We start from the raw sequence: 113,159 nt of genomic DNA, 5'->3' as shown, positions 1-113,159 counted from the left end.
AGTGCTCGTCGATGCGGCCGACATGGCCGAGCGCGAGCCGGTGACGGTCGATCTTTCCGACAATGAATTCGGCATGGGCCGCGAGCTCTTCGCGCCGTTCCGCCGCGCCGTCGGCGCTTCGGATCAAGGTGCGAGCGTACTCTTCCACTGAGCTGAAAGCTCGGCACAAACAAAAACCCGCGGGGCGCGCGCGAAGCACCCCGCGGGTTTTCCATGTCGTCAGCCCGGTGCTATCCGTCAGGCTCGAATATCGAGGACGTAGTCGCGATGCGCCGGATGGGTGCTGTAGACGAAGATCTTGTTGAGTTCCTTCTGCGTCAGAAGGCGCAGGAAGCGAACTTCGACGGTATTGTTGGCGTTGACCTTCATCAGCAGGCAACCGACCTTGGTGATGCGGGCATCCGGAATATCCAGATAAAACTGCTTCGGCAGGTTGAACTGAGTCAGAATGGCGAGCGTCGCGCTACTCATCGAGATCCGGACGATATCGCAGCGGCGCGAAGCCGCGTGCATGACGCCCTTTTCAGTATATTCGATGCGCGCGGCATTCATAGTGTCCTCCATCTTGAACCGCGCCTCGCGGTCGTACATGAAGGATTCTTCCTTGCTCAGGAAATGAGATTTTGGCTGTGACGGATTGGAAGCGGCCACTTGCTTATCCCCCTCATAAATTGACTGGGAAAAGGTAGCAGCCGATCTTTAACAGAAAGTGAGAATTCCGCCCGTCACGCACAATTTCTGGTGTTACTACCCCAAAAATGGCTGTCTCATTTCCGATAGGTGTGGCCGCTCGCATCAAACAGATGCAGCTTCTGCCTGTCGGCGGCAAATCGCATCCGCTGGCCCTTATGCACATCGTAGATGCCGGGCAGCTTGACGACGATCGGCTCGCCGGGAACCAGTCCCTCGATATAAAGCAGCGTCACTTCGCCGAGCGCTTCGACGATGGAGACCTCGCCTTCGAAAACATAATCGGCGCCGTCGGCAATCCTCAGATCCTCGGGACGAACTCCGAAGCTTGCCTGCTTGCCCTTCTCGGACGCGTCGGTCGCGACATCGAGCGTCACCGACATGCCGCCGGTCAGCGTCACCGTCGTCTGGCTTCCCGTGGCGGTGACTGTTGCCGGAATGATGTTCATGGCCGGGGAGCCAATGAATTTCGCGACGAAGAGGTTGGCGGGGCGTTCGTAGAGCTCCAGCGGCGCGCCGACCTGCTCGATATTGCCGGCGGAGAGAACGACGATGCGGTCGGCAAGCGTCATTGCCTCGACCTGGTCATGGGTCACGTAGATCATCGTCGTATCGGCCATCTGTTCGTTCAGACGGGCGATCTCGATACGGGTCGCGACACGCAGCGCGGCATCGAGATTGGACAGCGGCTCGTCGAAGAGGAAGACCTTCGGATCGCGGCAGATGGCGCGGCCGATCGCCACGCGCTGACGCTGGCCGCCGGAAAGCGCCTTCGGCAGGCGGTCGAGATATTTGGTCAGTTGCAGGCTCTCGGCCGCCGCCCGGACGCGGCGGTCGATCTCCTGCTTGCTTTCGCCGGCGATCTTCATGCCGAAGGCCATGTTGTCGAAGACTGTCATATGCGGGTAGAGCGCGTAGGACTGGAAGACCATGGCGATGCCGCGCTTGGAGGGCGGCACGTCATTGACGAGCATGCCGTCGATATACATTTCGCCGCCGGTGATCGCCTCGAGGCCGGCGATCATGCGCAGGAGCGTGGATTTTCCGCAGCCGGACGGACCGACGAAGACGATGAATTCGCCTTGTTTGATATCGAGGTCGATGCCGTGGAGAACGTCCACGGAACCGTAGGATTTGCGGATATCCTTCAGCGTCAGTCCAGTCATTTCTCACTCCCCTCCTGATCCTTAAGCGAGACGGGCGAAATACGCCCCCCAGGCCGGAATATCGATCTTGTCGCCATAGTTGTTGCTGGTAAAGCCATGGCCCGTCAATGCCTGCCATTCTCCGGCCGGCAGCGTGACGCCTGTTTCGACCGGGCTCATGTTGAAGATGCAGAGCAGCTTCTCATTGCCATATTCGCGGGTGAAGACCAGCGCTTCGCCCTGCGTCTCCTCGAATTCGATCTCGCCCTTGGCGAAAGCCGGGTACAGCTTGCGGAAAGCGATGAAGCGGCGATAGTGCTCCAGCACGGAATTTTCATCGCCCTGCTGGACGCTGACGGCGCGCAGGATATGCTCGACCGGCACCGGCAGCCATGGCTTGACGCTGGAGAAGCCGCCCTGGGCCACCTGGCTGTCCCAGACCATCGGCGTGCGGCAGCCGTCGCGGCCCTTGAATTCCGGCCAAAACTGGATTCCGTAGGGATCCTGCAGATCCTGATAGGCGAGATCGGCCTCGGTGAGGCCCAACTCCTCACCTTGATAAAGGCAGACAGAGCCGCGCAGCGTCATCAGCAGCGAAGCATAGAGCTTGGCGAAGGCGTCGTGATCGGCGACCAGCCCGCCCCAGCGGCTGACATGGCGTACGACGTCGTGATTGGAGAAGGCCCAGCAAGCCCAGCCATCGGGCGCGGCGGCTTCGAAATCCTGCATCACCTCTTCGACGCGCTCCGGCGACAGCGGATCGGGCGCCAGGAATTCGAAGGCGTAGCACATATGCATCTTGTCATTGCCGGAGGTGTATTCGCCGACGATTTCGAGACCGCGCTGGCTGTCGCCGACCTCGCCGACGGCTGCGATTGCCGGGAACTCCTCGAGAACGGCACGGAAGCGCTTCAGGAACGCAAGGTTCTCCGGGCGGTTCTTGTCGTAGATATGCTCCTGGAAATTATAGGGATTGACCGCCGGCGCCGTCGAAGCGTTGCGCCGTTCGGGCGCGAGCGCCGGATTGTCGCGCAGAAGCGGGTCGTGGAAATAGAAGTTGATGGTATCGAGGCGGAAACCGTCGACGCCGCGATTGAGCCAGAAGCGCACGACATCCAGCAGTCGATCCTGCACTTCCGGATTGTGCAGGTTCATATCCGGCTGCGAGGTCAGGAAGTTGTGCAGGTAATACTGCATGCGCGTCGGATCCCACGCCCATGCCGAACCGCCGAAGATCGACAGCCAGTTGTTCGGCGGCGTGCCGTCCGGCTTGGCGTCGGCCCAGACATACCAATCGGCCTTGGCGTTCGTCTTGCTGGAGCGGCTCTGGACGAACCAGGGATGCTGATCCGAGCTGTGGGAGATGACAAGGTCGATCATCACGCGGATGCCGAGACGATGGGCTTCAGCGATCAGCGTGTCGAAATCCACCAGCGTGCCGAAGATGGAATCGACGTTCTCATAGTCTGAAACGTCATAGCCGAAATCGCGCATCGGCGAGGTGAAGAAAGGCGAGATCCAGATCGCATCGGCGCCGAGGCTTGCCACATGCGGCAGACGGGCGGTGATGCCCTTCAGGTCGCCGATACCGTCACCGTTCGAGTCCTGATAGGAGCGCGGATAGATCTGGTAGATCACCGCGCCGCGCCACCAGTCCTTGTCGGCGGTCAAGATCGATTGGGGAGCCACGTTCATGGGATATCCTGTCTGAAGTCACGTTTGGAAATGGTCAGCCGCCCTTGACCGAGCCCGCCAGCAGACCGCGCACCAGATAACGCTGGAGCCCGAAGAAGACGAGCAGCGGCACGACGATGGTGACGAAGGCTGACGCCGTCAAAATCTCCCAATTGCCGCCGCGCGAGCCGAGCAGCGCGTTCAGGCTGCCGGTCAGCACGAGGTGATCCTTGTCGGTGCCGAGAAAGACCATGGCGACGAGCAGGTCGTTCCACACCCATAGGAACTGGAAGATGGCGAAGGAGGCGAGCGCCGGGAAGGACAGAGGCAAAACGATGCGGGTGAATATCTCGAAATCGCTTGCGCCGTCGACGCGGGCGGATTCGATGATCTCCCTTGGGAGGCCTGCGATATAGGCCCGCAGGAGAAAGATGGCGAGCGGCATGCCGAAAGCGGTGTGGGCCAGCCAGATGCCGGGATAGGTCTTCGACGGCTGGCCGAGCATGGTGCCGATCTCGTTATAGAGACGCAGCAGCGGGATCAGCGACATCTGCAGCGGCACGACGATCAGGCCGACGACAAGCGCAATCAGCAGCGCCCGGCCTGGAAACTCCATCCAGCTCAGGGCATAGGCAGCAAAAGCGGCAATCAGGATCGGGATGATCGTCGCGGGGATCGTCACGGTCAGCGAATTGATGAAGGACTGACCGATACCCTCGCCCGTCAGAACGGTGTGATAGTTCTGCACGGTGAATTCCGGCGGCGCGGAGACGGAAACATAGATGCGCCGCGGCCGCTCGTCGGGCGAAAAGGCCGTGCCCTTCATGTAGCGATAGCTACCGTCGCTGTTGATCTGCAGCGTTTCGCCGTCGCCGAGATCAGCGGTTTCGCCGGCCTTGAAGGCAGCCGGCTGCTGCACGCGATTGCCGAAGGCCTTCACCGCGCGGCCGCCCTGTCCTTCCAGCACATTGCCCGAAATGACGTAGATGGCGCCTTCCTGCTTTTGCTGGTCCGGCGTGCCCAAGCGGACGGCGACGGTCTGAGTCGAACCGACGAAGGACGTCCACCAGCCGGAAACGACGATCTGGTCCTTGTCGCGCAGCGCGCTGACGAAGATGCCGAGCGTCGGGATGAGCCAGACGATGACGATCAAGAGAACGGCGAGGTGAACGAAGAGACGGGCGGGGCCGATCTTGAAGTAGCTTCCAGCAGCGGTCATCTCAGTGGCCCTTCAGTTCGCGATTGGCGCGGCGCACGTTCCACACCATGATTGGCGTGACGGCGAGCATGATGATGATGGCGATGACGGCGCTTCGGCCGGAGTCGCCGCCGCCGCGGAACAGCCAGTTGAACATCAGGTTCGCCAGCACCATCGTCTGCCACTGGCCGTTGGTCATGGTCAGCACGATATCGAAGACCTTGAGCACGAGAATGGTGATCGTCGTCCAGACGACGGCGATGGTGCCCCAGACTTGCGGCACCATGATGCGCCAGAAGATCTGCCAACCGTTGGCGCCGTCGATGACGGCGGCTTCGATCGTCTCCTCGGGAATGCCGCGCAGCGCAGCCGACAGGATGACCATGGCAAAACCCGTCTGGATCCAGATCAGGATGACCATCAGGAAGAAATTGTTCCAGAAGGGAACGGATATCCACACCTCCGGCGTGCCGCCGAACAGCTGGACGATGGCGTTCAGCAGGCCGATCTGAACGTCGTTGCCGCCGCGATACTCGTAGATGAACTTCCAGATGACGGAAGCGCCGACAAAGGAGATCGCCATCGGCATGAAGACGATGCTCTTGGCGATATTGCCCCACCAGATCCGGTCGGTCATCACAGCAATGACGAGGCCGAAGAACGTGCAGGCAGCCGGCACGACGGCGAGCCAGAGGATGTTGTTGAAGATCGACTGGCGGAATTCGCGGTCGCCGATGGCCCACTTGTAATTGGCAAGGCCGACGAACTGCAGCCCGGCGCGGTCGTAGAAAGAGAGAACGAAGGTCGCGACGACGGGATAGACGAGATAGACGACCAGCAGGAAAAGCGCCGGACCGAGGAACAGCCACGGGCGGATCATCGCGCGCCGGTTCAGATTGCGCGAAGCCTGACGGATATCACCATCCCTCACCGGCAATGCGAGATCGAGAATCATATTCGAGAAAAAGAAATAGGCCGAGCACACGATAACGGCTCCAACCACGACGCCCAAAGCGGACACAATCTGCAACAGCATTTCGTCCCTCCCCTGCTTCCCCTGATCATTCCGGCCGGCTTTTGTTCTGACGGGTCAAGGCCGGTCACCGTCAATATGCTTGCCCACTTGACCGCACTGAAACGCGTCCTGCGCTTCAGGTCTTTGGTTTTGCGCATGTCGTGATCGCAAGACCGCAGCACAGTTTTGCGCGACATACTTCATCCTGCTATGGCCGAGCTTTCCTCGAGCCCGGCCAGTCATGCAAGCCATGCCGCCGGCAAGCCGGCGGCATAATTTTGAAGATTACTTGATGCCGTCCCAGGCGCTCTGGATTTCGGCTGCTGCGTCCTGAGCGGACTTGCCGCCGACGAAATCGACCATGCCGGTCCAGAAGGCCCCGGCGCCGATCTTGCCGGGCATCAGGTCCGAACCGTCGAAGCGGAAGGTGGTGGCCGACGTCAGGATCTCGCCTTCCTTCTTCATCTGCGGGTTGGCATAGGCCTCGGTGCTCACGCCCTTGTAAGGCGTCAGGAAGCTCGACTGCGCCATCCAGACCTCATGCGCGATCGGGGTCTTCAGGAAGTCGATGAAGGCACGGGCCGTCTTCAGATCCTTGGTGATCGAGACGAGCGTGCCCGCGCCGAGCACCGGCTTGCCGAGTTCGGGATGCGAAGCATAGGTCGGCATGTAGAAGAAGTCGGCATCCTGTCCGAGCTTCGTGCCCTCAGGGAAGAAGGACGGGATGAACGAGGCCTGATGGTGCAGGTAGCACTTCGGCGGAACGGTGAAGAGGCCCTTCGGGCTGTCGCGGAAATCGGTCGAGGCCACGGCTGCGACACCGCCATTTACATATTTCTCGTTCTTGGCGAACTTGCCGAATTCGTCGATCGCGGCAACGACGGCCGGATCGGTGAATTTCAGGTCGTTGGTCGTCCACTTGTCATAGGCTTCCGGCGGCTGGGTGCGCAGCATGATGTCCTCGACCCAGTCGGTCGCCGGCCAGCCAGTGGCGCCGCCAGAGCCGAGACCGATGCACCAGGGAACGCCGCCGTCCTTGACGATCTGGTCGGTCAGGGCATGCAGCTCCTCCATGGTCGTCGGGATCTTGTAGCCGGCTTCCTCGAAGTTTTCCGGTACATACCAGACGAGTGATTTTACGTCGGCCTTGTAGGGGAAAGCGTAGAAGGATTCCTTGCCATCCTTGCCCTTGTAGGTGCCGTAACCGACCCAGCTGTCGCCGGCGCCGTAATTATCCTTGATCCACTTGGAGTTTTCGTCGCCGAGCGGCGTGAGGAAGCCCTTGCCGGCGAGATCGGCCAGGAGACCCGGCTGCGGCAGAACGGCAATGTTCGGCGGCGAACCTGCCTGCGTATCGATGACGATCTGCTGTTCGTAGTTTTCGGAAGAGGAGTATTTCGCATCGACGCCGGTCGCTTCGGTGAAATAGGCGAGAACGCTCAGGAAGAACGCCTCGTCTTCGCCGCGCCACGGTCCGAAGATCGTCAGCGGCTCGCCCTTCAGGTCGGCATGGGCAGCCTTGAACTCGTCATAGCTTTTCCAGTTGAACTTGGAATCCTGTCCCGGCGCAAATTTCAGATCGGCCGCGGATGCAGCACCGGCAAAAAGCGCCGCCACGGCAACGCTCATCAAAAATGACTTTTTCATGTGATCATCCTCCCATCACAATCCCAACCCACGCCGAATTCCTCCAAAAGGAAATTTCAAAGCGCTTTGACACCTTCACTCATTCCACTTTCGGTGGAATGGAGTCAAGTCATTTCACGAAAACTCGCTATAAACATGCAGCTTGGAATGTCATGCGTCCTCGCGGACGCACAAGGAATGCTGTAACTCATTGATTCTGCGTATTGCGATTTCTGAAAGGCTATTCCGAATTTCAGGCCGATGCGCCGGCGCCGCTCGACAACGCCTATTGGGAAATATGGAGCGATTTTTCTTGAGTCAAGCGCGCCAAATGATACATAATTGAAAGCGCTTTGGGCAGCGGGAGGCAGCTGACCCTCAAGCTCGGGCGAGCCGGGAGGAAGCACAGCAGGTGAATCTCAAACAGCTATCGGAATTGCTGGGACTTTCGCAGACGACGGTGAGCCGGGCGCTCAACGGCTATCCCGAGGTCAATGAGGCGACCCGTGAGCGCGTGCTCCAGGCTGTCAAGGAAACCGGATACCGGCCGAACAAGGCGGCGCAGCGGCTCGCGACCGGCAAGGCCGGCTCGATCGGCCTCGTCATGCCAACGGCGCCCGGCCATCAGTCCGACGTGCATTTCGGCGAATTCCTGGCCGGGCTCGGCGAGGAGTCCGTGCGCCACGACTTCCACTTCGTCATCATGCCGGCCGATCCCGACGATGAGGTGGCCGCGCTCCGGCGCCTTGCGATCAGCGGCAATGTCGATGCTCTGTTCGTCGCCTATATGCGTGGACACGATCCGCGGCTTCCCATGCTGAAGTCGCTCTCGATGCCCTATGTCGTGCACGGCCGCTCTTTCGGGTCAGAGCCGGACTATCCCTTTCTGGATATCGACAACGAGGGAGCCTTCTACGATGCGACGCGGCTGCTGCTGCAGCTCGGCCATACGCGCTTTGCACTGATGAACGGCCCGCTGCATCTCGATTTCGCCATCCGCAGGAGAAACGGCGTCATGTCAGCCCTTGCCGAACGCGGACTGACTCTCGACGAGGACTGCGTAAGCCACGCGCTCATGACCGATGAGCAAGGCCTGCTGGCGATGGAACGCTTCCTGCAGCTGCCGGACCGGCCGACCGCGATCCTCTGTTCCAGCACCGTGCTGGCGCTCGGCGCGATCCGCGCCGTCAATCAGGCGGGATTGCGGCTCGGCGAGGATATTTCGCTGATCGCTCATGACGATGTGCTGCCGCTGCTGAAGCCGGAAAGCTTCTCGGTGCCGCTGACGACGACGCGCTCTTCATTGCGGGCGGCAGGCGTGCGCATCGCCCAGCGGCTGATCGGAACGGTGAAACAGGCCGGGCCCTTCCCCGACCAGGAGCTTTGGAGGACCGAGCTGATCGTCAGGGCCTCGACCGGCCCTGCCCCGCAGCGGCCATAATCAAAACTTCGGTGGGGTCTGCCCGGCAGTGCGATGGGCGGCGATGACGGTATTGGCCATCAGCATGGCGATGGTCATCGGGCCGACGCCGCCGGGAACCGGGGTGATGGTGCTGGCGACTTCGCAGACTTCGCGGAAGGCGACGTCGCCGACCAGCCGGGTCTTGCCCTCGCCCTTGTCGGGTGCGGCCACACGGTTGATGCCGACATCGATGACCGTCGCACCGGGCTTGACCCAGTCGGCCTTCACCATCTCCGGCCGGCCGACGGCGGCCACCAGAATATCGGCATTGCGGCAGACCTCGGCGAGGTTCTTCGTTCTCGAGTGAGCGATCGTCACCGTCGCATTGGCATTGAGCAGCAATTGCGCCATCGGTTTGCCGAACAGGTTGGAACGGCCGATGACGACGGCGTTGAGGCCGGAGAGATCCTCGCCATGGGTGCGGCGGACGAAGACCATGGCGCCGGCCGGCGTGCAGGAGACCAGCCCGGTCTTCAGATCGCCGGTGGCAAGCTTGCCGGCATTGACGACACTCAATCCGTCGACATCCTTTTCCGGCAGGATCGACTGGATGATCGGTTCGCTGTCGAGCGGCTTCGGCAGCGGCAGCTGCACCAGGACGCCGTGGATCGACGGATCGGCGTTGAGGCTGGCGACGAGGGCTGCGAGCTCCTCCTGCCTGGTGTCGGCCGGCAGCGTATGCTGGACGGACTTGAAGCCGCACTCCTTGGCCATGCGGCTCTTGGAGCCGACATAGGCATGGCTTGCCGGATCGTCGCCGACGATGATGACCGCAAGGCCGGTGGTCACGCCGCTGCTCTTTTCCAGCGCCGCCGTTGCAGCCTTCACCGTCGCGATTATGGATGCAGCAACAAGCTTGCCGTCGATTACTGTCGTCACGCGCGTCTCTCCGCCCTGTTTCCGGTCAATCTATGGATAGTCGGCGGGCCTCAATCGCCCGCTAACGCCCTATCCTGTCCGAAACCGGCAAGGCAATATCAAAATTGCAAGGAAATGTTCGCTCAGCGCAGCGGCTGGCGCGTTTCGAGCGCGTGAACGCGAAGCCTGTCGCGCAGGCCGGAGATCTCGGAGCGCAACGCTTCCATCTCGTCGGTCGGCGCGGGATCCTGCGCATGCGTCGACGGCAATGCGGCCTGCGGCAAGGGCAGCGGCATCTCCCTCTTTGCGGGAGCGGGGGCGGGCCTGCGCAGCCGCAGCAGGAAAGCCACGGCAAGGCCTATCGCAAGACCCGCCGCTGCACCGGCCAGCAAGCGGCCGGTCATCCCATCTGTTCCCGATACCGCAGTTGCCAGAGCCGGCTTAAGGAGGACGATACGACCGTCAGTCGTTGTTTCCGCCGCTGCGGGCGTTGCGTCCTCCAGGCGCGAGCGCGCGGCATTCGCCTTTTCGCGCAGCTCCGTCAGCCGCGACAAGTCGACGCCTGTATCCCGGCTCTGGGCGATCAGCGTGTTACGGCGATCATTCAGACCCTTGCGGGCATCGACGGCGGCCTTGGCGGCAGCGTTGGCTGCCTGGGCAAGACGGACAAGCTCCTTGCCCATATTTTCCTTTAGACCGTCGGCTTCGGCCTGCTGTTGTAAGAGGCGCGGATGGCGCGGGCCGAGGTCGGCGGAAAGCTGCGCGAGCGCCGTCTTGGCGACGGCATATTTATCACGCCAGTCCTGCAGCGCGGGCGACAGCATATCCGAGGGCAGCGAACCGTCGAGCACCTCGGCGAGTTTTGCGGCCTTCAGCCGGTCTGCCTGCGCCTTGGCGCTGAGGATATTCTGATCGGCCTCCTTGAGATCGGCATCGAGCCCGTCGAGCTGGCGGCGAAGATCAATAGCCACCTTGACGTTGCCCTCGCCGCTTTTGCCCGTGAAGGCGGCAAGCTCGGCCTTGGCGTCGTCATAGGCCTTGCGCAGGGCAGTGCTTGCTTCAGCATTCCCGCCGGAGCCATCCCCCGTGGAAACCGCTTCGGCCAACTTTGCGGCAATACGCATCGACTTGGCGCTGTCGCCGGACGTCACCCTCACGAGGATCGTGCCAGCGGCGGCGTCGGGCACTATCTCGACAGCATGTTTCAGCGTCGCCTCGGCCCGGGACGCGGAATCGGCGGCAGCGCCGGTCGCCGAGAGGAGGTCGAGCGCGACGCCAAGCGCACTGGCGCTGGTGCCGGCAAATTCGGTATCGTGATCAAGCTTCAGGGCGGCGACTGTCGAAGCGACCGTCCGCGCCGACAGCAGCCCCTTTGCCGCAGCCTGCGTAAAGGCTGCGCGGCTTGCGGCATCCGTCTTCACCGCGAGCATTGTCTCCGCGCGGTAGAGAGCCGGCGAAGCCGGCATCAATATCGGCAAGCCGGCACCGATGATCGTCGTCATGGCAACTACCGCAGCAAGACCGATCCGGCGCGTGCTGCGCTGCGGCGCTGCGGTCCGGCGCGGAGCAGTTTCTTTATGAATGGCGACCCCTGGTTCGACCGCCGGCTCGTCGGCCGGTGCGATCGGCTCTTCATACTGCAGGGGCTCGGGCTGAAGACAAGAGCCGACGTCGTTGGCAGCGTGCAGGCGATTGCCGAGGATGGTTTCGATACGGTCGACCAGCGGCGCCGTGCGTGCCGCCCTTTCGCGTTGCTCTTCCAGGGCGCGGCCGATGGCGCGCAGCAGTTCGGCCTCGGGCGGCGCGACATCACGCCGGTTCGATCGGGACAATCGAGGGGAATCTTCATGGGTGCGCGGCGCAGCGGCTGCGCGATCGTGGAAGCTGCTTCTGGCCCTGATATCGTACATTTGCGCCACATCTCATGCACATGATGGCCGAGTTCGCTCATCCGCACGAAATGCAGATGATTAAGCCACTCTAAATATTCATGGCAAAGAAATGGTTAACCGTGGCCGGCAAGAAACTGCAAAGCCGCGTATTTTCGCACAACATGCTTCTGGCTCAGCTTGCCTTCCTACGATCCACCCGCGGCGGCTGCACTGCGCCGACCTGCTCTTCGGGATGGCTCATAATCCTTTCGCGCCGGCGGAAGCGATAGCGCAGGACATGATAGAGAAAGACCGGGATGCCGATGATGTAACGGCGCCAGAGGCGCGCCGGCTCCTGAACAAGGCGATAGGCCCACTCCATGCGCATCATCCGCACCGTCTTCGGGGCGCGCGGGACGGCGCCGGAGACGAAGTCGAAAAGCGCGCCCACCGTCAGCACCAGGCGCGCATGATCGGCGCGGATGTTGTCGTGGACCCATTTCTCCTGCAGCGGCGTTCCCATACCGACGATCAGAATATCGAGCTTCTGGCGCTCGATCTCTTCGATGACCGGGTCGGAATTGACCTTGTCGAAATATCCATCGGAAACGACGACGAATTCGTGCCAGGGCGTATGCTTGCGGAAATTTTCCGCCGCCGCCTCGACGACCGAGCGCGTGCCGCCGATCAGGCCGATGCGGCGCGGAACCTCCATGAACGTCAGGAAGGCCGGCACAAAATCAGTGCCGTTCAGGTTGGCGGGAAACGGCCCACCATGAGAGATCTGCGAGGCGATGTTGAGGCCGATGCCATCCGGCAGCACCAGATTGTGCGACATGATGCGGTAATATTCATCGTCGCGCAGCGCCGTCAGCATGTTGTGGGCGTTGACGAAGCAAACCACGGTCTGGCCGACGGGGATGGAAGCCAGTTCGTTGATGAAAACGAGGGCGTCGTCCCAGCCGAGATCACAGACCGGCAGATCGAAGATCGTCCGCCGCGATGCGAGCACCGCGAAGTTTGCAATCAGATTCATTCCAACCTCCTGCCGTGGGTGCTTCATGCCCCGACATCCCGGAAAACAAGCCCATATTTCCGCACCGGAGGTCTCGAAAGGACCGGTCGCGTCGCACCGGACGGCGCTGCTCCCATCCGGAAGGCAGCCCATGCCAAGCTGTGAGCCGGTTATAGCAGGCGGGTTTCAAACAACCCTTAGGAAAATGGCTTGGATTTCGATGCTCGCATAAGTGGTTTATTAACCACGCGCCCCAACGACAAACGGCGCCCTCGGGCGCCGTTGTCATGGATGATCCTATACGAATTAATGAGCGGCCGGCGCCGGAGCCTCGCCGGCCGGCGCGGTCTCGACGATCTTCACCGGTGTGCCCAACTTCGTAGGCTTGCCGGAGGAGTTTTCCTTGACGTCTTCCTTGGAGAGATAGTCGAGCTGCTCCAGCATCACTTCTGCGACATATTCGCCGCCGAGACGCTCGTTCATGCCTTTCTTGACCTCCTCGCGGAAGGCCTTCGGGTCAAAGGATTTGATGTGGGCGATATCGACCATCTTGTTGCCGACGAGCAGGCTGAAGAGCTCGTCCGTCGTCATCTCGGTCAGCGGCAGCGTCACACCTTTCAGCATCTCCTTGTTCATCATGAACGAAACGCGGCCGAGGAAGTAACCGGTGATCGCGCCGTCGCCGATGATCGGCACCGTGATCGTTTCACCCTTCACCAGTTCCAGCGCGCTTTGCTTGGAATCCGTTGCCGCCGGCGCCGGCGCGGTCGCCAGGTACACCGAAAAATAGACCGATGCCAAGGTGATGGCGCAAACCCAGATACCGGTGAGGACGAGCTTGATCATCAGTTTCCACGCGAGGCGAATTGTTCCTGGGAATAAGTGCCGTCGGCATCGGCGTCCTGAACCGCATTCTTCAGGAGGTCGGCCACGGCGCGAACCGCTTCGAGATGGGCCTCAACACGACGGGCATTGAGAACCAGCTTTTTCTTCAAGCCGTGCAGCTGATCGAGATGAGCAGCGGCAAGCTCGGCCGGATCGGTATCGCGAAACAGCATCGACAGCTCGTAGAGGCAACGGCTCTTGTGCGCGTTGGAGACCTTGAGATCGAACTGCGGATCGCTGCCGATCCGGGTGTTCTCATTGTCGATGATCATCTCGAGGCGTCCGAGAACGGATTTGATCCTGTATTCGTTCGAAACTATTTCCATCTTACCCTCGGTTATGCGTCGCTTGCGGTCTTGGCTTCGGCGGTCGGCGTGCCAAAGGTTTTGCGCTGGAAGTCGTCGATCATGCTGAGCGCGGTGTTGCGGTCGTGATCATCGGTCGAAGCGTTGACGATCTTACCTTCCTGCCGGCGCAGCTGCTCGCTGTACATCTGCTTGGCGATGCCGATGCCGTCGCCCTTGGCCATGGTGTTGCCGAGCTGCTCGGCCATCATGCCCTTCCAGATATCGCCGGTCGCGCCCTTGCCGTAGACGTCTTCGCTTTCGCTCGGCAGCATGGACTTGACGAAATTCTGCAGCACCATGGCCTCGAACTTCCGGTAGCTTTCCGGAACGTCCTCGGTCTTGGTGCGGTTCTGGATGTTGGAAAGGCCGCTCTTCTGGCCGACATGGTCGAGAACATCGACCGTGTTGGAGAAGCCCTTGCCATTCTCGGCGAGGCTCGTTGCGGCAAAGGCCGCGCGATTTGCCTTCAATTTTTCCTGGGCCGCCTGAACCTCGGTGGGGTCGGCAGCTTTGACAACGTCCAGGACCAGATCACTGGGGGGCGAAATAGCCACGTTACAATCCTCTAATTTAAGATCGTAACGACTATGGTTTTTGAAGCTTGCTGGAGGCTGGCGTTGCGAATTGTTGATCGATTACATCGTAGACGGCATTGTCGTCGGCCTCGCGACGCTCGGCTTCCAGAGCTTCCTTCATGCCTTCTTCCAGGCGATCGGCCTTGGCGCGCTCGCGCATCAGCCGCATCTCATGAACCTGCTGCATGCCGGTCAGCTGCTGGTCCTTGATGGAGAGCCTGCCGAATCGGTCGGCGTAATTCTGCGAAAAGGCATGATGGACGGGATCCATCGACCCGAGCGCGACGATGACGTCGTCCATCGCCGCATTGACCTCGACGCGCTGGCGGCTGGTTTCGGCCAGGTCGTTCTCAGCCATCCTTTCGATATGACGCTGGACCGACATGAGACGCTTGAGTTTCTGGGAGCGGTTCTTGTCGATCATATCTGCCTCATCGCCCGATGTAGATCGAGCCGAAGGACTGGCCGAACTGGCTGACCATCGCCGCAATCGAGAAATAGATCAGGAAGAGCCCGCCCATCAGCAGATAGGGTGTGGAAATGAAGTAGACCGGGATCTGCGGCGCCAGCTTGTTGATGAAGCCGATCGAGACGTTGAAGATCAGGCCGTAGATCAGGAAGGGGCTCGAGAGCCGCAGCATGATGTAGGTGGTCTGTTCCAGCGTGTCAGTGAAGGAGATCAGCGTCGAGCGCATCTGCACAAGGCCACCAAAGGGCATGGTCGTGTAGGAATCGATCAGCGCGCGGAAGACGATGTGATGGAAATCCATGATGAAGAGAACCATGATGCCGGCGAAGGTGACGAAGGCCGAAAGACTGGTCTCCGGCGTGTCTTCGATGACGTCGGCGGTGCCCGGCTGGGTATAACCGACCATGGTGGCGAGGATCGAGGCGGCGAACTGCATGCCGAGCGTATAGATTCTCGCCAGCATCCCGTACATCACGCCGACCAGTGATTCGGTGAAGATCAGGCCGATATAGGTTCCGGCTCCCGTATGAACGGCCGGATAGACGGTGTCCCAAAGCAGCGGCATGACGGCGATCGAGAGCGCGCCGGCGATGAAGACGCGCAGCTGTTCGGGCACGCGCGCCGAGGAAAAACCCGGAAGAGCCAGCACACAGCCGCCGATCCGGCAGAAAACCAGAAACAGCGCGAGAACGGTCCCTTGCGGGTCTGTTATCATGAAATAGAGCCCAAAATCTTTATCTCGATGCCCTTGGCCAGTTCGACATGCGACAGGACCGGCAGCGTGGCGAACAGCCGTTCGATGATCATGCGCACATAGGAGCGTGTTTCCGGCGAGGTGACAAGTGCGAATGGCAGGCCGCGATCCATGAACTCACGGATAACTTTGGTTGCCTGTTCGCTGAACTCCTCCAGGCTTCGGGGGTCGATGTCGAATTCGATCACCTCGCCCTTGTTGTCACGCTTCAGCGCCTGATGGAAGGCAAGATCCCACTTGCTGCCGAGCCTCAGCACGCGCAGCACGCCGTTGTCGGCCAAGTCGCCGCAGAGCTGCTGCGCCATTCGGATGCGGACATGCTCCACGATCTGCTCGGTCTTCCTGACATGCGGAGCGAGCTCGGCAACCGCTTCGAGAATGAGGTGAAGGTTGCGGATCGAGACGCGCTCGGCAAGCAGCAGTTTCAGCACCGCCTGCAGACCCGAATAGGACATGTGCGACGAGCAGATCTCGTCGGCGAGCTTCTTGTATTCGGGGTCGAGCCGATCGATCAGCACCTTGACGTCCTTGTAGGAGAGAAGCTGCGGCAGGTTGTTGCGGATGACCTCGCTCATATGAGTGAGCACGACGGAGACGTTGTCGATCGGCTGGAAGCCTTCGCGCTTCAGATCGTCGGCGAAGTTTTCGAGGATCGAGACGGCCGGCATGCCGAAAGCGGGTTCGCGAATTTCGTCACCCGGAATGCTCGGCCGGCGGCCGGCGCCGGTCACGACGAGGACTTCGCCGACACGCAGCAGGTTGGAAGCGACCGTCGTGCCGTGGATGCGGATCTGGTAGGACTTCTCGGCGATGGCGATATCGTCCGTCACCTTGATCTCGGGCACGACGAAGCCGTATTGCGTGGCGAACTTCTTGCGCATCTTGCCGACGCGGAAGGCAAGCTCCTGGTGGGCGCCGAGCAGGCGCGTCGAGACCATCTTGCCGAGCGCCAGCTCGATCTCCGAGGTGCGAAGCACCGATTTGACGGAGTCCTTTTCCAGCTCCTTGCTCTGGACGACCTTCTTTTCCTCCTGCTCGCGGCGAAGCTTGTTTTCAGCCTCGACCTGACGCGGGATGAACCAGGCGCCGAAGGCGAGAAGGCTGCCGAGGATCACGAAGGGGACAAACGGCAGACCCGGCATCAAGGCCAGGACAAACATCAGCACGGCCGAGACGGAGAGCGCGCGGGGATAACCGCTCAACTGGTTGACGACCGCCTGGTCGGTGGAGCCGGTGGTGCCGCCGCGCGAGACGAGAAGGCCGGCGGCGAGCGAGACGATGAGGGCCGGCATCTGTGAGACGAGGCCGTCGCCGACGGAGAGCTTGACGAAGACGTCGGCCGCTTCGCCGATCGGCATGCCGTGGCGGAAATAGCCGATGATGATGCCGCCGAAGACATTGATGGCGGTGATGATGAGGCCGGCGACGGCATCGCCGCGCACGAACTTCGACGCACCGTCCATCGCACCGAAGAAGGAGCTTTCCTCTTCGAGCTCCCTGCGCCGGCGCTGGGCTTCCTTCTCGTCGATGATGCCGGCCGAGAGATCGGCGTCGATCGACATCTGCTTGCCCGGGATGGCGTCCAAGGTGAAACGCGCGCCCACTTCGGCGATACGCGTGGCGCCCTTGGTGATGACGATGAAGTTGATGGTGATGAGGATCAGAAAGACGATCAGACCGATGACGAAATCGCCGGACATGACAAGGCTTGCGAAACCGGCAATGACGCCGCCGGCTGCGTCGTGACCTTCATTGCCATGAGACAGGATGACGCGCGTCGTCGCGATGTTCAGCGCCAGGCGGGTCATCGTCGCGATCAGCAGAATGGTCGGGAAGGACGAGAAATCGAGCGGCTTCTGAATCCACAGCGCCACCATCAGGATCAACACCGAGAAGGCGATCGAGAAGGCCAGTCCCATATCGATCAGGAACGGCGGAATCGGCAGGAAGAGAATGCAGATGATGCCGATGATGCCGAGGGCAAAACCGATATCGCGCAGGCTCGGGGCGACTTTCGGAAGGGGTAGTGCAGGTGGTTGCGCCATAACGATTCCGTCTCTTCATGAGAGGAGGCGGACATGGGTCCGCCCAATTCGGATCGAGAGTTAAATGGCGAAGCTTGCGCGAAGGTGGCTCAGAAGCCGGACTGGATGCGCGAGAAGACCAGATTGGTGAAAATGGAAATCTGCGAACCGACAAAGGGGGCGGTGACGCCAACCGTAACAAGCACTGCGACGATCTTCGGCACGAAGGTTAGCGTCGCTTCCTGGACCTGGGTCAGCGCCTGGATCAAGGCGATGACGAGGCCCACCACCATCGCGGCGATGACGGCGGGACCGGCGGCGATCAGCACGGTCCAGATCGCGGCCTGGAACAGATCCAATGCATCAGCTTCGTTCATCGAAAGGCAACCTCATATCGCCTTGAAGCGGCCCCGCCTTGGCCAGGCCGCGATTGTTGGCATCAAAGCGGCGTGTCGGCGCCGCTTGCATCAGGAACTGCTGCTCGGAGCCTTGTCGGCAACGGTGATTCCCGCCTGCACGAGTATCTTACCGCCATTCTCGGTGGTCGCAATGATGCCGTCGGAATAAACCTTGACGGAATCGATGACGCCTTTGACGGTGCCGTCGGCACTTTCCATGTACTTGCCGACATAGCTGCTGGCCTGGGTGAGGCTCGAGCTCGCCAGAAGGGTGTCCAGCTTGGTATTGGTTTGGACAGTCTGCTCGACCTGCGAGAAGGTCGCAAGCTGCGCCACCTGCTCGCTCGCCTTCATCGGATCGGTCGGGTCCTGGTTCTTCATCTGCGCGATGAGCAGCTGAAGAAAGTTGTCGTAGTTCAGCGTCGCCTTCTTCTGGGCCGTGTCCGTCGACCCCGTCGTCGTCGAACTGTTCACCTTCGACGTTGCATCTACCGCCATGGTGCGATCTCCCTGCGAATCTGCTCGACCATCGTCGGTGGCAGCTCGTGGTTGTTGAGGATACTGTCTTCGATCGAGTAGAGACCGCGGATGGCCTTGAGCGCATCAAAAGCGCGGCCCGTCGAGACGAGCGCATCGATGCGCTTCAGTTCGGCGAGGATCTCTTCGTTCTTGAAGCAGGTGAGCAGCATGGTGATCGACTTGCGGAACATCGCCGTCGAGTGGTCCTTGCCCTCGGGGTTGATGAGGATCATCTGCGCGATGAAATAAAGCTGGCGCAGCGGCGTCGTGGCGCCTTCCGGCTGGAGGACGTGGTTTTCGAGAAGGAACGTCACATCATTCAGGAATTCCAGCGCGACCTTGCGGTCGACACGCAGGACGGCGCCGTTGATGAAGATTCTTTCTCCGGCTTTCAGAGAAATGCGAAGTGTGCTTTTCATTTAAGTCCATCCCTGATGATGGTGGTAACGTCGATGATGCCCTGGTAGTTATTAGACAGACGTTTTCTGATCCTGTCGCATTCCTTCAGTATCCAGATCGCGATCGAGATGAGGTTGGCCCTGAGCTCGATCTCCAGCTGATTGTCGGGATGTTTCAGATCCTCGATGAAGCTGATCCATACCCGGCGCGTATAATAGAGGGCTTCAATGGCTTCCCGGCCGTATTTTTCCTTGTCGCGCGCCAACGACAGCAGTTCTATGGACCGGTCAAGAACCTGCCATTCCCGCTCTTTCGCGTCGGCCACCGAGTCTTGCATGACTTCGGCATATGAGAACTGATACATTCATGCATCCTTCTTTATTGCGCGCCTTTGATCATCAAAGGTAATTTACGAGACTCAACTGCTGGATCTTCGAAACGATCGTGTAAGCGGTTTCAAGCTGCGTTTCCAAAGTCTTGACAAGGGTCGAAGCTTCGTAAGGATCGACGCCCTGGAGATCGACGAGCTTGTTCTTGATGATGTTGGACTGGGCATCGAGAGCGTCGTTCGACTTCTTGACGCGCTCCTGGGAAAGGCCAAGCTGGCTTGCCTGCGTCACGAGGCCACTGGTCGCCTTGGTCGTATAGCTAATCGCCTTGCTGGAGACCTTGCCCATCGCATCGGCGCTGAGATTCTGCCCCAGCAATGCCGAGGTCATGACCGAGGCGAGAGCGAAATAGCGCATGCCTTCGGAATTGGCATTGGTCGAGGATTCGATCACTTCCGAATTGCTGATGCGGCTCGTCATGTTCTGGTTCGAAGCCTGCGACCAGCCAGTCGCCGCGTTGGTCCAGTTGGCCTGGCTGAACATCGGCTCGACCTGCGTGGTGATGAAGGTGTCCATTTCAGCGCCGGTCAGCTGGTTGACCGGCTTGCCAAGACCCGTCGCATAAGTGTTCAGCGCCGTAACGATGGCCGCGCTCGTTGCCGCCGTCTTGTCGGTCAGCGGCTGCACGTCAGTGTTTATACCGGAGAAGAGATATTCGCCGTTCACCATGGTGTTGGCTGTATCCATCATGGTGGACAAGGCGCTCGTCGCCGACTGGATGGCGACGGTGATGCTGCCGGGATCGTGGCTGCCCTGAAGCGCCGTCAGCTTCGAAACGAGGCCGTCGCCGACGTCTTTCATCTTGGAAAGGCCGAGTTGCGAGGATTCCATGCGCGCGTTGACGAGCGAATTGCTCGACTTGATCGAGTCTATCCTGTCGACCTCGCGATTGAAGTCCACGCTCCTGGCGGCACTGCCGCCAAGGGAGACGCCGATATCCGCATAGACTCCCGTCGTCGCTTCCGTCGACGCCTTGGTCATCTGGTTCTGCGCCTGACGGATCGTCAGCCGCATTGCGTTCTGGATGGCCGAACTTGAAATAAATGAGCTCTTCATGGCTTAACTCGCAATATCCAGCAATGACTTCAACATCTCGTCAACGGCGTTCAGGATCTTGGTCGCCGCCTTGTAGGACTGCTCGATGTCGAGAAGCAGGGTCAGTTCCTCGTCGAGGTTGACGCCCGTCTCGTTGGAATAGGCCTCGTCGGAACGCGACAGCGCCGCCGAGGTATTTTCCGCCGCCGTCGTGGCGTTGCTACGGTACTGCTCGAGCCAACCCAGGGAATTGGTAGCGTATTCCATGATGCTGACGTTCGAATCGATGCCCGTCGAGGCGTCGAAACCAACCGCGGGTCCGGCCGCCGGATCGAAATCGATATCGGAGCCCATCGCTGTATATAGGCGATCAAGCTCATTCGTGTAGCCACTGAGGCCGGTCGGGTTCGCGACGAGACCTGTGGCGTTGACGCCGCCATCGCGCAGGCGCATTGGATCGCCGCCCTGTGAGGTGATCACGCGAGTGCTGACGCTGATCGTTGCCGCCATGCCGGCAACGGCGGTGGCACCGGTATCGACAGTGCCACCGCTCCAGGTGAAGAGGCCGGGCACATAGGCCGGACCGGCTGCCGTATTCTGCTCCTTGAAGAGCGAGACCAGGCCGCGGGCGATTTCGTCAAGCTGCTTCTGGAAATTGGGGGCGATCTCGTCGCGGACCTGGAGGAGCGACTGAAGGCTCCCCTGCCCCGTCGTCGTTGATCCGCTGCCGCGCGAAAGTGCCACGCCGTCGATATAGACCGAATTGCCGGTGATGCCGGCGTTGTAGACATCCTTGGCCTGGAAAGTCACCTTGCGCGGGACCGTCTCGAAGAGGATCGTCCCGTCAGAGGTGCTCAGCACCATGTCGTTGTTGTCGCGCGTCGTCGTGTTGACGCCGACGATCTGCGAAATCTGCTTGAGGGCCTTCTCACGCTCATCGAGAGCGCTCGATGCATCCGCGCCCGAAGCCGTGGCAGTCTTCACCGCATTGTTGGCTTTTTCGAACTGGCTGAGCAGCGTATTCAGGTTATCGACCGCCGTAGCGATCTGCTTGTCGGCGGAGGCGCGAACGTCCTGAACGGAGTTCGACGCATTGTTCAGGGAGTTGGCGACGTCCTGGGCGGCAGTGATGGCGCCCTGAGCCGCGACCGTGCTGCCCGGCGAGGTTCTGAAAGCCTGCAGTTTTTGCTGGAAAACACCGAGATAGGTGGACGGCGCCGTTTCGTAATCGTTGCCGCCCATGATCGACTTGAGATCCCCGAGACCGCTCAACAGCGCCTGCTGGGCGCTGTCTTGCGAGGACGACTTCAGATACTGGCGCAGCAGGGCGTCTTCCTGCGCCCGGTCAATCTTGACCACCTGGGCGCCGTTCAGTGACGTGGTGAGCATCGCCTGCCGGCGCACATAATCCTTGTTGCCCGCATTCGAGATATTGTTCGATACGACACTGCTCTGCGTGCCGGTATTGTTGAATATGTTCTGCGCGGTATTAAGTGCGGACGTGAGCGACATAGCTTACCCGTTACCCTACTTATCTCTTGAGGTTGACGAGGACGTCCATGATGTCCGAGCCCGTCTGGAAGACCTTTGAATTGGCGGTATAGCTGCGCTGTGCTTCGATCATCTCGGTCAGCTCGCCGGCAAGATCGACGTTTGAACCTTCGAGAGCACCCGATTTGATCGTGCCAAGACCGTTCGTCTGCGGGAAGCCGGTGACGGTGACGCCCGACTGGCCGTTGGCGCTGTAGACGTTGCCGCTCATCAGCGTCAGCTTGTCGGGGCTTGCAACGTTGGCAAGCGGAATACGGTAAAGCGGCTTGGTGCTGCCGTCCTCATATTTGGCATAGACGATGCCATCGCCATCGATCGTGACGTCCTGGACCGGGGTCGCCGCCTGACCATTCGGCGTACCGGTACCGGAAAAGGCGGCGCCGAGCTGCGTGAAGCCCGAGAAATCCATGGCGATCGTCTGGCCCGTCACACCATCGGTGATGTTGACCGCGCCCGTCGAGGTCATCTTGCCGTTGGCGTCGAAGGTTAGCGATCCCGTGCCGACAGCGCCGCCGGCGCTGTAGGGGAAGGAGGTCGCGCCACCCGTTGCCGCATTGGCGTTGCGGAACATCGCCACTTCCCAGGTGGCGGCCGTGGCGGGAGGCGCCGGCGGCGGCGCTGCCGCAACCGCGGTTTTCGTGAAGTAGAAGTCGTACATCACCTTGTTGCCCAGGCGATCGTAGGCGACCATCGAGACCTTCTTCGTGTCAGTCGTCGTGGTTGCGAGGTTGGCGCTCGGCAGCGTCGCGGGAGCGACCGGAGCAACATTGGCGTTAGAATCAAGGTTGCCCTTGAAGAAACCTGACGTGGAGGCGATGGCCGTGAGGCCATCCTGGCTGACGTTCACGGGAACGAGGCCATCGAAACCATTGACGACGACGGCGGGCGCACCCGAGCCGTACGAGTAGCCCATCAGCTGGAAGCCGGCGGCATTGACGAGGTTGCCTTCATCGTCCTTGGTGAAGTCGCCGGCGCGGGTCAGGACCGGCGTACCGTCAGGACCCTGAACGATGAAGAAGCCGTCCCCTGAAATCGCAAGGTCGGTGCTCGAGGTGGTGTAGGAAATATCACCCTGGTCGGAGACGGCCTGGCGGACGGAGGTCTGAACGCCGCCGGAATTGTAGTTGCCGCCCGAGGAAGGCAGGACCAGCGATGAGAAGCTCGTCGAGACGGCCTTGTAGCCGGTGGTATTCACGTTGGCGATGTTGTCGCCGACGGTGCTGAGACGGTTCGCCTGAGCGTTCATCCCCGATACTGCCGTCTTCATGCTGCCGAAAATGCTCATCTGAAAACCTCGTTTTACCTGTTAAGCTCAAGAGTATTTGGCGGGCCTTGCGTGAAGCTGTCTGTCATGGCGAGCTGCGAGGCCAAATATCCAGGTTCAGCCGAGCGTTTGCGCCCGGCTGAGAAAATCAAGCCCAATCAATGCAGTAACCAAGGAAGCGCTTGGAATCGACGGGGTCGACGCCGAGCTTTTTGCGCAGCTTTTTGCGCAGCTTCGAGATGTGGCTTTCGACGACGTTTTCCTCGACCTCTTCATCGAAGATGCCGTAGATGGCGTTGAAGATCTGGGTCTTGGTGACCCGGCGACCGCGATTGGCGATCAAATATTCGAGGATGCGGCGCTCGCGCCGGGGAAGCGCGAAAACTTCGCCGTTGATTTCGGGATCGCGACCATCCGAGAAGACGCGGATCGCGCCGATATCGGTATAGTTGGCAATCGCCTTGAGCCGGCGGCGGATTGCAGCCGCCCTTGCGAGAATTTCGCGGGGATGAACCGGCTTGCGCACCACGTCGTCGACACCGCAATCGAAAAGCGCAAGGGTGTTTTCCAGGGAAGGCTGATCGCTGACCGCGATCACCGGCGCCATCGACCGATCCCGGATCGCCCGGGGCAGTTCCAGATTGCGCTGGCCCTGGCCGATCAGAAACGCCTCGACTGCCGCAATATCGGAATCCGCGGCGGTCTGCACCCACTCACCGAATTCCGCAGGATCAAAGCCGGTGGAGGGAATGCCCTCACGGCCAAACAGAGATGTATATCCATCTTTCACGAGCTCACGCTCATCAACCACGACGATCATTCGTCCGCCTCCGAATCAGTGTGGCACATCGATGATCTATGGGTACGAATCGCACGAATCGGCGACAACTCGTTAAAGTTAATGGCAGAAATTAATAATTGATTAAGACCTTGGTGGCGATTTGATCTATATCTAGTGGCCACCTCTGATTATGCACACAAAAATTTCGTGGAAAAGTTAACGGTCTCTTAATTATGACTTGCGCACGGGATTCATGCCGGATTCCTGCCATATTGTGACACAATTTCGTCACAATAAGCCTCTTCAATTTTTGATTGAATCAATTTTGGCAAAAGTTACTCGCATTAGAGTCCACTTGCCGTAACCCGTGGCGACCAGATTGGCGATGACGCGACAGACATATTGCTTCTGCGCGGGGTCGTTGTTGGGGCCTGCATGGTATCTGGCTACCGCCATCGTCCACGTCTCGTGACGGTCATGCAGGTTGCGGAGAAACTTCGCCGCATATTCCACGTTGCGATGCGGGTCGAACATCTCCTCGGCGGAGCCGAAATTTTCGCCGTGATAATAGTGGTTGATCTGCATGCAGCCGATGTCGATGAGCTTCGCGCCGCTTCTGAGGGCAACATCGAACTGCACCATCGCGTCCTGCTCGGAGGGCGGAAAGATCGCCTTGCCTTCGACATTCATGGCGTAGGGATAGAGCGAACCTTTGCGGCCGGTCTCCGTCAAACCGACCGAATAGAGAATGCCTTCCGGGATCCCGTATTTGGCCGCTGCCGACTGGATCTCGCGTTCACAGGCGCCCGTGGAGGCTGATGCCTCAGAGGTAAACCCCGCCAGCGCTGCTGCCAGTCCTGCCAGCAGAAAGGTCTTCAATACCGGTTTCGCCTGCGCCATTGAAGCCTCCATTCGTCCGCTGCGCCATCAGATTGTGGCGCTCGCGCGCCTCGCCGCCCTGCCCCTGCTGAGCGAGCGACTGCTGCTGGGAGGTCTGGCTCTGGCTGCCGGCCTGGTTGCCGGCGTCGGAACGCTCGACCGGCGCCATGCTGACGGTGACGCTATCGATGGCGTAGCCCTGGCTGCGCAGCGCTTCGAGAATCTTGCCGTGATCCTCCTTCAATTGACGGTAAGCCGCTCCTGTTTCGACCTTGAGATCGACGTTCAACGCATCGCCCGACAGGCGCATGGTCGCCGTCACCAGACCGAGATCAATCGGGTTCATCTGGATCTTCAACGTGTTGACCACCTTGCCGGCGCTCGTCCATTCCGCAGCGTTGGAAAGGGCCGAGCTCGGCTCCATGGCCCGCGCCCATTCGGAATCGCCTGCGAGAGCAGCGGTGACGGCAGCGGAATTCGAATTCTGCGCCAGGCCGATATAGCGGCGGGATTCGAGGACCGACACATTTTCGACATCGGCCTTCTTCGAGCCGTCTTTCGGCCCGGCCTCATCGGCGCCGATATGAACGTCCATCGACACGCCGCGGCCATCGGCACGGCTGATCCTGAACGTCTTGCCATCGGCGGCGTCGCCATTCTCCGTTCCGGGAACCCTGACGTCGTCCACCTTGCCGCTGACGGCTGCAAGCGCATCGGACGCATTGCTGCCTGCCTTGGCATTGATGCCATCTGCCTTCTTGTCGGCCATTCCGGTCCCATCGGTCTTGGCGGAGACGTGCTGGGCGGCTGCCGCCGGCAGGGCCGCGGTTCCGTCGGCAGGCCCCTGCTTCAGCAGGCCGAGCACGTCGGAAACCCCGCCGTCATCGTCCTCGCCGCCATCCTTGTCGGTATCGGTTTCCACCGCCCCGGTCTTGGCATGTTTGACGCCTTTGGCCGCTTGCGCGATTTCTTCCGCGGAGCCATCTTTGGGGCCGAGCTTCCCGAAACCGAGATCGGCCGGCATTTTCGCCTCGTTCTTGGCGGGCTTTGCGGCAATCTTTTCGCCACTGGCGAGGTCGGCGACGGTTTCAGGCGGCGCATTCCGCTGCGCCTTCAGAGCGGCGTCGCTGAGATTGATCAGGGGCTTGGCGCGGCTACGGAGCGCCCGCGCCGACTTCTCGGCGGCGTTTTCGACAATACCGCCCTGATCCGGCTGCGCGTCGTCGGCCTCATCGTTAGCAGCGGCGCTGCCCGCCTTGGCGAGCGCATCGGAGAACTCGTTCTTTTGATCGGCGACATCGCCCTTTCCGGTCTGACGTGCGGATTTTGCAACCGCAGCAGTCTCCGTGCCAGAGGTTCCGCCCGAGACGCTCATATCCATCATTTTATTTGCCTTCTTGCGCCAGAAGACCGTCGATCTCGTCGAGCCTGGACCGATTGGTCGTCACAAATGCGTTGAATGAGGGGTCGGTATCCTGGCTCTGGCCAGCCGATGCCACACCTCCCGGAACAGGCTCGGGAAGCGCGCCTGGCGCTCCCGGTTGCGCGGCTATCGGCGCAGCCTTTTCAGAAGTGATTTCTTGATGGTCAGTGTTAGGATTGGAGGCTTGCGTCAGGCTTGCCGGATCGGGAGCGCGAAGGATCTGGTCGGCGACGGATCTCGCCGCTTCCTGCAGCGCCTGATCCCGCGTTGAAAGCACATTGCCATCGATTCCGCTGACATTCTTCGCGGCCTGATCGATATTCTCTGTGGGAAGACCGGCCATGCCGCCATAGAAATCCGCAAGCGGGCCGAAAGCATTATCGGTGCCGGCGCCGAGCGACTGCACGCGTTCGACCGCCATGCGCGCCAATTCCGGCTTGCCTGCTATCGCGGCCGCACGCGCGATGCGCAGATAGACCTCACGCTGGCGCGGCGCATCCATGAACGACAGGATGTCGACGACCTCCTGCGGCTTCACATCATGGTCGTGGCCGACGACGAGCTTGACGAAGAGATCGGCGAACTGGCCGGCATAAGGCGAATGCAGGAAGCGTCTGATATAACGCTGCGAATAGGCCATCCCTTTGTCGAGCAGCCCCTTGTCGAGGCAGATGGCGACGGAGCGGCGCAATGCCGCCTCCTCGACGATCGTGCCGGGGGCGGCAAGCCGCGCCTGGTCATAGAGATCCAGCGCGTCCGTCGGCTTGGTCGCGATCAGGACGTTGCCGCCGATCAGCGCCAGGTAGGGACCGATCTTCCTGTCGCGATATTCGCCTGCCGTTTCCTCCAGCGTCTTTGCGACGAGAAGACCCTTGCCGCTCAGATATTTGCGCAAGACATCGGTGACGCGGTTGTCGAAATAGCCGTTGACGTCGTGGGCAACCAGATATTCGAGCGTCTGGGGATTACCGCCGCTCATCGCATAGATCAGCGCCGCATCGACGTTGCGGTCGTCGTCGAAAATCGAAGGATCGACAGTACGCAACCGCTCGTCGATGGTGCCCAGCATGAAACGCTGCATCTCGCCGGCTGAATGATCGCCGGTTACGACGGAATCCTGAACGAACTGCAGCGACCGCAGCATCTTGTACGGCGCGAGGTCGTCCGAATCCTGCGCACTGCCTGCAGCAGGCGAAAAAAGCGCCATGCCGAGGACCACAAATCTGACGTAGCGATGCTGCCGACGCGCCATCCGACTATCCTTGATCCGCCTGCACCAGAATTTCGATCCGGCGGTTGGCCGCGTTGAACGGGTCGGACGGCAGCTTCAGCCGACGGTCGGCGAAGCCGGAGACCTGGGAGATGCGTTTCTCATCAAGTCCACCGCGCACGAGCATGTAATAGGCGCTCTGGGCACGGTCCATCGAAAGCCGCCAGTTCTCGTTCTGCCCCTTGTACTGGCGCCCGTCCGTGTGACCGCGAATGGCGACTGCCCCGCCCCTCTCCTTCAGGATCGCGCCGATTTTTTCCATGGCAAGTACCATCTCCTGGCGCGGCACTGCGGAGCCGATATTGAACATGGAATCGTCGCTCTGGTCGGAGATGCTGACCAGCAATCCACCTTCCGATGCCGTCACGGTCAGACCCTCGGCGAGCTTGCCGGCTACGCCGCCGATCTGCTGGGCGATCTGCTGCTGCAACTGCTCGGCTTCCTTCTGCTGCTCTTCGGTCTTGTCCGCATCCTTCTGATGATCGGCGCCCTTCTGAGCTTCGGTCTTCTTTTCGTCGGACGATTTTCCGGCCGCTGCCTTGCCATCCTTGGCCTCGGCTGCGCCCTTGGTTTCCTTGGCGGCCTTCTGGTCGGCGGGCGCCGGCTTGATGTCCTCGGGCTTCAAATTCTCGGCCTTAGCGATCTCGGTCGTCTCGCTTTCCGCCGGCTGGTCGCTCTTGCCGGGAGGCTGCGGCTTGCCTGCAGTCGTGACCTCAACCTGCTTCGTCCAGAAATCCGGATCGAAAGGATCGCGATAGGCCTCGCCGCCATCGGCACCCGTCGCCGGGCCGGAATCGGCGGCGCCGCCATCGCCCTTGGCGCTGACATTGGCCTGCTGGCCGACCTCCTGGGCGATCTCGGCGAGAACCGAATAGGGGTTCTCGAAGAAATCGGCTTCGGAATAATTGGTGTGGTCGCCTGAGGTCGAAGTCTGGTCGTCACCGTCCTTGGCAGATTTGCCCTCGGTCGGATTGTCTTCTTTCTGCTTCGACTTGTCCTTTTTCTCCTCACCTTCCGCATTGTCGACGGGCTTCTTCACGCCCTTCTCGGTCGGCTTTTCGTCGGAAAGCTTGATCGGATTGAAATAGGTCGCAACCGAGGCCTTGGTCTCCTCGTTGGCGGCATTGACCAGCCACATGACGAGGAAGAACGCCATCATCGCCGTCATGAAGTCGGCATAGGCAATTTTCCACGCACCGCCATGGGCGCCGTCGTGATCACCGCCGCCATGCCTTTTGACGATGATGATCTCGTTCTTGCCGTGGTGATGGTTTTCGCCTTCGCTCATTCGAGAACTTTCTTCAAGCTGGCCGCCCAGGCAGACATACGGGTAACAATGACGGATTCTCCGATTTCGACGGCAAGATCGATATCGTCGGCCTCAAGGTGGCGAACTGCTTCGGCATGTTCGCCGAGCTCGGCCTTCAATCTTTCGAAGAGGCGCGACGGCCCCCTGACGACGATCGGTCCGGCCGCGCCCTCGAGGATGGCCTCGCGCAGCAGAGCGGCGAGGCTTTCGGTGGCCTTGGCGGCAAGCGTTTCCGTCATGACGGGCGCAATGGCCGCCGCTGCGCCGGCGCTGACCAGCTCGGCCACCTCTTCAGCGACATCACGGATACGGGATGCGATGACCGCCGCCGCCTCGACTTCGTAGCGAAGCTTCAGCTCCTCGAGCTCGCGCGCATGGACTTCAGCCAGCATCCGCGCCTCGAGTTCGTATTTTTCGGTCAATTCCGCGGTCGCTGCGGCATGGCCCTGCGCGTAGGCTTCGCGACGCTCCGCCTCGACGTCGATCGCTGGTTCGCTCGGGATTTCGGGAAAACCATCGCCGGCAAAATCATCCATGTCGATCATCGGTACCGATGGTTCCGGCTCGCCGAAATCCTTCAAATACCGGGAAAGCGAAATGCTCATAAAAACCATCCAGCATTCGGGAGGCATGCAGCATGCCGGCCCTGCTCAAAACGTCCTTGCGCTCCGGCATGCCCTTTCGAAACGGGCAAGGACTTGACCTTACGCCGGCACGGATTCGGGCAATGCCTTCGTGCCGGAAACTAGGAAGTCAAACTTGCGCGAGGATGAATGGCGCCGCCGCCACCCCTGATCGCGCCCACCTTTATTCCAACAGAATGAGGATCTTGCTCGAAGCCGTATTGAGGATGGAGATCGCTTCCACCGCCATCTGCTTCTGGGTCTCGATCGCCTTTTGGCGGATGGAAGCCTCGTCCATGTCGGTATCGACCAGGGCGCCGACGCTCTTGTCGATCGAATCCGACAGGTCGGCGGTGTAATCCATCTGATCGTCGATGCGCCCTTTCATCACGCCGATGGAAGCCGCCGTCGTTGTCAGCGAGGAGAGCAGCGAGTCGGTCACATCGAGCATATCCTTGAGCTGGGCATCGGTCGTGTTCTTGCCGATCGCGATCTCCGTACCCGCCGCCGGCGTGGTCGAGTTGGCGTTCAGCAGGTAATAGTTGCGCGGGCCTGTACCGCTGTTGTTGATCGCCTGGGCATCCACCGATTTGGTCAACAGGCCGCCGCTGGCATTATTCTTGTCGATGAGGATGGTCTGCGACGATGGGAAATCGATGGTCCGCGCCTGGTATTCGCCGGTCGGAGCGCGCACGAAGCTCGAGATGACCGACCACGTCGGCGGCGCGGCGGCGTTACCGTTCAGCAGCCAGTTCTCGCCGGCAAAGGAGGTAGACTCGACGACCGTCTGCAACTGCTGCTTGAGCTCGCTGATTTCGTCGTTGATCTTGTCCTTGTCGGTGCCAGGCTCTCTTGCTGAAACGAGCTTGGTGCGAATCTGGGTAAGGAGATCGATCCCGGAATTCATCGCCGTGTAGGTCGCATCCACCTTTGCGGCGCCGAGACCGAGCGCGTCTCCGATGGTGCCGAGATTTGTGCTGTCCGACCGCATGACGGTCGCGACCGACCAGTATGACGCATCGTCGGCTGCTGTCTCGATACGATATCCCGAGGAAACTTGCTGCTGGGTCTGGCCGGCTTCTTTATTGATGCTGCGCAACACTGCAAGCGCATTCACCGCGGCCGCGCTGGTAATCTTAACGGTCATCGACAGGGTCTCGGAAAAGGTGAAAAGGCAGGCCGGATTGCCGGCGGCGACTGAAGTGGCGTCATGCCTCCGGTGATTTCCACCGGCGCGTCGCAAAAAAAGCAAATCAACTCAAGGCAAAGTTAACTCGATATCAACCTTTTCGGCAAGAGCGGCGGAGCGAGCGCCGCGCATCGAACCAGGATTGGATCAAATCATTGATATAAAAGAAAGAACCGCGCCGTTTCGGGCGCGGTCCGGGAGGTTTTTCGGTTGCCTCTGGACGATGGCGCAAGATTCGGTCCAGCTTCAGCGCCCGATTTAACTGCGGAACAGCGTGAGGATGTTCTGGGCGCTGGAGTTGGCGATCGACAGCGACTGGATGGCCAACTGCTGCTGCGTTTGCAACGCCGTCAGCTTGCTGGATTCCTCTTCCATGTTGGCATCCACCAGGCGGCCCACACCTGAATCGATGGAGTCGCTGAGCGAACTGACGAAATTTTCCTGGAGTTCGATGCGGGTCGAAATCGATCCGAGCTGGGATGCCGCCTTGGTCATCGCCTCCAATCCGGCCTCGATCGACGTCAGCGCCATGGAGATCTCAGGCGAACCGAAGGTGCTGATGTTCATCGAGAAGATGGAGCCGATGGTGCCGTTGGAGGTGCCGATGATGCCGGAGGTCGTCTCGATGGCGCCGACGGAAGTCATGCCGAAGAGAACGTTGCCCATGGAGCCCGTGCTCAGGACGTAGTCCGTCGTCTTGACCGAGACATTACCGTTGCCGTCGCGGACGAAGGTCGAAACGACGCTCTTGGTGCCGTCAGCGCCGGCAACCCAGTTTTCACCGGAGAAGGAAGCCGATTGGGCGATGCTCAGGAGCTGCTGCTGCAGCTGGCCAATTTCCTCCTGAATCTTGGTCTTGTCGACGCCCTTTTCCGTTGCAGCGACGATCTTCGCCTTGATTTCGCTGATGACGTTGATGGCGCTGTCCATGGCCGAATAAGCGGTGTCGACTTTGGCGGCGCCAAGACCGAGAGCGTCGGAAACGGCCGAGAGGGCCTTGTTGTCCGAACGCATGGTCGTCGCGATCGACCAGTAAGCGGCGTTATCGGACGCCTTTTCGACCCGGTAACCCGACGATACGCGGTTCTGCGTGTCCTCGAGGCTGTGGTTGATGCCGCGGAGTGTCTGAAGAGCGGCCATCGCCGCGACGTTCGTCAAAATGCTGGTCATGAAATAATTGCCCCTCGTCGGCAGGTGGAAAAAAGGGACATTCCGGAATGCTACCGGGAACGGGGATCAGCTTCATGCCTGTTAACCGGTTCTTAAATTAGGTTAACTCGCCGTCTCGTTGGCGGCAGAAGACAGCATTATGGTTAATCAACAGTTAACGAAAATAAAAAAGCCGCGCTCCATCGAAGCGCGGCTCGATTCTGAGGTGCCCGCCGGAGGCCGGCGGGCCAATGTTGGCGCGGGCTATTAGCCGCGGAACAGCGTGAGGATGGTCTGCGAAGAGGAATTCGCAATCGACAGCGACTGGACCGCCAGCTGCTGCTGGGTCTGCAGGGCGCTGAGCTTGGAGGATTCTTCTTCCATGTTGGCGTCGACGAGACGGCCGATACCGGAGTCGATCGAGTCGCTCAGAGCGTTGACGAAGTCTTCCTGCAGTTCGATGCGCTTGGAGATCGAGCCGAGAGCGGCGCCGGCACTGGTCATGGACTTCAGAGCCGATTCAACGTTGGTCAGAGCCGTCTGGATCTGGCCGAGCGTGAAGGTGGTGATGTTCATCGAGTAAACGGAACCGACCGTACCGTTCGAGGTGCCGAGGATACCCGTCGAGGTTTCGACCGCGCCGCCGCTCATGCCGAACAGGACGTTGCCCGTGGAGCCGTTCGAGAGAACGTAGTCGGTCATGACGACCGACACGGCGTTGGAACCGTCGCGAACGAAGGAGGCAACGACGTTCTTGGTACCCGAAGCGCCGGCAACCCAGTTTTCGCCGGAGAAGGAAGCCGACTGAGCGACGCTCAGGAGCTGCTGCTGCAGCTGGCCGATTTCTTCCTGGACCTTGGCCTTGTCGACACCGTTTTCAGTGGCAGCAACGAGCTTGGCCTTGATGTCGCCGACGACGTCGATGGCGCTGGACATTGCGGAGTAAGCGGTGTCGACCTTAGCGGCGCCGAGGCCGAGAGCGTCGGAAACGGCGGAAAGTGCCTTGTTGTCCGAACGCATGGTCGTTGCGATCGACCAGTAAGCAGCGTTGTCGGATGCCTTGCCGACGCGATAACCCGACGATACGTGAGCCTGCGTCGTCTGAAGACCCTGGTTGATGCCACGGAGAGTCTGGAGGGCTGCCATTGCAGCGTTATTGGTGTTGATGCTCGTCATAGTTTGCTTGCCCCTTGTTGGCAGATTTTAAACAGGGACATTCCGGATTTTCGGCCGGCCCACAGCGATCAGCATCATGCCTGTTAACCATCTCTGTTAGGGTTAACTCGCCGTTTCGATGGGGCCTAGAAAACAGCAAGATGGTTAAGGAAGGCTAAATTATAAACTTAAATAATGTAAAAATATCTGAGACTTAGATGAATTTCCGTTAACCTTATTTTAAAACATTTCGCGGCCGGGGATGACCCGGCCGCGAAACTTGGAAGCCTGTAGTGACCGGTTTTAGCGGAACAGCGACAGGATGTTCTGCGAAGAGGAATTCGCAATCGACAGCGACTGGATCGCCAGCTGCTGCTGGGTCTGCAGGGCACTGAGCTTAGAGGATTCTTCTTCCATGTTGGCGTCGACGAGACGGCCGATACCGGAGTCGATCGAGTTGCTCAGAGCGTGGACGAAGTCGTCCTGGTTGTCGATACGCTTGGAGAGCGAACCGAGAGCAGCGCCGGCACTGGTCATGGACTTCAGCGCCGATTCAACGTTGGTCAGAGCCGTCTGGATCTGGCCGGCGGTGAAGTTGGTGATGTTCATCGAGAAGATCGAACCGACCGTACCGTTCGAGGTGCCAAGGATACCCGTCGAGGTTTCGACCTGGCCACCGCTCATGCCGAACAGGACGTTGCCCGTCGTACCATTGTTGAGAACGTAGTCCGTCGTGGTGACCGAAACGGCGTTGGAACCGTCGCGGACGAAGGAGGAAACCACGCTCTTCGTGCCGGAAGCGCCGGCAACCCAGTTTTCGCCGTTGAAGGAAGCCGACTGAGCGACGCTGAGCAGCTGCTGCTGCAGCTGACCGATTTCTTCCTGGACCTTCGCCTTGTCGACGCCGTTTTCAGTGGCGGCAACCAGCTTGGCCTTGATGTCGCCGACGACGTCGATGGCGCTGGACATGGCGGTGTAAGCGGTATCGACCTTGGCGGCACCCATGCCGAGAGCGTCGGAGACGGCGGAAAGTGCCTTGTTGTCCGAACGCATGGTCGTTGCGATCGACCAGTAAGCAGCGTTGTCCGAAGCCTTGCCAACGCGATAGCCGGAGGAAACGTGAGCCTGCGTCGACTGGAGCCCCTGGTTGACGTTGCGCAGCGTCTGGAGAGCGGCCTGTGCGGAAGTGTTGGTGTTAATGCTTGTCATAAATCTGTCCCCTGGAAACTAGATACAAAAAGGAGGACATACCGGACTGTAGTACCGGCGATGACGGACCAGCTTCATGCTACTCGGCGCCTGATTTGTTTGGCCCAAACCCGTCATGTCCAGGGCAATCTCGCAGCCAATGCTTGCCAACTTCTTAAAAATGGAGGGTCCGTACCGGCCGCTCATCTCGCATAGTTAATGCCCTCTCACAGCGCATAGTTAATGCCTGCTGAATGCACTTTCTTTCATTCAAGTTCGGCGAGAAAACGAGCTTTCCCTGGGGAGCAGGCGTCATCGAGCCACCGGTTTCAAGCAAGCTTCGAATGGCAATGTGGCAGGCGCCGGGATAGCATCATCGGACCGATCCGCCCGTTCGGGGAGGACGGCCCATGCGCGCGTCGGCGATCGATAGTCATGCCAGAACATTTCCTTCACGGAGTTGGGTTTTGAACAGCAAAGTTTCGTTCTCTGCGGCGTCCAAGGATTACCAGATGGGCCGCTATACACAGTCCCTGGCGACGCTCAACCAGCTCATGGATATCCAGCAGGACGCCAAGACTTACGCGCTGTTGGCCAAGAACCTCGTGCAGCTCGGCTTCAAGACCGATGCGGCGAAGGCCTATGGCCTTGCCGCCGGCTGTGAGGGGCCCAACGCCTACGAATATGCCAAGCAGGCTGCCAAGCTGCATTACGAGACCGGCAACGAAGACGAAGCGCTGCTGATCGCTATGCGAAATCTTTCTAAGGCTCAGGAAGATGCGGACCTGGCTTTCATCATCACCGCGATCTACCTGAAGCGCCAGCAGCGGGATATCATCAGCCCGTTCAAGACGGTGTTGTCGCAGAGCGCCAACCCGGATCACATGCGCCTGGCTGCTCTGTTGCTCAGCGACGACCTGAACGACGCGACCAACCAAAGCCTCGCGCGCAACCTCTTCAAACGTTTTCCTGGCAATCTCGCATTCCGCTTCCTCCACCTGGTTTTCGCCCGCGAATTCAACGAGTTCGAAGAGGCAAGCAAGCATCAGGCCGTGATCGACGCAGCCCTTGCAAAGGGCGACATCGAGATCCTGCGCAAGGACAACCCGTTTTATCACCTGCATTGGTGCGGCAACGAGGATTTCAACCGATATGCGACGATCGGCACGACTCCCCTCAACCAGGAACGGGTGACCTTCCGCCGCAACCAGCCGCACACATGGTCGGACAAGATCCGGATCGGCTACATGTCATCGGACTTCTGGGATCGCCACGCGACGATGAAGCTGTTGCAGCGCATTCTCGAACTGCACGACAAGGACCGCTTTGAGGTCACGCTGTTCTGCCATACAGGTCCGGAATTCCTGAAGCACAACAATACCGACCGCAGCCGCTGGGGCAAGATCGTCATCGTTCACGGTTTCTCCGACCAGGCGATGTTGGAAACGGTGCACGAGCACAATATCGATATAATGGTCGACCTGAAGGGTCATACATCAGGCAGCCGCGCGACAGCCTTCAACTTGCCGCTGGCGCCGGTTCAAGTCGGCTGGCTCGGCTTCCCCGGCAGCACCGTCAACATCGATCTCGACTACGTCATCGGTGACCATTCGGTACTGCCTGACGTGGCGAAGCCTTTCTATCACGAGAAATTCTGCCGGCTGCCGGAGAGCTACCAGCCGAACGATCCGATGCATCGTCCGAAACCACGTCCCGTCACGCGTGAAAAGCTTGGCCTGCCGGAAGACGCATTCATCTTCGCCTCGTTCAACGGTAACCGCAAAATCACGCCGGAAACGATCGACAGTTGGTGCCGGATCCTCAAGCGGGCGCCAAACAGCGTACTCTGGCTAATGGCGAATTCACCGCGAAACCAGGCAAACCTCTTGAAGCGATTCCAGTCATCAGGCATTTCCTCCAAACGGATCATCTTCTGCCCGCGCGCGCCCTACGAGGAACATATCGACCGCCAGCAGGCGGCCGACATCGGCATCGACACCTTCCCCGTCAACGGCCACACGACCACCTCGGAGCAGCTCTGGGGCGGCCTCCCGGTCCTGACCGTCAAGGGCACCAACTTCGCCTCACGCGTCAGCGAAAGCCTGCTCAGGGCCATCGACCTGCCCGATCTCGTCGCGGACGACCTGCAAGCCTACGAGGATATGGCCGTCGAGCTCGCTGAGAACCCCGGCCGGATCGCCGAGTACAAGGCGCATCTGAAAGAGAAGCGCTATATCGCGCCGCTCTTCGACGCCGAGCGCTTCTGCCATCATCTGGAACAGGCCTACGAAATCATGGCCGAGCGCGCCAGGCAGCATCTTGCACCCGACCATATCGACATCGCGGCGCTCCCGCCGCGCACGGCACCCTTCGCCTCGGAGTGACCCCGCCTACCCGCAAGAAAGCCCGCCGGAGCGATCCGGCGGGTTTTCTTGTTAGGAGCAAAGATGTGGATGGCAGCTAAAGCATGTCGCACCAAAGTGTGCAGCGTTTGCGATCACGACATGCGTAAAACCAACACCCGAAGCACTGTAAGAGAACCTGAAAGATCGCGGCGCGTTTCAACGCATGCGCGCGCTCATCAGCTGAACGAGCGCACCAGGCTGCCGACCAGCAGGTTCCAGCCGTCGATCAGCACGAAGAAGAGAATCTTGAAAGGCAGCGAGATCGAGGTCGGCGGCAGCATCATCATGCCCATCGCCATGGTGATTGTGGCAACGATGAGGTCGATAACGAGAAACGGCAGCACGACGAGAAAACCGATCTCGAAACCGCGACGGATCTCGGAGATCATGAAAGCCGGGATCAGCACGCGGTAATCGATTGGATCGGTCGTCTGGATATTCTGCCCGCGTTCACGCGCCAGATCGACGAAGAGCGCCAGGTCCTTATCCCGGGTATTGGCCGACATGAAGGTGCGGAAGGGTTCGGCGATGCGCTGGACGGCCTCGGTCTCATTGATCTGGTTGGCAAGCAGCGGCTGCACGCCGTTCTGCCAGGCCTGATCGAAGGTCGGAGACATGACGTAGAAGGTCATGAACAGGGACAGTGACAGGAGGATCATGTTGGAAGGCGTCGAAGATAGGCCCATGCCCGAACGCAGGATCGAGAAAGCGATGATGAAACGAGGAAAACTCGTCACCATGATCAGGATGCCCGGCGCGACCGAAAGGACGGTCAACAGGCCGAAGGTCCGGATGATCCAGGCGGCGACAGAGCCGTTGACCGGTACGTTCAACAAGTCAGTCGGCAGCTGCTGGGCCACCGCCAGTTCCGGCACCGCCATCATGACGGCAAGGAAAACTATAAATCGAATCATTCGATGACAAATGTCCTGAACATGACCTTCGATACCCGCCCTTGCGAGCGAAGGTCAACACGTTCCTGTATGTCATCCTTGAGATATTGAAAGCCCCGCGGCCCCTCGATCTGCTGAAGGGAAACGGTTCTGATATAGGCGAGGATATCCTGGTGGATATCCTCGGAAATCTTGACATCCGGGGGCCCGTTGAACAGCAGCGCGACTTCGAGTCGGACCCAGTTTTCAGAGGGATAGGCGAGGTTCGAGGTGATCGGCTCGAGCTGGACGACGTTGTTCTCCTTGGTCGAGATACGCGCCAGGCCTTCCTCGGCCTTCTTCTTTGCCTCGGTGTCCTTGGCCTGCTCGGCCTCCTTGGCGCCCTTGATGCTGGGCGCGACGATCGTGCCGACCGCCCAGCCTCCGCCGGCGCCGACGAGCGTCAGCACCGCGATGCCGATGATGGTCATCAGCGAGCCGGATTTCTTCGGTTGACCTGCGGCTGCGTCTAGATCTGCCATCGTCGTTCAGCCTCAAAGCGGCGAGAAAAGATCGACGGCCTGCTGGCCGCGCGGAGGCTGCTGCACTTCCATCAGGCGGCCGCGGCCGCCGTAGGAGATGCGGGCTTCGGCGATCTTGTCGTAGGAGATCTGGTTCTCGGCGTTGACGTCCTGCGGCCGAACGATACCGGCCACGTTCAGGATACGCAGTTCCTGGTTCAGGCGCACTTCCTGTGAGCCCGAGATGACCAGGTTGCCGTTTTCGAGAATGCCGGTGACAACAGCGGCAACCAGAAGGTTAAGCTTGTCAGTGCGCTCGATCTTGCCCTTGCCGTCGGTGCTGGTGTCGGAGCCGTAGGTCAGATCCGTCTTGGACTGCGGCGTCCAGCCGAAGATCTGGGCGTTGACATCCCAGTTCATGCCGCTCGAATTTTTGCGGCTGCGGTTGGTTTCGTTGTCGAAGGATCCCTTGTCATTGATCTGGATATCGACGGTCAGGATGTCGCCGACGTTAAGCGCGCGCGCATCCTTGAAGAGAGCGGCCTGCGAATCGCTCCATAGCGAGTAACCCTGCGCCACGGCGCGTGGCTGCTTCGGATAGAGCGCCATCTGCGGCGTCTGGCCGTAGGCAAGGCCGCTGCCGATCGGGCTCATGGAGGGCGCGCGGCCGATCTCGCTGACCGCCGTCGGAGACTGGCAGCCTGCAAGGAGTGCGAGGGCGGCGATCGCGGCCGGGAAACGCATGTTCATGAAGGATCCTTCGACGTATTGGGATCGGACGCACTGGCGATGACGCTGGCGATGGCCGCCGCTTTCTGCGGGTCCATCTCGTTAAGGATGAGGCTAGACTGGCGCGGGCCGAGGCGCATGATCACGGCGGAGGCCACCTCGATCTTCATGTCCTGCAGCTGGATTGCTGCCGCGTCCGGCTTCATCTTCTTGTAGATCTCGGTGAGGCCGGCTTCCGCCTGCTTCAGGAAATCGTCACGCCGCTTGAGCCAGTCCTGGTATTCGGCCTTGCGCTTGTCCATCTCGGCCATGCGGGCGTCGATGTCGGCGCGAAGCTTTTCCAGCTCCTGCTTCTGCAAGAGGTAACGCTGGTCGCGGGCGGGATCGGCGATATTGGTGCAGAACTGCTTGATCTCGTCCTGAGAGGTGATGTCGCCCTCCGGGTGCTCCTGCGCGAAGGCGCCGGGGATCGACAGTAGGACCAGGCCTGCTGCCGGCAGCGCAAGCCGGCGCAGCAGTTGCAGGACCGTCATATCAGGATTGAATATTTTCATCATTGCAGCACAAGCTCCGCCTGCAGGGCGCCCGCCGACTTGATGCCCTGGAGAATGGCAATGATACCATCCGGTTTCACGCCGATATTGTTGAGGCCGGCGACGAGGGTCCTGAGATCAGGACCGTCGATGATGGCGACGCGCCCGCCGGTCTGCTCGGCTGCGATATCGGTCTGCGGCTGGACGGCGGTCCGGCCTTGCGAGAAGGGTTCGGGCTGGATGATCTGCGGCGTCTCTGTGACCTGAACCGTCAACGTGCCGTAGCTGACGGCGACCGGCGAGACGCGGACGTCCGAACCGATGACGATCGTTCCGGTGCGCTCGTTGATGACGACCTTGGCCGGCGTGTCGGTTTCGACGATGAGATTTTCGATATCGGCCATCAGGCGGGTAAGATCGGCTGCGCGCGGCTTCTGGATCACCACCTCCTGTGAATCCTTGGCTTCGGCGACCGGGCCGCCGAAGCGCTTCGACGCATAGCCGTTGACGATGTCGGCAATGCGGATCGCCGTCGAGAAGTCCGGATTGCGCAATTGCAGGACGAGATTGACCGAGTCCTTGAAGCGGGATGGCAGTTCGCGCTCGATGATCGCGCCGCCGGGCACACGGCCGGCGGTGGTCACACCTTCAGTCACGGTCGCGGCCTGGCCCTGGGCCTGAAAACCGGAAACGATGACGGCGCCCTGCGCGACGGCATAGATCTGGCCGTCGGCTCCGGAAAGCGAGGTCATGACAAGCGTGCCGCCGCGCAGCGACGTGGCATCGCCGAGCGAGCTGACCGTGACGTCGATACGGCTGCCGGGACTTGCAAAAGGCGGCAGGTTGGCGGTGACCATCACCGCCGCCGTATTCTTGGCGTTGGATTGGCCGCCCTGCGTCGAGATGCCGAGATTCTGCAGCATGGCCCGCATCGACTGTTCGGTGAAGGGCGAGGCACGGAAGCCATCGCCGGTTCCCTGCAGGCCGACGATCAGGCCGTAACCGATCAGCTGGTTGTCGCGGCCGGCCTGAAGGGAAGCGATGTCCTTGATGCGAGACGTCAGCGCCCAGGCGGGCGCGACATCGGCCAGGCTCATGGCGACGACCGCAACAAGCGTCAAGAAACGGAAGAACAATTTCATTTTGCCCTCACATGGACCGTGCCGTCCGCAAGCACCGTGCCGCTGACGATGACCCCGGAATCCATATTGCGCGCGCGGATGAGCTGCCCCGTCGCGCCATCTTCAAGGGGCGTGCCGGCGGCAGAGATCGTCATTGCGCCAAGAGAGAAGACCAGGCGGATCGAGGAGCCGCGCGTTACCGTATAGGGCTCGCGCAGGGCTGAGACCTCAATCGTGCGGCCCGGCAGCAGCGTTCGCTTGGAGACGAGGCCTTCGACCTGCGAAATCGATTTGGCATAGTCTCCGGCGAGGTTGGGATTGGTGACCTCGACCTCCTGAAGCTGGCTGCCCGACAATGTGTCGCCGGGGTAGATGATCGTCGTCGGGACGACGGCATAGCCCATGCCGGCATCCGCGCCCGCGGGCAAAATGATGCCCGCGATTGCGATCGTGGCTGCCGCCACCCATCCTGAGATGCGTCCTACCCGGCAAAACATCATGTTTCGGCCCTTCCCTTTACTTCAGGTTCTTGCTGACGATGGAGGCCATTTCATCAGCTGTCGTGATCACCTTGGAATTCATTTCGTAAGCACGCTGGGCCGATATCAGCTCGGTGATTTCCTTCACCGGGTCGACGTTCGAAGATTCCAGGTAACCCTGTTTCATGTAGGCGAAGCCTTCCTCATCCGGGTTGCCGATGACGGCTTCGCCGGATGCCGGGGTCTGCTGGAAGAGGTTGTCGCCGATCGGCTGGAGGCCCGCTTCGTTGACGAAGTCGGCAAGCGTCAGCTGGCCGAGCGTGGTCGGGGTGGTCTGGCCGGGCAGCTTGGCGCTCACTTGGCCGGAGCGGCTGATGGTCAGCTCCGTCGAGCCCTGCGGGATGGTGATGCCGGGGAGGACTTCATAGCCGTCTGTGGTGACGAGCTGGCCCTGATCGTTCTTGTTGAAGGCGCCGGCGCGGCTATAGAGCGTGGTGCCGTCGGTCGACTGGATCTGGAAGAAACCCTTGCCGATCAGCGCCACGTCGAGGTCGTTGCCGGTCTGGGTGAGTTCGCCCTGGAGATGCAGGTTGCGGACCGCCGAGGTCTGGACGCCGAGGCCGATATTGGCGCCTTCCGGAACGACGGCCTGGTTGGCGCGGTTGGCAACGCCCTTGGCACGTTCGGTCTGGTAGAGAAGGTCGGTGAACTCGGCGCGGGCGCGCTTGAATCCCGTCGTATTGATGTTGGCGATATTGTTCGCGATGACTTCCAGATTGGTCTGCTGGGCATCCATGCCCGTTGCTGCGATGGCGAGCGCTCTCATGTGTTCGTCCTCAAATCAGTTACATCTGCATCTTGGTGACTTCGAGAAAGGCCGAGACGACCTTGTCGCGGATGGCAATCGCGGTCTGCAGCGTCTGCTCGGCCTGCAGCATGGAATCGACGACTTCGCGCGTCGTCGCCGTGCCCTTGATGCCGGCAAAGGACATGCTTTCCGCACCCTTCAGGCTGGTGACGGCATCGGTCGCCATGTTGCCCATGACGGAGGCGAAGCTCAGGCCATTCGTAGCGCCCGCTGTGCCCGGCATGGTGGCCGCGGACGACGAGGCGGAATTTTCGGTATCGACGGCGCCGAGCGCACGGGTCATCGAAAGACTGCTGACATTCTGGACGCTGCTGATCATTGATTATTGGCTCTTCAGAAGATCGATCGTGGACGAAACGAGGTCGCGGGTCTGCTTGATGGTCTGCAGGTTGGCGTCATACGAGCGGTTGGCTTCGCGCATGTCGGCCATCTCGACCAGGATGTTGACGTTCGGCAGCTTGACGACACCCTTTTCGTTCGCCGCCGGATTGCTGGGGTCGAATTCGGTACTGAAATCGCCTTCGTCGACGCCGACCTTCTTGACGTTGACGGTTTCGACGCCACTCGTGCGATCCATCTGCTGGCCGAAGGTGATCGTCTTGCGGCGATAGGGGTCGGCGCCGGGCGTGTCGCCGGTCGAACGGGCGTTGGCGATGTTTTCCGAGACGATGCGCAGGCGCGTCGACTGCGCCTCAAGCCCGGAACCGGCGATTTTCATTGCTGCTGCAAGCGGATCCATGACTTTTACTTCCTGACGGTCATCAGCATCATGCGGTTGAAGGAACTGACCAGCGAGGTGTTCAGATCGTACTGGCGCTTGATATCGCCAGACTTGGAGAGCTCTTCGGCCAAACCGACCGTGTTGCCGGATTCCTGGATGCCGATTTCCTGGTCGAGGGCGGCGTCCTTGACGTCGATATCGCCGCTCTCGCTGAAATCATTGCCGCTCAAATGCGCCGGATTGGTGCGCGTCATGGTGATGTCGGACTTATCCAGCACGGCATCAAAAGGCGTGACGTCCTTGGCGTGGAACTTTGGGGTGTTGGCATTCGCGATGTTGCCAGCAACAACCTGCTGACGGATCGTCAGCCATTCCGCCTGCCGCGAAGCCAAGTCGAAAAGTTGGATCGGTTGCATGAGAACTCTCCGTTTTTACTGTCCCGAACCTAGTGGGGTAATCTTGCGTGGGACTTACGGGAATTCAGCCGTGGAGCTGCTTCTCGGCGAAGGCCCGGCCGTTAAAAGAACAAGGGCTCCGGCCGGTTCGCGGCGGAGCCCTGTTGCCGTTTGCGGACAGGTTCAATTGTTCTGGTAGGTGTCGCCCTTGGAGGTAACGATCACCCACTTGCCGTCGCGCTGCTCAAGTGCCGCAAGGCGGCTTTCATCGGGCAGGATCGAGCCGATACGAACCACATACATTCCAGAGGGATCCTCGATCAACGCCCGGCCGTTGGAGACGTGCAGCAGGCGGAAGGAAGATTTACCTGGGAAGGGCTGGTCTTCCAGGATGGGGCCGCCGTCGCGCTCCTTGCCGAGGTCGGAGACCGTCGCCGTCGTCAGCGGATCGATTGGCGGGGGCTTCTTGTCCGGCTCGTTCTTGTTGACCATGGCAAGCGGCGAAACGCTGAAGACGTTGCGGGCCGGCCAATCCGGCAGCTCGCGCGAATTGCCGCTCGTGGCAACATTGATGCCGAACTTGTCCTCGTTGAAGAAGACGTACCAGGGGAAGAAGGCGGAGGCGCCGGCAAGCGCCAGGCCAGCGAAGGTCAGAAACCGGTCCAGCATGGCGGTCTTCCTGCGCTGCTTCAGGGAAGCGATGCGTTCGTCGTCGAATTCAGCCACGTCTATCTCCTCTGGATGGGTCCGCCCGGATTGCCCATACCGGCTGCGGCCTTGAGCGCGCCGGCGAGATCGGCAAAGGCGTCGGGCGACTCGCGATCACCCGGCGACTGTTTCAGGACGTCGTAAATGATCGGCACCTGCTTGACCGCCATATCGAGATCTGGATCGGCGCCCTGGCGGTAACCGCCGATCATGCGCAGGTCGCGCGTCTCCTCGAAGCGGTGGATCAGAACCTTGAGCCGCGACACCAGCTTTTCCTGATCCGGCGTCCAGGCCTTGCGGGCAAGACGCGAGATCGAGGCGAGCGGATCAATCGGCGGATAGCGCCCCTCTTCGGCAAGGCTGCGCTGCAGGACGATATGACCGTCGAGGATGCCGCGCGTCGAATCGGCGATCGGGTCGTTATGGTTGTCGCCATCGACGAGGATCGAGATGATCGCCGTGATCGTGCCGGCGCCCTCGGGACCGGGACCTGCGCGTTCCAGAAGGCGGGGCAGCTCGGTGAAGACGGAAGCAGGATAACCGCGCGCGATCGGCGGCTCGCCGGAAGCGGTCGCCACTTCTCGGATCGCATGGGCGAAGCGCGTGATGCTGTCGACGATGAAGAGGACGTTCTCGCCCTTGTCGCGGAAATGCTCGGCGATGGTGACGGCCGTCAGCGGGGCCATTTTGCGCAGCATCGGGCTCTCGTCGCTTGTGGCGACGACGGCGATTGCCTTCTTCATGTTGCTGCCGAGCGTGTCCTCGATGAATTCACGCACCTCGCGGCCGCGTTCGCCAACGAGCGCAATCACCACCTTGTCGAAGGCATCGGCACGGGCGAGCATGGACAACAGCGTCGACTTGCCGACGCCAGAACCGGCGAAGATGCCGAGGCGCTGCCCGAGGCAGAGCGGCGAGAAGATATCGATCGCGCGCACGCCGGTCTTGAAGCCGGTCTCCACCCGCTTGCGGGTCATCGAGGGCGGCGCGGTATTGGAAATCGAGCGGCGATCAAGACCCTCGGTGATCGGACCCAGCCCGTCGATCGGCTCGCAGAGCGAATTGAGGGTGCGTCCGCACCAGCTGTCCGACGGTGAGATGCGGAAGGCGCCCTTGCGGATGACCGTATCGTGGATGCCGATCGGCTCGCCCGGTTCGATCGGGCAGACATAAATCAATTCCGGCTCGACGCGCACGACCTCGCCGAGGTGGATGCCGGTGGCCGATTTATGAGCCACGAACTCTCCGAGGCGAACGTGGCGCGACAGGCCGCGGACGGTATAGTGACCGGCGGCGATGGTCTGCACGCGGCCGCCATGGGCAACGGCAAACTCCGGCGAGACGTATCGATCGACGAGGTCTGCCAGGTGCGCCAGCTTCGGAGAAAGACTATCTTCGGACAGCAGCGCGGTGCTCATGCTTCAAATCCCGCCCGGAAATACGCCGCGTGCAATATGCTGCCTGCGCCCGGACTTTTTTTGGGCGACATGCATCAGCGGCTGCCCCCGAGCGTCTGGACGGCTTCCTTGAACGATCCTCGCTGTCGCGCATCAGCGACGAGACGCTTTCAAAGGCGCGGTTGACTTCGATCAGCTGGGTGATCTCGCGCATCGCATTGACATTGGAATTTTCGAGATAGCCCTGTTCGACACCGACATTGAAGCGGTCGACGACGGCGCGCGGCTGCTCGGTGGTCATGATGCCGCTGTTTTCGTAGCGCAGGTAGCCCTTGCCGATATCGGCTTCAAACAGGCCGAGAGAGGCGACCTGGCGGCCACCCTGATAGATGATGCCATCGGTGCCGACGGCCGGTTCGCCGCCCTTGGTGTTGAGCTGGATCGGTGCGCCGCCGGCATCGAGAACGGGATATCCCCTGATCGAGACGAGCTCGCCCGTGTCCTTGAGCGTGAAGCGGCCATCCCGCGTCAGCACGCGGCCGGCCGGCGTATCGAGCGAAAACCAGGCATCGCCCTTGATGGCGAAATCGAGCATGTTGCCGGTGTGCTGCAGTTCGCCGTTCTGCTCGTTCAGATAGTCGTTGCCCTGGGAAACGAAGGCGACCTTGGTGTTCAGCTTGTTCTTGGTGTTCGCCACCATCTCATCGAACTTCACCTCGGTGGCGCGAAAACCGGTCGTGTTCACGTTCGCCATGTTGTCCGCAATGGTGTTGAGGCGCTTTTCCAAGGCCATCTGCGACGACAGAGAAACATAAAGACCGGATTGCATGTCGGTAAGCTCCAAGCATTGGCGATGAACGGAACGAAAAGCCGGGCGTCGTCTGTCTGGTTCGGCCGGAATTTCGCTGAGGCGGCATCTCAGAAACGAGCGCGGACGCCCATTCGTCACCTATAGACTGACGGCAGATGCTTGCGCGAAGCTGGCACACGCAAACGCCCCGCGAGCAGCCCTTTCATCAGCCTCACGCAAGGCAGAAACCCTATCCGTCTCAGAGAAAAGCAACGTTCGGATTGGGCTGACGATGAATATTATTATCGGATTTATTGTTGTCTGCGGCTGTATCGTCGGCAGCTTCATGGCGATGGGCGGCGAAGTGAACGCCCTGTTTCAGCCCTTCGAGTTCCTCATCATTGGCGGCGCCGGCCTCGGCAGCTTCATCATGGCGAACCCGATGAAGGTGGTGAAGGATTCCGGAAAGGCGCTCGGCGAAAGTTTTAAGCACGCTGTGCCGAAGGAACGCAATTATCTCGATACGCTCGGCGTGCTTTATTCGCTGATGCGCGACCTGCGCACCAAATCACGAAACGAAATCGAAGCCCATATCGACAACCCGGCTGATTCGACCATCTTCCAGCTCGCTCCGACCGTTCTGAAGAACAAGGAACTGACGGCCTTCATCTGCGATTACGTGCGTCTGATCATCATCGGCAACGCCCGCAGCCACGAAATCGAGGCGCTGATGGACGAAGAGCTCAACACCATCATGCACGACAAGATGAAGCCCTATCACGCGATCCAGATCATGGGCGATTCCTTCCCGGCGATCGGTATCGTCGCGGCCGTTCTCGGCGTTATCAAGGCGATGGCTCATATCAACGATTCGCCTGAAGTGCTCGGCCACCTGATCGGCTCGGCGCTCGTCGGCACCTTCCTCGGCATTATCCTGTCCTACTGCGTCTGCTCGCCGCTGGTCTCCCAGATCAAGATCGTGCGCAGCAAGCAGCACCGCCTTTACGTCATCGTCAAGCAGACGCTGCTTGCCTATATGAACGGGTCGGTGCCTCAGGTCGCTCTCGAATACGGCCGCAAGACGATCTCGGCTTACGAGCGTCCCTCCATCGATGCTGTCGAACAGGAAATGATGAACCCAGGCGGCGAAAACAAGGCGGCTTAAATGACCACGAGCAATGCGTCGCATGACAAACCGGCAATGGATCCTGCCCTTCTTGCCAAGCTGACGGGCGGGCTCGGCGACAAAGGCAGGGTCGCCAAGATCTGCAGCTCCTTCGGCGATATCTACAGCGAATTCTTTCCCGACGTCATCAAGAGCGAAACAGGCCTCGACGTGACGGTCAACTATATCGGTTGCGAGATCGGCTACAAGAACCACCTGATCGACGACCTCAGCGCCAACGTCACGCTCGTCGACGCGACGCTGCGAAACTGGTCGCAGAACATCACGCTTGCCTGCGGCAACGGTTTCGTCATCACGCTGATGGAGCATCTGCTCGGCGCCACGGCCGATACGATCGAAGAACCGGCCGACAGGCTGCTGTCGATCATCGAACTCGATCTGGCCGTCATGGTCTTCGACAAAATCGCGAAAGTGCTGCGCTCGGCCGTCAACGCGCCCGGTGGTTTCGAACTGAGCCTTTCGGCCCCGCATGCCCATGACGCGCGCGCCAAGCCGCCGGAAGACCGTCCGGACGAATTCGCCGCCGCCATCAACATGTCGATCACGCTTGCCGGCATCGTTTCGGAATTCTCGCTGATCGTTCCGCAGACGGCGCTGCTCAAGACCACGGTGACGCCGCCGAAACCGAAGCGCCAGGCCGGCGCCAAGTCGCCGGAATGGGCCGAACAGCTCGGCGACCAGGTCCGGCGCTCGCAGGTCACGCTGGAAGCCAAGATCAGGCTGCAGGATCTGACGCTGCGCACGATATCGAAGCTCATGGTCGGCGACGTCATTCCGTTCCGCGACCGCGGCGACGTGCGCGTCGAGGTCAGCGCCAACAGCAAGGAACTGTATGTGTGCGAGTTCGGGCGTTCAGGCGAAAACTACATGGTCCGCGTCAAGGATACGATGAACTCGGATGACGAACTCATCCGTCATTTAATGAATTAATCGGTTCTCTGGCTTTTGGGCTGCAACGGCAGTTTGAGGCAAGTTTCAACTGGAATAGTGATTTCATGGCAACGAAGAAAACACAGCAGAACAGCGACTTCCCCCTGGACGTTCCGGGCACCGAGGCAGATCTCGACCAGGCGATCGACGATCTGCGCGGCGTCCTGAAGAAGGATGTCGACGGCGACCTGCCGCAGTTTGGCGACGACCTGCAGAACGACGCCTTCGGAGCAGGAACGGACTTGTCGCCCTTCGGCGGCGATGTCTCTGAAAACCCTTTCGGCAGCGACGATTTCGGCGGCGATTTCGGCGCCGGCGATGCCAGCCCGGCTGCCGGCATGGATTTCGGCGCCAGCTCCTCCTTCGAAGCCTCCCCGGCTCCGCTCGGCAGTGCGCTGACCTCCAATTTCGACCTGATCATGGACATCCCGATCGATGTCCAGATCATGCTCGGCACCAGCCGCATGCAGGTCTCCGGCCTGATGAACCTGAATGAAGGGGCGACGATCGCCCTCGACAAGAAGATCGGCGAACCGGTCGAGATCATGGTGAACGGCCGCAGGATTGCACGCGGCGAGATTACGGTGCTTGATAACGACGACACCCGATTCGGTGTGAAGCTGATAGAAGTTTTGAGTACGAAAAAAGCCTGATCCCTGTGTGGGACGGAGAGGTTAGACCATGATGGACTTTGACGATTTCGGCGGCGCGCTAGCCGGGAAACCGTTGACCCAGGCTGAAAAGGCGGCGGCTGTTCTTCTCGCGATGGGAAAAGGAGTCGCCGGCCGGCTGTTGAAATATTTTACCCAGGCCGAACTGCAGACCATTATCGCATCCGCCCAGTCGCTGCGTGCCATTCCGCCGGACGAGCTGCTCTCGCTCGTCGGCGAGTTCGAAGACCTCTTCACCGAGGGCGCCGGCCTGATGGACAATGCCAAGGCGATCGAGGCCATTCTGGAAGAAGGCCTGACGCCCGACGAGGTCGACAGCCTGCTCGGCCGCCGCACCGCGTTCCAGGCCTACGAGACATCGATCTGGGATCGCCTCAGCGAGGCGGAGCCGGCATTCGTCGCCCAGTTCCTGCTGCGCGAACACCCGCAGACCGTTGCCTATATTCTTTCGATGATGCCGTCCAACTTCGGCGCCAAGGTGCTGCTGCAGCTTCCCGACAACCGTCGCGCCGACATCATGAACCGCACGGTCAACATGAAGACCGTCAGCCCGAAGGCGGCACAGATCATCGAGAACCAGGTCATGACGCTGCTTGCCGAAGTCGAGGCAGAGCGCAATGCGGCCGGCTCGACGAAGGTCGCCGACCTCATGAACGAACTCGACAAGCCGCAGGTCGACACGCTGCTCACCTCGCTGGAATCGATCAGCCGCGAGTCGGTCAACAAGGTTCGCCCGAAGATCTTCCTCTTCGAGGACCTCATGTACATGCCGCAGCGCAGCCGCGTCCTGCTGCTCAACGACATCTCGACCGACGTGCTCACCGTCGCGCTGCGCGGCTCGCCTGCCGAGATCCGCGAATCGGTTCTCTCCGCCATCAGCCCGCGCCAGCGCCGCATGATCGAATCGGATCTGCAGAACGGCATGGGCGGCGTCAATCCGCGCGAGATCGCCATTGCACGGCGCGCCGTGGCGCAGGAAGCGATTCGCCTGGCCAACTCAGGCCAGATCGAGCTGAAGGAGAAGGAAGGCGACGCCTCGGCGGCTGCCTAACTCTTCGAGACTGTTGACAAAAGAGGCATGCCGAAAGGCAGCTGTTGATCGCCGTCCGACAGGCGACTACCCTTCTGACAATAGGCTGCGCTCTAAAGCGCGTCGCATGGAACCAGAGTTCCATGCGACGCGCTTTAGGTCTTTGTTTTGATGCATGTCGTCATCCCAAAACCGCTGCATATCTTGGGCGAACTGCATTAGCTGCCGCCTGTTTCTTTGACGGAGGGCCGCGACTTGGCAGATGATGACAAGGACAGCAAAACAGAAGCCCCGACCGCGAAGAAGCGAACCGATGCCGCGGAGAAAGGCAATGTACCGTTTTCGCGCGAGCTGTCGATCTTCGCGACCATCCTCGCCACCTTCATCTATCTGGTGTTCTTCCTTCCCGACAGCGTCGGGCGCCTGAGCGAGACGCTACGCGACATCTTCGAGCAGCCCGACCAGTGGAAGATCGAAACGGGGCCGGATATTTTGGCGCTCTTCGTCAAGCTCGGCTGGGCAAGTGCGGCGCTGCTCGCGCCCGCCTTCATCCTGTTCATGGTGTTCGGCATCGCCTCCTCCATTTTCCAGAATCTGCCGACTCCGGTGCTCGAACGCATCCGGCCGCAGGCCTCGCGGATCTCTCCGGTCAAGGGCTGGAGCCGGCTCTTCAGCCTGCCAGGCCTCATCGAATTCGCAAAGTCGCTGTTCAAGGTCGTCGTCGTCGGGATTATCCTGTTCTTCGTGCTGAGGAGCGAATATTTCAGCTCGATCGATGCGATGTTCTCCGATCCGCAGACGATCCTCCTCCGGATGATGACGGCGATGCGCAAGATCGTCATCGTCATGCTGATCGCAACCGCGATGGTGGCAATCGCCGACCTTTTCTGGACGCGACATCACTGGTTCACCGAGCTGAAGATGACGCGCCACGAGGTGAAGGAAGAAAACAAGCAGGCGCAGGGCGATCCCTTCGTCAAGAGCCGGCAGCGCTCGCTGATGCGGGACCGCGCACGCCGGCGCATGATCGCCAACGTGCACCGGGCGACGCTCGTCATCGCCAACCCGACGCACTATGCGGTGGCGCTGCGCTACGCGCGCGAAGAAAACGATGCCCCTATCGTGCTGGCCAAGGGGCAAGACCTCATCGCGCTCAAGATCAGGGAGATCGCGGAGCAGAACGGCATACCGGTGTTCGAGGATCCGCCACTCGCGCGCTCCATGTTTGCGCAAGTCTCGGTCGATAGTGTCATACCGTCAGTCTTCTATAAGGCCGTTGCGGAGCTGATCCATCGGGTCTACGCCGCAGACGCCAAGAACAAACGGGTAAGATAAGCCGAATGAAAAAATGCCCTCACTCTGCCCAGCGTGAAAAGATCCTCGCAGAGGCGATCAGCCCGGTCGCCACGGAACTGCGCCTTCTGGATGCCTCTGACCTTATTTCTTTGCTGCGCTTCGAGTATTACGGCAACCTTTCCGATCTCGTCGCTTCGGCAGCGGAGCTTTTCTTTCACCCGGGCACGGTGAATTTCGGCCTGGGCGGAAACTATACGCTAGAGTGGGGCGGCAAGCCGGAAGTCGTTCTCGATCTCGAAATCAAGCCGCGCGGCGTCACCGTCTATGCGCAGCTCACCCTTGCCGAAGATCATGCCGGCATCGAGATCAACCATATCGCGTTCCAGGCCCCCTCGGCCGATCCCGACGAGAATACCGTCTTCCTGGAGAAGAGCCTTCGAGAATCACGCTACAGCGTGAACCAGCCGCCGCGAGCACTGGCGAGCTGACCTTCCCTCAAGACAATGAAGATCTGATGCGCCCTTCTGATAACGAAGGGCGCGCGCGGTTTCAGCTGATATAGCCGAGCCGGATCGCCTTCGCGATCGCCTGAATGCGGTTGACGGAATCGAGCTTAATGGTCGCCGAGCCGAGATAAGCGTTCACGGTATGCACGGAGAGGCCGAGCTTGTCGGCAATCTCTTCGCTGATGCGGCCGTCGCCGGCAAGCTGCAGACAGGCGATTTCGCGTTCGCTGAGCGCCTCGGCAGCAGCCGCGCGACGCTCGTCGAGCGAGAGCAGATCCATCATGATGTGGCAGCACCGGCCATGCAGTTCGACGATCGTATCGCTCGACGGGTCGAGTTCATCGCCGGTGAACAGGATGAAGCCGTTGCCGACGGCGCCGAGCCGCACGGGAAAGGCGAGGCCGGAAAAAGGCAGGATACCGTCCTTCAGCCGCGTCATAAACGGCGCGAAGTCCGCCGGGCCGGGTGCGGCACGATCGTAGCCGCCGGCCCATGAAAGCGGCAGCAGCGATTTTTCGATATGATCGAGGAGGATATCGCCATAGGCATCCGTGAAGGCCTTGCCGAAACCAGCATTGGACGAGCCCCAATTTTCGAGCTCGCAAACCAGGCGCTGCTTTGCCGGCAGGCCAGAGCCGCTGACGCGGTAGATCGCAAACCCCTGAGCATCGGCGAGCTTCTGCATGGCGATCAGCCGCGGAAAGAGATCGGACCGGCTGGAAATTCTGCTCACCCGCACGGTGCGCAGCTGCTCGGCGCCGCTCATTGTTCTGCCTGATGGATGCGCCATGGCTCCCCCTACACGAGATTGTTGCGGACGGCGAAGGCAATGGCCTCGGACCGGGTCTTGGTCGCCGTCTTGCGCATCACGCTGGTAATGTAGTTGTTGATCGTATTGCGGGAGATTCCGAGGATCATGGCGATCTCGTCGCTGGTCTTGCCCTCGGCGATCCAGAACAGGCATTCGAGCTCGCGGTCCGTCAATTCGAAATCGCGGTCGACCCTCGTGCCGCCGCACCGGAGGAAGCTCGCGACATAGCCCGCAAGCAGGCCCACATCCCGCAGACGCTCCGGCGAAAGGATAAATCCTTCGCCGAACAGGAACATCAGGGCGAGGCGCGACCGGCCGACATTGAAGGTCAACGAACAATATTGGCGGCTGGCGCCGTCAGGCACATCGGCATGATCGGGCAGAAGTGCGAAATTCGGCTGGAAGACCTGCATGCATTTTTCGAGCTCGGTCGAACGAGCATAGCCGCTGACCAGCTCATTGGCGATGTCCTTGACCAGATCGAAGGGCCAGTCCGACGACACGATGAAATCAAGGCCGCTTTCCTGGATCAGATCGCAGCGCGCCAGCAGGTAGTGTGAAGCACCGACATATTCCGTCAACGCCCGCAGCCCCGACTGCAACCTGCCGGTGTCGGCGACACCGTGCAGGCGCCGAATCAATTCATCGCGCGGCAATAGACCCGGTGCCGCCAAGCTCGCGAAATTCACCATCTGCCCCTCGCCTCTGCTCGCCTGAAATATGTTCATATCCATTGGCAATTTCCTGCGGCTGAGGAACGATCAAACTCGGTGCAACAGCAATTTTTGCGTAGAGGATTCAATTCAAGTCCCACTCGAATCCCATTTCAGAATCATTCAAGGGTAAGACAGCCGATGCAAATCACCATCTCCGACTTCTGGGGATTTACTTCCACCGCAGCCCATGCACTGATTCGAGCACCAATTGCGCCCCTCAAGATATAGGGGAGGCTAAGGTGATTCTGGCTGTACCGCAACTTGATTCGCGTTTTACGCGAGTGATCCACAGCAAGTCTATCCGCCTTCCCACAGCTCCAATTCAATGCAAGTGATACTTTATTCCTATTCAAGCTCCCTGCGTTGAGCATATCGAAAAGGGGCTTAACAACTTCGCGACGATGTAGCTCTCGTATTTTTTCGGACTGCACAGAAACGCGCTCTTCGACTGAACGATACTCTCGACTACACGTCAAACCCTGCATCCATACTCTCTGTATTTCGACAATCGGCGACGCAGCGGGTCTTTCTTGCTTTGTAGGGACCGGTAACATTCTCGTTAGGGGCGGCAAAATTTGGTAAAATAGAAAAAGGCCGGTTGCCCGGCCTTTTCTTACGCTGCGTCGTCGATTGCCCATTTCCTGAGGATTTTCGCGGCGCGCTCCTCGTTGATTTCGACCATGCGGGCGAGCTTGCGTTCCGGGCCCTCCTTGACGCGACGGTTGAAATTGCCGTCGTCGTCGCCGAGGCTGAGAAGATCCTCGGTGCTGTCGAAGCCGAAGTCGGAGCCGAAGCCGTCCATGAGAGCCCCTCCGGGCGCTCCGGCCGCCGGGGCAAAGTCGGGAAGCTCGAGGCCGACCGCTTCCGGCGTGGCGTCGCCGAGAACCGCGGTGGAGTTGCCGCTGACGCTGCGCACCAGAGGCCGCAGACCCATCCAGACCACCACGAAGGCGACCGCGACGAAGGCGAGCGAGTTGATGATGCCGGCAAGGTTGCGGCTCAGCATATCCATGACGTGGACGCCGCTGCTGGCCTCTTCGAGCAGCTGGTTCTCGAGGAAGTCCATGGCCGTGACGGTAACGACGTCGCCGCGCTTGGCGTCGATGCCGGCCGCCGAAGCAACGATCTTCTGCATTTCGGCGACATAGGCGTCGATCTTGGCCTGATCGGCGGGCTCGCCGACCATCTTGGCGATGCGGCCCCTGTTGACCACCACCGCGATCGAAAGCTTCTCGACCTTGTAGCTGTTGCGGGTCGTCGCCGTCGTCTTGCTGTTGATTTCGTAGTTGGTCTGCTCTTCGCGCTTGTCGGACTTGTCCTGCGATTCGGGTCCGGCGGAGCCGCCGGCTTGCGGAGCCGCCTGCGGAATGTTCTGCTCGACGGTCGTCGCGCTGTCGGACTGCTTCTGCTGAGACTGTTGGGCTTCCTTGGTCGAGCGGACCGAGCGTTCGACCTTGGATTCCGGATCGTAGGTGGTTTCCTGGATCTGCTGGGCGTCCGTGTTGAGATCGGCGGTGACGCTGGAGCGGAAATTGTCCATGCCGAGGAAGGGGGCGAGCGCCTTGTCGATGTTGGATTCGACTTCCTGCTGGACGTTCTGCACGATGCTGAGCGAGCGATTCAGCGAGCTGTTGCTCGCCTCGTCACCTGATGCAAGCAGCTGGCCGGCGGAATCGAGGATCGTCACATCATCGACGTCCAGCCCCGGCACGGCCGAGGCGACGAGGTGGCGGATCGAGGTGGCGGCGCTGCGTCCGGTGGCGGCACTTGCGCGAATCATGACGGAGGCGGTCGGTTTCTGCTCCGCCTTCCGGAAGTTTCCGACCTCCGGCATGACGATATGGACGCGAGCGGCTGTTATACCCGAGATCGACTGGATGGTACGGGCGATTTCGCCTTCCAGAGCCCGAACCCGCGTCACCTCCTGCATGAAGGAGGTCAGGCCGAGAGAACCGACATTGTCGAAAAGTTCATAACCGGCATTGGCGCTGTTCGGCAGGCCGCGTTCGGCAAGCATCAGACGGGCCTTGCCCGTCATTCCCGCGGGAACGGTGATGCTGGAACCGTCCGTACCGACCTGGAAATTGATGTTGGCTTCGGCCAGCGCCATGCTGATCTGGTTGAGATCGGGAGAATCCAGGCCGACATAGAGCGTTTCCTGTGCCGGCTTGTTGACGAAAAGGGCAGCCGCAAGGACGATTGCGATGGAAACGGCGCCGACGCCTCCCAGAATCATCAGGCGTGTTCGGCCTAGGGCACCAAAGTTCTTAAAAATCTGAACTAATTGATTTAACAGATTCATTCTGTTCTCGCGCGATCCGTCAAAGACAAAGCAGGCTTATTGCCTCATCTGACGATTAATCGGCGAAACTTGTGCGAGCGTTTCGTAAGAGCGCGCGGAGTGAAAAGCTGCTAGAAGAAATCGAAGTCGCCGGCCGCCTTGCTCAGCGGCTGGGAGTGCCCGTGGCGCGTGGCGCCGCCGAGCGCCTTCTGCATCTCCGCCAGTTTGACGAGGCTGAGGGCCGTGGCGACGTCCACCGTCCAGCCGTGCGGGATTTCGCCGGTGATGGTGTCGATGAATTCGGCAAGGCCGCGCGACTTCTGCACCGCGAGATCGATACCCTGCATGACCTTCATGGCGTCGGGCGAATTCAGGACGTCGGCGCCGCCGCCGAGTTCGAGAAGCTGCGGCTCGATGCGCTCGATGAGGTAGGCGACGTCGTGCAGTTCGGAAACGATGCGCATCAGGATGTCGCTCAGCGCTTCGACAGGCGCGGGCGGCTCCATCACGGGGGTAAATGTCATATGAAAATCCTCGCCATCAAAAAAATTCGATACTGGTTTCGACGGGCTTCTGCGGAGCGGCGGGGCGCTGCTCGAGAGCGACGGTTCTCTGCGTTTCGGCGCCGGTCAGGGGGTATTGCCGGGCACGACCGGAGACCGGCCAATATTCAAGCTTGCGTCCATGCTCTCCGCCGGTGGAGGAACCGACTACCGGAATGCCTTCATCCCTCAGGAACTGCACGGCAAAGGCCGCGTTCTGCTCACCGACATTGGAGAATGTCGAGATCGTCTTCGCGCCGCCGAAGATCTTTGCCTCCAGCCGGTCGCGCCGGGCGCCCTGCTTCAGGAGACCGTTGATCAGCAATTCCATCAGATGCACGCCGTAGCGCGTGGCATCGCCGCCGGTCATCGGCGAGTTCGCCGTGCCGGGCAGCAAGAAGTGGTTCATACCGCCAACGCCGGCGACAGGATCTCGGAGGCACGCAGCCACGCACGAGCCGAGAATGGTCGAGAGCACCGCATTCGGGTCGCTCAAAACCTTGTACTCGCCCTGAATGATGTGCACGCGGCGGGCTGCCCCCTCATTGATCATTTCAAGGCTCCAAACACGGCTTCAATAGCCGCTTTCATCTTTTCGATCGTGAACGGCTTTGCGAGCACGTTGTTGGCGCCGAGCTGGGCCGCCTTCTGCACCAGCGCGCGGTCACCCTGGGCGGTGAGGATGATGAAGGCCGCCTTCTTGGTGTTGGGATTCGTGCGCACCGCCTGAAGGAAGCCGATGCCATCCATCTTCGGCATGTTGAAATCCGAGATCACCAGGTGGTGCGGTTGCTCGGCCATGATCTTCATGCCCTGCTCGCCGTCGCCTGCGGACGTGATCTGCTTGAAGCCGAGCTGGGTCAGCGCATCGCTGAGCAGCAACCGGCTCGTTACCTGATCGTCAACGATCAGAACTTTGATTTTCTCCGCGATCGACATTATTCGGTCCCTTCCTTTCGGGCGGCTGTCATTTTCAATATTTCCTCACCGATGGCAGACAGGGGCAGCTGCTGCTCAACGGCGCCAAGTTCGTGGGCAACCCTTGGCATTCCGTAAACGACACAGGTTTTTTCGTTCTGGCCGAGCGTTCTGGCGCCGGCGTGGCGCATTTTCAACAATCCGGCCGCGCCATCGCGGCCCATTCCGGTCAGGATCACGCCGACGGCGTTGCGGCCTGCCAGCTCCGCGACCGAATCAAAGAGCACGTCGACTGACGGTCGGTGTCCGTTGACCGGCGGCCGGTCGACAAGACGGCAGCAGGGCGCGGAAGCACTGGTGACCTGGAGATGACGCTCACCGCCGGGCGCCAGATAGATCTTGCCGATTTCGAGACGGGCGCCGTCGGTCGCTTCCTGCACCACCGGCGCGCAGAGGCGGTTCAGCCGCTCGGCGAAGCTCTTGGTGAAGGTCGGCGGCATATGCTGGGTGATGACGGTCGGCGGGCAATTCGCCGGAAACTTCTGCAGCACGGCGATCAGCGCCTCGACGCCGCCGGTCGACGAGCCGATGGCGACGATCTTGCGGCCGACGCGGAAATCCGCGACGGCGGGCGGCGGTGCGACGGCGGCCACAGGCTGAGAAAACTGGCGCTGCGTGCGCGCGGCCGCCTTGACCTTCTCGGCGAGGTCGCCGAAGGGCCTGGGTTCGCCCGGCGCAGGTTTACCGACGCAGTCGAAGGCACCGATCTCAAGCGCCGCAAGCGTGGCCTCCGCGCCACGATGCGTCATCGTAGATACCATGATGACGGGCATGGGACGCAGCGTCATGATCTTTTCGAGGAAATCGAGGCCGTTCATGTTCGGCATCTCGATGTCGAGCGTCACGACATCCGGATTCAGCCGCTTGATCGCCTCGCGCGCCTCAAGCGCGTCGCCGGCCTGGCCGATGACATTGACTTCGGGATCCGAACTCAGGACGGCGGTGATCAGGCCGCGCATCGTCGGCGAGTCGTCAACAACAAGAACTCTTGCCGGCGCGCTCATGCCTTCCTCCCGAGAGCCTTGGTGGTGTAGCGATAGGTGGTGATGCCGATATTGTCGAAGACGTGTTTCGCCTCGCCCGAAACACGCTCGGAATGGCCGATGTAGAGATGGCCGCCTTCCGGCAGCAGGCCGGCGAAACGCTGCCAGATCTTCATCTGCGTCGGCTCGTCGAAATAGATGACGACGTTGCGGCAGAAGATGACGTCGAACTTGCCCTTGAACGGCCACTGCGCCATCAGGTTCAGCTCATTATAGGTAATCAGCCGCTTGACACGGTCATCGACCTGGAACTTCCGGCGCCCCTGCACCTCAACTTCGCTGAACCATTGCTTGCGCATGGCAGGCGATACGGTTTCGAGCGCGCTTTCGTCATAAGCGCCGGCCCGGGCGATCGCGAGAATCTTAGGATCGATGTCGGTCGCCAGAATCTTGAAGTCATAATCGGCAACATTCGGCATCAGCGACAGCACGGTCAGGGCGATCGAATAGGGCTCCTGCCCGTCGGAGGAGGCGGCCGACCAGATGCGCACCCTGCCGCCCGATCTCGCCCGCTGCAGAAGCTCCGGCAGGACGTGGTCCCGCAGATGCTCAAAATGATGGTTTTCGCGAAAGAACCGGGTGAAATTGGTCGTCAGATGCGAAAGCATTTCGCGGCGCGCCGCAGCGCCGGCCGGCGAAGCGACCAGGGTGCAATATTCGCGGAAGCCGGACAGGCCGAGATTGCGGATATGCTTCGACAGACGGGAATAGACGAGCGAAGCCTTCGTCTCGTTGAGGAAGATGCCGGCATCCGAATAGATCATCGCGGCGATTTCCGTGAGGTCGCGGCGCGTCAGCGGATATTCCCCGCTCGCCAGGACCTCGTCGGCTCCCTGCCGCTGATCTTTTGCGCCCATTGCATTCATGCGGCTTCGCTTTCGGTTTCGGGGAAGAGGGCTTCGAGTTCGATCAGGCAGATCATGCGCTTCTCGATGGCCAGAACGCCGCGGGCAAACTGACGTTCGAGGTCGGAGGAGATCTCGGGCGTCGGCTGGATGATTTCGTCGGTGACGGTCAGAATGTCGGAAACGGCGTCGACCAGAAGGCCGACGACCTTGCGCCGGACCTGGGCGACGATGATGACATGACGGGCGGTCGGATCCGCCGGCTTCATGCCGAGCCGGGCCGAAAGGTCGATGATCGGCAGCACTGCGCCGCGCAGGTTGATGACACCCAGCATATAGGTCGGCGAATGCGGCATCGCGGTCGCCGGGGTCCAGCCCCGGATTTCGCGAACCGACATGATGTTCACGCAAAATTCCTGATCCCCGATGCGGAACGCAATCAGCTCGCGATCCCCCTGGTTCAGATTTTTTACAGTGTACGACATTGCCTTATCCTACCGCTGCTAACGACATTTCCGCTTTGAGCGACTGGCCGCGCGAGGCGCCGACAACCGCGTCGACATCGAGGATGAGAGCCACGCGACCGTCGCCGAGAATGGTGGCGGCGGCGATGCCCGGCACGTGCGTGTAGTTTGCTTCCAGGCTCTTGATGACCACCTGGCGCTGCCCCTGGATGGCATCGACCATCAGGGCGCGCTGGCCGCCGCCTTCGGATTCCACCAGAAGCGCCACGCCTTCGACCGGATTGGCCTGGGTCGCGCGGAAGTTCAGGATGCGGCCGACATCGACCAGCGGGCAGAACGAATTGCGGATCGAGATCAGCCGGTGGTTCGCGCCGAAGGAGTGGATCGCGGCGGCTTCCGGCTGCAGGGTTTCGACGATCGCGGTCAGCGGCACGACCAGCGTCTGGCCGGCGACGGTGACCACCATGCCGTCGAGGACGGCGAGCGTCAGCGGCAGGCTCATCGTGAAGACCGAGCCGTGGCCGGGCTTCGAGGTGATGTTGATGCGGCCGCCCAGCGCCTGGATCGAGCGCTTGACGACGTCCATGCCGACGCCGCGGCCGGAGATATCGGAGATCTTGTCGGCCGTGGAGAATCCCGGCAGGAAGATCAGGTTGTCGATTTCCTCGTCCGACAGGTTGGCGTCGGCCGGGATGAGGTCGTTGTCGATCGCCTTCTGGCGGACCTTCTCGCGGTTGATGCCGGCGCCGTCGTCGGCAAGCTCGATCAGGATGCGGCCCGAACGATGCTTGGCGGTGAGGCGAACCGTGCCTTCCGTGTTCTTGCCGGCGGCAGCGCGCTTTTCGGGCGTTTCAATGCCGTGGTCGACGGCATTGCGGATCATGTGGGTCAGCGGCTCGGCCAGCTTGTCGATGACGGTCTTGTCGACTTCGGTATTTTCACCTTCGGTGATCAGGCGGATCGACTTGCCGGTCATGTCGGCGATTTCGCGGACGATACGCGACATGCGCTGGAAGACCGGCTTCACCGGCTGAGCGCGGATCGCCATGACCGAGTCCTGGATTTCGCGGGTGAGCTGCTGCAGCTCTTCCAGGCCCATGTTGATCGAGGAGGTGCCGGTCGTGTCGTTTTCGATGACGCTCTGCGACAGCATCGCCTGGTTGATGACCAGTTCGCCGACGAGGTTGATGAGGCGGTCGACGCGGTCGAGATCGACGCGGATCGTCTGGCCGGCACCGGCGGCGTTGTTCTGGGCGGCGGCGTTTGCGGCCGCTGCTGCCGCGGCGGCTGCCGATTCCTTCTTTTCGACGCGAGCGGCGGCTGCGGCCATCTGCGTGACATTGGAGGCGGTTTCAGCGGCGGCAACGGCTGCGGCCGTCTCGTCGGCCCTGACGGCGGCGGGGCTCTCTTCCGCAGCGCTCGATTCATCCAGGATCGACAGATCGAAGGGAACCGGCACCATCGGCAGTTCTTCGTTGGAGTTCGCACCACCCACCGCTTCGTCGACCGGCTTTACCGTCAGTTCGCAATCCCACTCGGCGAATTCGAAGACGGTGCGGATGGCGTCTTCGCCCTTGTCCGTCCTGATTGTAACGTTCCAGAAGAAATAGGCGCCTTCAGGATCGAGCTCCTCGAGGCCCGGCAGGGCATCTGTATTGCAATAGATGGTCATCTCGCCGAGACGCGAGAGGTCGCGCAGCAGCAGGGTGGCGTCATTGCCCTTGGAATAGAGCTCGAAGCGCGGCTTGAAGATGATTTCATAGGCCGGCAGATCGGAGTCGGCATCGCTCTCGCCGCCGAAATCATCAAAAGAGAAGGGAACCGGTTGGAAGCCGCTGTCGTCGGTCGGCTTCGGAGCGGGTGCTGCCGCCGCCGGTGCGGCCGGCTTTGCGGCGGCCTTCGGCGCGGGGGCTTCGGCGGCTGCGGAGGGAGACGGCAATTCGCCGTTGGCGAGCGCCTCAAGTTCCTTGACGAGACCGCGGCTGCGGCTTTCATCGACGCTGCCGCCGTCGCGCGCTGCATTCGTCAGGTCGGCGAGCACGTCAGCCGACTTCAGCATCACTTTCAGGACGTCCTGGGTCGGTTCGAGCTTGTTGGAACGAACGCAATCGAGAGTGGTCTCGAAAACATGGGCGAAGGCTACCAGATCGTCAAGGCCGAAGGCGCCAGCGCCACCCTTGATCGAATGCACGGCACGGAACACCGCGTTGACGGTTTCCGGATCGCGATCGCCATCATTCATTTTCAGAAGACCGGATTCCAACTCGGCGAGCTGTTCCTCGCACTCCTGGAAAAAGATCTCTTTGATTTCGTTCATATCCATAGGAGAAAATCCTGGGTTTAAGCGGTTACACGCTCAATGGCATCGATCAGCTTGGCCGGGTCGAAAGGCTTGACGATCCAGCCCGTGGCACCGGCCTGGCGGGCGCGGTTCTTCTTTTCCGCGTCGCTTTCGGTGGTCAGGACCAGGATCGGGATCGCCCGATATTTCTCGTTGCGGCGCACACCCTCGATGAAACCGAAGCCGTCGAGACGCGGCATGTTGATGTCGGTCACGATGACGTCGGGATTGGACTCTTCGAGAACCTCGAGGCCCTCGACGCCGTCTTCGGCCTGGATCGTCTCGAAGCCTGCATTGTTCAACGTCACCAGAAGCATATTCCGGATGGTGCGGGAGTCATCCACGGTAAGCACTTTTTTCTTCATTGCCGAATCTCCTTGGCGAGCAGGTGGTCAATATTGACGCCAACCAGCTGCATGGTTTTCTCAAATGCATCGGACACCTTGGAAAAGGTGAACGGCTGCTTGTCCTGCTCCCAGGTCTTCTCGGCGGACATCAGAACCTGAGCACAAAGAGCACCGATCCGTTCGACGCCGGATGCGTCGATCGAAAGACCGCTGCCGCGCAGCGAGAGGAGCTTGTCGCGCAAGGCTGAAGCCTCGTTGAGGTCGAGCACCGCTGTCAAATTCAGCGTCTTGCCACTCTTCTTTGCTACCATCAGCTTTTCCTTGTCCCCTTGTCTCCAGCCCGGAAAGACGAGCTGAGGCGATAATCCGATAGGTTAGTAAACATTCCGCCCACCTCCGACGCTTGCGAAGGGCTGCGGAAGGCCAAAATCATCATTTTCATATTCGTCTTCGACCGCTGCCGGACGGGCGGCCGCCTCGATGGAACGCGGCGGCGTCACACGAACCGGCGCCGCACGGCCGGCGTGAGCGTTTTCCCGGGCGATTCGGAATTCCCGGATCGTCTGGCCGAGTTCGAGAATGACCGTATGAAGATGGTCGGCGCCTTGCGCCGAACGCTCGGCAAAGCCGGCGCTATCGGCCACCTCGGCACCCAGGCCCTTGACGTCCGATGTCACGCTGTCGAGGCTTGCGGCATGCTCGCCGGTCTTCGTGGCGATGCCGGCGATAGCGGCGTTGATGTCGGTGACCTGGCGCACGATGCTGCCGATCGAATCCTGTGTGCGGCCGACCATCTGCACGCCGGCGTCGACCTGCGCCTTGGTCGTCGTCACCAGCGTCTTGATCTCGCGGGCGGCTTCGGCCGAGCGCTGGGCAAGGGCGCGGACTTCCTGGGCGACAACGGCAAAACCACGGCCGGATTCGCCGGCGCGGGCGGCTTCGATGCCGGCATTCAGCGCCAGAAGATTGGTCTGGAAGGCGATCTCGTCGATCGCGCCGATGATCTGGCCGATCTTTTCGGCCGATTGCTCGATATCGGCCATGGCGCTGATCGCGCGGCCAACGACCTCGCCGCTTTCCTCGACGGCGGCGCGGGTCGAAGCGGCTGCCTGTTCGGCGGCGCGGCTGTCGGCCGCACCGTCGCGCACACTGCCGGCGATGCCGGCAAGGGCGGCGGCGGAAAGCTGCAGGCGATCGGCCTGGCCGGAAGCGGCGCCGGCGAACTGCCGCGACACACCGGCAAGCGCGCCCGTCGCAGCTTCCGCCTTATCAGTGCGCTCGGTGATGGCGGTGAATTCGGCCTGCAGGCCGTCCAGCGCGCCGTTCAGCGCGGCGGCGATCCCGGTATAGGCGCTATCGCCCTCGACAGGTGCGCGCCGCGTCAGGTCGCGGGCGGAAAGGCCTTCGATGACATCGCCGAAGATTCGGGCGATTTCGGCTTCATTGTCGGCGCGCTGATCGGCGAGCGCGCGGCTCTGGGTGGCCCGCAGCGCGTTGAAGCGGAGCGAGACGGCGATTTCCACATCGACCATCACGATACGGATGATCGCCGTCATCAGGTCGGCGATTTCGCGCGCGCGGCGCTTGGCCGACGGCAGCAAGGGGCGGCCGGCGATCTCTTGTGCGAGACCGGAAACGACATGTTCGAGCATGACGCCGTGGCCGGCCACGTGCCAGCGCGGATCGAGCCCCATCTTGCTTTCGGTATCGGAGAGGACCTTGACGCGCTCGGCATAGAGGCTGTCGAACCGCGCGTCCGTCAGGACGTCCCAATGCGAAGACTGCAGATCATGCAGGCGGTCGACCTGGCGCTCGCTCTCGAAATTGCGCGCGGCGTCGGGAAAGGACTGGAACCGGTGGAAGAGGTCGCGCAGGCCCGCCTTCAGATGCGCTTCGAGGGTTGGGCGGTTGCGGCGCACGAGCTCGCACTGGTCGGCATCGAGACCAGCAAAGCGCAGGCGGTCGCGCAAGCTGCCTGCCTGCGCTCCACGAGCCTGATCTGATGGCATATCCTGCCTCAACGCCTGTCCCCAACCCATGTTCCGGGCGAGTGCCCGGCCAAAAACTTTCGCAGCATCCGATGGATACAAAGCGTGGAGACGTCCTCACCGCCTGTCGCAACCGGCGGAACGAAGCCCCCTGATCAGCTATGTTTCGGAGCTGTCTGAAGAGATGGATACCGGATCAACCCGGTACGGCGGTACGGCGTCATGCCTGGTGGGAACGAGTGCATCTTCCCATTCCGACGTGTAAACCAATGTTTATGGTTAATTCCTTGCCTGAAGGTTAATAAGCCTCTCGCGGCGCGGGCTTTTGAAGCAATTCAAGGCAGTTCACAAGAAATACTGCCGCGCAGTTGCAGGGCTGCTACAAGGCACACGCAAGCTCCGTGTTATATGCCGGTCGATAACCAAGACATGACGTCGACAAGGACAGAGCAATGATTGTTCTCGGATTGGGTTCCTGCTTGATCGCAATGACGGTGCTCGCAGCCGTCGCCCGCCTCGATTCCATCTCCGCAAACCGCGACATCCGCGCGCTTCGGGTGTTCTGAAAACGTAGCCCGATCTTTCAGATCCGGTTCATCTCTCCCCTCCCCGTTGGCAGTTCCGCACCTTTGGTGTATCGCACTCCCGCCTTTCATGTCAGCGGAACACTCGGTTCATGTCCCCCAGATCTGGTCTCCTCATCGTCCTTGGCTTCACGCTCTGGCGCGTCGTCACGCTCCATTTTGATGCGACGGACCTTTTCGTCGACGAGGCACAGTATTGGTTCTGGTCGCAGAATCTCGATCTCGGCTATTACTCGAAACCGCCGATGATCGCCTGGGTGATCCGGGCGATGACCGAGCTTTCCGGCTCCAACGCCATCTATTGGATCAGGCTGCTGGGGCCGCTCATCCACATGGCGGCAGCACTGGTGCTGATGAAGACGGCAAAGCGTTTCGTCGGGCCGGAGATCGAAGGCTGGACTGGCGTCACTTACATCACGCTTCCAGGCGTTGCGCTTTCCTCGGTGTTCTTCTCAACCGATGTGATTCTGCTGTTCTTCATCGCAATCGCCCTGCTTGCCTATTTCGGCCTGACGCAACGACGCTCGGTCGGACTGGCGCTCGTCATGGGCCTCGGCGTCGGACTTGCCTTCCTGACGAAATATGCCGTGCTCTTCGTCGTTCCGGGCGGCGCGATCGCCCTTCTCCTCATTCCGTCGGCGCGCATCGCCATTCGGGATTTCATCATCGCGGTCGCGGTATCGGCGGTTGTCGCCCTGCCGAACCTCTGGTGGAACTTGCAGCACGACAATACGACCGTGCGGCATACGCAAGACATCGCCCATTGGAGCGAACTCCGTATCAATATTCGCGGCGGCCTTGAATTCTTCGCCGCCCAGTTCGGCGTCGTAGGGCCGATTATCTTCTTCGCAATCCTCTGGGCGGTCTACCGCATGATTAAAGGACGGAGCGATGACCGGGAGAAGATGCTGGTCTGGCTGTCGATGCCGGTGGTCTTGCTCATCACCCTGCAGGCAACGATCGCCAAGGCCTATGCTAATTGGGCTGTGACAGCCTATGTCGCGGGAACCATTCTTGCCGTCTGGCTGCTTTATCGGCTGTGGCCGAAGGGGCTCAGGCTGTCGCTCACCATCAACGGCATTGCAAGTCTGCTCTTTCCGCTGGCGACGATTTTCCCGCAACAGGTACTGCTGCCTAACGGCGACGAGTTGATGAAGCGTTATCTCGGCCGCGCCGAGGTCAGCCGCGAAGCGGCAGCATTTGCAGGCCAGACCGGCACCGATATCATCGTCACCAACGATCGCGACATGGTCGCCGATCTGTTCTATACGTTGCGCGACTCATCCTACAGGATCTATGCGCGGGCACCGGCGGGCCTTCCCGAAAGCTATTACGAGCAGGAATTCGCCCTGCCCACCGAGATTACCGGCAAGGTGCTTTTCCTGACCGGCAGCCCCTTCACCTGCGCCGCCGAAACGCCTGAAGTGCTAAAGAACTGGCGGCCGACAGAGGGCTATTACAAGGGCAAGGCGCTCTATATCTACAAGGTCTCCGCCGCCTGCCTGGCGCCCTGAGCAAAATCAACTCATCCGCTTGGGCAGGCAGAGACCGGTGCCGGCCCCTTCGATCTCCACGAATTTGACGCCGCCCTCCTCGAAGGCGAGGCGCAGCTGCGCCTCGGTCGCACGATGGATATCATGGTGGCGGCCCTCGTAATCACGGATCGTGCTGCGCGAGACGGCGGCCCTCTCTGCAAGCTCGGTCTGGGTCCAGTCGAGCAGGCCGCGTGCAGCACGGCAGAGAGCGGGGCTCAGAATTGTTTCCCTGGCGCCTTGACCCATGATTTCAACTCACCCATATTGGTCGATATAGACCATATATGTCACGTTACGACCGGGGTTTCCAGATCGGGAGACGATTATGCCACACGACACGCCCTTGATTTCAACAATCGTCGGCGGCCTTGTGCTGGCTTTCATCTTCGGCGCCATTGCCCACCGGCTGCGCATGCCGCCGCTGGTGGGCTATTTGATCGCCGGCGTGCTGGTCGGACCGCATACGCCGGGATACGTCGCCGATCAGAGCCTTGCGCCGGAGCTCGCCGAAATCGGCGTCATCCTGCTGATGTTCGGCGTCGGGTTGCATTTCTCCCTCAAGGATCTTCTGTCGGTACGCGGCATCGCCGTGCCCGGCGCGATTGCGCAGATCGCCTTTGCCACATTGCTCGGCTGGGGGCTCGGCGCTTTCATGGGCTGGCCGACCGGCGGCAGCCTGGTCTTTGGCCTGGCGCTTTCGGTCGCCTCCACCGTCGTGCTGCTGAAAGCGCTGCAGGAGCGGCGACTCGTCGAGACGGAGCGCGGCAGGATCGCCGTCGGCTGGCTGATCGTCGAGGATCTCGCCATGGTGCTGGCGCTGGTGCTGATCCCGGCTGCCGCCGGCATCGGCGGCGGCCATGGTCCGGCCGAGCCGCTTTCGGCGGGGCTCAACCGCCTGCTCGGACTCGATCTCGGCGTCGGCGGCATGATCGCCATGACGCTGGTGAAGGTGGCGCTTTTCGTGGCGCTGATGCTGGTCTTCGGCCGCAAGCTCATCCCCTGGACGATGCACCGCATCGCCCATACCGGTTCGCGCGAACTCTTCCGGCTCGGGGTGCTGGCGATCGCGCTCGGCGTCGCCTTCGGGGCGGCGAAGCTCTTCGGCGTGTCGCTGGCGCTCGGCGCTTTCTTTGCCGGCATGGTGCTCGCCGAAAGCGAGCTCAGCCATCGCGCCGCGCAGGAAAGCCTGCCGCTGCGCGATGCCTTCGCCGTGCTCTTCTTCGTCTCGGTCGGCATGCTTTTCGATCCGAATATCCTGATCGACAAGCCGTTGCCGATCCTCGCGACCATCTTCATCATCGTCATCGGCAAGTCCGTGGCCGCCCTTCTGATCGTGCTCGCCTTCAAGAAGCCGCTCTCCACAGCGCTGACGATTTCGGCAAGCCTCGGCCAGATCGGCGAATTCTCCTTCATCCTCGCCGCCCTCGGCGTCGAACTCGGGCTGCTTCCTGAGGAGGGCCGCGATCTCATCCTTGCCGGCGCCATCATCTCGATCGTGCTCAATCCGCTGCTGTTCTTCCTCTGCGATCGTCTGCGGCCGGTTCTCGAAGGGGCAAAGCGCGAAGAGACCGCGGCCGAGCCCGCTCCCGCCACGGATGCGGCCACCGCTGAGGAGCGGCCGCTGGGCGAAGACGATGACGTGCATCCGACCGCCCTCAACGGCCACGCAATCCTCATCGGCTATGGGCGCGTCGGCCGGATCGTCGGGCAGAACCTCAAGTCGTCGGGCACGCCCTTCCTCGTGATCGAAGATTCCGACAAGCGCATCGGCGAATTGAAGGCGCAGGGCATCGAAGCCTTCATGGGCAACGCGGTGGCGAGAGATACACTCGATCTTGCCAATCTTTCGACGGCGCGCAGCCTTGCCATCGCCATACCGAACGCCTTCGAGGCCTGCCGGATCGCCGAGCAGGCGCGCAGCGTCAATCCCTCCATCCTCATCGTCGCCCGCGCCCATTCCGACGCCGAGGTGGACGAGCTGAAGGAATATGGCGCCGACACCGTCATCATGGGCGAACGGGAAATTGCGCTTGGCATGGTTGACCGGCTCGCCCAAGTGCATCATGAGAGTGTGCCCTATGAAGACGGGCATGGGCCTGATACAATCCTGCCGGCGGATACGCTTCCGCCGGAAAAAGAATGAGAGATTGGCGCGCTTTTGAGCCGATACGGGAGTGACATCGCCGGGACGGAGAAGATGGAGCTGGACCAGCGCCATCTGACGAGCCGTATCGCCGCATCTGTCCTCTTCGCCATCCTTGCCTATCTCGGCCTGCTCTTCGGCGGCAATCTGGTTATTTCGCCAGCCGCGGCCGTCAATACGCTTTCATCTTCGGGGCGCGATCCGCAGCAGCCGCAACTGACCGCGCGCGATGCTGTGCGGGGGGTGCTTACTGCCGAGCGCAAGCTTGCGTCGAAACAAGCCGCCCACGAGGGCGGACAGGCTACCCTCGCGGTCGTCCCGGCTCTCGATTTCGCCGGCTGGAACACGGCCGTGCCTCTCCCGGCATTCGAAGCGCCGCTTCATGCCGCAATTTTCAGGGCGCATCAGCCGCGCGCACCGCCGGCCGCTGCCTGACGCCTGCGCCGAGCGGCGCTTCCTGCCATTGACGACATGCCGCCAGCGCCCGAGCGCCGGCCCCCGATTATCAAGGAATACAACATGCGTACTTCACCATGGCTGGTGCTCACCTATACGGTGATCATCGTACTCGGCCTATTCATCGCCTTGCCGAACGTTCTGCCGCAGTCCGTCCTCCAGCGCATGCCGGCATGGCTGCCGCACGACCAGGTCTCGCTCGGCCTCGACCTGCGCGGCGGCTCGCACCTCGTTCTGGAAGTCGATGAAGCCGATCTCACCAAGGAGCGGCTGCAGTCGCTGCTTCAGGACGCGCGCCGTGTGCTGCGCGAAAAAGGCATCCAGCCGAAGGCCGTCGTGCGCAGCCAGAACCAGATCGTCGTGACGCTTGCCGACGCCTCGCAGAGCGATGCAGCGGTCACCGACCTCAAGACGCTTGCGAACCCGATCAGCACCGGCATCAGCGCCGGCCAGACGGATCTCGACGTCACGGCGAACGGAGCCACCATCAGCGTCGGCTTCTCGCCGGCCGGCATCTCCGCCAACGTCGACAATGCCGTCCAGCAGAGCCTTGAAGTCATTCGCCAGCGCGTCGACCAAGTCGGCGTCTCCGAGCCGACCATCCAGCGCATCGGCGGCAATCGCGTGCTCGTGCAGCTTCCTGGCGCGCAGGATCCGTCACGCCTGCGCGAGCTTCTCGGCTCCACGGCGAAGATGTCGTTCCATATGCTTTCGCCGAACAACCAGCCCGGCCCCGGCGTCACCATGCTGAACGACGCCGAAGGCAGAACCTATCCGGTCCTCGATCGCGTCGAGATTTCAGGCGACCGCCTGTCGGATGCCCGCGTCAGCTTCGATCCGAACACGCATGAGCCAGTCGTCAGCTTCCGCTTCGACAGCGCCGGCGCCACGCGCTTTGCCGAGATCACCCGCCAGAATGTCGGCAATCCCTTCGCCATTGTCCTCGACGACAAGGTGCTGAGCGCGCCCGTCATCCGCGAACCGATCACCGGCGGCTCGGGCCAGATCTCCGGCAGCTTCTCGGCCGACAGCGCAACGACGCTTGCCGCCATGCTGCGCGCCGGCGCCCTGCCCGCCAAGCTGACAGTGATCGAAGAACGCACCGTCGGCGCCGACCTCGGCGCCGATGCCATCAAGATGGGCATCTATTCCGGCATCGTCGGCTTTATCCTCGTCGCCGCCTTCATCTTCGTGCTCTACGGCACCTGGGGCATCCTGGCGAACGTGGCGCTCTTGATCCACACCTTCCTGACCTTCTCGGCGCTGACGCTGGTCGGTGCAACGCTGACCCTGCCGGGTATTGCCGGCGTCGTTCTCGGCATCGGCCTTGCGGTCGACGCGAACGTTCTCATCAACGAGCGCATCCGTGAAGAAACGCGCAAGGGCAAAAGCGCCTTCGCCGCCATCGACACCGGCTTCAATCGTGCCTATTCGACCATCATCGACGGCAACATGACGGCGCTCATCGCTGCGGCCATCCTGTTCTATTTCGGCTCCGGACCGGTTCGCGGCTTTGCCGTCACCATGGCGCTCGGCCTCATCATCTCGATGTTCACCTCGGTCGCCTTCGTGCGCGTCGCGATGATCGAGATTACCCGCCGCCGCAAGTTCAAAGTGCTGAACATCCGGCCGCTGATCCCGTTCAGCCCCTATGACAAGCACATCCAGTTCATGAAGGCGCGCTTCTTCGGCGTCACCGTTTCGGCGCTGCTTTCGATCGCCTCCGTCGTGCTCTTCATCCATCCCGGCCTCAACTACGGCGTCGACTTTCGCGGCGGCATCCAGATGTCCGTCAAGACACAGGGCGCGGCCGATCTTGCGAAGTTCCGCGAGGGCCTTGATAGTCTTGGCCTCGGAGAAATCACGCTTCAGTCCTTTGGCGACAACAACAGCATTCTCGTTCGCGCCCAGCGACAGGAAGGCGGCGAAGAGGCGCAGACGGCGGCGGTGACCAAGCTGAAGGCCGAAGTCGCCAAGATCGATCCGACTGCAACCGTGGAAGGCACCGATGTCATCGGCCCGAAGGTCAGCGGTGAGCTTGCCTCGGCCGGCATCCTGTCGGTCGTGATCGCAAGCTTCGCGATGCTCATCTACATCTGGGCCCGGTTCGAGTGGCCGTTCGCCGTCGGTGCTATCGTGACCCTTGTCCTCGACGTCACCAAGGCGATCGGCTTCTTCGCGATTACCGGCCTCGACTTCAATCTGACGGCCATCGCCGCCATCCTGACCCTCGTCGGTTACTCCGTGAACGACAAGGTCGTCGTCTACGACCGCATGCGCGAAAACATGCGGCTCTACAAATCGATGCCGCTGCGCGAGATCATCGACAAATCGATCAACGAAACCCTGGCGCGAAGCCTCTATACCAACGCGACGGCCTTCCTTGCCCTTGTGCCGATGGCGATTTGGGGCGGCAGCGCGGTGTCGAGCTTCGCGATCCCGATGGTCTTCGGCATTCTGGTTGCCGGCGCCTCGTCGATCTTCATCGCAGCCCCGATCCTGCTCTTCCTTGGCGACTGGCGCCGCCGCCATGCCAAGGCGGCTCCGGCAAGCGATGTCGAAATCATTCCGCCGGAACAGGGTCGCCCGCGCAAGTCCGCCAGCTAGGCGTGGTTGTTAACGCATCATTTGGAAGGGCGCCGGTTGCAGAACCTGCGCCCTTTTTCTATTGTTAGCTACCAAGATCGGGGAAATTGTCAGATGTCACCCAACCCGACGAGACCGTTGGACAGCAATGCGACCGGCGAGAGTGAGGAGCGAATCAAGCGTTTTCTCGCGACAGCCTCACACGACCTGCAATCGCCGCTGCGCCATATCGCCATGTATGCCGAGCTGCTTCTGGACGATCTCGAAGAGACGCTCGACAGCGAACAACTTCAAAGCCTCCGGATGATCATGGAAAAGGCGCAGACGGCCCAGCGCCTTACCAAGTCATTGATGAGCCTTGCGGGAGGAGCTCCTCAGGTAACGCCTGAAGAGTTCGATCTGCGGGCGCTGACAGAGACGATCTGGGGCGAGCTGACCGATGAAATCGCAGTGCATGACGCCACGCTCGCGAGCGAAGGCCTGCCCTCAATCCGTACCGACCCTGCCCTGCTCGGCTTGGCGCTGCGGCATCTCATGTCCAACGCTCTTACCTATAGCAGCGAATCTCCGCCGCAGGTGACTATCACGGCCGAACGGGAGGGGGCGGACTGGTTCATCCGAATTTCAGACAACGGGACAGGCATCGATCCGGCCCATCAGGAGCGCATATTCGAGGCTTTCTGGAAATTGCCGAAGGCGGGAGCCGTCCCTGGCGCCGGTCTCGGACTAACGACCGCGCGGGAGTTTCTGGCAGCACTTGGCGGCGATGTCAGGCTCGAGCATTCGGATGAAAGCGGCAGCCGCTTCACCATTCGCCTTCCCATCGCCTGACAGGCACAGCATCGAAAGCCTACGCTTTTGCTGGAATTGCTCAGATGCTGTAGTCGTCCTTCCAGAAGTCCGGAACGGCGTAGGTCACATATTCGCGGATGATATGCTGCAGCGTCTGGACGTCGATCTCGTCCTTGCCAATGCGGAAATCGACGCCGTAGTCCGGGAACTCCTGGAAATAGCCGCCCGAAATATCGGTCGAGACGACGCCGATCGGGCCGGTGTAGCCGATGCCGCGCAGCTCCGGCACCGTGTCGCGGAAATCGGCATTGGGCAGGAGCCGATTGTCGAGCAGGATGAGATCGAAGCGCGCCTCCCGGACCTTTTCCAGCGCATCGCCGATCGATTGCGAATATTCGAGCTCGACCACGGGCTCCGAGAGATCGGCGATCTTCTTCTTCAGCGCACGGAATTCTATGAATTCGTCGTCTACAAAGAGAACTTTTACCTGGCCCCTTCGAGTTGCTTCGGCGATCATCGTCTTAATTCCCTAATCCCGAAACCAGCTTCACGAGACCAAACCGTTTCTCAAGGCGATCGCCACCATATGAACGCGGTTTACGGCATCAAGTTTGCGCGCCGCCGCAGTGATATGCGAATTGACCGTATGTTCGGACAGGCCGAGGATGATGGCGATTTCCGCCGAGGTCTTGCCTTCGCTCGTCCATTTGACGATTTCCGCTTCGCGCTGCGTCAGCCGCCCGGACATTTCCTGCGTCAGGATTTCTTCGTAAAGCTTGTCGAAGATGCGCATGGCGTCAAGCAGGATGTCGGCGATCTCGCTCTGGTCGGGCTCCTGACGCTCGCCGCTGAGCACGAGGCAGTATCGCCGCCCTTCCGGCGTAAACAACGGGATGAAGAGAAAGACGCCACTGCGGAACTCGTTAAAGGCGAAATCAGACGTATAGCCTTCCGGCTGCGCGCTCCGGCCATGGACCGGCGTCGCCAGAAACTGGGCGGATTTCGCCCGCGCGGTCCCGAGCGCTTCCTTCAATGTCGTGATGAAAAGACCGACGCGCCGCTCGGCGACATTGGTGATGACGATATCGCGTTCACCAAAGGGCGTCGAAGCCTCGGAAATGCGGGCAAGCGCGAAATTAGCGAAGTTATAGTGCTGCGCCGCCGCCTTCAGCAGACGAAAAAAATCGGTCCGGTTGATCGCCCGGCTGAGCTCCGGTCCGGCATGAAAGGGAATTGCCGGGGCATTGTTCATTCCCACTCTTCCTCTCCTCCCGCCGATTCCTCCGATCCCGAAATCTTGGGATATACGTCTTAAACGCGAAGAGCTACAAAAATTGCGAGACGGTTGATGACAAATATCGAAAACGGGGACTTTCGATATGTAAGGCGGAAATCATCAATTATCTCAACTACAGGTGATGCACGGGCAGATTTTACTGAGGGCAGTAGTTCTTACCTGGGTATCGTATTTCTTCCTGCATTCAACATCCATGAATGCGAGAAGGCAGTGCCAGACGTAAGCGCGAGAGAGCCGATAGGCCCATTCAGCTAAGGGGTTGGCTGATGTTCGTGGCGGCGAACGCGGGTAGATCGGTTCTCTCAGCGCTTATTTTTGCGTTCCCTTGTCTTCGCTTCGGTTGCATCTTGTGATGCGTGCTCGGCCTTGTCAATTGCGGTTTCTCGTATGGCTCGGACGAACCGTGGAGAACAGGTCTCGGAGCTTCCGCCGGTTCATACACTTAGAGATTGAGAATAATGGCGGCTAGGTCAAGCGGCTTTTCCAGATAGAAATCGGCACCGGCCTCAAGCGCACGTGCGCGGTCCTCGTCGGCATCCGATCCGCTGCAGATGCCTAGCCGCATCGCCTTGAAGCGATCGTCCCGGCGCAGCCGGTTCACCAGCCCAATACCGCTGTCCAGCGGCATATAGAGATCGGCGATCAGCAGCTCGGGCAGGGCCTTGTCTTCCGCCACGCGCTGCTCCAGCGCCACGAATGCCGCCTCGGCGGTCGAAAAACAGAATAGATCGACGTCTATCTGCTGCTTCCTGCTGATATAGTCGAGATAGAAGAGGTCATCCCTGCTGTCATCGACGCAAAATAAAGTAGGCATCCAGCACCGCAACTCAGATATTGTTCGGATGATCCTCGCTGTCCTTCCGCATCAGGATAACCGCGTTTTGCTAAAATTCGATATACCGCAGCGTGAATCATTTCGCAAAAAGCACGGCACAGTCTTCGCTTACCTATTGAGGTTTCCGCGATTTCGGAAAAAATGACCGCGCGAACCGAGGAGGATACGCGGGTGCAGGATAGGAGCGATTTGAACCTGCAGGACCAGCCGACGCGGTGGCGCTACCGGGCCTTCGCGATTGCCGTCGGCTGCCTGATGGTTCTTCTCGGCATAACCGTTCTCGCCGGCTGGCTGCTGCAGATCAAGCTGATCATTTCTGTCGTTCCCGACTTTCCCTCGATGGCCTTCAACACCGCGCTCTGTTTTGTGCTTTCCGGCGTGGGGCTCGCCACCTCGACGCTCACCGCCCGCCGTTTTCGGGTGATGGCGGCGATCACGGCCGGATTGGCTGCGGCGATCGCAGCGGCACGGCTGGTGGAACTCGCTACCCTCGGGCGGACCTTCCACAATGTCGACGTCCTGGTGTCGCAATTCGTGATCCCGCCTGACTTCATAGCGCAGATCGGCGGCGGCATGGGGCCGAATACGGCGCTGATCTTCCTGATCGGCAATCTTTCGCTGCTGCTCTCGCTCCGGACGGAACGCTCGAAAAGCCAGGTGGTGCAGGAGCTGACGAGCTATATCGTCATTACCCTCGGCATGATCGCGCTGGCCGGCTATGTCACCGATGCCGAACAAGGTTATCGCTGGGGCGTCTATGCCGCGATGGCGCTGCATACGGCGGTCGGCATGGTTGTTTTCGGCTCGGGACTTCTGGCAAGGTCATGGCTGATGCAGCCGGCCAACCGGGCGCAGATCCCGCTGTGGATTCCGGCTGCGGTGTGCTTCACCGGTCTTCTCGTCGATCTCTATACGCCGCTCGGCGTTGCCAACGGCATTCTCTACGTGCCGCTGGTGCTGACGGCGCTCTGGTTCGGCAACAGGGACGCGCCGCTTTTCTTCGCCTTTGCCTGCACCGTGCTGCTGACGCTCGGCTTCTTCGCCGTCAAGCACGATGAAGCGGTGTTCTGGCAGGAGATCGCCAACCGCGCCATCACGGCCGCCACGCTTTGGCTGATCGCCATTCTCATCTTTTATTTCATGCGCAATACCCATCATCTGGAAAACGAGCGTGTCCGCTTCGGCGCGCTGCTGCGCAGCACGCCCGATGCCGTCATCGTCATCGACGAGGGTGGAACAATCGCAAGCTTCAATCCAGCAGCCGAAAGCATGTTCGGTTATTCGCCGCAGGAGACGGTCGGCCGGAACATCAAGATGCTGATGCCCGAACCCTACCATTCCGAGCATGATGGCTATCTCGCCCATTACCGGCAGACCGGCGAGGAGCGAATCATCGGCACGACGCGCACGGTCTCCGGACGGCGCAAGAACGGGATCGTCTTTCCGATCGACGTCTCGATCAGCGCCATCGTCACCGGCCATACGAAGACCTTCGTCGGCATCGTGCGCGATATCAGCGAGCGCGTTCGGCAGGAAGAACGGATGAAGACGACGCTTGCCCAGCTCGAGGCCTATACGGCCGATCTCGAGCGCAGCAACCACGATCTCGACGAATTCGCCTATATCGCCTCGCATGATCTCAAGGAACCGTTGCGCGGTCTGCACAATCACTCCCGTTTCCTCCTGGAAGACTACGAAGACAAGCTCGATACAGACGGGGTGCGACGGCTGAACCGGCTCGTGCGCCTCAGCCAGCGCATGGAGAAGCTCGTCAACGACCTCCTCTATTTTTCCCGCCTCGGCCGGCAGCAGCTGGCAGTCAAGCGCACCGATATCGGCATGATCGTCAAAGATGTCGCCGCGACGATGGAGCTTCTGCTGGAAGACCGGCATGCCAAGGTGATCATCGATGGCCGGTTGCCGGAGGTGATCTGCGACGCGCCGCGGCTGACCGAAGTGTTCCGCAATCTCATCACCAATGCGATCAAATACAACGACAAGCCGGCCCCGCTCGTCTCAATCGGCTATCTCGACCGGTTCGTCGGCAAGGACGGCACGGTTGCCCGCAACGTGTTTTTCGTTAAGGATAACGGCAAGGGCATTCCAGAGGAATTCCACGAGGATATTTTCCGCATTTTCAAACGGCTTGAAAAATCGCAGGATTCCGACGACGGAACCGGAGCAGGCCTCACCTTCGTCCGCAAGATCATCGCACGGCACAACGGCGATATCTGGCTGGAATCGGAGGTCGGTACCGGTACGACATTCTATTTCACCTTGGGGAAAAAGCGTGAGGGACAGAATGCAGCAGCGTGACACCCAACCGATCCTGATCGTCGAGGACAGCGAAGACGATTTCGAAGCAACGATGCGCGCCTTCAAACGCACCAATCTGCGCAATTCGATCCGCTGGGCAGCCTCCGGTCAGGAAGCGCTCGACATGCTCACCGCGATGGTGCCGAAGCCCGGGCTGATCCTGCTCGATCTCAACATGCCGGGTCTCGATGGCCGTAAAACGCTGGAGGCGATCAAGTCGAACGACGGCTGGCGCAAGATTCCCGTCGTCATTCTCACGACCTCCGACGACGAGCGTGATATCGAAGGCTGCTATGCGCTCGGCGCCAATACTTACGTGCAAAAGCCCGTCGATCTCGACGGGCTGTTTGCCGCGATCCAGCGACTGAAGGAATATTGGTTCGAAATCGCGATCCTGCCGCTCGAGGACTAACAGATTGGCGGAAGACTGCTCCATCCTCATCATCGACGACAATATCGACGATCGCGAGGTCTATCGCCGCATATTGGGGCGTGTCACCAGCACGGCTTACAAGGTGGTCGAGGCTGAGACGGGCGAAGAAGGCCTTGCGCTGAACCACCGGAAACGACCGAACTGCATCCTGCTCGACTATTCCCTGCCGGGGCGCGACGGACTGGGCGTTCTTGCCGATATCCTGGAGGACGATCCCACCGCCAATGTCATCATGCTGACCGGCCAGGGCAGCGAAACCGTCGCCGTCGAGGTGATGAAGAGCGGCGCGCGCGACTATCTGACCAAGGATTCGCTTTCGCCCGAAACGCTGCATCGCTGCATCCAGAACGCCATCATGCACGGGGTGCTGGAAGCCAAGCTGGAGCAGAAACGGCAATCGCTTGAGATCTTCACACGCGCCATGGCCCACGATCTGAAGGAGCCGCTGCGGACGATCAAATCCTTCAGCCGCATCCTGCACGGCTCGGCAGCCCTGCCCGCCGACGACCGGGAGCTGCTCGACTATATTCTGAGCGCCGCCGACCATATGGAAGACCTGATCGTCAAGGTCTCGGGCTTCACCAAACTCGAAGCTTCCGGCGGGCCGGAGCTGAAGCCTGTGTCGCTGTCTGATGTGCTCGACCAAGTGGAGAACAATCTGCGCCAGCAGATCGAAAGCCGCGGCGCCGTCATCACCCGCGGAACGCTGCCCGAAGTCATGGGCGATGCGACGCTTCTGATCCAACTGCTGCAGAACCTCGTGTCGAACGCCATCCGCTACTCGGAGCAGAAGGTTCCCGAGGTGACCATCTCCAGCGAACCGCAGCGCGATATCTGCCGCATCAGCGTTCACGACAACGGGCCCGGCATCGACCCCCAGCATCGCGAGCTGATCTTCCAGCCGTTCAAGCGCCTGGTCGGCCGCGGCATCGAAGGCACGGGGCTCGGCCTTGCCATCTGCCGCCGCATCGCGCAGCTGCATGGCGGCTCGATCTGGTGCGAAGCGGAGGATGGGCCCGGCGCCACCTTCATCGTCGAGGTGCCGCTCGCCGAGGCGAGATCCGAGCCGCCCGCCGCGTCGGCCGTTACGCACAGCGCCAAACCGGCAGAGCATTTGGGCGAAGGGTCGGGCAGGCTCGCCGAGGTGCTGTTGGTGGAAGACAGCCCGGCCGACATCCAGCTTCTGAAGATCAAGCTGATGCGGCGGGAGAAAGTGAATTTCAACCTGCATGTCGCCACCAACGGGCGCGAAGCGATGCGGCTGCTCGAAGAACGCGCCGGCATCGCCGACGTGCCGCAGATCGACCTGATGCTGCTCGACATCAACATGCCGATCATGGACGGTTTCGAGGTCCTGCATGCGCTTTCGGCCGATGCCCGCCTCAGGCAAATTCCCGTCTGCATCCTCAGCACGTCAAGCGACGAGACCGACATCCGGCGAGCCAGGGATCTCGGCGCGCTCGCCTACATGGTCAAGCCACCGACACTGCAGCAACTGGAAGAGGCGCTTGAGGATGTCGATCATTTGGAATTGCTGCAGCGCGGCGATTCGCTTGCACTTTGTGCGGAACAAAACTAAGCGATGGTCATTGGCAACGGTATGACTGTCGCAGCACTCATACTCGCGCTCCTGACGCCGCTTCAATCAGGACTGCTCTCGATGGTATCAGGCATACATCACGTCACCGCCGTCACACGCAAAGTCCAGGCGAACGTGGATTTCTATGCAGGCTTTCTCGGCATGCGGCTGGTCAAGCAGACGGCCGGCTATGAGGACGCGACGCAGCTTCATCTCTTCTATGGTGACGCAGCGGGAACGCCGGGCTCATTGCTGACCTTCCTTGCCTGGGAAGACGGAGCGCCGGGACGGGCCGGCTACGGCCAGATCAGCGAAATCTCGCTGGCGATCGACCCCGCAAGCATCGGCTATTGGCTGACGCGGGCGATGAGCTTCGGCCTGCGCTCCGAGGGACCGGCCGAGGAATTCGGCGAGCCCGTCTTGCGGATGAAGGACCCTGACAACATCATCCTCAAGCTCGCAGGCGCAAAGAACCTTGCCTCACAAGCCGTCTGGGACGGCGGCTCGATCCCGGTGGAACACGCCATTCAGCGCATACGTGGCGCAACCATGCTGACGGAGAAACCCGCCGAGAGCCGCGGCTTCCTCGAGACCCATTTCGGCTATCGCTTCCAGGCCAACCGCGGGACGATCGACAGGCTGGTTTCGCAGTCCGGCGACATCGTCGACGTGCGCGATGCCCGCGGCTTCTGGTCCGGCGCGCCGGGCACCGGCACGATCGATCATGTCGCCTTCCGCGCGGCAGATGAGGAGACGCTGCTTTCCGTGCGCAAGGCGCTGGAGACGACCGAGGCGTCGCCAACCAACATGCATGACCGCAAATATTTCCGTTCGCTCTATGCCCGCGAGCCCGGCGGCACGCTCATAGAGCTTGCGACCGACAAGCCGGGCATGATCGTGGATGAAGAACAGGCCGCCCTCGGGAAGAAACTTTTCGCGCCGCCCGATGCCATCACCGATCTCCATGATCTGAAAGTCGTGCTGCCGCAGTTTTCGATGCCCGGCCAGCCGCGCATCAATTACCGCGAGCTGCCGTTCGTCCATCGCTTCTATACGCCTCCTGACCCCGACGGCAGCGTCTTCGTGCTGCTGCACGGCTCCGGCGGCAACGAGACGACACTGATGCCGCTCCTGAACAAGGTGGCGCCCCGGGCGACGCTGCTCGGCGTGCGCGGCCGGGCGACGGAGGAAGGTTTTCCGCGCTGGTATAAGCGCATTACCCCCTTCTCCTTCGATCAGAACGACATCAAGACCGAGGCGGAAGCCTTTGCGGCCTTCATCGAGGGCGCCGTCAAATCCTATGGGCTCGATCCCCAGAAGGTCGTCTACGTCGGCTATTCCAATGGCGCCAACCTGTTGAACTCGCTGCTCTATCTTCACCCGAACCTGGTTCACAAGGCGGTGCTGCTGCGCTCCATGCCTGTGCTCAGCGACTATCCGCATGCCGATCTGAAGGGCACCGACCTGCTCGTCATCAGCGGCAAGACGGACGCCTACGGCAAATATGCGAGCGAACTGGAAGAGAGACTGAAGAGTTCGGGCGCGACCGTTGATTCCGATGTCATTCCCGGCGGCCACGATCTCGGCGATGCCGATGTGCCGATCATTCAGAAATGGCTGCTGCAGAGAATGGCTGCCGATAATCCGGCGCCGCAGCAGCAAGCGGTTACGCCTAAGCCCGAGATTTTCGGGCAACCATGATGCCGGCAAGTACGATGGCGCCGCCGAGCGCCTGCATCGTCCCGATCGCTTCACTGAGCAGCGCCCAGGCGAGAATGGCGGCGACGACCGGTTGCAGCAGCAGCGTCAGTGAGGAAAAGGCCGGCGGCAGATAGGCAAGCGCATAGGTGATCGCCACCTGCCCGCCGGCATGGCTGATAAAGGCCAGGCCAAAGACCATCGACCAGCCATAGACTGTCAGCGGCAACATGTGGCCCTCAAAGAAGAACGCGACGGGAAAGATGCAGACGGCAGCCGACGCCGTGCTCCACAGCATGATCCGCATCGTATCGAACCGGCTGCGCAGCCTGCCGAGCGCAAGGATGTAGCAGGCATAGAAGAAGGCGGCGATCATCGCGAGGCCGTCGCCGCGAAGGTCTCCATCGGCGAGCGCGGCCGGCCCGCCCTTCAGGACGACGACGCCGGCCAACGCCAGGACAAGCCCAAGCATGAAGACTCTGCTGATCCGCGCCTTGAAAAAGAGGAAGGCGATCACGGTGACGAAAACAGGCGCAAGATTGGCAAGCAGCGTCGCATTGGCGACTGAGGTCATGGTGATCGAAAGATGCCAGGCGGCAAGGTCGAGCGACAGCATGACACCCGGAAGGATCAGCTTGCCGCAATCGAAAAGGCTTTGCGGTTTTGGGCCGGCGTCCTTCTTCATCAACGAGACGATGAAGATCGGGATCAGCGCCAACGCCACGCGCCAGAAGGCGGTGGCCATCGGCCCAACCTCGGAGAGCCTGACGAAAATCGGCGAACCGCCGATCGCCGCCCCGCCGACGAGGAGCACCGCAAGCGGGAAACGATTGGAAGGCGACGCTTGGGAAATAGTAGAGGCAGCCTGCGACATGATCTCGATATTTTTTGTTCGGCCGAAAAGCTGGGCGGCGGGATGCTGGTTGCCGGGTGATTATCAGAAGTCGGTCATAGCCGACAGCCGCAGAACGACATTCGGATGGACAATCAGACCGGCTGCCTATTTGCCGCAGTTGCATGCAGCTTTCCGGCGATTTCGCTCGCGACGAAAAACGCATGCTCGGTGATCTGCGGCAGCCCCATCAGCTCGCCGAAGGTGCCACGCGCCAGCGGACCGGAAATCAGCAGCGAAGGATCTGCCGTGCCGGATGGACCGATCGCCTCCGAGCGCTCGGTACATGCAAGACCGAGGCCGGTCGGATCGAGGCTGAGATGGCCGTTTGCTGCAAGGGCTGCGAGCCAGGGCTGAGTTTCGAGAATGCCGCCATGCGCCGGGCCGGTCGTGACGACGACGGCGTCGTAACGTTCCTCGAGCAGCTGCCGCTGATGACGGGGCTGCAGCTCGCACAGGATGAACTCGCCATCGATGCGCGCATCGGCAACCGAACCGGCAAGGATATTGAGGCGGCCCGCCGCAATCGCCGCGTCGAGAACGGCCTCGACCTGCGGCGCGATCCGGAAGCGGTGCACGTCCCAATAGGGGCGCAGATGACGCACGAGACGGCGTCGTTCGGCAACCGGCAGCGCCTGCCAAAGATCATGTCCTTGCGCCCGCACCTGGTCGAGCACGCCATGCCAGCTGATACCTTGCGCCTGTGCTGCGCTGATGGCGGCGCGGATGCTTGCCAGCAAAAAACCGGCGGAACGGGCGGCATCGGGGATGAAGTCGCCGAAAAGCGGCTGCGGCACCGGCGCATGTCCACGCGAACGCAAGCCGCGGCGCGAGATCGCAGTGATCGGGCCGTCATGACCGCGTTGCGCCAGCGAGGCAATCACGTCGGCAGCCGTCAGGCCATTGCCGATGATCAGCACCCGGTCATGCGGACGTATCACATCGAGTGCGCCCGGTTTCGTGGTATCGGCGATGAAGCGCGGATGGTCTGAAAGGCTTGCGGCAAGCCGGCCAGGGGCTGCCGGCGGCGGGTGGCTGGTGGCGATTGCCACGATATCCGCCTCCGTCACACCGCCGTTGTCGTCAAGGATCGTCCAGCGGCCGGCATGGCGCTCGACAGCGATCACCCTGGCGCGGCGGTGACACACGGCCCCTTCTTCCAGCAGCGGTTTCAGCAGGGAGGCGACATAATCGCCGAAGAGCCGGCGCCGCGGAAAGACCAGGCCGTCCGACTGCTTTGCCTCCGGATCGTCGGCAACCGCATTACGCGCTTCGATCCAGGCCTGGAATTCGCCCATATCGCCGGGTTGCAGGCTCATTTTGGCGGCCGGAACATTGATGCGATGGGCCGGATCGGTCGTATCATACGCGAGGCCCCTGCCGAGTTCGGCGCGCGGCTCGAAGACCATGATGACAGGGCGCTTGCCGCAGTTGGCCCTGGCGAGATGATAGGCAACGCCCGCACCGGAGACGCCACCGCCGATGATGGCGACGACGGGCTGTTTATACGTCGGGAGAGGCTTGGGCTGCATGGTGGCCGGGATCATTGCTTTCGATACCGCGAGCATAGAAGCCGGGTCGCCGTCGCGCAATCCTTTCGCCGCCATTGTCTATAATTTTTATAGGCTTATTCCGATATCGTCGTCGAGAAGTCGGGATTGCCGCGAATGGTGTTGCTCACCGTGCAAATCTCTTCTTCGGCGGCATGGACGATTTTCTGCCGGGTTTCCTCGTCGATATCGCCCTTGATCGAGAAAGCGATGTTGAATTTGGCAACGCGCGAACGGCCTTCCGTCGCCTTCTCGCCGGTGACGTCGGCGGTGATCTCGCTGATCCTGTCGAGAATGCCCATCTGGCTGGCGGCAATGCGGGCGCTGAGCACGAGGCAGGCCGAGAGCGAAGCATAGAGCAGATCGAGCGGGCTGAAACCCGGATGCGAGGGCGCGGTGACGATGTCGAGCTCGCCCTTGGTGGTGGAAGTGACATGCGGAAAGCCGGTGCGGCCAAGAACGGCGGTGGCGCCGGTCGGACGGGGTCGAGCCTTGAGATCGGCCATGTTGAATCCTCTGAAAACAGCCCTCTGGAGATAGTGATTTCCGCCTCGTGCGGCAATGGCGGCAGCCATCCCTCGGCTTCGGAACCTTTCCATCCGTCATCAGTTGATTACACCTGAACGAAATCAGTGACAAAGGTGTATAGTGATGGTGCATGTCCGCAGCATGGATCGCCAGGACAGGCGGATGGATGCCCGCGATCGGCTGATCGTCGCGCTCTATGCACAGCTGAGGGCCGAGCGGGAAACGCGCGAGACGCTGGAATGGGCAATTCGCAACGGTGCCATCTCTCAGGAAGTGCTGGAGGCAATCGCGGCCGACCCAGTCCCTGTCGTTACCAGCGAGGATATCGCCTCGCTCGAAAAGATCATCGCGCTCGATGAAAGGCGCAAACCAAATCGGAACTGAGAGAGGAGATCCGAAATGGCAGATATCACCTATCAGGTCGTGCCGCATGACAATGGCTGGGCCTACAAGCTCGGCAGCACGCTTTCGGAAACCTATGCAACCGCGGATGAAGCGATCATCCACGCCAAGGACGCTGCATCGCGCCAGAAGATCGGCGACGGCGATGCGCTACTCGCCTATCCCTCGCCCGACGGCGGCTGGGAATTCCAGGGGCTTGAAACCGACAAGAGCAACAGTCGGCTCTGATTTGTGACGGAGGAAGGAATGGCCGCTCGGGCAAGCTGGAAAGGTCATCTGAAGGTGGGAGACCTTGCCTGTGCCGTCGGGCTTTACACGGCCGTTTCCTCATCCGACCGCGTCTCCTTCAACATCATCAACCGCAGAACCGGCCACCGGGTGGAACGGCAATTCGTCGACAGCGAAACTGGCAAACCGGTCGAGCGCGACGACCAGGTCAAGGGCTACCGGATGGAGAATGGCGAATACATCGTCATCGAGGGCGATGAGATTGCCGAAATCATGCCGGAGAGCGACAAGGTCCTCAACATCAAGGCTTTCATCGCCTCCGACGCCATCGACAAGACGTATTTTGATCGCCCCTACTACCTTGCACCGGTGGACGAGCATGATGCGGAAGCGCTGTCCCTGATCGCCAACGGCATGAACGACGGCAAGGTTGTAGCGCTGGCCGAAGCTGTACTTTTCCGGCGAAACCGAACACTGCTGATCCGCCCCCACGACAATTACATCGTCGCGACGATGTTGAACTTCGACTATGAGGTTCGTTCGGCCGACACCGTCTTCAACGACATTCCCGACATCAAGTTCGACAAGGAAATGCTCGAACTCGCAGGCCATATCATCGGGACCAAGCACGGCACCTTCGAACCGAGCGAGTACCATGATCGGTACGAGGCCGCCCTCGTCGAGCTGGTGAAGGCAAAGATCGAAGGCCGCGCGCCGCCGAAGAAGAAAGCACCGCCGGAACGCAAGGTCGTCGACCTGATGGAGGCGCTGCGCCAGAGCGCGAAGATGAGCGGCAAGCCGCCTGCAAAGAAGGCGCCGGCGCGCAGCGACGGCCGCAGGAAGAAGGCAAGCTGAGATGGCTCTCGAAACCTATCAGGCCAAGCGCGACTTCAAGCTGACCCCCGAACCGCGCGGCCGCAAGGGCCGCAGCAGCGGCAACAGCTTCGTCATCCAGAAGCACGATGCGACCCGGCTGCACTATGATTTCCGGCTTGAGATGGCTGGCGTGCTTAAGAGCTGGGCGGTGACGAAGGGGCCGAGCCTCAATCCCGAAGACAAGCGGCTTGCCGTGCATGTCGAGGATCACCCGCTGTCCTATGGCGATTTCGAAGGCATCATCCCGAAGGGACAATATGGCGGCGGCACCGTCATCGTCTGGGATCGCGGCACCTGGACGCCGCATGGCGATGCCCGCAAGGCCTACCAGAAAGGCCATATGGAATTTGAACTTGACGGCGAGAAGCTGAAAGGCCGCTGGCATCTCGTGCGCATGCATGGCCGGCCCGGCGAAAAGCGAGAGAACTGGCTGCTGATCAAGGGGGAGGACGCCGAAGCCCGCCACGACGGCGATATCCTCGCCGAGAGGCCGGAATCGGCCAAGACCGGCCGGCAACTCGCAGAGGTAGCGGAAAATCCCGACGCGACCTGGAGCTCCAAATCGAAGAACGGCAAGGCGGCGTCCACCGAAAAGCCGCCGCGCAGAACAAAAAGCCCACCACCTCGGGAACGACACTGGCCGACAGGTGCGCGCAAAGGTGCGATGCCGGATTTCATCGAGCCTGCGCTTGCCAGGCTGAAGCCGAAGCCGCCGGCAGGCGATCGCTGGATCCACGAGATCAAGTTCGACGGCTATCGCCTGCAAGTCAGGATCGAAAACGGCGAGGTCACGATGCTGACCCGCAGCGGGCTCGACTGGACGGCAAAATTCGGCAAAGACGTGCTCGATGCCTTCGCCGCCCTGCCGGTGCGATCGGCGGTGATCGACGGCGAGATCGTTGTCGAACGCGAGACCGGCGCCTCGGATTTCTCCGCACTTCAGCATGATCTGAGCGCGGGCCGCGACGACCGTTTCGCCTTCTATGCCTTCGATCTTCTTTACCTCGACGGACACGCCTTGCTGAATGCGGCGCTCATCGATCGCAAGCATCTCCTCGAAACCCTGCTGCCCGGCGATGACGAAAAGCTGCGCTACAGCGCGCATTTCAACGAAAGCGGCGGACTGGTGCTCGACCACGCCTGCCGGCTCAGCCTCGAAGGCGTGATCTCTAAACAGCGCGACAGCAAATACATCTCCGGCCGAAAGGGCGAGTGGATCAAATCGAAATGCTCGCATCGGCAGGAATTCGTCATCGGCGGCTATGTGCGGTCGACATCGATGAAGAATGCGATCGGCTCGCTGGCGATGGGCTATCACGAAAAGGGGAAACTCAAGCATGTCGGTCGCGTCGGCACCGGATATACTGCGGCAACGGCGCAGATGCTCTATGAGAGGCTGTCGCAGCTTCAGCAAAACGAGAGTTCTTTCGACGATAAGCTGACATCAGAGGAGCGGCGCGGGCTGATCTATGTGAAACCCCAATTGGTCGCCGAGGTGGAATTCAGCGCCTGGTCGGCCGACGGCAATCTGCGCCATGCCGCCTTTCGCGGTCTGCGCGAAGACAAGCCCGCCAAGGACGTGACACGCGAGACGGAAAAGACGACGGCGCGCGAACTGCCGAAATCGGCGGTGTCGCTCACTCATGCCGACCGCATTTACTGGCCTGATGAAGGCGTGACCAAGGAAGGGCTGGCGAATTACTATGCCGAGGTGTGGCGCTTCATGGCGCCCTATGTCGTCAACCGGCCCTTGGCGCTCTTACGCCTTCCCGACGGGATCAACGGCCGTCAGCGGTTCTTCCAGAAACATGCCTGGAAAGGCATGAACCCGCATATCGGCCAGATCATCGACCCGAAGGACAAGCAGGGAGAGAAACTGCTGCGCATCACCGATTTCGATGGCGTCGTGGCGCTGGTACAATCCGCGGTGCTGGAAATCCATCCCTGGGGTGCGACGACCGACAATTGGGAAAAGCCCGACATGATCACCATGGATCTCGATCCAGGCGCGGACGTGGCATGGGAGAATGTGATAGCCGCCGCTTACGGATTGAAGGAGCGCCTGGAGGCTGAAGGCCTTGCCGCCTTCGTCAAGACGTCGGGCGGCAAAGGACTGCACGTGGTGACGCCACTGACCCCGAAGGCTGGTTGGGTGGAGGTGAAGGCCTTCGCCAAATGGCTTGCCGACAGCATGTCTTCCGACGATCCCGACCACTATCTCGCAACGGCGACCAAGGCCAAGCGCAGCGGGAGAATCTTCATCGACTATCTCCGCAACGGGCGCGGAAATACGGCGGTCGCACCCTATTCGACGCGGGCAAGACCGGGAGCCGCGGTCTCGATGCCGCTGGAATGGGACGAACTGAGCGCCGATATCGGACCGGCCTATTTCACGGTGGACAATACGCCAACGCGTCTCAATACCTTGCCCAGAGATCCCTGGGAGGGCTTCTTTGCAGCGGCGAAGCCGTTGGAGAAGAAGAGGAAGCGATAAGGAACCTAACGCGGCTTGCTCCCGCCTTCCGCAGCCAGGCTCTTTTTCAGCGCATCCATGATGTTGATGACATTGCCGGTCGATTTCACCGGGGCCGGCTTTTTGGCGGGTGCTGATTTCTTCAAGCTCTTCTGCTTGGCGCGGATCATCGACTTCAGGCGCTTCTGGATCGGGTCCTGCACCATGTCTGGGCTCCAATCCTTCGTCTCCTCCTTCACCAACTGCTTCATCAGGGACAGCAGCTTGCTGTCGATCTCGGCCTTGCTGTCGAGTTCCGCCACCGGTTCGCGCACCTCGTCGCCATAGCGCAGGGTCCAGAGGACAATACCTTTGCCCTGCGGCTCCAGGAGCACGGCGCGCTCGCGACGATAGAGAACCAGCCGGGCAATGCCGACGACGTCGTTCGCCTTCATCGCTTCGCGGATGACGCAGAAGGCCTCCACGCCGACCTTGTCCTCGGGCGCCAGAAAATGCGGCTTGTCGTACCAGATCCAGTCGATCGAACCGCGCGGCACGAAACTGTCGATATCGATGGTACGGGTGCTTTCGAGCCCGACCTCCTCGATCTCCTCGTCTTCGAGAAGAACGTAATCGTCCTCGCCGCGCGGATAGCCCTTCACCTGGTCTCTCTCCGACACGGGCTTATGGGTGACGCTGTCGACATAACGGCTTTCGACGCGGTTCTTCGTCTGCCGATTGAGGACGTGGAAACGGACCTTGTTGCTTTCGGTCGTAGCCGGCGTCAGCGAGACGGCCGCGGTGACGAGCGAGAGTTTGAGATAACCTTTCCAGAATGTTTGACGTGCCATATGCGTCCGCCGCCCGGGTCGTTTTGCCGATATGGTTCGGGATATGGCTATCAACGGAAAGAGGCCGTTTTTGGTTCCGGCCGAGATTTTCCAAGGTTCTGCGGAGACTTCGTTCAACGCCGCGTGATCTAGGCGTCACCTTCTTGACAGAATTTCATACCACATAGTTCTGTAATTATTGAGGTTGGCGCGGAGTTCGCAGATATGGAGCGCTCGGTGGAAAGAGAAGATGTAAGACGCGCGACACGCATTGCTGTTGGGCTTGTCATATTCTTTGGCCTCGCGGTCTGCTATGGGAAATTCTCAGGCTTTTTCCTGTCTCCAGACGCACAGGAAAATGGCCCGCCGGGATGGTTTTCGAGCTTCGATCTCAGCCCATCGCCACGGCTTCCGAATGCCCAAGACGGGTGACGGGTGGCAGGCGCATACTATTGCCAGGCAATATGCCGCTTAAATCGAAAGATAGCGCTTCTGCCAGGGCAGCTTTTTCTCCTGCCAGGCGCGTGGCGTGAACTGGTCATAGACGGTTTCGGCGACCGCAAGCATCCAGTTCTGCTCCTTGCGTGCCAGCAGAACGCATGACAATTCCATTCCGGGCTCCACCGCAATGGAGGGGCGGTTGGCGCCGGGGATATCGATCCCCTTGTCACGCCACTGGATACGGATCTCGTCGGGTTCGGATGTCCATTCGCCTGAGGCCACGGATGCCTTTCCGTCCGATCTGAAACGAAGCGGCGGCGCGGTGACATTCAGGAAACTGCCGTCGTTAAAATAATTGTCCTCGACTTTTCCCGCAGTCGCCTCGCCATTTCCTCTGAGGACAACCTCCTGCTTGCATCGCAGAAATATGTTGCGCCGGAGACTGCCCGACCACGGCCGATTGGCGAAGAATGCAATGTCGCATTCGCTGATCACGTTGTCGTGGATATCTATGTCCCTGCGAAAAGCCAGTTCCTGGTCCGAAAACCCGCTGAGGCTCACCCCGCGATTGCTGTTCTCGATCCAGTTGTCGTAAATATGATGCCCGGCGTGATCGACCTTGTCGCCGATGCCATAGCCGAACGAATAGTCGTTCATCCTGCCGTCACGCATGATGTTGCTGCGCACGACGGCATCGTCCCCGATCGACGAAAAGGAGAAATTCTTCCCCCCGATGTAGTTGTATTCAACGAGGTAATTTTGCGTTTTGTCGCACACCAAGGCGCCCTTGTTCGACGTGCTGGTCGGCGATTGAAGGAAGAGATTGCCCCTGATCACGATGTCGGAGCTGATATTGTTGTCCTTGTTTTGATAGGCGAACTGGCAGCAGTCGGCACCCTGTCCCGGTGCCGCCCCGATGCGGTTGTTCTCCAGCAACACATTCGACGTCTTCGTCAGGTAAATGCCGTCGCCCACCACATTCTCGGTCTCGCAACGTCTGACGACGAGGTTCTTGCCATTGTGAAATTTGAAGCCGCGAGGAGAATTCTTGACGACGACATCCTCCACCACCGTGTCGGAGAAGACCTGATAGGCAAGGCCGATATCCGGGGCGCCGTCGATGACTTGCCCTCGCGTCGAAACGCCGTGGGCTTTCTTTCGCAGGATCGCGGGCATCGGATCTCCATTCGAACGGTTGCAGCGCAAGATTAATGAGGGGGGTGTGGCAGGAATTTGACGATCCTGTCCGGTCGATTGCGCGGAGGTCGTTCCGCCCTGCCTTTTTTGCCAGGACCAACGTCTTTAAGCCTGCGGGAGCGATCAAGACCCTCGCGCCTCGCTGGACCAGAGGTTTTTCAGAACATGGGCCGCATTCGCGGCCCTACGTCACAGTGACGCGCTGAAGGCTTGTGCCGTGGAAGCAGAGCTGAAGGTGGCACGCAAGCGCGTATCCCTCGGGCTTTCCCCAAATGCACTGCGGTAGATCGCAGAAAACCTGCCCGCATGGAAGAAACCCCACATAGTGCAGATATCGCGAAGCGTTTGCTGGTTAAATGGATCTCGCAGTTGGTCGTGAACGGCTTTCAATCTGATCGTGCGTAGGTAAGCGCCCGGTGACGTTCCCCTGAAGGCCTTGAAGCCCGTCTGCAGCGCGCGGAGTGAAATCCCGACTTCATCGGCCACCATCGACATGGTGAAAGGCTCGGCAATATTGGCGTGCATATAGTCGATGGCGCGCCGGACATGCCATGGAGCGACCTCCGACACCTTCCTTTTTTGGAAGTGACCGGAAAGACGATGTTGGGCAAATCGGATCACAAGGTCGGCCAGCGTTTCGCTCATCGTCGATACCGCGAGCGGCGAGGACAGAAGCGGGCCGCCATTGCGCATGCCCTGCACGATGGTCTGCGCCAGGTTGCCGATAAGCCGGCCCGACGGCGTTGCCAGATCCACGACGGGCTCAAGGTCAAGCGACTCGAGGGTCGGCGTTTCCAGGAGCGAAAAGAGCGTTCGCCTCACTACTTTCCAATCCAGGCAAAGACAGTCCGAACGGTGCGGTTCGCCTTGAATAACGCGATCGCCAACCTCATGATTGTTGGCGATAATGATACGGCCCGCTCCACCTTCGACCACTCTTTTGCCAACGCTCACTTGGACGGATCCCGTGTGCGGAATGTAGAACGCAAGGTGTTGTGGGGTCTCGTCGAGCGTTCGAACTTGCCAGGGACTCTGAAAGGCCGAATGAGCCACCGTAAGCGTTCCACTCGTTCTCAAATCCGTTGCCCAGGCAAAAGCCCGGTCATCGCCCAGCGGTTTTGCGCCGAAGACGCCATAGCCTGCGGTAAAGGCTTGCACCATCGACTCGAAGTCATCGCCGTCATGCGTCGGTGCGAAGCCGTAATCACGCTCGCGAGCGCGCATTGAATTCTGAGATCTCAACCACACCATGAAGCTTGGCTCTTTCTGTCTTCCACAACCTGCAGACCCAATCGCCCTCGTCTATCCCCCACTCGGACACCGACTCCTCGTTCCTGCGAAATGCCGTCATCTCGTCTGGCTTGACCGGTCTCGATGAGATAAGCAGGGCCTAAAATTGGGGATCGACACTCGATTTAATAGAAAGTAAAGCACTCCTCCAGCAGTTTTCACACCTGCAGTGTAAATCAAAACGATTCAAAAATGAAGTACGTTCCATTAGACCATGTTGCGACTCATTTTTTGCGGGATTTGCAACCTGCGCGGGTGGCTTCCCGCAATGAGCGGGACCTTTTGCGGCTGATCTGGAAATCCCCGGGGATCGAACGTTCCGACCTGACCGAGCCGCTCGAGCTGACCCAGCAATCTCTGCACAGAATCGTCGGGCGGCTTCACGACCGTGGAATGATCATTTTTTCCCCATCGGAAACCCGCCGCCCCGGCCCTCCTAGCCCGGAGCTCAAGCTTCGCAAGGACTGGTGTCTGACGCTCGGCATTTCCGTCAACGTCGGTTCGATCGGCCTCTGCCTCATGGGTTTCGGAGAGCCTTTGGAAAACATGGAAATTCCGCAGGAGGGATCGTCGCTCGCCGTGGAGATGGAGCGGATCCATGCCGCCGTCGAGGAGCTTCTTGCCCGTCGCGGAGCCACGCGGCGCGACGTGCTCGGGGTCGGCCTCGCGGTCAGCGGCCATCGCATGCTGGACACGGCGTTCAACTGCCCTCTCCCGCTCGCTCATTGGTCGTTGATCGATCTGGCGCCTGTGCTTGGGGAGCAACTCGGGCTACCGGTCTGGGCGGACAATGTGGCCAGAACCGCCGCTTTGGCGGAAGCCATTTTCGGTGTCGGCCGCGACGTCGCGGATTTCGCCTATATCGCCCATCTCCACGGATATGGCGGCGGCCTCGTCTGCGGAGGCATGCCGTTTCGCGGCAGCTTCGGCAACGCCGGCGAATTTTCCGTTCTCTTCGGGCGCCAGGATTACGACGATCGCCCCGCCCTCAGCCTCCTGCTCCAACAGCTCCGTGCCAAGGGGCGCGCGGATCTAACGCTGAAGGATTTGAGAAACGAGGCACTGGTGGAATGGGACGGCGTTGCGGAGTGGGTCGACCGCGTCATGCCTGCGCACAATCGCGCTATCAATGCGATCTGCGCGGTCTTCGACCCGGCTTTGATCGTCCTTGGCGGCGAGCTTCCGCATTCATTGGCAAATATGCTCATCGAACGGACCGAGTTCAACAATCTGCCTCGGCATGGCGTCCTGCGTGATGTTCCCCGCCTTGCGGTGGCTCAGGTCGCCGATGCCCCTGGTGCTATCGGCGCAGCCTTGATCCCGCTATTCGAAACGGTTTTGTGACGCTGCCTTGCGCGGTCTCTGCAAACCTGGCGGATGCCTCGCGCGAGAATACTTCCCGAAACAATCGAGCGGAAAAGGGATAATTCAGTAGAATCGAATGCTCGAAATATCGAAATCTCTGGAAGTACTTGCCTGATTTCCGCAGCGAACATCTTTAAACCTATAGGCGCAATCCCTACGTCCTTCGTCGTTATGTCCATCAAGGCAATTCCGATGTGAGATACTCACGACCACGCCGTCCCTCGGTGGGGACTCGGGATGCGCGGTCATTTTCCCAAACAATGAGCAGCCCAGACGTGCGCGACACCCTTCGTGCGCCGCACGCATAGGCGCGTAATCTCCCCGTCTTATCAACCAACAACCGACCGGGCGGCCGTCGGGTGGACGAACCCGTGCGCCCAGAGGAGAAAAACATGGACACCGTACAATATCTCAGTCCGATGGAATGGCGGGCGATCGAATTCGTCGTCTTCCTCATCGTGCTGGCAACTCTGTTCTGGTGGAGCGGCGTCATCCGCTACATCCCGAACGACAGGCTCGGCATCCTCGAGAAGCTGTGGAGCTTCCGGGGCTCCGTGGAGAATGGGTTCATCGCACTGAACGGCGAGGCCGGTTTCCAGCCGGAAGTCGTGCGCGGCGGCCTGCATTTCTTCATGCCGTTCCAGTATTCGATGCATCGCGCCAATCTGGTGACCATTCCGCAGGGCCAGATCGGCTACGTCTTCGCCCGCGATGGCAATCCGCTGCCGCCCACCCAAACATTGGCGTCGAATACCGAAGCCGACGACTTCCAGGACGTGCGCGCCTTTCTGGAAAAGGGCGGCCAAAAGGGTCCGCAGCGCAAGATCCTGCGCGAAGGCACCTATGCCATCAACCTCGCGCAATTCATCGTGCTCACAGCGCAGTCGAACTATTCGGTGAACCTCGGCGCCTCCGAACAGAAGCTGTTTTTGGACATGTCGGCGATGATCGCGGAGCGGGAAGGGTTCGAGCCCGTCGTCATTCGTGACGCCGAGGACTTGATCGGCATCGTCACCATCCATGACGGTCCGGCGCTGCCGGACGGCGAGATTATTGCGCCGACGGTTGCCAATGACCCCAGAGACCCGAACTTCCACAACAACTTCCAGGATCCCGAGAAATTCCTCCATGCCGGCGGCTATCGCGGCCGTCAGCTGCAGGTGCTTGCTGATGGCAGCTACTTTCTCAACCGTATTTTCGCGACGGTCGAACTTGTGGAGAAGACGATCATCGACGTCGGCACCGTCGGTGTCGTCGTTTCTTATACCGGCCGGCGCAGTGCGGATATCTCAGGCCAGTCCTACAGGCATGGCGAACTGGTCGAACGCGGTTCACGCGGCGTGTGGTCGACACCGCTTCTGCCGGGCAAATATGCGTTCAACACCTATGCGGGCAATATCGTCATCGTGCCGACAACCAACTTCGTGCTCAAATGGACGAAGGAGCAGTTCGGTGAACATCGCCTCGACGAGAACCTTTCGGAAGTGTCGCTGATCACCAGGGATGCCTTCGAGCCGGTCCTGCCGCTCTCGGTCGTCGTGCATATCGACTACATGAAGGCACCGCTGGTCGTGCAGCGCTTCGGCGATATCAAGCGGCTGGTCGAGCAGACGCTCGATCCGATGGTCTCGGCTTATTTCAAGAACATCGCCCAGACCAAGACGCTGATCGAACTCTTACAGGAGCGTAGCGAAATCCAGCGCAAATCAGGCGAGGAAATGCGCGAGAAGTTCGCCTCTTACAGTCTCGAACTGCAGGAAGTGCTGATCGGCACGCCGCGCGCCCTCAATAACCAGAACAGCATCGAGCAGATCCTGATCCAGTTGCGCGAACGCCAGATCGCGGTCGAAAAGGTCGAAACCTATAGGCTGCAGGAAACCGCGGCAATCCAGGAGCGGACGCTGCGCGAGAAAGAGGCGCTGGCCGAACAGCAGGCGAAGATCACGACCTCGGCGCTCGCCATCGAGATCAGCGAAAACGAAGGTAAGGCGCAGCTTGCCCGCACGCGCCAGCAGGCCGAGACCATTCAGGTCACCGCCAAGGCCGAAGCGGAAAAGGTCCGGCTCGCAGGCCTCGGCGAAGCCGACCGGATCAAGGCGATCGCCCTTGCCGATGCCGAGCGCATCAAGGCGACCGGTCTCGCCGACGCCCAGAAGGTGCGCGCTGTCGGCCTGGCGGAAGCCGAAGCCACCGAGAAGAAGGTCGCGGCCTTCGGCGGTCCGGACTACCAGCTCAATTCGCAGGTGCTGATGCGATTTGCCGAAGCGATCGAGAACGGCAGGCTGCCGCTTGTGCCGCAGATCCAGGTCGGCGGTGGCGGCGGCGAGAAGGGTGGTGCGAACGGCCTGGTAGAAATGATGCTGTCGATGCTGGTCGCCGACCGGCTTCAACGACAGGGTTCGCCGGCCGCGATACCGGCGCCGGCCGAATAGCCTTGATTGTCAATGGGCCGGTTATGCCGGCCCATTTTGCATTCTGCCCATTTGCTACGGTCCATCATGAGGCGCGCAGCAAGGCAGTGATCTCGACGCGAGAAGGCATGGCCGGAGCTGTGCCCGGCCGGGTCACGGCGATCGCAGCGGTCGCGCAGCCGAACCGCAAGGCCTCGATCGGCTCCTGTCCTTCCGAAATCGCCGTCGCGAAGCCGCCGAGGAAGGCGTCACCGGCCCCGGTGGTGTCGACGACATTCCCCGCCGAAAAGGCAGGTACGAATTCGCTCTGTCCGGCGGTGTGGTAAAAGGCGCCGCGTGCACCGAGCGTGATGATCACCGCCCGCGCCCCTCGATTCAGCAACCTGCGGCCTGCCGCGCGAACCTCTTCATCGGTTTCGATCGCATGACCTACCAATTCGGCTGCTTCCACCTCATTGGGCACGATGAAATCGCACAGGCCGTAGATACTGTCCGGAATGGCGCGGGCCGGCGCGGGGTTGAAGATCGTCGTGGCTCCTGCCCTCTTTGCCATCGAAAGGCCATGCATGGCTGCCTCGAGCGGCTGTTCGAGCTGGGTCATGAAGATGGCGGCACTTTCGATCTCGGCGCGGTTCGCGTCGACATCTTCAATCCCGATGAGGCCTGCGGCACCCGGCGCAACGATGATGGCGTTATCGCCGGTCACTTCGTCGACGAAAATGAAGGCAGCGCCGCTGGAAACACCGTCCATTTTCATCACATTGGCTTTGACGCCCGCCGCCGCATAGGCAGCAAGGGCCATCTCGCCGAACGGGTCGTTGCCGACGCGGGAAATAAAGGTCACCTTACCGCCGGCCTTGGCCGCGGCGATCGCCTGGTTGGAGCCTTTGCCTCCCGGCCCGAGCGTGAAGCCCGACCCCATCAGGGTCTCGGCAATATGGGGCAGGCGCTTTGCCTTATATGCAGTGTCGGCGGCAAAAATGCCGAGAATGACGATCCCGCTTTTCTCGCTCATCTCAGAGCGTCCTCCGCCGGAATGACGCCCTTGGTCAGAAGGAAGCATCCGTAAAACCGGAGTTCTCCCGTTGCGATGACGCAATAAGCCTTCTTGGCGACGTCATAAAACGCCATCCGCTCGATCGGATACATGGGCGACGGCCGGCCTTCGGCACGATCGACAATGGCCTGAACTTCCTGCTGAATCGGCGGGATTTCGTCCGGTTTGCCGATCACTTCCATGCGGCCCACCGAAGGCTGGATCGGCGTGTCCAGCGGAAAGACCGAAAGGACCGCGTCGATCGCCTGCGGCGCAGGGATGTTTTCCATGGTCAGCAGCTTCCCCAGGCGGGTCTGGCGGGCTATCGAATCCGACGGAAAATTCATGTCGGAAATGACGAGATAATCGCCGTGTCCCATGTTGCAAAGGGCCTGAAGAATGTCGCCGCTGAGCTCGGCACGAATTCCCTTGAGCATTGATCTTCCATCCTTTTCTCGTGGCCGGAGCGCCGGCCATGTTTCAATTTCTATGTCCGGCGCGATCCGCCTTGGGTTGCGGGCACGGACCGCTGGAACCACGCACAATCAGCGACCCGTCAATCATTTCGTCATCCGTTCCCGGTGGCTCACTAAGGAGAAGCCCGACCGCGCGCCGGGCCAGCATGTCGGCCGGTTGGCGTATGGTCGTCAGCCGGGGAACGACGAGATTGGCGAGCGAAATGTCGTCGAAACCTGTGACCGACAGCTTTCGCGGCACGTCGATCTTGAGGTCTCGGGCAGCGCGCAGCGCGCCGATGGCCTGCTGGTCGCTGGCAGCGGCAATCGCCGTGGGCCGGTTCGGTGGCGGGCGCGACAGCAGCTCGCGGGCAATTCTTTCACCGGACTCGTAGTCGAATCTGCCATAGGCAATTTCCAGCTCGACCGGTTGACCGGTCTCGCCCAACCGTTCGATGCGGCTTACGAAGCCATCCTTGCGCATGCGCCCTGCCTCGGTGTCGGGCGGCCCTGCGATATAGGCGATGCGGCGGTGCCCGAGTTCATGGAGGTGGTCCGCAATCAGCGCGGCCGCCTGCGCGTGGTTGGTCGATACCAGGGGAAAAGTGCCGAAGCGCCGGTCCAGCGAAATGATCGGGACAGCGGCCTCCAGATGAAGGCCCGAACCGTGGCTCGAAGCCACGACGATGATGCCGCGCACCGACCGGTCGAGAAAGGCCGAAACGTGGCTCTGCTCCGCCGCCCGGTCGTCATGCGAACTTGCCAGCATGAGGCTGTGTCCGCATTCGAGCGCCGCGCGCTCGACGCTTGCCGCAAGCTGCGCGAAGAACGGGTTGGTGATGTCGGGAACGACGAGGCCGATGACATCGGTTCTGCTGGTGCGCAACGCCCTGGCGGTCACATTGGGTCGGTAACCAAGCGCTGAAATTGCGTCGTTGACCTTTTCGCGCAGGACGGGCTTGACCGCAGCTTCACCCGACAGCACACGCGAAACGGTGCCCACTGAAACGCCCGCATATTGGGCGACATCCTTGACTGTGGGCATCTTTGACATTTTCGGCCCCGCAGCTACTTCACCGCGCCCGCGGTCATTCCGGCGATGATGTGCTTTTCCAGCACGACGCCGACGACAACAAGCGGAAGGATACCGGCGGTGGAAAGAGCAGCCATCGACCACCAATTGATGCCCTGGCTGCCTGTCTGGCTGGCAATCATAACAGGCAGCGTGTTGGTATTGGTGGAGGTCAGCAGCGCGGCGAAGAAATATTCGTTCCAGCACAGGATGAGCGCGAGGAGAAACGCGGCGACCATACCCGGCAGAACGAGCGGCACGATGATGCGGGCAAAGGCACCCCAGATCGACAGGCCATCGACCAGTGCCGCCTCCTCGAGCTCGACCGGTATGGTGGCGAACTGGTCGCGCATGATCCAGACGACGATCGGCAAGACCATCAGCGTGTAGACGGCGATCATGCCCACATAGGTGTCGAGCAGCGCCAGTTCCTTGTAGAGAACCAGGAACGGCAGGGCGAGGACGACGGGCGGCATGATGAGCTGCGAGAGGAAGAAGAAGGAAATGTCGGCGTTACGCATATGGCCGAACTTGTAGGAAAAGCGGCTGAGGCCATAGGCGGCGAGCGATCCGAGGACGACGGCAAGGGCGGATGCCGTGACGGAGATGATCACGCTGTTCCAAAGCCTGCGCATGAATTCGTCACGCACCGTCGAGATCTGGGAAATCGTATCCGGAGAGAGCCCGAGCGAGCGCCAGCCGAGCCAGTTGGGCGCAAAATTGAACCAGGGGATCAGGTTGCCGCGCATGACGTCCGCGGCTGTTTTGAACGAGGTCGAAACCGTCCAGAACAGCGGGAAGATGCAGACGAAGGCCCAGATGACGAGCAGGCTGTAGACGGCAATACGCATGGCCCACCAGCGAATGCGCTGGCCGCGCGCGTATTTTTCGAAATCGATCCGAACCATCAGAGTCTTCCTGTCATCCGCTTCACGATACGGTCGGAAATTTTCATCAGCCCCGTCATGCCGAGGACGATGATCACCAGATAGACCAGCGCGAGCAAGGTTCCATATCCGACATTCGAACGGTCGCGGTATTCGCGATAGATGAAACTGGTGACGGAATCGGTCGCGCCGCCCGGGCCTCCCGACGTCACCGTGATGATGATGTCGGCAAGCTTCAGCTTGAAGATGATGCGGATCATCACGGCCGTCACCGACACCGGCAGCATGAGCGGGAAAATGACCTCCCAGAAGCGTTGCCACTTGGTGGCGCCGTCGACTTCGGCCGCCTCCAGCACCTCCTTGGACAAAGCCTGCAGTCCGGCGAGCAGCATGATCATCATGAAGGGAATGAAGGTCCAGGCATCCATGATCATGATCGAGAGCCTTGCCGTCAGCGGGTCGCCGAAGAAGGAGGGATTTTCCCAGCCGAGCCAGCGGGCGAAGCGGGCGACAGGGCCGAATCGCGTCTCCATCATCGACTTGCCGACCATCCAGCTCACTGCGACCGGCGACAGCATCAGGGGCACCAGGAAGGTTACGCGCCAGAACTTGCGGGCGACGATTTCCTGGTTGAGGAGCAACGCCAGACCGAAGGCGATCGCATATTCGACCGCAATCGCCACGCAATAAAGGACCATATTGAACAGAGCATTGGCATAGAACGGGTCCGCGATCATGCGGCGGACATTGTCGAGGCCGTTGAAGCGCCGTCCGGTCGAGGAGGCGAGGTTCCAATCTGAAAAACCGATCCAGAGCGCGAAGAGCAGCGGGAACACCACCATCGACACGACGAAAAGTGCTGCCGGCAGGACAAAAAGCGCTTTCTTGCCCGCCTCGCCGTAAATGACGACGCGCGTGACGCAAAGAACTGCGGCCCAGAGAAAATAGGCGTAGAGAACCGGGCGCCAGTTCGCGAAACCCCAATCGGTCCAGGCCAGTTCATGGGCGCCCTGCAATAGAAACGACGCTATGAACCATATGGCGCTCAACCACAGAGCGGAGCGGCCCCAGAAACGACGGCTCGCGGAAATGGAGCCGGCTTCGACCGTGTGGAGCAGGTCGCCTTCGACTGTCGACATGATATTCCTCGCCCGGACAGAATGGGCGCTGGCGAAATCGCTTCCGATCCGCCAGCGCGTTTGGTCAACCGATCAGAGCCCGAGGCTCGCCCGATAAAGCTTCAGCTGGCTATCGCGGCCGATCTGGTCGGTGATCTTTTCCCAAGCAGCCGCAATCGCATCCGCGGTTTCCTGGGCCGATTTATACTGACCGGCAAAACCCTTTGCCAGTTCGTCCTCGGCAACGGAGTAATATTGGAAGATACCGGGGATGCGCGGTTCGATGGCAGCGTTCGGATGGTTGTAGCTGTCAGCGTTCGAACCCAGATAGTCCTCGATATAGGCGCGGTCGTAACCTGCCTTTTCCCATTCGTCGTAGTTGAAGTTGGACTGACGGTAGGGCTGGAAGCCGGAGGGATAAGCCGACGTCCAGAGGGATATATCCTTGCCGCCGAGATGGGCGGCAGCAGACCAGGCAGCCTTGCGCTTCTTCTCGTCGCCGGAGACCTGCTTGGTGACGTAGATGCCCCAACCGAGATAGGCCATGTTGGGCGCTTCGTTATACTTGTCTTCCCACTGCCCGGTCTTGCGGTTGTAGACGCGGTTCGAGCCGCGGTTGATGCCGAAACCGACCACGTCGCCCACAACAGAAGTGTCCGAAGTGCGCGCGCTGGAGCCGACGTCGCCCCACCACATGAGCATTGCGCCGGTGCCGGCCAGGAATTGCGAGAAGGCCGTGGTGCCGGGGTCGGCATTGATCTGGTCGGCCGGATAGGCCTTGGCCGCGATCAGATCCAGGACGTCCTGGATCGCCTGGACCCAGGCGGGGTTATTGACCAGCGGCTTCATGTTTTCAGGATCGAACAACCAGGCCGGGTCGCCAGGATATTTGGCATAGGCAGTCGCGCGGTTTTCGATGAAATAGAAGCCGAAGCCGCCCCAACCCTTGAGCGGGTCGAGATAGCCGTAGGCCGGCTGGCCGGTCAGCGGATCGGTCTTGCCGATCAGCGCCTTGGAAGCCGCGTTGACTTCCTGCCAGGTCTTCGGTGGCTCGGCCATGCCGCTGATCGAGCCCGCGCCGAAGTAATCCTTGCGATAGGCGAAGGTGTGGCAGTCGCCATCGATCGTCACACGATAGGTCTTGCCGCCCCAGGTGCCGACCGGCGGCTTCAGGTAGCTCACCAGATCGTCGGCCTCGATCTGCTTTGCAGCCCAGTCAGGCATCTCGTCCAGCAGCCCACGCCCGGCGGTGTCGCCTTCGAAGGGTGCACCCATTTCCAGAATGTCGAAATCAACGGTACCGGTCGCGATCGACTGCTGAAGGCGCGCGTTGTAGTCAGCCTGGGCGAGATCGATCCAGTTGATCTTGGCGCCGGTATAGGCTTCCCACGGCTTCAGGAAGCCGCGGAACAGGAAGTTATGCAGGTTCTGGTTGTTGAGCCCCATGAAGGTCAGCTCGACGCCGGCAAATTCGCCCTGCTTGACATTGGCCTTGGTCGGGCCGAGGCAGAGCTCACCCACCTTCTGCCAGTCCGCGTCGGTTGGCGAGCCCTTCCCTACTCCCGGAATTTGCAGGATCTTGGCGCGAACATCATCGGCGGCAAATGCCATACCGGGAATTCCGCCCATTGCGCCGGACAGGCCGAGCAGAGCTGCAGCACTCGCCGTTCCGCGCAAGACGTCGCGGCGGCTTGCCTGACGGCGCATCAGTGCATCGTATATTTCGACTTTCATGTATTCCTCCTCCACGTTTGTTGCGCTCGCCCAACCGATCTTGCCGGGCTGACTCCAGTCCGATTTTAGAACTGGCCTGGTACAAAACTATCTGGTAAGCAGAGAAATGAAACGTTTCATATTCTGCTTGAAACCGCTCCTCCCGGTCTCGTTTCCGAACATCAGACGGCGGACGGAAAAAGTCAACAAGAAATGAAACGTTTCATGGAGGAGGTTTGCCGGGTACTTTCGAGCAGGCGCTAAGGGCGGTTTGGCCGGTCGTATGCTCGAAAATACGAGGCATGACGTGATGACCCTGAGGCGGCTCAGGGCGTACAGCAAAGCGAGCGGGGAGGCACATGGCTGAGGTCAATATTTCACAGGCACGGAAGGCCTATGGCGGCTTGAGTGTCCTGCATGGCGTCGATATCGATATTCGAGACGGCGAGTTTGTGGTGCTCGTCGGCCCGTCCGGTTGCGGCAAGTCGACTCTCTTGCGCATGGTCGCGGGGCTCGAAAGCATCACGGGCGGCACGATTTCGATCGGCGGCAAGGTCGTCAACAATCTGCCGCCGAAGGACCGCGACATCGCGATGGTCTTCCAGAGCTATGCGCTCTATCCGCACAAGACCGTCGCCGAAAACATGGTCTTTGCGCTGCGCCTCCAGAAGCAGCCGGCCGACGTCATCAAACAGCGCCTGCAGGCGGCGGCCGAGACCCTCGACCTCGTGCCCTATCTGGACCGCTATCCGCGCCAGCTTTCCGGCGGCCAACGCCAGCGCGTCGCGATGGGCCGAGCGATCGTCAGGTCGCCGCAAGTGTTCCTGTTCGACGAACCCTTGTCCAACCTCGATGCCAAGCTGCGCGTGCAGATGCGCAAGGAAATCAAGGAGTTGCATCAGCGGCTGAGGACCACGACGATCTATGTCACCCATGACCAGGTCGAGGCCATGACCATGGCCGACAAGATCGTGGTGATGCAGGGCGGCAAGATCGAACAGATCGGCACGCCTCTGGAACTCTACGACCGCCCCAGCAACACCTTCGTGGCAACGTTCATCGGCTCGCCGTCGATGAATCTGCTGAAAGGCCGCTACAAAGCCGAAGGCGCGATCTTCGTCACGGAGACTGGCGACGAGATTGCACTCGGCTTCACGCCGGAGGCGTCGGATGGGCAGGCTGTGCTTCTGGGGGTGCGGCCTGAGCACCTGTCGCTTGCCGAAAGCGGGCTCAAGGCGACTGTCAACGTCACCGAACCCACCGGCCATGAGACGATGGTGTTCCTGCGCTACGGGCCTGGCGAACTTGTCGCGGTATTTTCCGAGCGGCACGATTTTGCGCCCGGGCAGGTCGTGACGATAGCCGCTCGGCCGGGGAAGCTTCATCTTTTTGATGCGGAATCAGGCAAGACGTTGCGACCGGATTGAGCTCTGCCTACCGCCGACTTGAAGGTTTTCACCCAAAGCTTCGGCAGCGTTCGCGATCGTGTTGTCAAGCGACTACGTGCACGGATATCCCCCGACGATAGGCTTCGGGCGGTGGCGATCGAGCCTCTCTCGCCACCGCAATATTCCGGTTCCGAGCGGAACGACAACCCCGCTTCAGCTCCAGGCGTGCAGCGGTGGCTTCTCTCCGTTGAGGAAGTATTTGCCGAGGATCGAGTATTTCCACCGCACCGGGTCGTGCAGCGTGTGGGTCCGCGCATTGCGCCAGTGGCGGTCGAGATTGTGTTCGGCAAGCGTCGAGCGGGTGCCGGCGAGTTCGAACAGCTTGTTGGTCGCCTCGATGGCGATCTCGGTCGAGAGGATCTTGGCCTCGGCCGTGAAGACCTGGGCTTCCGCAACGGTATCGGCATTGGGATCGGCAACCGCCCGGTCGATCGCATGCCCGGCTTTCTCGAGCAGGGCCTGCGCCGCATGCAGGCGGAGCTGAAGGGCGCCGACCGCCTGGATCGTGTAAGGATCGTCCCAGGCATGGTCGAGGCCACTATCGACCCAGGCACGGGACTTGGTGCGGACGAAGTCGATCGTCTCCTTGATCGCCGCCGAGGCGATGCCGATATCGACGGCAACCTGGATGATCTGGAAGATGGCGCCGTCCGCCGTCGGCTTGTCATAGCCCTTGTATCCCGGAACAAGCCAGGCCTTGTCGACTTTGACATTGTCGAGAATGACCGTGCCCGAGAGCGTTGTTCGCTGGCCGAAGCTCGACCAGTCGTCGATGACGGTCAAACCGGGCGCATCGCGATCGGCGATCGCGTACCAGGCGCGGCCATCGTCATCGAGCGCCACGATCGGCACCTTATGGGCAAGCAAGGCGCCCGACGAATAGAATTTCCGACCGTTCACCACCACGTGGTCGCCGCTGTCGACAAATCTGGTTTCAAAATCGACCGCACGTTTGGAGCCGAATTCCGAAAAGGCATTGCCGAACCGGGTGCCCTTGAGGATTTCGCCGAACAACAGTTCCTGCTGCGCTTTGTCTGAAACCGTACGGATCGCCGCGACGACGCCGAGATGGTTCTGCGAGATCTGTCCGATCGACGAATCCGCCTCGGAAATGATCTCGACCACTTTTGCAAGCGTGACATAGGAGACCTCCGGTCCGCCGAATGCCTTAGGCACATTGATCGACCAGAGCCCGCTCTGCGAAAAGGCATCCAGCTCTTCCGCCGGCCAGATCCGTTCGCGGTCACGATCTGCGGAACCCTTGACGAACTCCGCGGCGAGCCGGTGGGCGACCGCGATCGCTTCTGCATCGTCCTTGATGATATGCGCAGGCTTTTCCGGCCGCTTGACGCCGGGTACGGCAACCCTGTCTGTTTTGGCAATGACGTTCATTTTGGTCTCCCTGCTCAGTGATGGATGTGAATGGATCAGGCCGCCGGCCTGTCGTGGGTGAGGGCCGTGCCTTCGCCCAGATAAAAAACCTTGATGTCGTCACGGCTGCGCAATTCGGCGGCGGAGCCCGACAGCACGGCGACGCCGTTTTCGACGACGGTGGCGTGATCGGCGTACTGAAGCGCCACCGTGGAATTCTGTTCGGCAACCAGGATGGAAAGTCCGTCCTCGCGGTTCAGTGCCTTGAGCGAGCGGAAAATGTCCTTGATCACAAGGGGTGCCAGACCCATCGAGGGTTCATCGAGAACAAGCAGCCGCGGCCGCGACATCAGCGCGCGGCCGATCGCCGTCATCTGCTGCTCGCCGCCTGAGGTAAGCCCTGACGCAGTGCGGCGCTTCTCCTTGAGCCTGGGGAAAATGACATAGACCCGCTCGAGGTCGGCAGCGATCTCGCGCCTGGATGACGAGCGCCCGAGGCCGCCGGAGATGAGATTTTCCTCGACCGACAGGCTCTTAAAGCAATGCCGGCCTTCCAGCACCTGTACCAGCCCGGCCCGGACCAGATCGGCTGGCTTCTCGCGCAGCACATCGCGCCCTTCGAAACGGATCGTGCCTGACGTCACCTGGCCTCGTTCGGCCGGCAACAGGTTCGAGATGGCTTTCAGCGCCGTCGTCTTGCCGGCGCCGTTCGAACCGAGCAGCGCGAGGATTTCTCCGCGCCGCAACTGAAAGCTCACGCCGTTCAGGGCCTTGATGGCCTTGTTGTAGACGGCATGCACGGACTTGACATCAAGAAGGATCGTTTCGTCGGACATGTCGCTCGTTCCAAAATCAATCAGCAAGAGAGGTGCGGCGCAGGCACCCGGATCTGCCGCACCAGGTTACGAGATGAAGGGATGGCAGTTTGGGCCATCCCTCGCATCGTCAGTTCGTGGTGGCGATGCCTTCGGCATCGGCCGCGGTGCGCAGCTTGATGCCCTTTTCCTTGGCGTAGGCTTCCGAGGATTTTTCGATGATCGGGCGCAGCAGCTTCCAGTCCGGCGCGATCCAGTCGGAGACGACGTTCCACTTTTTGCCGTCCCATTGCTGGAAGGTCACATAGCCATCGCCTTCGTGGTTATCCCAGGTGACGTTGATGGAGTGGAACAGGTCCTTGGCGCCCAGCGCCGCGACTTTGGCTTCGTCGAGTTTCAGGTGCTCGAAACCCCAGCGCACTTCGTCGCCGGTCAGGGTACGCTTGCCGAACTTTTCCTGTGCGGTGCGGATCGCCTCGACATTCAGGATGCCGTTGACGATGCCGAGGTTGTGGTAGACCGAGCCGATGCGCTTCTTGTCTTCCAGATTGCCCTTGCCGTGATCGTAGAGCGTCTTCACGACCTCCTGCAGGACAGGATACTGCTCGCCCGAAGCCTGGGTGGTGATCGCGGTATAGCCGATCGCCGCGTCGCCTGCGGGGATGACATCCTCTTCCGAATTCGACCAGACGTTGCCGACGATCTTGGAGGCGGGGAAGCCGACCTTGGCGGCCGTCTTCAGCGCTACCGGGTTCATCACGCCCCAGCCGCGCAGAACGACGTAGTCCGGCTTGGCGCGACGGATCGTCAGCCACTGCGACTGCTGCTCGTTACCGGGATGGGGGACCTCGATCTGCTGTACGGTGAAGCCATACTTCTCAGCCAGCAATTCGTAGATCGGAATGGTTTCCTTGCCATAGGGCGAGCCGTGATAGAGCACGACGATCTTTTTGCCCTTGAGCTTGTCGAGACCACCTTCCTTCGAGGCAAGATAGTTCACGATGCCCGAAGTCTCCGAATAGGGGTTGAGCAACAGCGGGAAGACGTAAGGGAAGACGCGCCCGTCTGTGGAGTCGGTGCGGCCATGGTTTACCGTGATCAGCGGCACCTTGTCGCCGGTGATGCGGTCGATCATGGCATAAGCGATGCCGACCGAAAGCGGGTTCCAGGCGGCCGCGTTCGGATGGCTCTTCTGGCGCTCATAGCATTCGACGCCGCGCTCGACCTCATACTGGGTTTCGCATTCGTCCCAGGTGAGCTTGACGCCGTTCACGCCGCCATCGCGGGTGTTGATCAGGTTCAGGTAGTCGATGAAGCCGCCGAAGAAACCGGTGCCGCCGGCAGCATAAGGCCCGACGCGATAGCTCTGCAGCGGGAAATACTGCTCATCGGCATGGGCAGGCGTCAAGCCGGCTCCGCCGATGATGGCGAGCGCTGCGACCGCCGCCTTGAATGTGGTTTTCAGACTTTTCATTGGACAAACTCCCTCTGTTGACCGGCGATGCCGGTGTTCCAATGCGTTCAAAGATGATGATGTGGCGGTTCAGCCGACGGGTTTGGGCATGCTGGGCCTGAACCGTCCGGCCAGCCGCCTTCCGAGCGCCGCGAGCCCATCGGGCTCGAGAATAAGGAAGGCAATGATGAGTGCGCCGATGACGATGCGCTGGCTCATGTCGAGCACGCCGGAATCGAACAGATCGCCCAGGAAAAACGATCCCACCCGCGACAGGACCACAGGAAAGACCACCATCAGCGCAGCGCCCAGGAAAGCGCCGCGGATCGTCGCCAGCCCGCCGATGATGATGATGAAAAGAATCTGGAAAGACCGGTCGAGATTGAAGCCGGCCGGCTCCACCGTGCGCAGATAGGCAAAGGCCCAAAGCACGCCGGCGACCCCGATGATGAAGGAAGAGAGCGCGAAGGCGAGCAGCTTGGTGCGCAGCACCGGCACCCCGATGATCCGGGCTGCCGTCTCATTATCGCGGATGGCGATGAAATTGCGGCCTGTCTGGGAGGATGCGACGCGCCAGGCAAAGAAGGTCAGCACCGTGACGACGATCAGCGAGAAATAGTAGCGCCCGGTCGAACTGTCGAAATCGATGCCGGCGATGGTGAGCTTCGGCGCGTCGATCACGCCCGACGGATTGTCATTTGAGAACCAGCCGAATTTGGTCAGCGCCCATTGCACGAAGAACTGCGCCGCAAGCGTGGAAACGGCGAGATAGAAGCCGCGCAGGCGCAGACTTGGCAGGCCGAAGACGATCCCGACCGCGGCCGCGATGCCGCCGGCGAGCGCGATAGAGACGAGAAGCGGCAAGCCCTCGATACGCAGATTGAAATTGAAGGCGGCGAAGGCGCCAACCGCCATGAAGGCCGCGCTGCCGAGCGATACCTGCCCGGCATAGCCGGTCAACAGGTTCATGCCGACGCCGGCCAGCGACAGAGCCAGAAACGGCAGCAGCAGCGCCTCGATCAGATAGCTCGAGCCGATGAAAGGCACGATGCCGAAAGCGATGATGAGGATGGCAAGCGGCGCGATCCAGCCTGGAAGTTTTACCGAAACGACGGGTCGGGAGGTGACGGCAGCCATGGTTCAGACCCTTTCCACGAGCTTCTGGCCGAACAAGCCTGATGGGCGGACGAGCAGGAAGATCAGCGCGATAGCATAGGCGAACCAGCCCTCGATGCCGCCGCCGAAATATTCGCCGATATAGACTTCGGCGAGCTTTTCCGAGGCGCCGATGAGCAGGCCGCCGACGATGGCGCCGGCGATCGAATCGAAGCCGCCGAGCACGAGCACCGGCAGGGCCTTCAGCACCACGAGCGAGAGGGAGAATTGCACGCCGCTGCGCGCACCCCAGAGAAGTCCTGCGACCAATGCGACGAGACCGGATGTTGCCCAGACAGTGGCCCAGATGCGCGGCAGGCGAAGCCCGACGGCGAGTGCCGCGAACTGGTCGTCCGCAACTGCGCGAAAGGTTAGGCCGACCCGGGTATATCGAAAGAAGAGCGTCAGCCCGGTGACCATCAATGCCGCCACGGCGGAGGCGAAGAGATCGAACTTCGAGATGAAGACGCCGTAAAATTCGAAGGGCACGTCCTCGATGCCGAGCTCCAGGGCATGGACCTGCGTGCCCCAGAGAAGCTGGGCAGCACCCTCGATGATGTAGGAAAGCCCGAGCGTCGCCATGAACAGCGTGATCGGCGGCTTGTTGACGAGCGGCCGGAGCACTGCGCGCTCGATACCGATGCCCAGCAGCACCATGATGGCGAAGGTAAGCACAAGCGCGAGATAGAATGGCACGCCGCGCTCGACCAGCGAAACGAAGGTGAGAGCGGCAAACAGGAGCAGCGCCCCCTGTGCGAAATTCAAGACACCCGAGGTCTTGTAGATCAGCACGAAGCCGATCGCGACGAGCGAATACATGACGCCGGAAAGCAATCCGCCAGTCAGCACCTCGAGGAAGAAAAGATAGTCGAAGCTTTCCATCACGCGTCCGCCTCTTCCTGGTCCTCGCGGGCAACGCCGAGATAGGCGTCGATGACGGCCTGGTCGGTGCGCACTTCGGCCGGGGTGCCGTCAGCGATCTTGCGGCCGTAGTCGAGCACGGCGATCCGGTCCGAAAGTCCCATGACCACGCCGATATCATGTTCGATCAGGATGATCGTCGTGCCGTACCCCTCCTGCGCGGCACGGACAAAGCCTGCCATTTCCTGCTTTTCGGTGGCGGTCATGCCGGCCATCGGTTCATCGAGCAGGAGGATCTGTGGATCGGGCGCCAGCGCCCGGGCAAGTTCGACGCGCTTCTGCAGGCCGTAGGGCAGCGAGCCGGCAAGCCGGTCATGCACATGGCCGAGATGCAGGAAATCGATGACCTGCCGCGCCCGGTCACGCGCCTCGCGTTCCTCGCGACGGGCGCGGGGCGAACCGAACGCCTGGCCGATAAAGGTCGAGCGACGCTGGAAAGTCAGGCCGGTCATGACGTTTTCAAGAACCGTCAGCCCCTTGAACAGGGCAAGGTTCTGGAAGGTGCGGGCGATGCCAAGCCGTGCGGCCTTCTGCACCGGCACCTGCGCATAGGTCTTGCCATTGAGGCTGACATGGCCGGCATCCGGCCGGTATTGCCCTGAAATCACGTTGATCAGCGAACTTTTGCCGGCGCCGTTCGGGCCGATGATCGCGCGGATCTCGCCCGGCTGGACCGCTAGATCGACATTGGCGATCGCCGTGACGCCTCCGAAGGAGAGCGTGATGCCCGAAAGCGCCAATATCGGCGGGTGGCTCAGCGCATTGCTGTCGACATTCGCCACGCGACGGCTCGATGGACCTGACAGCGGCAGCAGGGAATACTCCCTCGCCGTAGAGGTCTCATCGAGTACCGTGTAATGCGCATTCGCCATCATCTGCTCCATCGTGCGCAGAATCCCCAGGCCTTACCTGAAGACGCACACCTCCATCCGGCCCCCCTTGGATGGGGAGCCGTTCGCTTTTCAATTTATGAAGAAAGCCGTTATTCGGCCGCTTCCAGCCGCTGGTCTTCGATCGCTTCCAGTTCGCGGACGATCGGCAGGACGTGCTTGCCGAAATATTCCACCTCTTCCTGGAAATGCAGGAAGCCGAGGAGGATGAGGTCCGCCCCCGCCCGCTTGTGACCGATGATGCGTTCGGCCACCTGCTCCGGCGTGCCGATCAGATTTGAACGGAAACCGTCATTGTATTGCACCAGATCCTGGAAGGTGGACTTCGCCCAGTTGCCTTCGCGCTCCGGCGAGGAATTTCCGGCATTCTGGACCTCGTGGTGGAAGCCCTTGACCGCCTCGGGGATGGCCTTGTCGAGGATCTCCTGGAGGACCTCCTGCGCTTCCTTCTCCGAAGAGCGGACGATGCCGAAGGCATTCATGCCGATCTTCGTGCGCCAGGCCTTGCCGAAAGCCTTTTCCTTGGCGCGGATGTCATCCACCTGAGCCTTCAGGCCTTCCGGCGTATTGCCATTGGTGAAATACCAGTCGGACACGCGGGCCGCCATGTCGCGAGCCGCACGCGAGGAACCGCCCTGGAATACCTGCGGAACGCCACCGATCGGCTTCGGCTTCATCGAATAATCCGTGAAGCGATAGAAATCGCCGCGCAGGTTATAGACATCCTCCGTCCAGATGCCACGGATCGCGCGGATGAACTCCTCCGAACGACGATAGCGCTCGTCATGGTCCAGCCAGGGCTCGCCGATGGCGGCGAACTCGCCGCGGAACCAGCCGGAGACGATATTGACATCGACGCGGCCATTGGTGAGGTGGCTGATGGTAGCGATCTGCTTGGCCAGAAGCGCCGGGTTCCACGGTCCGGGCAGGACAGCGGCAATGACGCGGAGCTTTTCGGTGGCCGCAAGAAGTGCGTGGGAAAAGGTGACCGACTCGTGCTGGTTATCGGCGCCATATCCGGCTGTGAAGCGAATCTGGCTCAATGCAAACTCAAAACCCGACCGTTCTGCGATCTGGGCGAGCTTGCGATTGTAGTCGATGCCCCAATCGGTGCGCTGCTCGACTGAACTGATGACCAGGCCGCCCGATACGTTCGGCACCCAGTAGGCAAACTTCAAGGGTTCTTTCTTCGATTGTGACATCGGTCTCTCCGTGCTTATTCGTGATGTGCTAGGCGCGCAGCCGCGATTGTTCTTCGGCGCGGGCCAGGGCGAGTGTCCTGGCGTGCGGAACGATCAGTTCCAGTTCGCGCACGGCTGCTCTGATCCGCTTCTGGATGTCTGAGCCTGCGACAGCATATGCATCGAACTCGCTTTCGAGAGCATAGACCGAGGTAGGCAGCGACAGCGCCTTGAAGAAGCTGAACAGGGGTCGCAATTGATGATCGATCATCAAACCGTGCAATGGCGTCCCGCCCGTTGCGGCAAGGATCACCGGCTTGCCGATCAGTGACTCATAGTGAACCAGATCGAAGAGGTGCTTGAGCGCTCCGCTATACGAAGCCCGATAAACCGGAGAACCGACAACCAGGACATCCGCGTTCTCAACCGCGCGCACGATCTCGGCGCCTTCCTCATCCAGTTGGTCCGCTCTCAGGGCTCGAAAGAGCGCAGGTGCAGACACAGCCAGATCGATGTGGCGCGCGGGCAAGCCAAGCTCGGACTCGATACGCCGAAGGACGGACGCAACCAGCGCCGATGTTCGGGATGGAGCCTTTACGTTTCCAGATATTCCAACGATGCGCAGTTCCTGCATGGAGCCCTCCAATTACATAAGCCCTATAAATTAAGTGGATTACTTGCAATGAGTACAGCGTCCGATTTGATCCACGAATGGAACATCAAATTCCAAAGAACATCCCTTTTAGAAAATATTTTCATCCGCCCGGACAAATGCCGGAAAGTGGCAAAGAGCGGCAATCCGCCGACAGATTGCCAGGAATCGGCAAGGTATCCGGACTGTCGACGTCGGCCACAGGGGGAGAAATCGCAAACTCGTCGGCGCTCGACCACGGGAGCGGCCTGGTCATCGGCGAGGCGGCAGAACAAGCCTACGAATACGCTCCTACGTTTTGATACACTTCCGCCGATTCTCCAAACATCTCAGATACATGGCCGCCATAACCTCCTTTCTGTCGCAATCAGAGCGCAAGCGAAGGAGAGTAATTATGACTGAGACCGCGAAGGCTTCGCCGCAGAAATATGTCGCCGGCCGCCTCATCGCCGTGACGATGGGCGCCATCATGCTCGCGCCCCACGGATATGTCGTTCAGGCAAACGCCGCAGACGTCATTTCGGCCACATCGCCGAATACCACCAGTCGCGACGAGAGTATCCGCCCGTTCCAAGTTCACGTGCCACAATCTCAGCTAGACGATCTGCGCCGGCGTATTGCAGAGACGCGCTGGCCCGACAAGGAAACCGTTGGTGACTCGTCCCAAGGTATTCAACTGGCGCAAGTCCAGGAACTGGTCCGCTACTGGGGAACCGATTACGACTGGCGCAAGGCCGAGACGCAACTCAATGCGCTGCCGGAATTCATCACGACGATCGACGGCGTCGATATCCAGTTCATCCACGTTCGCTCCAGCCACCCCAATGCTCTACCCGTCATCCTGACGCATGGTTGGCCCGGCTCGACACTCGAGTTCCTGAAGACGATAGGGCCTCTGACAGACCCTACCGCTTACGGCGGGCGAGCCGAGGATGCATTCGATGTCGTCATTCCGTCCATCCCAGGCTACGGCTTTTCAGGGAAGCCTACGGATCTCGGCTGGGGGCCCGATCGCACGGCGCGGGCGTGGGACACCTTGATGAAACGCCTCGGATATCAGCACTATGTTTCGCAGGGCGGGGATCACGGCTCCGTCATCTCCGATGCGCTTGCCCGTCAGGCGCCGAAGGGTTTGCTGGCGATACATCTCAATATGCCGGCGACCATCCCCGGCGACCTGACCAAGGCCATCAATAGCGGCGACCCCGCGCCATCGAGCCTGACCTCTCAGGAGCGGCAAGCCTTCCGGTCGCTCAGCACGTTTTTCGGACGAAATGCAGCCTATGGCGCATTGATGGTGACACGACCGCAGACGATCGGTTACTCGCTATCGGATTCGCCGGCCGGCCTTGCAGCGTGGATGTACGAAAAGTTCGCGCAATGGAGCGACAGCGATGGCGTCCCCGAGCGCGTTCTTTCCAAAGACGAGATGCTCAATGACATCACGCTCTACTGGCTGACGAATACGGGAGCGTCGTCCTCGCGCTTCTATTGGGAAAACAACAACAACAATTTCAGTGCCGAGGCGCAGCATACCAAAGACATCAAGGTCCCCGTCGCCATCTCGGTGTTCCCAAAGGAAATCTATCAGGCGCCCGAAAGCTGGAGCAAGCAAGCTTACCCCACTCTGTTCTACTACAATCAGGTCGCCAGGGGCGGGCATTTTGCCGCATGGGAGCAGCCTCAGCTTTTCACCGAAGAGCTTCGCGCGGCTTTCAAATCCGTCCGTTGACAAAAACCAGAGTATGAACCGGCGGGCGGCGCGATGAAGGCCGCCTCGCCGTGGGCGGCCTCGTTAGCCCGGGATGCTTACTTTCAAGCCGCTGGAAGAGACAGTTTCACGGCCAGTCCCCCGGTCTCGCTACGGGCGATCGTTGCCCCTCCGCCATGGGCTTCGGCGATCGCCTTGACGACGGCAAGGCCGAGACCTGAACCTCCGCTGGACCTTGTGCGGGCGCTTTCGGCTCTCCAGAACCTTTCGAAGGCCTTCTCGAACTCGGCATCCGTCATCCCGGCCCCGGAGTCGGAAACGCTGACTATCCAATTGCCCTGCTTCTCGTATGTCTGCAGCACCACGACCGATCCGGGCGCATATCGGCGAGCGTTGTCCAGTAGCGCCAGCACGACCTGCCGCACTCTCGTCCTGTCCGCCCTCACCCAGATGGTTTGCGTGTCCGAGGTAACGGTGATGCCGGCGTTCGAAAGCGAGGGGCGAACGGAATCGAGAACATCCTCGACCTCGGAAGCCAGCTCGAATTCGGTGAGCTGCAATTCCATTCGGCCGGCATTCATCAATGAAAGTGTTTTTAGATCATCGACGATGCGCGTCAGGCTTTCGATCTGCCCGATCAGGCTTTGAAATAGCGCCGGGCTAGGCTCAAACACGCCATCCGCCAGCCCCTGCATGCGTCCGCGCAGGATCGTCAGAGGCGTGCGCAGTTCGTGGGCGATGGCAGAATTGGAATATTGTAATTCCTGTTCAGCCCGCTGCAATTGCTCCGCCATCTGATTGAAGTCCCTGATCAAGCGATCCACCTCGCCAAAGCTGCCCGCGGTTTGAGCGCGACCGGCGAAATCTCCAGCGGCAATTGATCGGGCTGCTTCGGTCACAGCCGTGAGCGGAACGACGAGCC

The 113,159-nt window shown here is 60.7% G+C and carries 108 protein-coding genes and 2 pseudogenes (2 of these 110 only partly in view); 27 read left to right on the top strand and 83 right to left on the bottom strand.

Annotated elements, in window-relative coordinates; genetic code table 11:
- Positions 1 to 151, top strand: partial view of a phosphogluconate dehydratase gene (gene edd / locus NE852_RS04165; protein ID WP_258156215.1) — the final stretch only. The gene continues 1,670 nt to the left of window position 1, outside the view; 151 of the gene's 1,821 nt are visible here — the last part of the coding sequence; the start codon falls outside the window, past its left edge; the stop codon is at positions 149 to 151.
- Positions 152 to 237: 86 nt separating this feature from the next.
- Here the strand turns inward: edd and NE852_RS04160 are convergent, their stop codons facing one another.
- From NE852_RS04160 to NE852_RS04135, 6 genes are all read right to left on the bottom strand, one after another.
- Complete coding sequence (locus NE852_RS04160; protein WP_008523602.1) at positions 238 to 591, bottom strand: hypothetical protein; 354 nt, start codon at positions 589 to 591, stop codon at positions 238 to 240.
- 176 nt (positions 592 to 767) lie between these two features.
- Positions 768 to 1,856, bottom strand: a complete 1,089-nt coding sequence (locus tag NE852_RS04155) for an ABC transporter ATP-binding protein (RefSeq protein ID WP_258156214.1) — start codon at positions 1,854 to 1,856, stop codon at positions 768 to 770.
- 21 nt (positions 1,857 to 1,877) lie between these two features.
- The gene (locus NE852_RS04150; RefSeq protein ID WP_008523614.1) at positions 1,878 to 3,530 is read right to left on the bottom strand and encodes an alpha-glucosidase; all 1,653 of its coding nucleotides are present in this window, start codon (positions 3,528 to 3,530) and stop codon (positions 1,878 to 1,880) included.
- A 34-nt stretch (positions 3,531 to 3,564) separates the two neighbouring features.
- Positions 3,565 to 4,728: a carbohydrate ABC transporter permease gene (locus NE852_RS04145; protein ID WP_008523615.1), complete on the bottom strand. Its 1,164-nt coding sequence runs from the start codon at positions 4,726 to 4,728 to the stop codon at positions 3,565 to 3,567.
- 1 nt (position 4,729) lies between these two features.
- Positions 4,730 to 5,743 carry a carbohydrate ABC transporter permease gene (locus tag NE852_RS04140; protein WP_008523616.1) on the bottom strand — a complete coding sequence of 338 codons (1,014 nt, stop codon included), beginning with the start codon at positions 5,741 to 5,743 and terminating at the stop codon, positions 4,730 to 4,732.
- Positions 5,744 to 6,007: 264 nt separating this feature from the next.
- Positions 6,008 to 7,369: an ABC transporter substrate-binding protein gene (locus tag NE852_RS04135; protein ID WP_258156213.1), complete on the bottom strand. Its 1,362-nt coding sequence runs from the start codon at positions 7,367 to 7,369 to the stop codon at positions 6,008 to 6,010.
- A 391-nt stretch (positions 7,370 to 7,760) separates the two neighbouring features.
- Here NE852_RS04135 and NE852_RS04130 point away from each other — a divergent pair, with 391 nt between their 5' ends.
- Positions 7,761 to 8,789 carry a LacI family DNA-binding transcriptional regulator gene (locus tag NE852_RS04130; RefSeq protein ID WP_008523618.1) on the top strand — a complete coding sequence of 343 codons (1,029 nt, stop codon included), beginning with the start codon at positions 7,761 to 7,763 and terminating at the stop codon, positions 8,787 to 8,789.
- Here NE852_RS04130 and folD read toward each other — a convergent pair whose 3' ends face one another.
- From folD to NE852_RS04000, 26 genes and pseudogenes are all read right to left on the bottom strand, one after another.
- The gene (gene folD, locus NE852_RS04125; protein ID WP_258156212.1) at positions 8,790 to 9,689 is read right to left on the bottom strand and encodes a bifunctional methylenetetrahydrofolate dehydrogenase/methenyltetrahydrofolate cyclohydrolase FolD; all 900 of its coding nucleotides are present in this window, start codon (positions 9,687 to 9,689) and stop codon (positions 8,790 to 8,792) included.
- 122 nt (positions 9,690 to 9,811) lie between these two features.
- Positions 9,812 to 11,578, bottom strand: a complete 1,767-nt coding sequence (locus NE852_RS04120) for a succinoglycan biosynthesis protein exop (protein WP_258156211.1) — start codon at positions 11,576 to 11,578, stop codon at positions 9,812 to 9,814.
- Positions 11,579 to 11,732: 154 nt separating this feature from the next.
- Positions 11,733 to 12,575 (bottom strand): WecB/TagA/CpsF family glycosyltransferase, encoded by an 843-nt coding sequence (locus tag NE852_RS04115; RefSeq protein WP_008523628.1) that lies wholly within the window; start codon positions 12,573 to 12,575, stop codon positions 11,733 to 11,735.
- Between the two features lie 285 nt (positions 12,576 to 12,860).
- Positions 12,861 to 13,400: a hypothetical protein gene (locus NE852_RS04110; protein WP_258156210.1), complete on the bottom strand. Its 540-nt coding sequence runs from the start codon at positions 13,398 to 13,400 to the stop codon at positions 12,861 to 12,863.
- Positions 13,400 to 13,765: a hypothetical protein gene (locus NE852_RS04105; RefSeq protein WP_097619885.1), complete on the bottom strand. Its 366-nt coding sequence runs from the start codon at positions 13,763 to 13,765 to the stop codon at positions 13,400 to 13,402. The genes NE852_RS04110 and NE852_RS04105 overlap by 1 nt, the downstream gene beginning before the upstream one ends.
- A gap of 11 nt (positions 13,766 to 13,776) precedes the next feature.
- Positions 13,777 to 14,340: a rod-binding protein gene (locus NE852_RS04100; protein ID WP_008523637.1), complete on the bottom strand. Its 564-nt coding sequence runs from the start codon at positions 14,338 to 14,340 to the stop codon at positions 13,777 to 13,779.
- A gap of 31 nt (positions 14,341 to 14,371) precedes the next feature.
- The gene (locus NE852_RS04095) at positions 14,372 to 14,785 is read right to left on the bottom strand and encodes a hypothetical protein (RefSeq protein ID WP_258156209.1); all 414 of its coding nucleotides are present in this window, start codon (positions 14,783 to 14,785) and stop codon (positions 14,372 to 14,374) included.
- A 7-nt stretch (positions 14,786 to 14,792) separates the two neighbouring features.
- Positions 14,793 to 15,545: a flagellar biosynthetic protein FliR gene (locus NE852_RS04090; RefSeq protein ID WP_008523651.1), complete on the bottom strand. Its 753-nt coding sequence runs from the start codon at positions 15,543 to 15,545 to the stop codon at positions 14,793 to 14,795.
- Positions 15,542 to 17,629, bottom strand: coding sequence for a flagellar biosynthesis protein FlhA (gene flhA, locus NE852_RS04085; RefSeq protein WP_008523653.1), 2,088 nt, complete (start codon positions 17,627 to 17,629; stop codon positions 15,542 to 15,544). The genes NE852_RS04090 and flhA overlap by 4 nt, the downstream gene beginning before the upstream one ends.
- A gap of 89 nt (positions 17,630 to 17,718) precedes the next feature.
- A complete protein-coding gene (fliQ, locus tag NE852_RS04080) occupies positions 17,719 to 17,985 on the bottom strand; it encodes a flagellar biosynthesis protein FliQ (protein ID WP_126919948.1) in 267 nt (88 codons plus the stop codon).
- 90 nt (positions 17,986 to 18,075) lie between these two features.
- Positions 18,076 to 18,504 (bottom strand): flagellar hook assembly protein FlgD, encoded by a 429-nt coding sequence (gene flgD, locus NE852_RS04075; RefSeq protein ID WP_008523669.1) that lies wholly within the window; start codon positions 18,502 to 18,504, stop codon positions 18,076 to 18,078.
- Entirely contained in the window at positions 18,495 to 18,944 is a 450-nt protein-coding gene (gene flbT, locus NE852_RS04070) for a flagellar biosynthesis repressor FlbT (RefSeq protein WP_008523671.1), read from the bottom strand. Before flbT ends, flgD begins: the two co-directional genes overlap by 10 nt.
- Complete coding sequence (flaF, locus tag NE852_RS04065) at positions 18,941 to 19,288, bottom strand: flagellar biosynthesis regulator FlaF (RefSeq protein ID WP_008523673.1); 348 nt, start codon at positions 19,286 to 19,288, stop codon at positions 18,941 to 18,943. Before flaF ends, flbT begins: the two co-directional genes overlap by 4 nt.
- Before the next feature lie 34 nt (positions 19,289 to 19,322).
- Positions 19,323 to 20,369, bottom strand: a complete 1,047-nt coding sequence (locus NE852_RS04060) for a flagellar hook-associated family protein (protein WP_008523676.1) — start codon at positions 20,367 to 20,369, stop codon at positions 19,323 to 19,325.
- A 3-nt stretch (positions 20,370 to 20,372) separates the two neighbouring features.
- Positions 20,373 to 21,860 carry a flagellar hook-associated protein FlgK gene (gene flgK / locus NE852_RS04055; RefSeq protein WP_008523679.1) on the bottom strand — a complete coding sequence of 496 codons (1,488 nt, stop codon included), beginning with the start codon at positions 21,858 to 21,860 and terminating at the stop codon, positions 20,373 to 20,375.
- Between the two features lie 19 nt (positions 21,861 to 21,879).
- Positions 21,880 to 23,184, bottom strand: a complete 1,305-nt coding sequence (locus NE852_RS04050; protein WP_008523681.1) for a flagellar hook protein FlgE — start codon at positions 23,182 to 23,184, stop codon at positions 21,880 to 21,882.
- Between the two features lie 127 nt (positions 23,185 to 23,311).
- Positions 23,312 to 23,983, bottom strand: a complete 672-nt coding sequence (rem, locus tag NE852_RS04045) for a transcriptional activator Rem (RefSeq protein ID WP_008523683.1) — start codon at positions 23,981 to 23,983, stop codon at positions 23,312 to 23,314.
- 280 nt (positions 23,984 to 24,263) lie between these two features.
- Positions 24,264 to 24,823 (bottom strand): annotated as a pseudogene (locus NE852_RS04040) (lytic transglycosylase domain-containing protein).
- Positions 24,768 to 26,207 (bottom strand): flagellar hook-length control protein FliK, encoded by a 1,440-nt coding sequence (locus NE852_RS04035; RefSeq protein WP_258156208.1) that lies wholly within the window; start codon positions 26,205 to 26,207, stop codon positions 24,768 to 24,770. The pseudogene NE852_RS04040 and the gene NE852_RS04035 overlap by 56 nt, the downstream one beginning before the upstream one ends.
- A gap of 1 nt (position 26,208) precedes the next feature.
- Positions 26,209 to 27,498, bottom strand: coding sequence for a chemotaxis protein MotC (gene motC, locus NE852_RS04030; protein ID WP_008523698.1), 1,290 nt, complete (start codon positions 27,496 to 27,498; stop codon positions 26,209 to 26,211).
- 4 nt (positions 27,499 to 27,502) lie between these two features.
- On the bottom strand, positions 27,503 to 28,804 hold the full coding sequence (locus tag NE852_RS04025; protein WP_008523700.1) for a MotB family protein: 1,302 nt from the start codon (positions 28,802 to 28,804) through the stop codon (positions 27,503 to 27,505).
- Positions 28,801 to 29,430, bottom strand: a complete 630-nt coding sequence (locus NE852_RS04020) for a hypothetical protein (protein ID WP_008523702.1) — start codon at positions 29,428 to 29,430, stop codon at positions 28,801 to 28,803. Before NE852_RS04020 ends, NE852_RS04025 begins: the two co-directional genes overlap by 4 nt.
- 202 nt (positions 29,431 to 29,632) lie before the next feature.
- Positions 29,633 to 30,595: a flagellin gene (locus NE852_RS04015; protein ID WP_037170793.1), complete on the bottom strand. Its 963-nt coding sequence runs from the start codon at positions 30,593 to 30,595 to the stop codon at positions 29,633 to 29,635.
- 300 nt (positions 30,596 to 30,895) lie between these two features.
- On the bottom strand, positions 30,896 to 31,807 hold the full coding sequence (locus tag NE852_RS04010; RefSeq protein WP_037170791.1) for a flagellin: 912 nt from the start codon (positions 31,805 to 31,807) through the stop codon (positions 30,896 to 30,898).
- 246 nt (positions 31,808 to 32,053) lie between these two features.
- A complete protein-coding gene (locus NE852_RS04005; protein ID WP_008523707.1) occupies positions 32,054 to 32,962 on the bottom strand; it encodes a flagellin in 909 nt (302 codons plus the stop codon).
- Positions 32,963 to 33,244: 282 nt separating this feature from the next.
- A complete protein-coding gene (locus tag NE852_RS04000) occupies positions 33,245 to 34,150 on the bottom strand; it encodes a flagellin (RefSeq protein WP_008523708.1) in 906 nt (301 codons plus the stop codon).
- Positions 34,151 to 34,539: 389 nt separating this feature from the next.
- Between NE852_RS04000 and NE852_RS03995 the strand changes: the two genes are divergently transcribed.
- On the top strand, positions 34,540 to 36,513 hold the full coding sequence (locus NE852_RS03995; protein WP_037170795.1) for a glycosyl transferase: 1,974 nt from the start codon (positions 34,540 to 34,542) through the stop codon (positions 36,511 to 36,513).
- A 197-nt stretch (positions 36,514 to 36,710) separates the two neighbouring features.
- Here NE852_RS03995 and fliP read toward each other — a convergent pair whose 3' ends face one another.
- The 13 genes and pseudogenes from fliP to flgF all read right to left on the bottom strand — a co-directional run bounded on the left by fliP (position 36,711) and on the right by flgF (position 45,707).
- Positions 36,711 to 37,448 carry a flagellar type III secretion system pore protein FliP gene (gene fliP, locus NE852_RS03990; RefSeq protein ID WP_008523717.1) on the bottom strand — a complete coding sequence of 246 codons (738 nt, stop codon included), beginning with the start codon at positions 37,446 to 37,448 and terminating at the stop codon, positions 36,711 to 36,713.
- The gene (locus NE852_RS03985) at positions 37,445 to 37,948 is read right to left on the bottom strand and encodes a flagellar basal body-associated FliL family protein (RefSeq protein WP_008523719.1); all 504 of its coding nucleotides are present in this window, start codon (positions 37,946 to 37,948) and stop codon (positions 37,445 to 37,447) included. The genes fliP and NE852_RS03985 overlap by 4 nt, the downstream gene beginning before the upstream one ends.
- Before the next feature lie 12 nt (positions 37,949 to 37,960).
- Complete coding sequence (gene flgH / locus NE852_RS03980) at positions 37,961 to 38,677, bottom strand: flagellar basal body L-ring protein FlgH (protein ID WP_008523721.1); 717 nt, start codon at positions 38,675 to 38,677, stop codon at positions 37,961 to 37,963.
- Entirely contained in the window at positions 38,674 to 39,213 is a 540-nt protein-coding gene (locus tag NE852_RS03975; RefSeq protein WP_008523723.1) for a MotE family protein, read from the bottom strand. The genes flgH and NE852_RS03975 overlap by 4 nt, the downstream gene beginning before the upstream one ends.
- Positions 39,210 to 40,331 (bottom strand): flagellar basal body P-ring protein FlgI, encoded by a 1,122-nt coding sequence (locus tag NE852_RS03970; RefSeq protein ID WP_008523724.1) that lies wholly within the window; start codon positions 40,329 to 40,331, stop codon positions 39,210 to 39,212. The genes NE852_RS03975 and NE852_RS03970 overlap by 4 nt, the downstream gene beginning before the upstream one ends.
- Positions 40,328 to 40,810: a flagellar basal body P-ring formation chaperone FlgA gene (gene flgA / locus NE852_RS03965; RefSeq protein WP_008523726.1), complete on the bottom strand. Its 483-nt coding sequence runs from the start codon at positions 40,808 to 40,810 to the stop codon at positions 40,328 to 40,330. The genes NE852_RS03970 and flgA overlap by 4 nt, the downstream gene beginning before the upstream one ends.
- 16 nt (positions 40,811 to 40,826) lie before the next feature.
- Positions 40,827 to 41,615: a flagellar basal-body rod protein FlgG gene (flgG, locus tag NE852_RS03960; RefSeq protein ID WP_008523728.1), complete on the bottom strand. Its 789-nt coding sequence runs from the start codon at positions 41,613 to 41,615 to the stop codon at positions 40,827 to 40,829.
- A gap of 19 nt (positions 41,616 to 41,634) precedes the next feature.
- The gene (locus tag NE852_RS03955) at positions 41,635 to 41,976 is read right to left on the bottom strand and encodes a flagellar hook-basal body complex protein FliE (RefSeq protein ID WP_008523731.1); all 342 of its coding nucleotides are present in this window, start codon (positions 41,974 to 41,976) and stop codon (positions 41,635 to 41,637) included.
- A 3-nt stretch (positions 41,977 to 41,979) separates the two neighbouring features.
- Positions 41,980 to 42,396, bottom strand: coding sequence for a flagellar basal body rod protein FlgC (flgC, locus tag NE852_RS03950; protein WP_008523733.1), 417 nt, complete (start codon positions 42,394 to 42,396; stop codon positions 41,980 to 41,982).
- 5 nt (positions 42,397 to 42,401) lie between these two features.
- Positions 42,402 to 42,794, bottom strand: a complete 393-nt coding sequence (gene flgB, locus NE852_RS03945) for a flagellar basal body rod protein FlgB (RefSeq protein WP_008523735.1) — start codon at positions 42,792 to 42,794, stop codon at positions 42,402 to 42,404.
- Between the two features lie 162 nt (positions 42,795 to 42,956).
- Positions 42,957 to 43,499: a flagellar protein gene (locus NE852_RS03940; RefSeq protein WP_258156207.1), complete on the bottom strand. Its 543-nt coding sequence runs from the start codon at positions 43,497 to 43,499 to the stop codon at positions 42,957 to 42,959.
- Between the two features lie 2 nt (positions 43,500 to 43,501).
- Positions 43,502 to 44,899 (bottom strand): flagellar protein export ATPase FliI, encoded by a 1,398-nt coding sequence (gene fliI, locus NE852_RS03935; protein ID WP_008523739.1) that lies wholly within the window; start codon positions 44,897 to 44,899, stop codon positions 43,502 to 43,504.
- 74 nt (positions 44,900 to 44,973) lie between these two features.
- Positions 44,974 to 45,707, bottom strand: a pseudogene (gene flgF, locus NE852_RS03930) (flagellar basal-body rod protein FlgF).
- Positions 45,708 to 45,960: 253 nt separating this feature from the next.
- On the opposite strand from flgF, the gene motA reads away from it, so the two are divergent.
- The 6 genes from motA to NE852_RS03900 all read left to right on the top strand — a co-directional run bounded on the left by motA (position 45,961) and on the right by NE852_RS03900 (position 51,269).
- Positions 45,961 to 46,833 (top strand): flagellar motor stator protein MotA, encoded by an 873-nt coding sequence (gene motA, locus NE852_RS03925; RefSeq protein ID WP_008523742.1) that lies wholly within the window; start codon positions 45,961 to 45,963, stop codon positions 46,831 to 46,833.
- Positions 46,834 to 47,784: a FliM/FliN family flagellar motor switch protein gene (locus tag NE852_RS03920; protein ID WP_258156206.1), complete on the top strand. Its 951-nt coding sequence runs from the start codon at positions 46,834 to 46,836 to the stop codon at positions 47,782 to 47,784. It begins immediately after the preceding gene.
- Positions 47,785 to 47,849: 65 nt separating this feature from the next.
- On the top strand, positions 47,850 to 48,437 hold the full coding sequence (fliN, locus tag NE852_RS03915; protein ID WP_258156205.1) for a flagellar motor switch protein FliN: 588 nt from the start codon (positions 47,850 to 47,852) through the stop codon (positions 48,435 to 48,437).
- A gap of 28 nt (positions 48,438 to 48,465) precedes the next feature.
- On the top strand, positions 48,466 to 49,506 hold the full coding sequence (gene fliG, locus NE852_RS03910) for a flagellar motor switch protein FliG (protein ID WP_008523761.1): 1,041 nt from the start codon (positions 48,466 to 48,468) through the stop codon (positions 49,504 to 49,506).
- A gap of 234 nt (positions 49,507 to 49,740) precedes the next feature.
- On the top strand, positions 49,741 to 50,820 hold the full coding sequence (flhB, locus tag NE852_RS03905; RefSeq protein WP_008523772.1) for a flagellar biosynthesis protein FlhB: 1,080 nt from the start codon (positions 49,741 to 49,743) through the stop codon (positions 50,818 to 50,820).
- Positions 50,821 to 50,825: 5 nt separating this feature from the next.
- A complete protein-coding gene (locus NE852_RS03900) occupies positions 50,826 to 51,269 on the top strand; it encodes a hypothetical protein (protein WP_258156204.1) in 444 nt (147 codons plus the stop codon).
- A gap of 61 nt (positions 51,270 to 51,330) precedes the next feature.
- Here NE852_RS03900 and visR read toward each other — a convergent pair whose 3' ends face one another.
- The 13 genes from visR to NE852_RS03835 form a co-directional block, all read right to left on the bottom strand.
- Positions 51,331 to 52,077 carry a transcriptional regulator VisR gene (gene visR / locus NE852_RS03895; RefSeq protein ID WP_008523775.1) on the bottom strand — a complete coding sequence of 249 codons (747 nt, stop codon included), beginning with the start codon at positions 52,075 to 52,077 and terminating at the stop codon, positions 51,331 to 51,333.
- 8 nt (positions 52,078 to 52,085) lie between these two features.
- Positions 52,086 to 52,832 (bottom strand): transcriptional regulator VisN, encoded by a 747-nt coding sequence (gene visN / locus NE852_RS03890; protein ID WP_008523777.1) that lies wholly within the window; start codon positions 52,830 to 52,832, stop codon positions 52,086 to 52,088.
- A gap of 595 nt (positions 52,833 to 53,427) precedes the next feature.
- On the bottom strand, positions 53,428 to 55,116 hold the full coding sequence (fliF, locus tag NE852_RS03885; RefSeq protein ID WP_008523779.1) for a flagellar basal-body MS-ring/collar protein FliF: 1,689 nt from the start codon (positions 55,114 to 55,116) through the stop codon (positions 53,428 to 53,430).
- Positions 55,117 to 55,226: 110 nt separating this feature from the next.
- The gene (locus NE852_RS03880) at positions 55,227 to 55,619 is read right to left on the bottom strand and encodes a hypothetical protein (protein WP_008523780.1); all 393 of its coding nucleotides are present in this window, start codon (positions 55,617 to 55,619) and stop codon (positions 55,227 to 55,229) included.
- 16 nt (positions 55,620 to 55,635) lie between these two features.
- Positions 55,636 to 56,190, bottom strand: coding sequence for a chemoreceptor glutamine deamidase CheD (gene cheD / locus NE852_RS03875; protein WP_008523781.1), 555 nt, complete (start codon positions 56,188 to 56,190; stop codon positions 55,636 to 55,638).
- Complete coding sequence (locus NE852_RS03870) at positions 56,187 to 56,576, bottom strand: response regulator (RefSeq protein ID WP_003556488.1); 390 nt, start codon at positions 56,574 to 56,576, stop codon at positions 56,187 to 56,189. Before NE852_RS03870 ends, cheD begins: the two co-directional genes overlap by 4 nt.
- Positions 56,576 to 57,619 (bottom strand): protein-glutamate O-methylesterase CheB, encoded by a 1,044-nt coding sequence (gene cheB / locus NE852_RS03865; RefSeq protein ID WP_008523788.1) that lies wholly within the window; start codon positions 57,617 to 57,619, stop codon positions 56,576 to 56,578. Before cheB ends, NE852_RS03870 begins: the two co-directional genes overlap by 1 nt.
- A complete protein-coding gene (gene cheR, locus NE852_RS03860) occupies positions 57,616 to 58,524 on the bottom strand; it encodes a protein-glutamate O-methyltransferase CheR (protein WP_008523791.1) in 909 nt (302 codons plus the stop codon). The genes cheB and cheR overlap by 4 nt, the downstream gene beginning before the upstream one ends.
- Complete coding sequence (locus NE852_RS03855) at positions 58,521 to 58,988, bottom strand: chemotaxis protein CheW (RefSeq protein WP_008523793.1); 468 nt, start codon at positions 58,986 to 58,988, stop codon at positions 58,521 to 58,523. The genes cheR and NE852_RS03855 overlap by 4 nt, the downstream gene beginning before the upstream one ends.
- A gap of 4 nt (positions 58,989 to 58,992) precedes the next feature.
- On the bottom strand, positions 58,993 to 61,290 hold the full coding sequence (locus tag NE852_RS03850) for a chemotaxis protein CheA (RefSeq protein WP_258156203.1): 2,298 nt from the start codon (positions 61,288 to 61,290) through the stop codon (positions 58,993 to 58,995).
- Positions 61,291 to 61,307: 17 nt separating this feature from the next.
- Entirely contained in the window at positions 61,308 to 61,673 is a 366-nt protein-coding gene (cheY1, locus tag NE852_RS03845; protein WP_003570362.1) for a chemotaxis response regulator CheY1, read from the bottom strand.
- A complete protein-coding gene (locus NE852_RS03840) occupies positions 61,670 to 61,966 on the bottom strand; it encodes an STAS domain-containing protein (RefSeq protein ID WP_008523807.1) in 297 nt (98 codons plus the stop codon). The genes cheY1 and NE852_RS03840 overlap by 4 nt, the downstream gene beginning before the upstream one ends.
- Before the next feature lie 63 nt (positions 61,967 to 62,029).
- A complete protein-coding gene (locus NE852_RS03835) occupies positions 62,030 to 63,664 on the bottom strand; it encodes a globin-coupled sensor protein (RefSeq protein WP_258156202.1) in 1,635 nt (544 codons plus the stop codon).
- Positions 63,665 to 64,319: 655 nt separating this feature from the next.
- Here NE852_RS03835 and NE852_RS03830 point away from each other — a divergent pair.
- On the top strand, positions 64,320 to 65,741 hold the full coding sequence (locus NE852_RS03830) for a glycosyltransferase family 39 protein (protein ID WP_008523823.1): 1,422 nt from the start codon (positions 64,320 to 64,322) through the stop codon (positions 65,739 to 65,741).
- A gap of 6 nt (positions 65,742 to 65,747) precedes the next feature.
- Here the strand turns inward: NE852_RS03830 and NE852_RS03825 are convergent, their stop codons facing one another.
- The gene (locus NE852_RS03825) at positions 65,748 to 66,008 is read right to left on the bottom strand and encodes a helix-turn-helix domain-containing protein (RefSeq protein WP_008523831.1); all 261 of its coding nucleotides are present in this window, start codon (positions 66,006 to 66,008) and stop codon (positions 65,748 to 65,750) included.
- Between the two features lie 79 nt (positions 66,009 to 66,087).
- Between NE852_RS03825 and ybaL the strand changes: the two genes are divergently transcribed.
- From ybaL to NE852_RS03805, 4 genes are all read left to right on the top strand, one after another.
- The gene (gene ybaL, locus NE852_RS03820; protein WP_258156201.1) at positions 66,088 to 67,905 is read left to right on the top strand and encodes a YbaL family putative K(+) efflux transporter; all 1,818 of its coding nucleotides are present in this window, start codon (positions 66,088 to 66,090) and stop codon (positions 67,903 to 67,905) included.
- 54 nt (positions 67,906 to 67,959) lie between these two features.
- Entirely contained in the window at positions 67,960 to 68,340 is a 381-nt protein-coding gene (locus tag NE852_RS03815) for a hypothetical protein (RefSeq protein ID WP_008523923.1), read from the top strand.
- An 84-nt stretch (positions 68,341 to 68,424) separates the two neighbouring features.
- Positions 68,425 to 70,968 (top strand): protein translocase subunit SecD, encoded by a 2,544-nt coding sequence (gene secD, locus NE852_RS03810; RefSeq protein WP_037170803.1) that lies wholly within the window; start codon positions 68,425 to 68,427, stop codon positions 70,966 to 70,968.
- Between the two features lie 93 nt (positions 70,969 to 71,061).
- Positions 71,062 to 71,778 (top strand): ATP-binding protein, encoded by a 717-nt coding sequence (locus NE852_RS03805; RefSeq protein ID WP_037170804.1) that lies wholly within the window; start codon positions 71,062 to 71,064, stop codon positions 71,776 to 71,778.
- Positions 71,779 to 71,818: 40 nt separating this feature from the next.
- On the opposite strand, the gene NE852_RS03800 is transcribed toward NE852_RS03805, so the two are convergent.
- From NE852_RS03800 to NE852_RS03790, 3 genes are all read right to left on the bottom strand, one after another.
- Positions 71,819 to 72,256: a response regulator gene (locus tag NE852_RS03800; protein ID WP_008523930.1), complete on the bottom strand. Its 438-nt coding sequence runs from the start codon at positions 72,254 to 72,256 to the stop codon at positions 71,819 to 71,821.
- A 30-nt stretch (positions 72,257 to 72,286) separates the two neighbouring features.
- A complete protein-coding gene (locus tag NE852_RS03795) occupies positions 72,287 to 72,991 on the bottom strand; it encodes a LuxR C-terminal-related transcriptional regulator (RefSeq protein WP_008523931.1) in 705 nt (234 codons plus the stop codon).
- A 487-nt stretch (positions 72,992 to 73,478) separates the two neighbouring features.
- Positions 73,479 to 73,850: a response regulator gene (locus NE852_RS03790; protein WP_008523934.1), complete on the bottom strand. Its 372-nt coding sequence runs from the start codon at positions 73,848 to 73,850 to the stop codon at positions 73,479 to 73,481.
- A 162-nt stretch (positions 73,851 to 74,012) separates the two neighbouring features.
- On the opposite strand from NE852_RS03790, the gene NE852_RS03785 reads away from it, so the two are divergent.
- From NE852_RS03785 to NE852_RS03770, 4 genes are read left to right on the top strand one after another with little or no spacing between them, the layout of a single operon-like run.
- Entirely contained in the window at positions 74,013 to 76,187 is a 2,175-nt protein-coding gene (locus tag NE852_RS03785) for a PAS domain S-box protein (RefSeq protein ID WP_008523935.1), read from the top strand.
- Complete coding sequence (locus tag NE852_RS03780; RefSeq protein WP_004674503.1) at positions 76,174 to 76,599, top strand: response regulator; 426 nt, start codon at positions 76,174 to 76,176, stop codon at positions 76,597 to 76,599. The genes NE852_RS03785 and NE852_RS03780 overlap by 14 nt, the downstream gene beginning before the upstream one ends.
- A 4-nt stretch (positions 76,600 to 76,603) precedes the next feature.
- The gene (locus NE852_RS03775) at positions 76,604 to 78,199 is read left to right on the top strand and encodes a response regulator (protein WP_008523945.1); all 1,596 of its coding nucleotides are present in this window, start codon (positions 76,604 to 76,606) and stop codon (positions 78,197 to 78,199) included.
- A 21-nt stretch (positions 78,200 to 78,220) separates the two neighbouring features.
- Positions 78,221 to 79,900, top strand: a complete 1,680-nt coding sequence (locus NE852_RS03770; protein ID WP_245270537.1) for a VOC family protein — start codon at positions 78,221 to 78,223, stop codon at positions 79,898 to 79,900.
- Here NE852_RS03770 and NE852_RS03765 read toward each other — a convergent pair.
- The 3 genes from NE852_RS03765 to NE852_RS03755 all read right to left on the bottom strand — a co-directional run bounded on the left by NE852_RS03765 (position 79,872) and on the right by NE852_RS03755 (position 82,845).
- Positions 79,872 to 80,771 (bottom strand): DMT family transporter, encoded by a 900-nt coding sequence (locus NE852_RS03765; protein WP_008523949.1) that lies wholly within the window; start codon positions 80,769 to 80,771, stop codon positions 79,872 to 79,874. The two genes, NE852_RS03770 and NE852_RS03765, sit on opposite strands and share 29 nt — an antisense overlap.
- 113 nt (positions 80,772 to 80,884) lie before the next feature.
- The gene (locus NE852_RS03760; RefSeq protein ID WP_258156200.1) at positions 80,885 to 82,321 is read right to left on the bottom strand and encodes an FAD/NAD(P)-binding protein; all 1,437 of its coding nucleotides are present in this window, start codon (positions 82,319 to 82,321) and stop codon (positions 80,885 to 80,887) included.
- Between the two features lie 95 nt (positions 82,322 to 82,416).
- Positions 82,417 to 82,845 carry an OsmC family protein gene (locus NE852_RS03755; RefSeq protein ID WP_008523968.1) on the bottom strand — a complete coding sequence of 143 codons (429 nt, stop codon included), beginning with the start codon at positions 82,843 to 82,845 and terminating at the stop codon, positions 82,417 to 82,419.
- A gap of 145 nt (positions 82,846 to 82,990) precedes the next feature.
- On the opposite strand from NE852_RS03755, the gene NE852_RS03750 reads away from it, so the two are divergent.
- Genes NE852_RS03750 through ligD form a run of 4 tightly spaced genes read left to right on the top strand, consistent with a single transcriptional unit; the run spans position 82,991 to position 86,867 of the window.
- A complete protein-coding gene (locus NE852_RS03750; RefSeq protein ID WP_008523970.1) occupies positions 82,991 to 83,251 on the top strand; it encodes a hypothetical protein in 261 nt (86 codons plus the stop codon).
- A 15-nt stretch (positions 83,252 to 83,266) separates the two neighbouring features.
- On the top strand, positions 83,267 to 83,497 hold the full coding sequence (locus NE852_RS03745; RefSeq protein ID WP_008523973.1) for a DUF2188 domain-containing protein: 231 nt from the start codon (positions 83,267 to 83,269) through the stop codon (positions 83,495 to 83,497).
- 18 nt (positions 83,498 to 83,515) lie between these two features.
- Positions 83,516 to 84,352: a Ku protein gene (locus NE852_RS03740; protein ID WP_008523975.1), complete on the top strand. Its 837-nt coding sequence runs from the start codon at positions 83,516 to 83,518 to the stop codon at positions 84,350 to 84,352.
- 1 nt (position 84,353) lies between these two features.
- The gene (gene ligD / locus NE852_RS03735; RefSeq protein WP_008523977.1) at positions 84,354 to 86,867 is read left to right on the top strand and encodes a DNA ligase D; all 2,514 of its coding nucleotides are present in this window, start codon (positions 84,354 to 84,356) and stop codon (positions 86,865 to 86,867) included.
- Between the two features lie 5 nt (positions 86,868 to 86,872).
- On the opposite strand, the gene NE852_RS03730 is transcribed toward ligD, so the two are convergent.
- The 3 genes from NE852_RS03730 to NE852_RS03720 all read right to left on the bottom strand — a co-directional run bounded on the left by NE852_RS03730 (position 86,873) and on the right by NE852_RS03720 (position 90,544).
- The gene (locus NE852_RS03730; protein WP_008523980.1) at positions 86,873 to 87,676 is read right to left on the bottom strand and encodes a Ku protein; all 804 of its coding nucleotides are present in this window, start codon (positions 87,674 to 87,676) and stop codon (positions 86,873 to 86,875) included.
- A 450-nt stretch (positions 87,677 to 88,126) separates the two neighbouring features.
- On the bottom strand, positions 88,127 to 89,272 hold the full coding sequence (locus NE852_RS03725) for a NosD domain-containing protein (RefSeq protein ID WP_008523982.1): 1,146 nt from the start codon (positions 89,270 to 89,272) through the stop codon (positions 88,127 to 88,129).
- A 210-nt stretch (positions 89,273 to 89,482) separates the two neighbouring features.
- Positions 89,483 to 90,544, bottom strand: a complete 1,062-nt coding sequence (locus tag NE852_RS03720; RefSeq protein ID WP_052034543.1) for an AraC family transcriptional regulator — start codon at positions 90,542 to 90,544, stop codon at positions 89,483 to 89,485.
- 231 nt (positions 90,545 to 90,775) lie between these two features.
- On the opposite strand from NE852_RS03720, the gene NE852_RS03715 reads away from it, so the two are divergent.
- A complete protein-coding gene (locus NE852_RS03715) occupies positions 90,776 to 91,927 on the top strand; it encodes an ROK family transcriptional regulator (protein WP_008523988.1) in 1,152 nt (383 codons plus the stop codon).
- Positions 91,928 to 92,340: 413 nt separating this feature from the next.
- Entirely contained in the window at positions 92,341 to 94,380 is a 2,040-nt protein-coding gene (locus tag NE852_RS03710; protein WP_258156199.1) for an SPFH domain-containing protein, read from the top strand.
- Positions 94,381 to 94,444: 64 nt separating this feature from the next.
- Here NE852_RS03710 and NE852_RS03705 read toward each other — a convergent pair whose 3' ends face one another.
- The 6 genes from NE852_RS03705 to NE852_RS03680 all read right to left on the bottom strand — a co-directional run bounded on the left by NE852_RS03705 (position 94,445) and on the right by NE852_RS03680 (position 100,661).
- Positions 94,445 to 95,374, bottom strand: a complete 930-nt coding sequence (locus NE852_RS03705; RefSeq protein WP_008523990.1) for a ribokinase — start codon at positions 95,372 to 95,374, stop codon at positions 94,445 to 94,447.
- On the bottom strand, positions 95,371 to 95,832 hold the full coding sequence (locus tag NE852_RS03700) for an RbsD/FucU family protein (protein WP_008523992.1): 462 nt from the start codon (positions 95,830 to 95,832) through the stop codon (positions 95,371 to 95,373). Before NE852_RS03700 ends, NE852_RS03705 begins: the two co-directional genes overlap by 4 nt.
- Before the next feature lie 43 nt (positions 95,833 to 95,875).
- Positions 95,876 to 96,904 (bottom strand): LacI family DNA-binding transcriptional regulator, encoded by a 1,029-nt coding sequence (locus tag NE852_RS03695; RefSeq protein ID WP_037170812.1) that lies wholly within the window; start codon positions 96,902 to 96,904, stop codon positions 95,876 to 95,878.
- A gap of 14 nt (positions 96,905 to 96,918) precedes the next feature.
- Positions 96,919 to 97,830, bottom strand: coding sequence for a carbohydrate ABC transporter permease (locus NE852_RS03690; RefSeq protein WP_008523995.1), 912 nt, complete (start codon positions 97,828 to 97,830; stop codon positions 96,919 to 96,921).
- Positions 97,830 to 98,948 carry a carbohydrate ABC transporter permease gene (locus NE852_RS03685; RefSeq protein WP_008523998.1) on the bottom strand — a complete coding sequence of 373 codons (1,119 nt, stop codon included), beginning with the start codon at positions 98,946 to 98,948 and terminating at the stop codon, positions 97,830 to 97,832. The genes NE852_RS03690 and NE852_RS03685 overlap by 1 nt, the downstream gene beginning before the upstream one ends.
- Positions 98,949 to 99,020: 72 nt before the next feature.
- Positions 99,021 to 100,661, bottom strand: a complete 1,641-nt coding sequence (locus NE852_RS03680; protein ID WP_008524000.1) for an extracellular solute-binding protein — start codon at positions 100,659 to 100,661, stop codon at positions 99,021 to 99,023.
- Positions 100,662 to 100,999: 338 nt separating this feature from the next.
- Between NE852_RS03680 and NE852_RS03675 the strand changes: the two genes are divergently transcribed.
- Entirely contained in the window at positions 101,000 to 102,067 is a 1,068-nt protein-coding gene (locus NE852_RS03675; protein ID WP_008524003.1) for an ABC transporter ATP-binding protein, read from the top strand.
- A 174-nt stretch (positions 102,068 to 102,241) separates the two neighbouring features.
- On the opposite strand, the gene NE852_RS03670 is transcribed toward NE852_RS03675, so the two are convergent.
- From NE852_RS03670 to msuE, 8 genes are all read right to left on the bottom strand, one after another.
- Entirely contained in the window at positions 102,242 to 103,480 is a 1,239-nt protein-coding gene (locus tag NE852_RS03670) for an SfnB family sulfur acquisition oxidoreductase (protein WP_258156198.1), read from the bottom strand.
- A 35-nt stretch (positions 103,481 to 103,515) separates the two neighbouring features.
- A complete protein-coding gene (locus NE852_RS03665) occupies positions 103,516 to 104,295 on the bottom strand; it encodes an ABC transporter ATP-binding protein (protein ID WP_008524006.1) in 780 nt (259 codons plus the stop codon).
- Between the two features lie 109 nt (positions 104,296 to 104,404).
- Complete coding sequence (locus NE852_RS03660; protein WP_008524009.1) at positions 104,405 to 105,748, bottom strand: ABC transporter substrate-binding protein; 1,344 nt, start codon at positions 105,746 to 105,748, stop codon at positions 104,405 to 104,407.
- 69 nt (positions 105,749 to 105,817) lie between these two features.
- Complete coding sequence (locus NE852_RS03655) at positions 105,818 to 106,864, bottom strand: branched-chain amino acid ABC transporter permease (protein ID WP_008524011.1); 1,047 nt, start codon at positions 106,862 to 106,864, stop codon at positions 105,818 to 105,820.
- A gap of 3 nt (positions 106,865 to 106,867) precedes the next feature.
- Positions 106,868 to 107,764, bottom strand: a complete 897-nt coding sequence (locus NE852_RS03650) for a branched-chain amino acid ABC transporter permease (RefSeq protein WP_037170813.1) — start codon at positions 107,762 to 107,764, stop codon at positions 106,868 to 106,870.
- Positions 107,764 to 108,687, bottom strand: a complete 924-nt coding sequence (locus tag NE852_RS03645) for an ABC transporter ATP-binding protein (RefSeq protein ID WP_008524015.1) — start codon at positions 108,685 to 108,687, stop codon at positions 107,764 to 107,766. The genes NE852_RS03650 and NE852_RS03645 overlap by 1 nt, the downstream gene beginning before the upstream one ends.
- 98 nt (positions 108,688 to 108,785) lie before the next feature.
- The gene (gene sfnG / locus NE852_RS03640; RefSeq protein WP_008524017.1) at positions 108,786 to 109,895 is read right to left on the bottom strand and encodes a dimethylsulfone monooxygenase SfnG; all 1,110 of its coding nucleotides are present in this window, start codon (positions 109,893 to 109,895) and stop codon (positions 108,786 to 108,788) included.
- Between the two features lie 28 nt (positions 109,896 to 109,923).
- Positions 109,924 to 110,508, bottom strand: a complete 585-nt coding sequence (msuE, locus tag NE852_RS03635; RefSeq protein WP_008524020.1) for an FMN reductase — start codon at positions 110,506 to 110,508, stop codon at positions 109,924 to 109,926.
- Positions 110,509 to 110,585: 77 nt separating this feature from the next.
- Between msuE and NE852_RS03630 the strand changes: the two genes are divergently transcribed.
- Both NE852_RS03630 and NE852_RS03625 read left to right on the top strand, forming a co-directional pair.
- Positions 110,586 to 110,828, top strand: a complete 243-nt coding sequence (locus NE852_RS03630; RefSeq protein ID WP_128623503.1) for a hypothetical protein — start codon at positions 110,586 to 110,588, stop codon at positions 110,826 to 110,828.
- Positions 110,829 to 110,983: 155 nt separating this feature from the next.
- Positions 110,984 to 112,258, top strand: coding sequence for an epoxide hydrolase family protein (locus NE852_RS03625; protein ID WP_374992004.1), 1,275 nt, complete (start codon positions 110,984 to 110,986; stop codon positions 112,256 to 112,258).
- A gap of 83 nt (positions 112,259 to 112,341) precedes the next feature.
- On the opposite strand, the gene NE852_RS03620 is transcribed toward NE852_RS03625, so the two are convergent.
- A protein-coding gene (locus NE852_RS03620) for an ATP-binding protein (RefSeq protein WP_052034544.1) crosses the window boundary here: on the bottom strand, positions 112,342 to 113,159 show its 3' portion. It continues 241 nt past the right edge of the window; 818 of the gene's 1,059 nt are visible here — the last part of the coding sequence; the start codon falls outside the window, past its right edge; the stop codon is at positions 112,342 to 112,344.

This window comes from Rhizobium sp. Pop5, assembly GCF_024721175.1.
GTDB lineage: Bacteria > Pseudomonadota > Alphaproteobacteria > Rhizobiales > Rhizobiaceae > Rhizobium.
This window is presented reverse-complemented; position numbering and strand designations above follow the sequence as displayed.

What these genes read in the sequence shown, in the direction of transcription:
- NE852_RS04160 (WP_008523602.1), bottom strand. Translation starts at nt 591, where the DNA reads ATGTACGACCGCGAGGCGCGGTTCAAGATGGAGGACACTATGAATGCC.
- NE852_RS04155 (WP_258156214.1), bottom strand. Translation starts at nt 1,856, where the DNA reads ATGACTGGACTGACGCTGAAGGATATCCGCAAATCCTACGGTTCCGTG.
- NE852_RS04150 (WP_008523614.1), bottom strand. Translation starts at nt 3,530, where the DNA reads ATGAACGTGGCTCCCCAATCGATCTTGACCGCCGACAAGGACTGGTGG.
- NE852_RS04145 (WP_008523615.1), bottom strand. Translation starts at nt 4,728, where the DNA reads ATGACCGCTGCTGGAAGCTACTTCAAGATCGGCCCCGCCCGTCTCTTC.
- NE852_RS04140 (WP_008523616.1), bottom strand. Translation starts at nt 5,743, where the DNA reads ATGCTGTTGCAGATTGTGTCCGCTTTGGGCGTCGTGGTTGGAGCCGTT.
- NE852_RS04135 (WP_258156213.1), bottom strand. Translation starts at nt 7,369, where the DNA reads ATGAAAAAGTCATTTTTGATGAGCGTTGCCGTGGCGGCGCTTTTTGCC.
- NE852_RS04120 (WP_258156211.1), bottom strand. Translation starts at nt 11,578, where the DNA reads ATGTACGATATCAGGGCCAGAAGCAGCTTCCACGATCGCGCAGCCGCT.
- NE852_RS04115 (WP_008523628.1), bottom strand. Translation starts at nt 12,575, where the DNA reads ATGAATCTGATTGCAAACTTCGCGGTGCTCGCATCGCGGCGGACGATC.
- NE852_RS04110 (WP_258156210.1), bottom strand. Translation starts at nt 13,400, where the DNA reads ATGATCAAGCTCGTCCTCACCGGTATCTGGGTTTGCGCCATCACCTTG.
- NE852_RS04105 (WP_097619885.1), bottom strand. Translation starts at nt 13,765, where the DNA reads ATGGAAATAGTTTCGAACGAATACAGGATCAAATCCGTTCTCGGACGC.
- NE852_RS04095 (WP_258156209.1), bottom strand. Translation starts at nt 14,785, where the DNA reads ATGATCGACAAGAACCGCTCCCAGAAACTCAAGCGTCTCATGTCGGTC.
- NE852_RS04090 (WP_008523651.1), bottom strand. Translation starts at nt 15,545, where the DNA reads ATGATAACAGACCCGCAAGGGACCGTTCTCGCGCTGTTTCTGGTTTTC.
- flhA (WP_008523653.1), bottom strand. Translation starts at nt 17,629, where the DNA reads ATGGCGCAACCACCTGCACTACCCCTTCCGAAAGTCGCCCCGAGCCTG.
- fliQ (WP_126919948.1), bottom strand. Translation starts at nt 17,985, where the DNA reads ATGAACGAAGCTGATGCATTGGATCTGTTCCAGGCCGCGATCTGGACC.
- flgD (WP_008523669.1), bottom strand. Translation starts at nt 18,504, where the DNA reads ATGGCGGTAGATGCAACGTCGAAGGTGAACAGTTCGACGACGACGGGG.
- flbT (WP_008523671.1), bottom strand. Translation starts at nt 18,944, where the DNA reads ATGAAAAGCACACTTCGCATTTCTCTGAAAGCCGGAGAAAGAATCTTC.
- flaF (WP_008523673.1), bottom strand. Translation starts at nt 19,288, where the DNA reads ATGTATCAGTTCTCATATGCCGAAGTCATGCAAGACTCGGTGGCCGAC.
- NE852_RS04060 (WP_008523676.1), bottom strand. Translation starts at nt 20,369, where the DNA reads ATGAAGAGCTCATTTATTTCAAGTTCGGCCATCCAGAACGCAATGCGG.
- flgK (WP_008523679.1), bottom strand. Translation starts at nt 21,860, where the DNA reads ATGTCGCTCACGTCCGCACTTAATACCGCGCAGAACATATTCAACAAT.
- NE852_RS04050 (WP_008523681.1), bottom strand. Translation starts at nt 23,184, where the DNA reads ATGAGCATTTTCGGCAGCATGAAGACGGCAGTATCGGGGATGAACGCT.
- rem (WP_008523683.1), bottom strand. Translation starts at nt 23,983, where the DNA reads ATGATCGTCGTGGTTGATGAGCGTGAGCTCGTGAAAGATGGATATACA.
- NE852_RS04035 (WP_258156208.1), bottom strand. Translation starts at nt 26,207, where the DNA reads ATGATGGATATGAGCGTCTCGGGCGGAACCTCTGGCACGGAGACTGCT.
- motC (WP_008523698.1), bottom strand. Translation starts at nt 27,498, where the DNA reads ATGGCGCGTCGGCAGCATCGCTACGTCAGATTTGTGGTCCTCGGCATG.
- NE852_RS04025 (WP_008523700.1), bottom strand. Translation starts at nt 28,804, where the DNA reads ATGAGCGAAGGCGAAAACCATCACCACGGCAAGAACGAGATCATCATC.
- NE852_RS04020 (WP_008523702.1), bottom strand. Translation starts at nt 29,430, where the DNA reads ATGAGCATTTCGCTTTCCCGGTATTTGAAGGATTTCGGCGAGCCGGAA.
- NE852_RS04015 (WP_037170793.1), bottom strand. Translation starts at nt 30,595, where the DNA reads ATGACCGTTAAGATTACCAGCGCGGCCGCGGTGAATGCGCTTGCAGTG.
- NE852_RS04010 (WP_037170791.1), bottom strand. Translation starts at nt 31,807, where the DNA reads ATGACCAGCATTTTGACGAACGTCGCGGCGATGGCCGCTCTTCAGACA.
- NE852_RS04005 (WP_008523707.1), bottom strand. Translation starts at nt 32,962, where the DNA reads ATGACGAGCATCAACACCAATAACGCTGCAATGGCAGCCCTCCAGACT.
- NE852_RS04000 (WP_008523708.1), bottom strand. Translation starts at nt 34,150, where the DNA reads ATGACAAGCATTAACACCAACACTTCCGCACAGGCCGCTCTCCAGACG.
- NE852_RS03995 (WP_037170795.1), top strand. Translation starts at nt 34,540, where the DNA reads ATGCGCGCGTCGGCGATCGATAGTCATGCCAGAACATTTCCTTCACGG.
- fliP (WP_008523717.1), bottom strand. Translation starts at nt 37,448, where the DNA reads ATGATTCGATTTATAGTTTTCCTTGCCGTCATGATGGCGGTGCCGGAA.
- NE852_RS03985 (WP_008523719.1), bottom strand. Translation starts at nt 37,948, where the DNA reads ATGGCAGATCTAGACGCAGCCGCAGGTCAACCGAAGAAATCCGGCTCG.
- flgH (WP_008523721.1), bottom strand. Translation starts at nt 38,677, where the DNA reads ATGAACATGCGTTTCCCGGCCGCGATCGCCGCCCTCGCACTCCTTGCA.
- NE852_RS03975 (WP_008523723.1), bottom strand. Translation starts at nt 39,213, where the DNA reads ATGATGAAAATATTCAATCCTGATATGACGGTCCTGCAACTGCTGCGC.
- NE852_RS03970 (WP_008523724.1), bottom strand. Translation starts at nt 40,331, where the DNA reads ATGAAATTGTTCTTCCGTTTCTTGACGCTTGTTGCGGTCGTCGCCATG.
- flgA (WP_008523726.1), bottom strand. Translation starts at nt 40,810, where the DNA reads ATGATGTTTTGCCGGGTAGGACGCATCTCAGGATGGGTGGCGGCAGCC.
- flgG (WP_008523728.1), bottom strand. Translation starts at nt 41,615, where the DNA reads ATGAGAGCGCTCGCCATCGCAGCAACGGGCATGGATGCCCAGCAGACC.
- NE852_RS03955 (WP_008523731.1), bottom strand. Translation starts at nt 41,976, where the DNA reads ATGATCAGCAGCGTCCAGAATGTCAGCAGTCTTTCGATGACCCGTGCG.
- flgC (WP_008523733.1), bottom strand. Translation starts at nt 42,396, where the DNA reads ATGGATCCGCTTGCAGCAGCAATGAAAATCGCCGGTTCCGGGCTTGAG.
- flgB (WP_008523735.1), bottom strand. Translation starts at nt 42,794, where the DNA reads ATGCAACCGATCCAACTTTTCGACTTGGCTTCGCGGCAGGCGGAATGG.
- fliI (WP_008523739.1), bottom strand. Translation starts at nt 44,899, where the DNA reads ATGAGCACCGCGCTGCTGTCCGAAGATAGTCTTTCTCCGAAGCTGGCG.
- motA (WP_008523742.1), top strand. Translation starts at nt 45,961, where the DNA reads ATGAATATTATTATCGGATTTATTGTTGTCTGCGGCTGTATCGTCGGC.
- NE852_RS03920 (WP_258156206.1), top strand. Translation starts at nt 46,834, where the DNA reads ATGACCACGAGCAATGCGTCGCATGACAAACCGGCAATGGATCCTGCC.
- fliN (WP_258156205.1), top strand. Translation starts at nt 47,850, where the DNA reads ATGGCAACGAAGAAAACACAGCAGAACAGCGACTTCCCCCTGGACGTT.
- fliG (WP_008523761.1), top strand. Translation starts at nt 48,466, where the DNA reads ATGATGGACTTTGACGATTTCGGCGGCGCGCTAGCCGGGAAACCGTTG.
- NE852_RS03900 (WP_258156204.1), top strand. Translation starts at nt 50,826, where the DNA reads ATGAAAAAATGCCCTCACTCTGCCCAGCGTGAAAAGATCCTCGCAGAG.
- visR (WP_008523775.1), bottom strand. Translation starts at nt 52,077, where the DNA reads ATGGCGCATCCATCAGGCAGAACAATGAGCGGCGCCGAGCAGCTGCGC.
- visN (WP_008523777.1), bottom strand. Translation starts at nt 52,832, where the DNA reads ATGGATATGAACATATTTCAGGCGAGCAGAGGCGAGGGGCAGATGGTG.
- fliF (WP_008523779.1), bottom strand. Translation starts at nt 55,116, where the DNA reads ATGAATCTGTTAAATCAATTAGTTCAGATTTTTAAGAACTTTGGTGCC.
- NE852_RS03880 (WP_008523780.1), bottom strand. Translation starts at nt 55,619, where the DNA reads ATGACATTTACCCCCGTGATGGAGCCGCCCGCGCCTGTCGAAGCGCTG.
- cheD (WP_008523781.1), bottom strand. Translation starts at nt 56,190, where the DNA reads ATGATCAATGAGGGGGCAGCCCGCCGCGTGCACATCATTCAGGGCGAG.
- NE852_RS03870 (WP_003556488.1), bottom strand. Translation starts at nt 56,576, where the DNA reads ATGTCGATCGCGGAGAAAATCAAAGTTCTGATCGTTGACGATCAGGTA.
- cheB (WP_008523788.1), bottom strand. Translation starts at nt 57,619, where the DNA reads ATGAGCGCGCCGGCAAGAGTTCTTGTTGTTGACGACTCGCCGACGATG.
- cheR (WP_008523791.1), bottom strand. Translation starts at nt 58,524, where the DNA reads ATGAATGCAATGGGCGCAAAAGATCAGCGGCAGGGAGCCGACGAGGTC.
- NE852_RS03855 (WP_008523793.1), bottom strand. Translation starts at nt 58,988, where the DNA reads ATGTCGTACACTGTAAAAAATCTGAACCAGGGGGATCGCGAGCTGATT.
- NE852_RS03850 (WP_258156203.1), bottom strand. Translation starts at nt 61,290, where the DNA reads ATGGATATGAACGAAATCAAAGAGATCTTTTTCCAGGAGTGCGAGGAA.
- cheY1 (WP_003570362.1), bottom strand. Translation starts at nt 61,673, where the DNA reads ATGAAGAAAAAAGTGCTTACCGTGGATGACTCCCGCACCATCCGGAAT.
- NE852_RS03840 (WP_008523807.1), bottom strand. Translation starts at nt 61,966, where the DNA reads ATGGTAGCAAAGAAGAGTGGCAAGACGCTGAATTTGACAGCGGTGCTC.
- NE852_RS03835 (WP_258156202.1), bottom strand. Translation starts at nt 63,664, where the DNA reads ATGCCATCAGATCAGGCTCGTGGAGCGCAGGCAGGCAGCTTGCGCGAC.
- NE852_RS03830 (WP_008523823.1), top strand. Translation starts at nt 64,320, where the DNA reads ATGTCCCCCAGATCTGGTCTCCTCATCGTCCTTGGCTTCACGCTCTGG.
- NE852_RS03825 (WP_008523831.1), bottom strand. Translation starts at nt 66,008, where the DNA reads ATGGGTCAAGGCGCCAGGGAAACAATTCTGAGCCCCGCTCTCTGCCGT.
- ybaL (WP_258156201.1), top strand. Translation starts at nt 66,088, where the DNA reads ATGCCACACGACACGCCCTTGATTTCAACAATCGTCGGCGGCCTTGTG.
- NE852_RS03815 (WP_008523923.1), top strand. Translation starts at nt 67,960, where the DNA reads ATGGAGCTGGACCAGCGCCATCTGACGAGCCGTATCGCCGCATCTGTC.
- secD (WP_037170803.1), top strand. Translation starts at nt 68,425, where the DNA reads ATGCGTACTTCACCATGGCTGGTGCTCACCTATACGGTGATCATCGTA.
- NE852_RS03805 (WP_037170804.1), top strand. Translation starts at nt 71,062, where the DNA reads ATGTCACCCAACCCGACGAGACCGTTGGACAGCAATGCGACCGGCGAG.
- NE852_RS03800 (WP_008523930.1), bottom strand. Translation starts at nt 72,256, where the DNA reads ATGATCGCCGAAGCAACTCGAAGGGGCCAGGTAAAAGTTCTCTTTGTA.
- NE852_RS03795 (WP_008523931.1), bottom strand. Translation starts at nt 72,991, where the DNA reads ATGAACAATGCCCCGGCAATTCCCTTTCATGCCGGACCGGAGCTCAGC.
- NE852_RS03790 (WP_008523934.1), bottom strand. Translation starts at nt 73,850, where the DNA reads ATGCCTACTTTATTTTGCGTCGATGACAGCAGGGATGACCTCTTCTAT.
- NE852_RS03785 (WP_008523935.1), top strand. Translation starts at nt 74,013, where the DNA reads ATGACCGCGCGAACCGAGGAGGATACGCGGGTGCAGGATAGGAGCGAT.
- NE852_RS03780 (WP_004674503.1), top strand. Translation starts at nt 76,174, where the DNA reads ATGCAGCAGCGTGACACCCAACCGATCCTGATCGTCGAGGACAGCGAA.
- NE852_RS03770 (WP_245270537.1), top strand. Translation starts at nt 78,221, where the DNA reads ATGACTGTCGCAGCACTCATACTCGCGCTCCTGACGCCGCTTCAATCA.
- NE852_RS03765 (WP_008523949.1), bottom strand. Translation starts at nt 80,771, where the DNA reads ATGTCGCAGGCTGCCTCTACTATTTCCCAAGCGTCGCCTTCCAATCGT.
- NE852_RS03760 (WP_258156200.1), bottom strand. Translation starts at nt 82,321, where the DNA reads ATGCAGCCCAAGCCTCTCCCGACGTATAAACAGCCCGTCGTCGCCATC.
- NE852_RS03755 (WP_008523968.1), bottom strand. Translation starts at nt 82,845, where the DNA reads ATGGCCGATCTCAAGGCTCGACCCCGTCCGACCGGCGCCACCGCCGTT.
- NE852_RS03750 (WP_008523970.1), top strand. Translation starts at nt 82,991, where the DNA reads ATGGTGCATGTCCGCAGCATGGATCGCCAGGACAGGCGGATGGATGCC.
- NE852_RS03745 (WP_008523973.1), top strand. Translation starts at nt 83,267, where the DNA reads ATGGCAGATATCACCTATCAGGTCGTGCCGCATGACAATGGCTGGGCC.
- NE852_RS03740 (WP_008523975.1), top strand. Translation starts at nt 83,516, where the DNA reads ATGGCCGCTCGGGCAAGCTGGAAAGGTCATCTGAAGGTGGGAGACCTT.
- ligD (WP_008523977.1), top strand. Translation starts at nt 84,354, where the DNA reads ATGGCTCTCGAAACCTATCAGGCCAAGCGCGACTTCAAGCTGACCCCC.
- NE852_RS03730 (WP_008523980.1), bottom strand. Translation starts at nt 87,676, where the DNA reads ATGGCACGTCAAACATTCTGGAAAGGTTATCTCAAACTCTCGCTCGTC.
- NE852_RS03725 (WP_008523982.1), bottom strand. Translation starts at nt 89,272, where the DNA reads ATGCCCGCGATCCTGCGAAAGAAAGCCCACGGCGTTTCGACGCGAGGG.
- NE852_RS03720 (WP_052034543.1), bottom strand. Translation starts at nt 90,544, where the DNA reads ATGGTGTGGTTGAGATCTCAGAATTCAATGCGCGCTCGCGAGCGTGAT.
- NE852_RS03715 (WP_008523988.1), top strand. Translation starts at nt 90,776, where the DNA reads ATGAAGTACGTTCCATTAGACCATGTTGCGACTCATTTTTTGCGGGAT.
- NE852_RS03710 (WP_258156199.1), top strand. Translation starts at nt 92,341, where the DNA reads ATGGACACCGTACAATATCTCAGTCCGATGGAATGGCGGGCGATCGAA.
- NE852_RS03705 (WP_008523990.1), bottom strand. Translation starts at nt 95,374, where the DNA reads ATGAGCGAGAAAAGCGGGATCGTCATTCTCGGCATTTTTGCCGCCGAC.
- NE852_RS03700 (WP_008523992.1), bottom strand. Translation starts at nt 95,832, where the DNA reads ATGCTCAAGGGAATTCGTGCCGAGCTCAGCGGCGACATTCTTCAGGCC.
- NE852_RS03695 (WP_037170812.1), bottom strand. Translation starts at nt 96,904, where the DNA reads ATGTCAAAGATGCCCACAGTCAAGGATGTCGCCCAATATGCGGGCGTT.
- NE852_RS03690 (WP_008523995.1), bottom strand. Translation starts at nt 97,830, where the DNA reads ATGGTTCGGATCGATTTCGAAAAATACGCGCGCGGCCAGCGCATTCGC.
- NE852_RS03685 (WP_008523998.1), bottom strand. Translation starts at nt 98,948, where the DNA reads ATGTCGACAGTCGAAGGCGACCTGCTCCACACGGTCGAAGCCGGCTCC.
- NE852_RS03680 (WP_008524000.1), bottom strand. Translation starts at nt 100,661, where the DNA reads ATGAAAGTCGAAATATACGATGCACTGATGCGCCGTCAGGCAAGCCGC.
- NE852_RS03675 (WP_008524003.1), top strand. Translation starts at nt 101,000, where the DNA reads ATGGCTGAGGTCAATATTTCACAGGCACGGAAGGCCTATGGCGGCTTG.
- NE852_RS03670 (WP_258156198.1), bottom strand. Translation starts at nt 103,480, where the DNA reads ATGAACGTCATTGCCAAAACAGACAGGGTTGCCGTACCCGGCGTCAAG.
- NE852_RS03665 (WP_008524006.1), bottom strand. Translation starts at nt 104,295, where the DNA reads ATGTCCGACGAAACGATCCTTCTTGATGTCAAGTCCGTGCATGCCGTC.
- NE852_RS03660 (WP_008524009.1), bottom strand. Translation starts at nt 105,748, where the DNA reads ATGAAAAGTCTGAAAACCACATTCAAGGCGGCGGTCGCAGCGCTCGCC.
- NE852_RS03655 (WP_008524011.1), bottom strand. Translation starts at nt 106,864, where the DNA reads ATGGCTGCCGTCACCTCCCGACCCGTCGTTTCGGTAAAACTTCCAGGC.
- NE852_RS03650 (WP_037170813.1), bottom strand. Translation starts at nt 107,764, where the DNA reads ATGGAAAGCTTCGACTATCTTTTCTTCCTCGAGGTGCTGACTGGCGGA.
- NE852_RS03645 (WP_008524015.1), bottom strand. Translation starts at nt 108,687, where the DNA reads ATGGAGCAGATGATGGCGAATGCGCATTACACGGTACTCGATGAGACC.
- sfnG (WP_008524017.1), bottom strand. Translation starts at nt 109,895, where the DNA reads ATGTCACAATCGAAGAAAGAACCCTTGAAGTTTGCCTACTGGGTGCCG.
- msuE (WP_008524020.1), bottom strand. Translation starts at nt 110,508, where the DNA reads ATGCAGGAACTGCGCATCGTTGGAATATCTGGAAACGTAAAGGCTCCA.
- NE852_RS03630 (WP_128623503.1), top strand. Translation starts at nt 110,586, where the DNA reads ATGGAACATCAAATTCCAAAGAACATCCCTTTTAGAAAATATTTTCAT.
- NE852_RS03625 (WP_374992004.1), top strand. Translation starts at nt 110,984, where the DNA reads ATGGGCGCCATCATGCTCGCGCCCCACGGATATGTCGTTCAGGCAAAC.